Genomic DNA, 85,552 nt, shown 5'->3' with positions numbered 1-85,552 from the left:
GCCCCCCCCCCCCCCCCCCCCCCCCCCCCCCCCCCCCCCCCCCCGCCCCCCCCCCCCCCCCCCCCCCCCCCCCCCCCCCCCCCCCCGCCGGTTATGCCTTTGCGCCCGCACCACCACGGCACCCACACTGTGCCGGTGCTGATTCGACGCGAAGAGCCCAAAGACATCCCCGCCGTACGCGCCCTCACCTCGGCCGCGTTCGCCAAGCAGGGGACGACGACCCCCGTCGAGACCACCCTGCTGGACGAACTGCGTGACTGCGACGACTGGTTGCCGCGACTGTCGCTCGTGGCGGTCGACGAGCGGGACGAGGCCGTCGGGCACGTGCTCTGTACCCGCGCACACGTCGACACCGCCCCGGTCCTGGGACTCGGCCCGCTCAGCGTGCACCCCGACCACCAGCGCCGAGGCGTCGGTCTCGCACTCGTCCACACCGTGCTCGGCGCGGCGGACGCGCTCGGGGAACCACTCGTCGCACTGCTCGGCAGCCCCGCCTACTACAGCCGCTACGGCTTCCGCATCAGCACGCGGTACGGCATCACCCCACCGGACCCCGGCTACGGCGAGCACTTCCAGGTACGCCCTCTCTCGGCGTACGAGCCGTCTCTGCGCGGCACCTTCACCTACGCCGCTCCCTTCAACGATCTCTGACCCACCCGTAGGCGCCGCGCGCCGGGGCCCTGGGTCCCGGCAGCGGATCCCGGCCTGAGCCGGAGCGGTGGATCTGCTCGCCCGCATGCGCGCCGTTCTGCGGCGCACGGCCCCGTGCTCGCAGCGCCCGTCGGGCCGCCACGAGCGGCACGCACCCTCGACGACGGCTCCACGGACGGTACTGCGGCACTCGTCGACGCGACGCCGGAATCCGGGCGGCGGACGGAGAGCTGATCGTCTTCACCGACGGCGACCAGATCATCGATCGTGGTTCATCCAGGAGCACATCCCATGTCGCTGTGACCGTACCGATGCCGTCGCCATCGGTTTGCGGGACCGTCTGTGCGCTGTCTGACGGTGGCGGGTCTTCTCGGCTCGCTGCCGCAGTCTCGGTCCGGATGCTAGCGAAGGACCGATTCAAGCAGCAGTTCGCTCAGGGCCGCCGGCATGGTGATCATGCAGTCGTGTCCGGTCGGCAGTTCTCGTATGCGTGCCGGGGAACCGTTGGGCTGTGTCGCGGGGACGGGCCGACGCACGATGCCTTCCGGTTCTGCGCCGACGCAGTGGATGTGCGTGCGCGGAACCGCGTCGGCGGCCGGGTTGTCCAGTCGGACCGGTTGCCGCAGGCAGCGCACCGGCTGGTCGGAGAGTGTCGCGCGCAGCCATGCGACGTCCGCCGGGTCGGTGACCCCGAACAGGCCGAGGGGCGGGAGCATCTCGGGCAGTGGCGGGATGCGCCAGCCGGTGCCGGACCGGGCGGCCAGGTCGATCAGGTTCTGGGTCATGGGCTGTACGTCGACGGCGCTCTCGCCGTGCTCCGGGACCATCGCGTCCAGGTACACCAGGTGCGCGATCCGTTCCGGCACGTCGTTGGCCACGGACGAGACGACCAGCCCCGCGTAGCTGTGGCCCACGAGCACTACCTCGGTCAGCTCCTCCTCGTGGATCAGCTTCACGATGTCCTCGACGTGCGTGTCGAGCCCCACCTCGGGTCCGAGCAGGTGTGCCTTGTCGCCGTAGCCGGTCAGCGAGGGCGCGAACACGCGGTGTCCGGCCGATTCCAGCAGCGGGACCACCCGTTCCCAGCACCGGCCGCTGTGCCAGGCACCGTGTACCAGCAGAAACGTTGACATGAGGGGAATTTCTTTCTCTTCGGGGTGTGGAGGCGCGAGAACGTTGGCGGTTCCGTTCCGTACCTCGGTACTCTTTGGGAACCGAGATCATCGTGCTGTACCTGCCGCACCTCGATCAATACGGCACATTGAGGTGCCCCGGTTCTGTGGAGGTAACCATGAGCGGCACCGCGGGCGGCCGGGCGCGGCCGACTCGGCCGGAGGACCCGTGCAAGGCCCGTGAAGTGCTCGGCATCGTCGGCGACAAGTGGTCGCTGCTGATCGTGCGCAACCTCAGCCAGGGGCCGCGCCGCTTCACCGAACTCAAGCGGGCCACCGACGGGATCAGCCAGCGCATGCTCACTGTCACCCTGCGCAGCCTGGAACGCGATGGGATCCTCACACGGACCGTCCGCAACGTCATGCCGCCGCACGTCAGTTACGAACTCACCGCGATGGGCAGGACCCTGCGCGAAGCCACCGCACCCCTGTTGGAGTGGAGCATCACGCACCTGACACACATCGACGCTGCCCGCGCCGTGTACGACGCCCGCCCCGACACACCGCCCGCCTGACCCCCGCCCGGCCGGACTCGCCGATCAGCAGGACGGATCCATCGGCTTCCTCCGGTCAGCGGTGAGCTGCCGCCAGGTCGCCCCCTGCGTTCGACCGCGATCAGCCTCACCCGAACCGCGACGTCCACGTCCTTGTCACGGCCGCACCCCAGGCCTGCCGGGCAGGCACCGCCCTGGCGGTGCCGGCACGGCACGCTCGGTCACTGCCCGGAGGGGAACAGCGCAAGGAGCCGAGCACGCTGCCCGGAGCCGAGGCCCTGGACCCGGCGGCCCTCGGAGATCCGCAGGTCGGCAAGTAGTTGACCGGCGCGGACGACACCGATGCCGGGAAGCGATTCAAGGACGCGGCGCACCCGGATCTTGCCGACCACCGCGTCCTGACGGGCGAGCAGGTCCATCAGCGGCAGGGTTCCCGCCTTGAGCCGGACCATCAGGTCGGCGCGCTCCTTGCGGACGGCCTTCGCCTTCTCCAGCGCTTCGGCTCGCTGGGACGGGGCCAAAGCCGGTAGGTCCATCAGCTGTTCTCCTCGTTCGCGTGACGGTCGCGTGGGCGCTCCCGTCTGCGGTGCGGCGCGGAACGCCTCGATCACGTAGGCGGCGAAGCGGCGGGAGGCCATGAGCCGGGCCGGGCGGGGCGCGTGCTGGAGGCCCTGGTGGGCGGTGAGCATGAGGGTCAGGTCGTCGACGACGAAGCCGGGACGGAGTCGGCCGGTCTCCTGGGCACGGCGGGCCAGTTCGGCGACCGCGCGCACGGTCCGCTCGCGGTCGGCGGCGAAGTCCATGGATTCGGGGAAGGCCGTCATGAAAGCGTCGGCGAATCCGCGGCTGTGTGCGTGGAGTTCGCAGATCCGCTCGATCAGGCTCTGGAATCCGTGCCACGGGTCCGCGTCCGTGAGGGCATCGCGGACGACGGCGTGACAGGCTCGGCGCTGCTCGGTGAAGGTCTGCGCGATCAGTGCCTGCTTCGTCGGGAAGTGCCGGTACAGCGTGGCGGGGGCGAGGTCCGCGTGCCGGGCGACGCCGCCCATGGGTGCGCTCAGACCCTCCTCGCCGAACACCGAGCGGGCGGCGTCCAGGATGCGGGCCCGGTTGTCGCGGGCGTCGGAGCGCACGGTCCGAGACAAGTGGCCGGTCATCGTCTCTCACTTCAGCCAGACGGACGGGGGCGTCCGTTACGGTCCGATGGCGGTGCCGCCACCCCACCCCGGCAATCCGCCGGTGGCCCCGGCGGTGGGACCGATTCGATACCCACGGTCGCAGCAGTCATGTCCGTCCGTCCACCGACCGACCCGAGGAGCAGCGATGAAAGCCGTCGTCATCAGGACATTCGGAGACCCTGAGGGCCTGGAGGTCATCGACATGCCCGTGCCGGTTCCCGCTCCGGGGCAGGTGCGGATCGCCACGGAGGCGATCGGCGTGGGCGGCGTGGACGCCGTGATCCGCCGGGGAACGCTCGCCGCCTACGGCTTCCGGGCGGGGCATGTCCTCGGCAGCGAGGTCGCGGGAGAGGTCACCGCGGTGGGAGAGGGCGTGGACGCCTCGTGGATCGGGCGGCGGGTGTGGGCGTTCACCGGCCTGTCCGGTGGGTATGCCGAGCAAGCCGTCGCCTCGGTCGATGACGTGCTCCCGCTGCCCCACGGCCTGACCGGCACCGACGCGGTTGCCCTCGGCGGCTCCGGTGTGGTTGCCCACTTCGCCCTGGAGCGGGCCCGTCTCGTACCCGGGGAGACGGTGCTCGTGCGCGGTGCGGCCGGCAGCATCGGGATCACGGCGGTCCAGCTCGCAGCCAGGAACGGTGCGGGCTCGGTGGCGGTCACCACCTCATCGGCCGAGCGTGGCGCCCGCCTGGAAGAGCTGGGCGCCACGCACGTCCTGAACCGCTCCGGTGAGGGCGACGGAGACGCCCCGGCGGGCTTCGACGTGGTGATCGATGTCGTGGGGGGTCCCCGGCTTCCCCTCTTCCTGGACAGGTTGAACTCCAACGGGCGGTACGTGGCCGTCGGCGTGGTCGGTGGGCAGCCGCCGGCGGACTTCGGCATGCGGCTGATGGACGCCTTCCGCAGATCGCTGTCGTTCGCCACCTTCAGCTCCGACACCGTGCCCGGCCCCGACCGGCAGGCCGTGCGCTCTTCCCAGTTCGCCGATGCCGCGCTCGGAAACCTGCGCACGGTCGTGCACGAGGTACTGCCACTGGAACAGGCGGCGTCGGCCCACCGCAAGATGGACGCGGGAGAGGTGTTCGGGAGGGTCGTGCTGGTGCCCTGAGCTGGGTAGAGACGGCGTTCGCCGTGCCGGGCAGCGGACAATGGGGCCGCCCGGGCGTACGGGGTGTTCCGCCGCATGGTCTGGAGCCCGCCCCGCGAGCCTGCACGGGTTGCCCGGCGGACCGCTGCAGCCCTTCTCCAGGGCGTGCCGCAACCGCAGGCACACCGGCCTTTTACCCTTGCCGGCTGATCCCCCGTACCGTCAGGGCGAGCAGTCGGTGCGCTTCGGCGGCAGGGTCCGGGTGATGCTCCGTGCGAGTGCGAGACCCGTGACCACGGTGTCGTTCGTCGGAGGGGCCGATGTCGACCTCACCGGCATCGACATCCCCGACGGCGCCGAACCGCGCGTCACCAAACTGAGTCTGATCGGAGGCGTCAGCCTCGGAGTCCGCCCGGACGTCGCCGTGAAGGTGCACGGCATCCGCCTCGGCGGGGTCGAGGACGACGGCCCGAGCGAACCGGGCGGCCCGACGGTCCGTGTCGACGCCTGGGGCCTGCTCGGCGGAGTCACCGTCACCCGCGGGTGAGACCGCCCCCACGCTCGGGCGCCCCGTCGCGCCGGGGTCAGTCGCACAGGGCCGCCACCACCAGGCTGTCGAAGACCAGGGTGCCGTCCTGGGAGGCGGTCACCCGGATCGCCGTGTCCTCGGCCGCGTCCTGCTGGGGCAGCGGGGTCGCGGCGATGTGACACGCGAGGTCCAGTTCCACGGGGCGGTGGAAGGCGCTGCGCACCTCGATGGGCAGAACCCGGTACGGGGCGCACACCGCCTGGGCGGCCTGGCGGGCGGCCTCGAGGAGCAGCATGGCGGGCACATGGTCCACGGGATGGTCGAAGAGCGCCGGGTGGCTGGGGTCGACCCGCAACTGCCAGGTGTGACCGCCCCGGCCGGAGCGCGCGACCGGGACGCCGAGCACCACGTCCCGTACGTCGAGGCGCCCCACGACGGGCGGCGGCAGAGCCTCGGGCAGCGGCGGCAGACCCGCCGGCGGACCGAGACGGTCCCCGCGCAGCGCGGCGTACGCGGCGGGCGACAGGACGTCGAGGCTGATGCGGCCGGCACCGACGAACGCGTCGTCGTCGCGCAGCAGTTCGGCCTCCACGGTCATGACGGTCGCGGCCCCCGCCCCCGTGTCCGCAGCCGCGGCCGCGGCCGGGTCGGGGGAGCGGGCGACCTCCAGCCGGATCTCGGCCGGCCGGCTGCCCAGGAGGAGGGCGGCCGGGACGACCTCGATGTCCAGTTCGCCGACGACCCACTGGTGGCCGCGGGGAATCCCGTAGTAGGTCTGGCCGACCAGCAAGGACGCCTGTCTCAGCGACTCGGCCGCCAGCAGGGGGTCGTACCAGGCGCCGGCGATCGGCGCGTAGAAGGCGTGGCCCCGGGGCCACTGGGCGCCGAGGAAGAAGGTGTCGGCGCCCGTCCGCTGCCAGTCGGTGATCAGCACGTCGGCGATGGCGCTGCGGTCGACGAGGTGACGGGGTGCGGTGCGCAGGTAGGAGAGTTCGCCCTGACCGGGACCGTGGTCCGGTCCCGGCAACGCGCGCGAGGGTTGGATCAAAGACACGCGGGTCTGCCCTTCTCGTGGCCGGCGGTGGGGCGGGCGTCGGCGGCCCGGGTCAGGCGACCAGTTCGGCGAAGCGCCCGGCGTGGAAGACCAGCGGGCCCTCGCCGTCGGTGACGGCGCCCTCGACGGCGTCGGCGATGACCAGTTCGTGGTCGCCGGCCTGGTGGATGGTGGTGATACGGCAGTCCAGCCAGCCCAGACCGTCCGCGGGTATGGGGTGCCCGGCACGGGTGGAGTCCCACTCGCCGCCGCCGAAGCGGTCGGCGCCCTTGGTGGCGAAGGTCCGGCACAACTGCGCGTGCTGCCCGCCCAGGATGGTCACGGCGAAGCTTCCCGCCTCCCGGATCGCCGGCCAGGTGGTCGACGTGGACGCCGCGCACAGGGCGATGAGCGGCGGGTCGAGGGAGACGGAGGTGAAGGAATTGACGGCCATGCCCACGGGGCCCGCCTCCGTCCGAGCGGTGATCAGGACGACCCCGGTGGTGAACCGGCCCAGGATGTCGCGAAACGAACGCTGCTCCAGCATGTGATCTCCAAAGGTTGTCTGGTGGCCGGGCGGGGCCGGCGCGGGGGCGGAACCGCCCCCCGCGCCGTGTGACTGCCCCCGCGCCGTGTGACTGCCCCCGCGCCGTGTGACTGCCCCCGCGCCGTGTGACTGCCCCCGCGCCGTGTGACTCGCCCCGCGCCGCGGGCGACGATCAGCGGCCGGCGCGGCTCGCGATGGCCCAGTCCACCGCTTCCTGCGGACGCGACGCGGAGCCGGTGATCTGCGGGGACACATACCGGGCCAGCAGCTCCAGGCTGAGGTTGGTCTTCTCGTACGAGGTCCAGTCGGCCACGTAGACGAGGAGCTTGCCGAAGCCGCCGGTGGCCTCCTGCATGCGCCGGATGCCCTGCACGACGTCCTCGACCGAGCCGACGAGCGCGCCGCCGGCCTCGACGCGGGCCTCCAGGGCCCTCTCGCGCGGGGTGTCCGGGCTGATGACCTCGCGGCCGGCCGCCTTGCCGAAGTACTCGAACAGCCAGCGGTCGTACCCCTCGCGGACATCGGCGAACGCCTCGGCGCGCGTCTCCGCGACGTGGACCGGAAGCGCGATGCGCCAGTCCTCGCGCCGCAGGGTCTGCCCGTGCTCGTCCGCGGACTCCTCGGCGTACTTCCACTGCTGCGCCAGGCCTATGTGGTCCGGGGCGCCCGGCGTCATCAGCGCGAAGGGCAACGCGAACGAGGTCATGCTCAGGCCGTACTTGCCGACCAGGCGCGGGCTGGAGGAGGAGGTGCCGCTGGTGGCCATGGCCACCTCGATGCCGGCGGGGTTGAAGCGGGGCAACTGCAGCTTCGCGTCCTGGAGTTCGTACCAGTCGGTCTTCTGCGTGATCCGGGAGTCGCCGTTGACGAGCTCGAGGACGGTCGGGAGCGCCTCGTCGAGGCGCCGGCGCTGGACGTCGGGCGCGAGGCCGAACATCTTCGCGTCGAAGGGGACGCCGGGGCCTACACCGAGGATGTAGCGGCCGCGGCTGAGGTGGTCGAGGTGGACGGCGCGGCTGGCGACGTGGAAGGGGTGGTGCCCGGACAGCGGTACGACGCCGTGCGCCAGCTTGATCTGGCTCGTGCGCTGGGAGGCCGCGGCGATCATCGTCTCGGGGGCGCCGACCAGGCCCCAGCCCAGGGTGTGGTGTTCGCCGAACCACGCCTCGTCGAAGTTCAGGCGGTCCGCGTGCTCGACCAGGTCGAGGTTGCGGCGGACGGCGAGGTGGGGGTCCTGGCCGGTCTCGTGGACGGGGGACAGGAAGAGACCGATACGGCTGTGCACAGCGTTCCTCCGAGGAGATCGAAGACGGATCCGGAGTCTGATGCCGGATCTGGGTCTGGGTCTGGGTGTGGACGTGGGTGTGGACGTGGACGTGGACGTGGACGTGGATCGGGGTGCGGGTGTGAGGGCGTGCGGGTGTGAGGGCGTGCGGAGAGCGGCGGGCTACGACTGCGGCCGGGGCTGCGGGGTGACGCGGTAGACGCTGTCCTTGAGGCCGCGGACCTTCTCGTAGTCGGCGTCGAGCTGCGCCTCGTCGCGCGCCGTGAGGTAGACGCGCATGGAGCTCGTCAGCAGGTCGGTGGTGGGGCGGATCCGGGAGCCGGGGGCCAGCTTCAGGCCGGCCAGGAACACGCTGCCGAGCGCGCGGATCTCGTCCACCGCCGTGGTGTCGACGGCGTCGACGACACCGTCCTGTTCGGTAGGGGTGTTGTAGACGACGCCGGGCTGCCGGCGGATGTACACGCGGCCGCCGTACTCCCGGCGGAACTCCTCCGGCCGGACGTACGCCAGGGCGGCCAGCCCCGCCTGGTTGTGGCCGAGGCACACGTCGTGGAAGCCGGCGTGGATGTTCCCGTTGAGGCGGGTGCCGATCTCGACCAGCGCCGGACCCTGTTCGGTCATGATGACCTCGGCGTGCGCGGGCCCCCAGCGGACGTCGAGGGCGGCCAGCACCTCGTGTACGTACGCCACCAGGGCCCGCACCGGACCGGCGTCCGGGGCCAGGAGGATGTCCCGGTCGTAGATGTTCTTGCCCGAGGGCAGGAGCGTCTTCTCGTACTGCCACACACCGCAGGCGTAGTGCTCGCCGTCGGCGCTGACCGTGTCGACGATGTACTCGGTGCCCTTGAGGTACGACTGGACGAGGATCTCGGTGTTGGCCGCGCCGAAGATGTCCCGCGAGGCCAGCCCGGCGGTGGCCGCGGCCGCCACCTCCTCGGCGCTGTCGCAGATGTACACGCCGTCCGAGGCCGCCGAACTGAGCGGCTTGACGACGACCGGGTACGCGCCCCGCTCCTCGGCCCAGCGGACCAGCTCCCGCACGTCGCCGCTCTTGAACTGGTCGGCGCACCGCACACCGGCCCGCCGCAGCGCCTCGATCATCTCGTACTTGTCCCGGCGGGCCGCCGACAGACGGGTGCCGTTGGACGGGACGCCGAGCGCCTCGCTGAGACGGTCCGCCAGCGGTACGGCGCCCTCCTGGCCGGCGACCACACAGGCCGGGGCGTACGGACGGAGCCGTTCCAGCAGTGTCTTCTCGTCGCCCTCGACGATGTTCTCCTCGTACGCCGACAGGTCGGGCGCGAGCATCGAGGGGATGAGTTCCGGGGTGCTCTGCACGTGGACGACCCGTGCACCGGTCTCGGTGAAGGCCGCGGGGTAGAAGTTTCCGGCGGAGTAGCCGTCGACCACCACGACGGTGGGCCGCTGACTGCTGGTCTGGCTCATGGGCGTCCTTCTTCTGACGCGACACGTGGTCGCTCGTTCACCAGGGGAGTGCGCCGGGCCTTAGGGGTCTTCGGGTCATGGCGGGCAGACCCTCGGGCGCGGGGCGCGGGGCGCGGGGCTTGGGGCTTGGGGCTTGAGGTGCGGGGCGCGTGGGTCCTACGCGTGCGGTGACGCGGAGATGAAGCGGGCCAGGCGCGCGATGCCCTCGCGGATCGCCTCCGGCGCGAGGTTGCTGAAGCCGAGCCGGATCTGCCGTTCGCCGCCACCGCCGATGTGGAACATGCTCATCGGCGCCCAGCTCACGCCGTAGTCACGGGCGCAGCGCTCCATCTCCGCCAGCCCGGCCTCGAAGCCCACCTCCACGGTGAGGAAGAAGCCGCCGCGCGGGGTGTTCCAGCGCACCTGGTGCTCGGCGTACCGCTCGGGCGGGAAGTGCTCGGCCAGGCTGTCCAGCGTGGCCTGGAGCCGCTCCAGGTAGACGGCGGCCAACTCGCGGGTCGCGGGGCGCAGGGTGTGGCCGTTCTCGACGAGGATGCCGCCGACCACCGCCTGGGACAGGGAGGACGATCCGACACTGAACATGGCCTTGGCCCTGGACAGTTCCTGCGCCAGCGTGCGCGTGACGCCGTCGGCGGCGGTGACCGGCTGGTCGGCGACGAGGTAGCCCAGGCGGGCGCCGGGGAAGGCCGACTTGGCGAACGAACCGAGGTAGACGACACGGCCGGCGGTGTCGAGCGACTTGAGGGTCGGCATCGACTCGCCGTCCCGTGCGAACAGCCCGTAGGGGTTGTCCTCCAGGATGACCAGGTCCTCCTCGGCCGCCACCTCCAGCAGGCGCCGGCGGGCCTCCAGCGGCAGCACGGTGCCGGAGGGGTTGGAGAAGTCGGGGACGAGGTAGAGCGCGACCGGCCGCCTGCCCCCGGCCCGTACGGCGCGCGCCGCCGCGGCCACCGCCTCGGGGTCGAGGCCGTCGGGGCCCTCGTCGATCCCCTCGACGGGGATGTCGAGCATCCGGGCCGCGCCGCGGATGCCGACGTAGGCCGGGGAGACGCTCAGCAGCACGTCGTCGGGGCCGGCGAACAGACCGCGCAGGGCGACCAGCGTGGCTTCCTGGAAGCCGTGCGTGATCATGATGGCCTCGGAGGGGACGTCGATGTTCTCGTCCTGCCGCAGCATCCGTGCCACGTCGTCCTGGATGAAGCCGTTCACGGGCCCGTACTGGAACAGCGTCCGCGTGATGCGCTGCTGCGGGACGCCGCGCTCCTGGAGGTGCTTGACGTAGCGGTCGATGTGGAACGAGAGGTCCGCCAGGTCGTGGTTCCCGTCGTAGGGCGCCCCCGAGGAGAAGGAGAGGGCGTCGGGGAACTTCATGGCGGTCTCGCTGAGGATCCGCATCGAGTCCATCGCGGGATCGGCGATCGCGGCGTGCAGCGCTTCCTGACGCAGCGCCAGCCAGCCGCTGTCCACCGCTTCCGATGCCGATGCCGATGCCGACGGCGCGGGCGACGCCGACGATGCGGGCAGTGTCGTGGTGCTCATGGTCAGTTCTTTCCTTCCGTGATCCAGCTGCCCTTGCCGGGCGACCACTGGCGGATGCGGGTGCCGGAGACGATCCCGCCCTGCACGTAGGGCTCGGCGTCCAGCACCTTCTGGAGTTCGGCCCGGTCCTCGACCTCGTAGAGCAGCAGGCCGGCGTTCTCGTCGGCCAGCGGCCCGCCCAGAAGCAGCACACCGCTCCGGGCGAGGCGGTGGAGGTTCTCGGCGTGCGCCGGGTGCAGTTCCTGGCGCCCCGCGCGGTCCACGCTGTACTCGAATTCGACGACGAACTTCGCCACGGTTGTCTCCTGTTCGTTCTTCCTGGTCCTGCCAGGCCTCGCGGCCGTTCCGGTGTCCCGGTCCTGCCGGTCTTCGCGGCCGTGCCGGTCTTCGGCGTGCCGGATGTCCTGGTCCTGTCGGCGGGGTCCGCCGGGTCTCACATGTAGAGGCCGCCGTTGACGTCGATCACCGCGCCGGTGGAGTAGCCGGCGTTCTCGGAGCACAGGTGCAGGACACTGCCGACCGCCTCGGCGACCGTGCCCATGCGCCGCATCGGCAGCTTCGAGAGCACCGCCTGCTTCTGCTCCGGGTCCCGGCGCTCCCAGGCACCGGCCACCCGCTCGGTCGCGATGGGCCCGTGGGCGACCACGTTGACCACGACCCCGGCGGGGGCGAGCTCGTAGGCCATCTGCTTGGTCATGCCGATCACGGCGGCCTTGGCGCCGACATAGGCGGCGTTGTTGAAGTGGCTGTAGGTGCGGCCGCCGGCCGAGGCGAAGTTGACGATGCGTCCGTAGCCGTCCTGCGCCATCCGCGGAGCACACGCCTTGATCGCGACGAACGTGCTGACAACGTTTTCCAGATGGGACTGGCCGAAGTGCTCCGCGGTCAGGTCCGCGTACCCGATGACCCGGGTGTCGCCGCCCACCCCGTTGACCAGGATGGAGGGGGCGTGCCGGTCGACGATGTCGGCGAGCTGTACCTCTGCGGCGGGGATGTCGGTGATGTCACCGACGACCACGTCGACCTTGGTCTGCCGGGCCAGTTCGGCGGCGAGGCGGCTCACGGCCTCCTCGTTCCTGTCGAAGAGGACGAGGGTGTGCCCTTCGCGGGCCAGGCCGCGCGCCACGTCCTGGAGGATTCCGCCCGCCGCGCCGATCAGGAGGGCGGTGCGCGAGGTCTGTACGGTCATGTCGATTCCCTGGGTTGGGGTTGGGATTGGGGGGATGGGGACTTGGGCCGGGGCTGGGACCGGGGGGTCGTGCCCGGCGCTGTCGCGGCCTCGGGGGCCGGTGACGCGGCGGGGGCCGGCCGCTTCGCGGTGGTGACGGCGAAGCCGGGGATCCGGGTCATGGACTTGAATCCGGCGGCGACGCCGAGGCCGAGGACCAGCAGGCTGATCCACAGGAACGGGTATCCGTAGGCGTTCGCCACGGTGATCCCGACGGGGCCGCCGATGACGAAGGCGGCGTTCCAGGCGAAGAAGTAGGAGCCCTGGTAGGTGCTGACGCGTCCCTCGGGGGCCCGGACGGCGATGAAGGTCGCCGACATGGGCGCCCACAGGACCTCGCCGAGTGTCCAGACGACGGTCGCCACGGTGAACAGGGCGATGTCGTCCGCCAGGGCGTTGAGGCCGAAGCCGATGGCCATCAGCGTGGCCGCCAGGACCAGTGGGGTCTCGTCGCCCATCCCCTTGACCGCCTTGGGCACCAGGGGGAGCAGGGCGATGGAGAGCACCGCGTTGATCGCCAGCACGATGCCGATGTCTCCGGGGCTCAGCCCCGACCGGCGCATGTCCAGCGGCAGGGCCGAGTTGACCTGGAGATAGACGCAGGCCAGCAGGAAGACGAGGGCGAGGAAGGCGACCAGGACCGGTGAGCGGTAGGGCTCGCCGATGCTGCGCCCCGCGCGCCGCAGGGCCGACGTCCGCCCACCGCCGTGCTCCTCGGGGCGCATCTCGTCGGCGGGCAGGGCGCAGACCAGGAGCGCGTAGACGGCGCTGCCGGCGGCCCAGACGAGGAACAGCGCGGGCGGGTAGAAGGAGAGCAGGAACCCTGAGATGACCGGGCTCAGCGACATCCCGACGTTGAAGCCGACGAGGAAGAGACTGTAGGCCTTCGAGAACTGCTCGGGCGGGACGATCTTGGCGATCAGCCCGGCGCCGGCCGGCCGGTCCACCGCCGACAGGAAACCGGTCGCCAGGGACAGCAGGCCGAGCGCGTACACATTGGTGGTCACGAGGAAGAGCAGGGCCGTGACGGCCGCGAGCGGCTGGGCGGCGATGATCGTGCGCCGTGGCCCGATCATGTCGGCCACCGCGCCGCCCACCAGCCCCGAGGCCAGGATGCCGGCCCCGAACAGGCCGACCATGACCGGTGTGGTGTGGGCGTCGACGAGGTGGTCCTGCTCCAGGAAGAGGACGAGGAAAGCCGGGGCGAGGATGCCCAGCCGACTGACGGTCTGCCCGGCCCAGAGCAGCCAGAAGGTTTTGGGAAGCGCCATCAGGTGCCGACCCTTCGTGTCGTGGTGAGACTGCTGTACGCGAAGGCGGCGGAGACCAGCGTCATGTGGTGGTGCCATCCGGGGTAGGACCGGCCTTCGAAGGCGCGCAGACCGAAGTCGTCCTCCAACTGCCGTACGGTGTCGGCGGTTCCGGCGTGCAGGGCCGCGAGTTCGAGCAGTTCACCCGCGGGCCGGTTCACCAGGCTGGTGATCCACGTCCGGCCGGGGCGGCGGGTGTCCGGATCCCGCTCGGCGAACACGCGGTAGACGGGCGGGTGTCCGGCGGCGCGGGACGAACGCGATCCGCCCGGCTCCGGCAACCGGACCAGGCCGGTCAGGACGTGCGCCGTACGCTCCTCGCCCCGCCGTGTCCGTAACGTCACGGGGTGCGGCGCCGGGGCCTCGCGGCGGGTGAGGACCTGCCGGACCGTCAGGGCCGGCTGGGCGGGCAGCGCGGTCGAGCGGTCCTGGCGGCCCGGGTGCGTGCCCGGCGGCGGGACCTGGGCGGCCAGCACGGACAGGGCGGCGGGCGCCGCGACGACGAAGTGACGTCCCCGGGAGCTCAGCGCGCGCACGATCTCCCCGGTGTCCGCGTACCCGTCGAGGTCCGCGACCACCGGCACCTCGGCGAGCTGTCCGCTCGACGGCAGGCTCTCGACCAGGTCGAGGGTCTGCGCCTCGGCGGAACGGGGCTCGGTGCCCTCGGGGATGCGGGCCCGTCGGCGCAGCGCCGGGTCGTTGGACCACGGGTCGGGCAGCAGCAGACGCCAGTCGACGGGTACGTCCTCGGTGTCCGTGGACAGGAAGGCACCCACGCCGACCTGGCAGTTGAGGGTGCGGCCGGCCTGGGGCACGAAGCGGCGGTGCACGCCGCAGGACCGGTCGCCCCGCTTGGGGACCACGGCCAGGCCGATGGTCCAGGCACGGGGCGCGGTGTGCCGCTGGACCCACCGGGTGAGCTCGGCGCGGACGGGCTCCCACGCCCAGGGGCTGGCGTTGATGAACTGGTGCAACGACTGGGGAGCCGTGCACGAGTCCGACACGGACGCCGCCAGGCGCCGCACCGTCTTCTTGCCCGGTGTGCTGAGGAGCCCCTCCATGTAGGCGTGCGCCCACCGTCGCTGGTCGGCCCGGGGCAGCCGCCCGAAGAGCTCCTGTGTGAACGCGGAGACCGATGCCCGTGCCCGCGTTCCCGGCTTCGTCGCCATCGCTCGTGTCCCTCCCGTCGGTCCTGCTGGTCCAGGCCCCTGAGCGGCGCCACACGGAAAGAATAGAGAACGATCGCTTTGTTTTCGACTCCGGGGTGAGGACTGCCGGATACTTAGCGAAGTCCGTCCCCCGGACTCGGTCGAGAAACACGTCCTGACCTGCACATACGCGGAAGCGGTACGCGGGGTCAGGCGACGAGGTCCAGGGCGCGTGCGGTCAGCTCCGCCGCGATCTCGGGTGCGGTGAGCCCCCCGTACCCGGCGGCAGTCCGAGCTCCGGCCCCCGCCTCCGGGAGGCCGGGCATCCCCAGCGAGAGCGTGAAGGCCCCCTTGAAGCGGGACAGATGCAGGACGCCGAGCCGCCGGGGACCCGCGCCGTGCACGACCGCCCCGGGGGAGATCCCGTACGCGGTTCCGTACGCGCTCGTTCCGCCTCCGGCCTCGTACGCGCTCCTTCCGCGCACCGCCTCGTACGGGGTCGTCCAGTACCGGGCCTCGTGCGGGGCGGTCCGGTGTCGGGCCTCGTACGGGGTGGTCCCGTCCGACGGGCTCCCGTACGGCGAAGTCCCGTACAGGGTGGTTTCGTAACGGGTCACCAAGGCCGCGTGGTGGCCGAGCGCGGTGTCAGCGCACCCCTCCTGCGTGACCCGGAAGCCGAGCCCGCCGTCGGCGGCGGCCGCCGACTCGTCCTCCACCGCACGCCGGATCCGCGCATGGTCCTGCCGGACCGGGTGCCAGGCGGCGTCCGCCGCCCGCACCGCCAGACCGTACGCGCGGGCGTGGTCCACCAGCGCGCCACCGTCCCCGGCCCGTACGGTCGCCCGTACGACGTTGACGAAGCAGCCGACCTCGGACACCCGGGCACTCTCCGCGTACCGCCGCCGCAGCGAGACCGCCGTCAGCAGCGCGACCTCCTCCTGGCCGGCCGCCCGCGCGCAGGAGTCGGCCAGCGCCGCCGCGAAGAACTGGCCCGCCGTGATGCGGTGGCGCCCGCACCACGCCGTCAGGCGCGCGCTCTGCCGCGCGGTCAGCGACACCGGTGCCACGCCGCACCCCGCACCGCCGGGCGTCGCCACCGTCTCCGCCGCTCCCGAAACCGGTCCCGGGTCCTTCGTCCGGCCCACCGTTCCCGGAACCGGCGCAAGGTTCTCCGGCCCCGCGGCACGGGGCGCGAGAAAGGCCCGCGGGGCCGGGGCCGTACCCGGCCCCGCGGGCGGCCCCGGGTACGGCGGTGGCGGCGGCCGGTAGGTCAGCTCGTCCGCGTCGGGGGCCGGATCGTGCCGGTAGCCCGGCCTGCCCCGGCCGGCCGCGCCCTGTCCGAGCAGGGCGTCCAGCAGCGCCCGCAGCAACCGTGCCGTGGACGGGCCGTCGCACAGCGCCGGGTGACAGGTCAGCAGCAGGTGCGTCGCGGCGGCCGCCGGATCGTGACCGACCCCCAGCCGCCACAGCGGACCGCCGACCGTCAGGACGTCCCCCGCCCCGGACGCCAGGACGTCACCGGAGTCGTCGTGGCCGGGACCGGGGCCGGCCGCCGTGCACATCTCCTGGCGGAGCTGCTCCGGCGCGAATCCGGGCACCTCGTGGAACCACAGGCTCCCGCCCTCCTCCACGATCCGCAGGGACAGGGCACGAAACCCCCGCGCCCACCAGGCCACGGCCCGTTCCACGTGCGCCGGGGAGAACACGGCGGCCACCGTCAGCCTGGTGGCGGCCTGGGTGTGCCCGCCCGTCAGCGCGTGCCGGTAGGCGCAGGCCGCCTCGGTCCCGCTGAGCCTGCGCAGCGCCCCGGCCGGCGTCATCCCGCGACTCGTCCCGCGACCGGCCGCGTCTCACGCGGGCCGGGCCAGGAGACCGTGTTCGTCAGGCTGACCCCGTGGCTCTCGAAGTCGAGCGTGACGCGGTCCCGGTCGGCCATCGTGAACCCGTCGTGGAAACTGCTGCGGTCGGCGCCGAGGTACACGTAGTGCACCCGCCCCGGGTGCAGGAGCGCCCCGTGGGAGAACAGCCCGGCCATCATGTCCTCCAGCCCGTAGTGCAGCGCCTTGGTCCCGGTGGTGAAGTCGCCCTCCCAGACCCGCGCGCCGTCCCGCTCGATCGTCACCCGACCGGTCACCGACCGGGGCGGCTCGTCCAGGAACAGCCAGGGCGCCACCCCGGCGTCGCAGAGCTTCGCGTACGACAGATGCCCGGCGTGGCGCCGGAACCGGCCGATGTCGGTGAGGTCGTTGCCGAAGGTGTAGCCGGCGTAGCGCGGGCTGCCGTGCTCGTCGGTGGCGAACACCAGCACCACTTCCGCCTCCTCGCACAGCGCGACCGCGCCCGGCGGTACGGACAGCGGTTCGCCGGAGACCTTCAGGACCTCTCCGAGACCCTTGACGAACCAGTTGGGCTGCGCCTGCGTGGCGGCGTCGACCTTGACGTTGTGGGTCTGCATGAAACCGCTGACCATCGCGTCCCCGACGGACGCGGGCAGCAGCGGGGGCCGCGGTACGAGGCCGTCGCGCCCGGTGGCGGGGACGACCACCTCGGGGCGGCCCGCGGTGAGCGCCGCCCGCAGCGCGGCGCCGTCACCGCCCGCCGCCGACACCGCGGCGACGACCGCGGCGCCCAGGTCCTCTCCGTGGCGGGCCGGATAGAGGCGGACCGCCTCCCCGTCCGCGGGCAGCCCGAGGCCGAAGTGGCGCTCGCCCTGGTAGGCGCACTCGAAGAACACGTTCATGGGAAAGATCTCCTTGGATGCCGAATGGGTGCCGAATGGATGTCAGATGCCGGAGCACGGCGGATGTCAGGTGCGGGTGTGCGGTGCGCAGGTGTGCGGGTGCGGGGCGCCGTGGTCAGAGCGAGGCGCGGACGGCGGGTCGTGGGGTGTCCACGGGCTGCCAGGAGCCGCTCTCCTCGGGGAGGGCGAGCACGGCCCACGGCTCGGCCGCGTCGTTCAGACTCATGCCGAAGCCGGGACCCGGCGTGGGCGCGAGGGTGTTGGCACGGCGGTCGACGACCGGGCGCGGCGAGACGATCATCTCGGGGAAGAAGCGGTCGCTCTGGCCCGCCTCGACGGTCAGCGCGTCACGGTGGCAGAAGGCCAGCGCCCGGCCCGCGTTGATCAGCGGGCCGACCTCGGCCACCTGGACACCGATCTGGAACGCGATGCCGTGCCGGCGGGCGTGGCCGATCAGGCGGGCCGCGCGCAGCGGGCCGCCGTTCTTCGCGACCCGGATGTTGAAGGCGTCGCACGCCCGCGCCTCGACCGCGGTCCGGGCGTCCTCGGGGGTGCACAGCGACTCGTCCAGCATGATCTTCAGCCCCGCCCGGCGGCGCAAGGCGCCCAGAGCGGCCCAGGAGCCCTTGGGCAGCGGCTCCTCCACGTAGTCCGCCCCGGCGTCCCGCAGCCGCCACGCGTGGGGGAGCGCGGTGGCCTCGGTCCAGCTCATGTTCGCGTCGACCATGACCGGCACGCCGTCACCCACGTGCGCGCGCACCGCCCGGACGCTGCGCGCGTCGCGCAGGATGTCGTCGGATGCCTTGATCTTGACGAAGTGGAACGGGCCGCGGGTGGCCAGGAACTCCTCGGCCGTGATGCTCAGGTCCAGCACCTGCGAGACGGGCAGGGCGGCCGGTGGCGGTGCTCCGCCCGCCACCGGCCCGGCGCCGCCGAGCAGCTCCGCCGCGCCGAGTCCCAGCCGCCGGCCGAGCAGGTCCAGGACGGCCGTCTCCAGCAGGCACAGCAGGTTGTTCCCACCGGTGATCCCGAAGACCGTCGCGAAGCCCTCGCGCCGTACGCGCTCCAGGAGGTCGGCCGGCGGCTCGCCGCGCAGCAGCACGAAGACGCGTTCCAGCGGCGTCCGGCGCAGCGCCGCGAGGACGGACTCGCCGCTCTCGCCGGTCACGTACGTCCGGGGCGCGCACTCGCCGATGCCGCTGACGCCCTCACAGGTGAGCCGCAGCACGAGGCTGTCGGAGGCGGCGCGGCGCGCCGCGGGGTGGTCGAAGCGGGCGTGCATGGGCTGGCGCACCCGGTGGACCAGGGCGGCCTCAGCCATTGCGGTCGAGCCCCTGGAGCAGGGTGGCCGTGGAGGTCCAGTCGACCAGGTCCGCGCTGACGCCGGTGAAGAAGAGGTAATGCTTGTCGGTGGGCAGCTTCATGATCGTCCCGCGGTCCGGTGCCATCGTGGCGAACACCCGGTGGGCGCTGTCGAGGTCGACGATGGGATCGCGCATGCCCGACACGTAGGTGGCCGGGACCGCCGGGAGCGTCCGGGGGCCCGGTTCCAGGTAGCGCCGTTCGATCTCCAGCAGGGTGGCCCGTGAGCGGCGGGTGATCAGGCGTACGGTGAGGTCGTCGTGGTCGATGAACTGCCGGTACTTGGGGTCGTCGGTGAAGTCCTGCGACCTCAGGCCCGCGTCCCACGGCTCGGTGCCGGTCTCGGCGGCCAGCGCCCGCAGTTCGTCCTCACCGAGGGTGGCGTGCATCCGCCCCAGCCAGGCGGAGCAGAACACGGCGGCGTCGTAGCGGGTGGTGAAGTCCGGGTGGTGCATGAGGGCGGCCATGAAGGAGCCGCCCAGGCAGTGGCCGAAGAGCGACAGCGGCACGTCGTCGCCGATCATCTCCCGCACCCGGGCCAGCGCGGCGATGTAGTCACCGAGCAGGGTCTCGGCGTCGGGCAGGTCCCCGCGGTCGCCGGGGCTGATCCCGCTGCCCCGCCGGTCCAGGACGAAGAAGGCGATGTCGTTGTCGGCGAAGCGGGGGCCGACCTCCCACATCCAGCCGGCGTGGCTCTGCAGACCGTGGAAGTAGAAGACGGCGCCCTTGACCCGCTGGGGGTGCTGGGGCCGCCAGAGGTGCAGGGCGAGGTCGACGCCGCCGGAGGGCAGGTCGATTATCTCGCGGCGGGTGTTCTGCGGAGGCCTCTTGGTCTCGATCATCTTGTTCTTCTCCTCAGCGTCCGAAGCGGCCCGCGGCGGTGACCGCGGTGATGGTGACCGACGTGTCGGCGGTGGTGGCGACCGGCGTGTCGCCGGTGTCCGTGGTGGTGGCGACCGGCGTGTCGGCGGTGATGCCGTCGATCCCGGCCATGAAGTCGACGTCCTGGTGGAACGGCTTGTACTTGTACTGGGTGGCGTTGCCCGCCTGCCGCCGGGACTCGGCGTACGAGGTGATGGCGTCGAGCGGCACGGTGCGTACCCCCAGCGGCGCGAGCCGGCCGCTGTCCCGCTTGGAGGCGTACTCGATGTTGACCTCGCACAGCTCCCGGTCCACGGCCTGGGAGAGGGCCCGGTCGAGGTCCCCGCCCGGAACGGCGACCTCGGCGGCGACGACGTAGTGCGGCGGCTCCGCCCACTGCGGCCCGCACATGTACAGGCCGGTGTCGAGACCGAGCCCGGCCATGCCCTGCTTGATGGCCTGGCTGACCTCGGCCTCGGTGATCTTCTCTCCGGTGAAGGAGTGGAAGACGCCGTCCCGGTGGACGAAGTGCAGCCACGGCGTGCCGTCGACGATCCGGTCGACGCGGTAGATGTCGCCGGTCCACAGCCGGTAGAGGCCGTTGCCCTGCGTCATGATCAGGTGGTAGTCGCGGCCCGCCTCGACCTCGTCGAACAACAGCGTCCGCACCGGCGTCCCCGCGTCGACCAGTTCACCCAGGGGCACGTCGGCGGGGACGAACTCGAAGAACGCCTGGCCGACCGCGAGCGGCTGGCTGTCCAGCGAGTCGTCCACCGGTACGGAGGTCACGCCCTCGGTGCCGCAGCCCATGAACGGCAGCTTGCTGACACCGGGCAGCACCGCGTCCAGCTTGGCGCGGTACAGCTCCGCGCTGGAGGACAGCCAGCAGCTGTACAGGGTCAGCGACGGCCACACGTCCGTCAGGCTGAACTCGCCCTTGGCCAGCACCGATTCGAGATGGCGGGCCGCCTCCTCGTCCGGCTCCGACCACGGCCGGCCGTCGAGCGTTCCCGCGCGCAGATCGCGTACGAGCTCCTCGCCGTGCTCGGCGACCAGGTCGCGCAGCGAGATGAGCGTGCTCGGGTTGATGGCCGAGATGTAGTGCAGGTCCTTGCCGACCAGGTGGCGTATGCGGTGGTACATCCGGCCCGAGTGGGTGGCGGGGGCCTGGGTGTCGAACCAGGGGGACCGGTACCACGGCGGGTTCCAGTCACGGCTGTTGATCTGCGGGTGCCGGTTGCTGATCGCCTGGTGCTCCACGCCGTGCACGAAGTCGTACACGTCCTCGCGGACGGTCTGGGTGTCCAGGGTGGCCCAGGGGTGGGCGAGCAGCTCGGGGTGGTGCAGGAGGTAGGTCCCCCACATGGCCTTCATGGCCGGGATGCGGTAGGTGAGCAGCCAGTGCAGGGTGTACGGGACCCGCTTGGGCACCCCGGTCGTACCGCTCGTCTTGAGCCAGCGCAGTACGGGGCTGCAGGAGAGCACGCCTCCCTTGGTGCGGGTCTCGCGCTCGATCTCCGGGAGGAAGTCGGCGTACCGCCTGATCGGCAGGACCGAGCGGAAGCGGGAGGGGTCCTCGGCGATGACGTTGTAGCCCCGCGCCTTCCAGTGCAGGGAGTCGGCGCAGACGCCGATGATGTCGCGCAGCACCCGTTCCTGCGCGGACTTGGGGTCCTTGAGGTCCGTGAGCAGGTCGTCGCGGGCCTGGAGGCACTCCTGCACGAAGGGGTCACGGCGGTCGGTCCAGTGCTGCTGCCAGTCGGTGGTGTCCATCGGTGTCGTTTCTCCTTGCGGATAAATATGGATAAAACGGTCACATGGGGCATGGGGGTGCCCGTGAGTGCGGGCATCCGAGGGTGGGGTGGCGGCGAGGAAGGGCCGCCGGGCGGGGCGAACGAGCGCCCCGGGCCCGTCAGTTGTGGGGCAAGGGGGCACCGGAAGCCGGTGTCCCACCCGCGCTCACGGTCGTAGTCGTAGCCGAGGCCGTAGCCGTAGCCGTAGCCGTAGCCGAAGGTGTGGGCGTGGTCGTGGGTGTGGTCGTTCGGGCGAGTTCGGTCAGCTCGTCGAGGTCGTACAGGGCGCGCCGCGCGGTCCCGTACCGGGTGATCTTGCCGCGCCGGGCCCACTGGCGGATCGTGACCTCCCGGACGCCGAGGACGAGTGCCGCGAGCTCGGTGGGCACTCGCCGGGTGCGGGGGCTCACGCCGCCTCCCGCAGGGCGAGCCACTGACGCGGGGTCAGGACGTGCCCCGCGGCGCAGACGGGTCCGCGCAGCAACAGGCCCTCGCCACCCCGCCGGGGCAGGAACACCTCGGCCGTGCAGCCCGGTTCGACGCACGGTCCGAGGGGGACGAGGCCGGCCGCCGGAGCGGTGTCCTCCCGGCGCAGTCCCGCCGTCGCCCGTGCCATCTCGTCGGCGAACCGGCCCGCCTCCGGACGGGCCACCAGCCAGCCGGCGTACCGCCCGAGGAAGGCGGCCATGTCGGCCACCGTCCGGCGCGGCGGCGCCGCGTCCGCCACCTCGTCCACCACGAGCCGCGACCAGGAGGACAGCACGGCGACCACGTCGTGGCGGGCCTCCAGAGCCGAGGAGCGCACCGGCAGAGCGGCCTCCCGGCTGCCGGTGACGCGCTGGGCGGGAGCGCCGCCGGAAGGCCTGCCGCGCTCGGACTCGCTGTGCCCGTGCAGCCCCGGCAGGGCGGCCACGTCACGCACCACGGCGCGCCGGCACAGGCCGCACAGGCGACTGCCGGGCTCCGCGCGCCGCCCGCGCGGACGGCCGGCGTCGCCGTCCGCCCTGCGGCAGCGCGTCGAGGTGCACGGGGACGATTGGTCGGTCACGGCCAACTCCTAGCTTTTTCGGGGTCGGTGAACAAGAAAGCGCCGCACGAGGCGGCGCTTCGGGGAAGAGGTGAGGAGCCGCCGTACGGCGCGAACGGGCCTGTGGAGCACGGCGGTTCGGGCGATGCGGAGAGCGTCCGGAAGAAGACATACGGGCTCGGGAAAGAGCGTTACACGGCTGCCGCGCGGCCACAAGAGCCGACCGTCCCGGCGGCCGGACTCCCCGGCTACTTCGGCAAGTCCGGCGCCGTGACCGCCCTGCGCGGGCCCCGGCACGCCCGTTGCGGCCGCCCTACGCGGGTTGCGGCACGCCCGATGAGGCCGCCCTACACCGGTTGCGGCACGCCCAGTACGCGATCCCGCAGCACGGGGAACTCCTCACGGGTCCGGGCGACCAGGTCCGGGTCCAGGTCCACCCGGAGCACCTGCTCCCCGGCGCCCGCCTCGGCGACCACCTCGCCCCACGGGTCGACGACCACGCTGTACCCGGCCTGCTCCACCCCGGCGTGTGTGCCCGCGGTGTTGCAGGCCAGGACGTACGCCTGTGACTCCACCGCGCGGGCGCGCGCCAGCAGTGACCAGTGCGAGCGCCGCCGCGCGGGCCATCCGGCCGGGACGACCAGGAGATCGGCACCGGCGTCGACGAGCAGCCGGAACTGCTCGGGGAAGCGCAGGTCGTAGCAGGTGGCCAGGCCCGCTGTCAGCCCGGTGCCGGTCAGCCGGGCGGTGACGACCTCCTGCCCGGCTGCCATCAGAGCGGCCTCGCCGCGGTCGAAGCCGAAGCGGTGGATCTTCCGGTAGGTACCGTGCAGATGGCCGTCGGGTCCGAAGAGCAGCGAGGTGTTGCGCAGCGCCCCGTCCGGGCACCGCTCGACGATCGAACCGGCGTGCAGCCACACCCCGCCGTCGCGGGCGGCCGCCCCCATCGCCGCGGCCGTCGGGCCCGCCAGCGGCTCGGCGTGGGCGTCGAACCGCTCGAAGTCGAAGGCGCCGACCGTCCACAGCTCGGGCAGTACCACCAGGTCCGCGCCGTGCTCGGCCCGGACCAGGTCCGCGACGCGCCCGCGGCGGGCACCGGCCGTCTCTTCGGGGTCCACGTCGATCTGCAGGAGCGCCGCGCGCACCGTCGTACCGTTCATGCTGGAGTCCTGTTCGTGTGAAGTGTCGTGTCTCAGCGCAGGTGGGAGGCGCCGTTGAGGTCGAGCACGGCCCCGCCGGCCCACTCCGCCCGCTCCGAGGCCAGCCAGGCCACGGCCGCGGCGATGTCCGAAGGGTCCGCCACGCGTCCGTACGGGCTCTGCGCGCGGATGGCGTCGCCGTCGGGGCCGGTGAGCATGGGCTCGGTCAGCTCCGTGGCGACGAAGCCCGGCGCGACGGCGGTGACCGTGATGCCGTGCGGGGCCAGGGACCGGGCGAGGGACTGGGTCAGGGCGTGCAAGGCCGCCTTGCTCGCCCCGTAGGCGGGGGCGTCGGGCTCGCCCCGGTAGGCGCCGCGGGAGCCGACGTTGATGATCCTGGCACCGCGCGGGCCCTGCGGCCGGTGCGTCAGGTGGTCGACCAGGCACCAGGTGAGCTGGGCGGGGCCGTGCAGGTTGACGTCGATGACGCGCCGCCACGCGGCCTGCCAGTCGGCGTACGAAGTGCCGGTGATGGGCTGTTCGGTGTAGATCCCGGCGTTGTTCACCAGGACGTCGACGGTACCCAGAGCGGTCACGGCCGCCGCCAGCACCGCCGCGGCCTGCTCGGGGTCGGAGAGGTCGCCGGACACGACCGTGTGGCCGTCGCCGGGCAGCGCGTCCGCCACGGCCCGCGCGGCGGTGGTGTCCGAGTGGCAGTGCACGGCCACGGCATGTCCGGAGGCGGCCAGTTCGGCGGCGACGGCGGCTCCGATGCCGCGGGACGCGCCGGTGACGAGTGCATGGCGTCGGGCGGTGGTCAAAGGGACGCTCCTTGGGTTCGGCGGGTGCGGTGGGCGTGGCGGGTAGGGCGGGGGAGACCGGCAGGCGAGCAGGCGGGCAGGCAGGCAGGCGGGCAGGCAGGCGGGGAACCGGGGCGCGGCGGCGGTGGGACGGGAGAGGACCGGGCGGGGCGGGCGGAGCAGTCCGAGGAGTAACGGGGACTGCTGCCAAGCTAGTTGGGTGTGGCAGTGGGAGAGTCGAGGGAGTCAGCGCGATCTCTCCGGGTTTCCGGCGGAGGAGCTGTCTCCGGCGCGGAAGCTGTCCGTGGCGAGGATGTCGGCCCTGGCGCGGAAGCTGTCCCCGGCGAGGAGGCTGTCCTCGGCAGGGGAGTCCCCCTCGGCAACGGAGCTGCTTTCCACGGGGGTTCGGTCCTCGGCGTGACACGCGTTCCCGGCGGGGGAGCCGTCGGCGGGAAAGCCGTCTTCCACGAGTGCGGGTTCTCCCGTGAGCATGAGAACGGCGTTCTCCGTGAGTGGGGACTCTCCCGTGAGAACGGCGCTTTCCGTGAGCGGGGACTCTCCCGCGAGAACGGTGTTTCCCGCGAGGGCGGTGTGGAGCCCGCCGCACGTCAAGAACGCCCACAGGTCGCGCAATTCCTGCGACACGCTGCCGCCCGCCGCCCCGGACCGCACCGACGCCTCGGCGCCGGCCATCAGGTAGGCCACCAGCAGTTCCATGTCCCGCAGGTCGCTGTCGCACGGCACCCGGATTCCGTCCGCCTCGGAGCGGGCCCGCTCCAGCAGGTCCCGCAGGACGCGGACCCACCCCGCGGGCCGCTGCGCCGGGTCGGCCGTCCCTTCCCGGACCAGCCGTCCGGCCGCCCGTACGGTCACGTCCCGTTCCAGCAGCCGGGCCAGCTCTATCGTCAGGTCGATGACCACCTGGACCCCGGGGTGCGGTACGGCGGCGATGGGGCGCAGGGCGGCGAGGGCGGCCGCGTCCCCGGCGGCGCGCACGGCTTCCGCCAGGTCACCCTTGGTGGGGAAGTGAAAGGTCAGCGCGCCCATGGTGGTGCCGGCCGCCTTGCAGATCCGCGACAGGGAGGTCCCGGCGTACCCGTGCCGGTCGAACTCCGCGGCCGCGGCGGCGATCAGTGCGTGGCGGGTCTGTTCGGCCCGCAGCTGTCTCACCACGCCAGGACCTCCGGGCCGCGACGACTGCGTTCCCGCGTGGCGGGGGTGGCCGGCGGGGGTGGCTGAGGGGTCCGCTGTTGTCGACCGGGCTGCACGGTTCCTCCGGGCTGCTAGAAGGCGTTGCGCCGGTCGGGCCGGAGTGGCCCGAGGTGTCCGGTGCCGTGCGCCGCACGGTGGAGGAGACGTTGTGGGGCGCTCGGGCCACGGGCCACCGGTCCCCGGCTGTTCAGCGGGACGGGGTCCACTCGGCCCTCTTCCGGCGGTGACCGGGGCCGCGGGCCAGGAAGGCCCGGCGGGCTCCCCGGACCGTGCAACACGATGTCGGTGCTTCGGTGCTTCGGTGCTTCGGTGCTTCGGTGCCCGGAGCCTATCGGCGAGCGGCGCCGGTGCCGCCCCGCTCGCGCACCTGGCGAACGACTTTGGCACCTTGCGGGCATCCGCCTTACGGCACCGGCGCATCCGTCAACCGGCCGCCAGATGAACGCGGTACCAGGACGCGGACTCGGCGAGACGGGTCAGTGGGCCGGGTCCCGCCGGGCAGCCGGTGATCCGCCAGATCTCCTCGCTGCGGTACCAGTGGTCGCGGGCCAGCAGCGAGAACTGACGTTCGCTCGTGCTTCCCGGCACCTCCCGCAGCCGCCGCAGGCAGCTCTCCCAGGGCCAGTCTGCGCTGACCGGGTCCAGTAGGCCGCCCTCCGTGAGCGCGGCCATCAGGTCGTGGTTGCTGACGGGCACCGGATGGCTCGCGTGGTGCACCGCGGGGCCCGCCGGGGTGCCGGTTCCGGCGAGCGTGACGATCAGCCGGGCCAGGTCCGTGACGTCGACCACCGACAGCAGCCCGCTGCCGCCGTCCCAGTGGGCCGGGACCCTGGAGCGCAGCTCCGACAGGGCCGGCACCACCCAGCGGTCACCGGTGCCGAGGACGAGGCCGGGCCGCAGCACGACCGCTCCCGCCTCCAGGGCGAGACGCTCCCCGGCGAGCCGGGTGACGCTGGCCGGGGAGACGGGGGCGGGGGAGACCTCGTCCACCGTGATCCCGCGGTGCGGGCCGGGCCCGTAGACCGCGGCGGTGGACAGGTGCACGATCCGCGCGACGCCGGCGCGCCGGGCCTCGCCCAGGAGAGCCCGGGTGCCGTGCACGTTGACGGCCTCGCACGCCTCCGGGCTGCCGGAGACCCGGGAGGCGAGGTGGATCAGGACGTCCGTTTCGCGTGCCGCGCCGCGCAGGGACGACGGGTCGGACAGGTCTCCGGGCACCCAGGACAGGCCGGGTGTGTCCGAGCCGTCGGGCGGAGCGGTCCGGGCGAGGGCGCGGACGCTGATGTCGCGCCCACCGGCGCGCCCGCGCAGCGCGGCGCGCAGGACCTCGGAACCGACAAAGCCGGTGGCGCCGGTGAGCAGGACTCTGAGCGGTCTCACGCGGGAGACTCCGTCTCGTCGGCACCGGCAGTGGCACCGGCAGTGACAGCAGCAGCAGCGGTGGTGGCGGTGGTGCCGGCGATGCCGCTGTGCAGGGACAGGTCCAGTTCCGCGATGACCTCGGCCGGGGCCAGCGCCGGCAGCAGGCATCGCCACATCGAGGCGATCCGCTCGGGGAGGTCGGCCCGGTTGGTGGAGATCTGGGACATGATCTGCGTACCGGTGTAGGCGCCCACCAGGAGCCGGGCGAACTCCGCCTCCTGGACGTGCGGCAGGATCTGCCCCATCGCCCGGGCCCGCTCGAGCTCCTGGCGGAACTGGTCGGCCCACCACTCGTAGATCGCGTAGTCCTGCAGCTCGGTGGCCCCCTGCTCCACGGCGAGTCGTACGCCCGCCCGGAAGAGGATGTTGCTCTGCATCTCGACCGCCAGGTAGGCGGTCATGTCCAGGAGCTGCTGGAGGCCGCCCCCGCCCTCCGGCATCCGCAGGTCCGCCGCCTGTTCCAGGATGACCGCGCGGGCCAGTTCCTCCTTGGACTTGAAGTGGAAGTACATGGCCCCGGTGGTGGCGCCGGCCCGGTCGAGGATCTTGTTGATGCTCGCGCCGGAGTAGCCGACTTCGTCAAAGACCTCCGCGGCGGCGCGCACCAGTGTTTCCCGGGTCCTGATCGCACGCTCCTGCTGACGCGCCATCGATCAACCTCCTGATCCCCTCGACAAACAAAAAGAACGACCTCTATGTTATTCGAGTCGGGCCCGACGACCAAACGGGAACCGGCTTTCCGTCTCGTGCTGAACCCAGGGGGAGATTCAGTCATGCCGTCGAACGCTGTCCAGGAACACGTCACCACCGCTGTCCAGGAACACGTCGCCACCGCGGTCCGGGAGCACGCCACCGACCTGCTCGCACCCGTACCGCAGAGCTACACGCACAAGACGAGGCCGGAGGAGGTGCTGCTCCGGACCTGGGAGCGCACCGGCCCCGACGCCTTCACCGTCATCGCCCAATGGCCCCGCGACCACCGCTTCTACCGCACGCGCCACGGCCTGCTCGACCCGATGCTGCTGAGCGAGACGATCCGCCAGACCCTGCCGCTGCTCTCCCACGGCGCCTACGCCGTACCGCTCGGCCACCAGCTCCTGTGGCAGGACCTGGACTGGCACCTCGTGGATCCGGACCCGGAGATACCCGCCGGCCCCGAAGGACCTCTCGCGCTGCACACGGGCCCGTACCCCGCTCCCGCTCTGGTCGAGCTGCGCATCACCTGCCCGAAGGTCACCTACCGCCGCGACCGCGCCGCCGCGATAGCCCTGACCGTCCAGGTCCTGCGCGACGGCGCCCCGTTCGCCACCGCGCACTCCCGCTTCACCATCCAGGCCCGCACCGTCTACGAGCGCCTGCGCGGCCGGTACGCCGACATCACCGCCGTCCGTGTCCTGCCGCTGTCGCCCCCGGCGTCCCCGCGGCCCGTGGGCCGGGACGGCTTCGAGGACGTGGTGCTGTCTCCCACCCACACCCCGGATCGCTGGCAGTTGCGGGCCGACACCACCCACCCGATCCTCTTCGACCACCCGGTCGACCACGCCCCCGGCATGCTGCTGCTCGAAGCGGCACGCCAGGCCGCCCAGGCACTGGCCCACCCCGCGCCCACCGTCGCCGTCGGCATGGAGTCGGTCTTCACCCGCTACGCGGAACTCGACGCCCCGTGCTGGATCCTGGCCGACGCCCTCCCGGCCGACCTCGTCGGCCGCACCCGCGTCCGCGTCACGGCCCGCCAGAACGACCGCGACATCTTCACCTCGACCGTCACCCTCGCTCCGGCCCCCGCCCACCCGTAACCGCATGGGGCCGGTGCCCTCCCGGACACCGGCCCCACACCGTTGTGACCTGCCCGGGCGAACCGCGACATCGGGCCCGTGATCAATCGCGGGCGGAGCCCGCGTCGGACCACGGGAACGCGCGGTTCTCCCGAGCGGGACAGGGTGGCCGTCCGCGTTCCGTTCCACCGTGGGCAGCCCCGTCCGCGTGGCCGTTGGACAGGAGTGGCACTTGTACGCCCGCTTCACATGAACCGTGGCCATGCCCGCGAACCGTCCCGACCCGAGTCATGATCGAACCAGCGGGTCGCGGCACTATGATCCGCCAGGCGGCGCTTCCCAACTCGCCCCCTCTTCGGAGGAGTTCGTTCGCTCTCCGCCCTGAAGGGCGCGGTATCCACGGAAGGATCCGATGCACAGCGATCAGCCCAGCCCGGCCCTGGTCCTGCCGATCATTCTCATCGGCTTGATCGTCGCGGTGACGTTGGCGGTGTACGGCGCCGGTTCCCTGGCCCGGAACGGCGTCCGGCGCACGGACCTGGGTGTGCGGCTGCGCTCCGGCGCCGCCCTCGCCGGGGCGGCAGCGGCCCTGATGTACGTCTGGGGCGCGGTCCACCTGGTCCGGGACGAGACGATGACGAACCAGGCGTGCCGGGACGCGGTGCCCGCGGCTCAGGCGGCACACCTCTCCGGCGTCGACGTCTCCCTGCTGCCGGTGCGCTTGAACTGCTATGTCACCGAGGGCGGTTCGTACGCGGCCGCCGTCCCCGGGTACGTCAACCCCGCCCTGCTGGGGCTGGCGCTGACAGCTGTTGTCCTCGGAGTGTTCGCGGCCCTCGAATCCGAGCGGCGAGCCAGGGACGACTTCGCGAAGCGGGAAATCAGTTGAACATGGCGGCGTTCTGGTCGACAGGGGGAAAGGCATGACGGTGCGCGCTGTGGGGGTTCAACAGGACCGACAGCCCGGTTCCGGGACGCGCCGGGAGCGCGGCACCATGGTGCGGGTCCTTGTCTGCACGGTGATCGCGCTCGTTTCCTGGGGCATGGGAGTGGCCGGCACCATCGTCTACCAGAGGGTCACCGCCGCTGACACATCCGCTGTCGACGCGCAGGCCGCCGAACTCGCCGACGACCTGCGCGGAGACCTGAACGCGGGCTTCTACTCGGGCGGCCGGACCTACGGGGGGCAGTTCACCGAGGGCACGCTGGTGGCCCGGGCCGAGGCGCACGGCGGAGTACTGCTGAGCGTCAGCGGAGCGAAGGACCGGCCGGACCCCGACCTCCACACCGCGACGGTGATGCTGGGGCTCGTGCCACCCGCCAGAGGGACCGTCGCCGCGGACGCCTATCCGGTCCGCTGCTACCGCCTCACGTTCGGTATCGGCCCCCACAGCGTGGACCGGTCCGCCATGACCTGCCCGGCTTCGCGGACCGACGGCGAACCCGGCAGCCTGACGGCGCAGATGGGCGCGCTCCTCGCGCGGCAGCCCACCGGTCCGAACGCGTACCGGCAGATGGCGACTCGGGGTTATGCGCATACGACGCAGGGCGCCCTGGACTTCCTCAGGGACAAGCGACTGGTCGCGGCCAAGGACACGGTGACCGCGGTCTCCGGAAGGACCGAGAACGGTGACGTCTACCTCCTGGCCCTGCGCATCAACGGTGTCTGCCACCACCTGCGAATGGACTCCTCGTCCGCCGCGTCAGACCTGGTACCCCTGTGGGCCGTCCCGGCCGACCGGCAGAAGGCGTGTGACGTGAGCGAGCCCGTGGCAGCCACCCTGTACGGGATCGACCCGGCGAAGGCGGGGTGACGACGTCGATAGTCTCGTCACCATGACGCGTGTCTGGATCCTGCCGACGCTGCTGGTGCTCTGCGGCTCGGTCGTCGCCACCGGGCTGATCCTCAAGGGGAACCCCGGTACGGCCGCAGTACTCCTGCCGGCGTTCCTGGTGCTCGCGGCCGTGAACTCGCCCCTGATCTTCCCGACGTCGATCAGCGCGCGGGAGGCGCAACGCCGCAGCGCGGCCGACGGCCGGCCGGTCGTCTTCTGGCGTCCGGGCTGCACGTACTGCATACGACTGCGGATCCGGCTGGGCCGCAGGGCCCGCCGGCTGCACTGGGTGAACATCTGGCAGGACCCGGCGGGCGCCGCGGCGGTCCGGGCGGCCAACGACGGCAACGAGACCGTGCCGACCGTCGTCGTGGCGGGCCGGCCACACACCAACCCCGATCCCCGATGGGTACGCGAACAGCTCTCTCCCTCCACGTGACCAGACGCTCGAGATGGTTCCGGCGACACCGCCCGAGAACCTCCCGCACGGCCCGGCCTTCCAGCTTCCCCCCAGATGAGCTGAGTTCTGAAGCCGAAGAGCAGGCTCAGGATCGGTCCCCGTCGGGTTCCGGCGCTGTCGTCCGGCGGCATCACCGCAACGTGATCCGCTCGCCGATCGACCGCTCGCGGGCGGACGCGACGACCAGGGCCGTGGCCGCGGCGTCCTGCACCGCCGTGCCGACCGACTTGTAGAGGGTGATCTGGTCCGGCGATGTGCGCCCCGGTCTGCTGCCGGCGATGAGTTCGCCCAGCTCGGCGTGTACGTGCTCGGCTGTGATGAGGCCGTCGCGGATCGGCGTGATCAGGTCGTTGCTGCCCGCGGGGTACGGGGCGAGCACGGCCCGGCGCGATTCGACGCACACCAGCGCCTCGGCGACCGTGGCGTCGTCGACCTCGCGTCCGGCCGGGTTGAATCCGACGGAGGTGATGTGTACACCGGGTGTCAGCCAGGGGCGGCGGATCACGGGTTCGACGGCGTGCGTCGTCGCCGCGGCGATGTCGGCGCCGTCGAGCGCCTCGGCGTAGCCGGCCACGGCCCGGACCTCGGCCTCCAGTACGGCGGAGAGTTCCTCGGCCAGGGCGGCGGCCTTCGCCGGGTCCCGGCCGGCCACGCGGATCTCCCGGATCGGGCGGACCCGGCAGATCGCGCGGGCGTGGGACCTGGCCTGCACACCCGTGCCCAGTACGGCCAGCACCGTCGCGTCCTCGCGGGCCAGCAGCCGCGCCGACAGTGCGGAGCAGGCGCCGGTGCGCGCCGCGGTGATGGCCGTACCGTCCAGCAGTGCGGCAGGCTCGCCGGTGTCCGGATCGAACGCCACGATCAGCGCCTGATGTGTCGGCAGCCGTACTCCGTCGTTGTGCGGGAAGAGGGACACCAGCTTGGTCATGAGCACCCCGGCCGAGGGCAGGAAGCCCGGCATGGCCGCCAGGAATCCATCGCGTTCGGGCACCAGGGCGGCGACGCGGTCGGGTACCGAGGCGCGGCCCGCACTGAAGTCCGCCATCGCCGCAGCCAGGGCATCGATCAGCGCGTCCACGGAGAGCAGTGACTCGACCTGCGAGCGGCCCAGAACAAGCATGCGCTTCAGCCTCCTGATGCCGGTCGTCCGGCCGACGACCGCACCGCCCAAGCGTCGACCTCAGCCCCGTCGCCGCACCGCTACGACACGCGGTCCTTCCTGAGAACGGACCTCCGCGATACGCGTACACGTCGCCCACCCGCGGATGCGATACGAGGACAGCGGCCCGGCAAGCACCGCTCCCGCACAGCCGTCAACGCACGCATCGGCCCTTCACCCACGCATGCCCCCGGCCCCCTGTCGCCCCGCCGCTCACCGAGGCCGTCACACCGGCGGGCCGCGGTCGATGGAGCCGGCGCCTCAGCCGTGCTGTCGGCGCACCATCTCGGTGATCCAGACGGGCGCGAACGGGAGGTGCAGCCCGGGGGAGTGGGGTAGTCCTTGAGGACTTCCAGGCGCTCACCGATGTCGACGGCACGGGCGCGGTGCTCGGTGTGCTCGATCCCGATCTGGGCCAGGCAGTGGTTCATCGCCCACTGCAGGCGATCGGGGGCGTCCTTCATGTCCGCCTCGATGGTGTCGAGCAACCCCGGGAGGTCCAGGCCCCCGGGGTTCTTCGCCACGCGTTCGGTGGTCAGCGCCCAGCCCGCACTGGCCACCACCGGATCCGGATCGGCGGACCAGGCCGGCCGCAGCTCCTCGGCGTGCGGGTTCTTCTTGACCACGTAGTTCACGAGCCAGTCGTGGACCTTGGGTGTGCGCGCCTGGCGCAGCATGGTGTCCAGCTCCGCACGCCCGAACGCCTTCGGGCGGCAGATCAGGATCGCCAGCAGTCTCGCCGCGCTGTCATCCGTCTCCCAGAGCCGGCAGGCGAGTTCCTGCTGTGTCTTCAGCCGCTTCGCGAGCGCACGCAGCTTGCCGAGGTTCACACCGTGATCGTCACCGTGCTTCTCGTTCACGGCGCGTGCCTTGGGGTCCTCGAGCCCGGCCAGCTCGGCCATCACCTCGGCCACCGTCGCCTCGGCCACGCTCGGCCTCCCGTCCATCACCTGAGGGGTCCAGCCGACGGGTACGCCGACAACCTGGATCGTACGAGATCGGCTCGGTGTGCCGCCGGAAGGTGCTGGACCGGGGTCGCGGGCTCGTCACCGGCGTGCGGACCCGTGACGAGCAGCGGCCAGCGGCCCGCGGAATCGTCGGGCCACCGGCGGTGACGAGATTCCGCCGGGACGGCGGGATGGCGGGACGGGGACCGGTCAGGCGTCCTTGATCGCGGAGATCTCGAACTCCAGCTGGATCTTCTCGCTCACCAGGACGCCGCCGGTCTCCAGCGCGGCGTTCCAGATGACGCCGTAGTCCTTGCGGTTGATGGTGACCGAGCCCTCCAGGCCGACGCGAATGTTGCCGAACGGGTCGGTGGCGGTGCCCTCGTAGATGAAGGGAATGGTCACCGGCTTCGTGACGTCCTTGATGGTGAGATCTCCGGTGACGTCGAAACTGCTGTCGCCGCTGCGGTGCACGGCCGTGGAGACGAACGTGATCTGCGGGTACTCGTCCATGTTGAGGAAGTCGTTGCTGCGCAGGTGCTTGTCGCGATCGGCGTTGCGGGTGTCCACGCTGTCGGCCTTGATGGTCACCGTACCGCTCGACTTCGACGGGTCGGCGCCGTCGAAGGACGCGCTGCCCTCGAACTCGCTGAACGCGCCGCGGACCTTGGTGACCATCGCGTGCCGGGCGACGAAGCCGATCCGGCTGTGCGAGGCGTCGATGGTGTAGTGCCCGGTCAGGGGGGACAGGTCGGTGGGGAACGCGGTCATCGCGGGTGCTCCTCGGGTCGGCGCGCCGTGAAAGAAGATGCGTGCAGTGAAGGAAGGTAACGGACATACGTAATCTATCGGCCATGCTGCGCGAGTGCCCGCCACCACGGCGTGGCGTGGCCGTCCGGCCGTAGGCACCGGCGGGCCCGCCGCTCTCCTCGGCAACTACCCTCACCCGCGTGACGACCGATTGGACAGCGGAAGCCCGGCACATCGCTCGGGGGAGGCGCTTCGACGAGTCCGGCAGTCCATCCGTGAGGCAGGCCGCCTCCCCGCTGCCGCTGCCGCTGCCGCTACCGCTGTCCGAAGCGGAGATCCGCGAAGCGGAGGCGGAACTGGGCATCGCGTTCCCGGACCAGTATCGCGAGTATCTGCTCCGACAGAGTGCCGGCGGCACGGTGAACCGCCTATACCGATCTGCGGCGGGCTGGGGCTGGCATGGAGACTCAAGCACCAACTACGACTTGCTCACCACCGACTTCCCGCATCCCGACTCCTATCGTGTCTACGAGGACGAGCTGGACGCGCGCGAGCCGCTGACGCAGGACTTCCCGGACCACAACGCCTACCGAGCTGCATGGGAGCAGTGGGACGCCGAGTACGAGGTGTTCCAGGAGCGCAAGACGTCCGGCGCCGTATTCATCCAGGACAACGGCTGTGGCTTCTCGACCCTGCTCGTCGTCACCGGTCCGCACCGGGGCTCACTGTGGTTCGACGGCCGGGCCACCTGCGACCTGATCCTTCCCATGACCCTGGACGGCCGGCCCGTCTCGTTCACGGACTGGCTCGCTCGACGGTCCATGGATCTGGTCTCCTGGTGAGCGCGACCGGGCCGATGCCGCGAACGCGACGAACCGGCCGACGTCACTCAAGGTCTGCGGATGACAGCCGTGTCACCGGACCCGGCACCACGCGCGCCGCTCACGGCACTCGCGCGGGCTCCCCGCGCCGTCGGCTTCGGTGATCGACCGACCGGATGAAGTTCTCCCCCAAGCTGTCGGCGCGGCGCCGAGCAGGGGAAACGTGCGCGGTCCGTGTTCCTACGATGCCGCAGGAGCGCCCCGGCGAGCAGGGTCCGGGCGAGTCGGGCCCGTACGATGCGGATTTCCCCGACTCGGCTTCTTCGACTCCAGAAATGGCGGAACGCATGAGACCGATGATCTGTGGCCGGCTCCGGACCTGGGCCGGTGCCGGTGCGGCACTCGCGCTTCTGGCGGGGGCGGCGGCCGCCGGTTCCCCGGCGGCGGCGCACGACGACGACCTCGGGCCCGCCATCGAGGCGATCATGCACAAGCCCGGTTACGAGCACGCGCAGTGGGGCGTGCTGGAGACGGACCCGGAGACCGGCCAGGTGATCCACTCCCAGTTCCCGGACCAGTTCTTCGTCCCCGGCTCGACGGTCAAACTGGTCACCATCTCGACCGCCTGGCACACCCTCGGCCCGAACCACCGTTTCACCACTCCCGTGATGGCGACGGGCACCCGCACCGGGTCGACGCTGCACGGGAACCTGGCACTGGTCGCCCAGGGCGACCTGACCATGGGCGGGCGCACCAAGCCCGACGGGTCCGTCGACTACACCGACATCGACCACACCGAGGCCGCACTCCCCGGCGCGAGCCTCACCCCGGAGAACCCGCTCGCCGGCATCAACGAGATCGCCCGGCAGATCCGCGACGCGGGCATCACCAGGGTCGACGGCAACGTCATCATCGACCCCCGTCTGTTCACTCCCCCCGCGCTGAGCCCGCAGCCCACCCCGCTGATCCTCAACGACAACCTGATCGACCTGCTGACGACGCCGACCACGCCGGGGCAGCCGGCAAAGCTGTTCTGGCGCCCGCAGGTCTCGCCGTACCACGTCACCTCGACCGTCCGGACGGTCTCCAGCGGCGGGGCCACCTCCGTCAACGTCACCACCTCGCCCGACGGCACCCAGATCCACCTCTCCGGCACCATCGCCGCCGGTTCACAGCCCCTGCTGCGGGTCTCCAACATCCAGGACCCCAACGCCTTCGGCCGCACCGCGCTGATCGAGGCCCTCGCCCGTGCCGGCGTCACCGTCACCGCGCCGCCCACCGGCCCCAACCCGCAGAAGCAGCTGCCCGCCTCCTACCGCAACACCCCCCGCGTCGCCGCGTACGTCTCCCCGCCCTACAGCCAGTACGCCAAGCTGATCCTCAAGGTCAGCCACAACCTCGGCGCCAACCTGGCCCTGTGCAACATGGCCGTCGCACGCGGCAGCAAGAACTGCTTCGACGCGTTCCCGATCGAGCACGACTTCCTCACCAACGTCGCGCGGATCGACCCGAAACAGTTCCAGCTCGCCGACGGGCGTGGCGGCGTGCCGGGCGAGCGGGTCACTCCGAAGGGCCTCGTCGAGCTCCTCACCTACTGGCTGCACACCCCCGACGCCAAGGCCTTCCGCAAGCTGCTCCCGATCCTCGGCGTCGACGGCTCGAACGGGATCTCCTGCACCACCGACTGCCCGGCCAAGGGCAAGGTCTTCGCCAAGCCCGGCACGATCATCGGTGACGACGAGCTGAACCAGCAGCTCGCGGCCACGGCGCAGAACGAGGCGGGCTATCTGCAGACCGACGACGGCCGGCTGCTGACCTTCTTCGTCGGCGTCAACGGCGCCTCCAGCCCGGACCTCCAGAGCTTCCTCAGCATCTTCAACGACGTGAACCAGATCACCGCCCTCCTCCAGGAGCAGGCCTCGGCAGGCGAAGCGCACCGCTAGCCGACCGCTAGCCGACCGCCGAAACCGCCGCACGACCGCCGAGCGCGCAGGGGCCCGCCCGAAAGGGGGCGAACCCGGTGCGCTCGGCACCCTGGTACCAGCCGGGCCGCCGTCACCGACACCATGAACTGCGTTACGGGAAAACCCCGTTGGCGACATTGACAGGGATGCGTCAAGCCAGTTCACTGCCTCGAAGGAAGGTGCGGACCGGGCCCGACCGCCGCGCACCCGGCTCGTCACGGCGTCGTCGGTCCCGGCCGAGCCCGCCGCCCCGGCATCCTCCATCGTGAAATCGAGGCGAGTTCCGGTGTTCTTGCGCAGCGCCGACATCGTTGTCGGATCACGGTTCCTCAGCTTCCTGTCGGCGGTCGTTCTCGTGTGTGCGGCTGTCCTCCCGGCCGCGACACCCGCGGCCGCCGTCACCCGGGTGTGCGTACTGGCCTGCGACACGCTGGACCCCTCGCTGGCGCGGCAGGAGAGCTTTCCGGCACCGGCGAAGGTACTCAACGGCCGTCGCCTCGAACTGCACGTCTCCGACGCGGACGACATGGCGTGGGCCAGTATCGACGGCGGCGTGACCGGCGACTCGGTGTGGCTCGACCGTTCCTGGGACGGCGGTGCCACCTGGGACGGGCTGCTCGGCAAGGCCGCCGTCCCGGGCACCTGGACCGGCACCAGGACGCTGATGTACAACATCACCGATCCCCGCAACCACCGACGCGGGCTGGTCCGGGCCTGCGGCGACGCCGCCGCAGTCGGCTGCACCGACTGGGTCTATCCGACCGTCTGCGACACGCTCTGCGACCGCACCGACGCCGGCCGGGCGTCCGGCGACGACCAGCCGGTACCGTCCGCCACGCTCTACGGCCGTACGATCCGCCTGCACGTCGACCAGAAGAACTCCATGGCCTGGGCGAGCGTCGAATCCGGTGCCGGCGGTGACGAAATCTGGCTGGACCGTTCCTGGGACGGCGGCTCGACCTGGCCGGACGGCTCCTCCCTCGGCCGCACCGCCGTCCCGCACGGAGCCACCGGCACCCGTACGACGATGTACGCGACCCGCGATCCGCGCGGCCTCCTCTACGGTGGCGCGGTCCGCGCGTGCGGCCGCGAGGCCGGTCACCAGGAGGGCAGCTGCACCGCGTGGGCCAGGCCCGTGCCGACCCGGGCACGCGCAGCCGCGGACGCGCTCATGTCCTCGTACGACCCCTACAACGGCTGGTGGCCCAGCAGTTGGTGGAACTCCGCCGCCACGCTCACCTCGCTCGTCGACTTCGCCAGGACGACCGGCACGCACGACTACGACTGGGCCGTCGCGCGCACCTTCGACCGGAACAAGGGCACCTTCGCGGCAGGCGTGCGCGGTTCGGACGCGATCGAGGGGCACTTCATCAGCCGCTCCATCGACGACTCGGGCTGGTGGGCCATCGCCTGGATCGACGCGTACGACTACACCGGCGACTCCCGCTATCTCGACGAGGCCGTGACCATCGCCGGCTACGTCCAGCAGTACTGGGACACCGGCACCTGCGGAGGCGGCGTGTGGTGGGACCGGGAACGCACCTACAAGAACGCCGTCACGAACGGCCAGTACCTCTGGCTGACCACCGCGCTGCACCAGCGCATCCCGGGCGACACGGTGTGGCTCCAGCGAGCGAGAACCGCCGCCGCTTGGTTCAGGACGAGCGGGATGATCAACTCCTCCGGGCTGGTGAACGACGGGCTGACCTCCGCCTGCGTCAACAACGGCGGAACCGTGTGGAGTTACAACCAAGGGCTGGCCATCGGCGGTTTCACCGAACTGTGGAGGTCGACCGGGGACGGTTCCCTGCTGGCCACCGCGCGGACCCTCGCCGACGCCGCCGTCAGCAGCCCGGCGCTGACCCGCGACGGCGTACTCACCGAGTCCTGCGACGTCGGCTCGGCGTCCTGCGACGACAACCAGAAGCAGTTCAAGGGCATCTTCGTGCGGAACCTCGCCGACCTCGCGAGGGCGACCGGCTCCAGCGCCTACCAGGGCTATCTCCAGAAGCAGGCGGACACGTTGTGGACCCGGGACCGCAGCTCCCTCAACGCCCTCGGTGAACGCTGGGCCGGCACCCTCCCCAACCAGACCGACTGGCGCACTCAGGCCGGCGCCCTCGGGGCGCTCACGGCGTGCGCAGGACCGGAGGGCGACAGCAACGGCAGGCCAAGACGGGCGAGTTGAGGGCTGCTTGCTTCCCGGCGGCCCGGCGGTCTCACCGTGGGGCGGGGCCCAAGGGCACGTGGTTCCGTACGGGGTTCACCTGCCGCCCGACGTGATCCACCGCCACTTGACGGTCAGGACCGGTGGACGGGAGCTGCGGCGATCCAGCCGTGATAGGCGTCTACGTCGACGTTGCTCCCGCACACGATGGTGACCACATGCCGGCCGGCGAACCGGTCACGGTCTTCGAGGACCGCCGCGATGCCGAGCGCGGCCGACGGCTCGACGACGAGGCCGGCGTGGTCGAGGAGCATCCGCATACCGGCGATGATCGATTCCTCCTGGACCAGAACGGCGTCGTCGGCGACCAGGAGGAGGTCGTCCAGGACGGCGGGGACGGGATACCGGCCGGCGACACCGTCGGCGATCGCGCTGGTCGAGTCGGTGGTGACGACGCGCCGCCCGCGCCACGAGTGTGTCATCGCCGGTGCGCCCAGCGGCTGGACGCAGATCACCTCGACCTCGGGCGCCATGGCCTTCAGCACATGACCCACACCGGTGGCCAGCGCCCCGCCACCGAGAGCGATCAGGACGGTGTCGAACGACGGCACGGTGTCCACCAGCTCCAGGCCGATGGTCGCCGCACCCTCGCAGGTCTCGATGTCCAGACTGTCTTCGACCAGCCGGATTCCCTCGCGGCGCGCGATGGCCGCCGCCCGCTCGCGAGCCATCTCGTGATCGCCGTCCACCAGCTCCACCCCGGCGCCCAGCGCGCGAATGCGGTCGAGCTTGGCCACCGTCGCGAAGCGTGACGCCACGACCGTCACCTCGAGCCCCCGGCCGCGGCCGGACCACGCGAGGGCCTGGCCGAGATTTCCAGCGCTGGCACACACCACGTCGCGCGAGCCGTCCCCGGCGAGCAGGCTCGCGACCACCTCGGTGCCGCGGGCCTTGAAGCTGCGAACCGGGTTCGCCGTTTCGAGCTTGATGCTCACCGCGCATCCGAGGCCGGGCTCCAGCGCCTCGCAGCGGTACAGCGGAGTGTCGAGGAAAACCGGGTCGATGACCCGGCGGGCCGCCCGGATCCGGGCGATGTCGAGGCGCGTCTTCTGCACGACGCGGAAGCGTAGCGCGAGCGGCGGTTCATATCCCGCGGTTCAAGGGGGCGGTTCAGGCTGCCTGGGCTTCGGGACACTCGGCGGAGCCAGGAACAGGCAAGACCTGTGGGCCGGCATGTCGTACGGCGTGAACGTCACCTCCTGATGCGCGGGTCGTCCGACGCGTATCGTCCGGACACGGCGTGGGCGTGGAGACCTGCCTCGTCGGCCTCGACGGAAGTGACGACTTGACATCCTCCCCCTCTTGAATGAGGGGGATTCCAGCCCGGCTGGGTTGGGGTTCACGGCCGCTCGGCCGCTGTTCGGGCGGTGTCGTCCCTCCGGCACCGGCTGTTTGCCGGGGGCGGAGGCACGGTTGCTGGGGCGCCGCGGCATCCGGCAGGCCGGCGCCGGTCAGAGGTCACTCGCGTACGCCCGCCAGCTCCACCGCCCTACGGCGCAGGGAGAGGGCGGCCGGAGCGACCGCCGAGTTCACGGCGAGCACCGCGCAGGCACCCAGGACCGCCGCGAGCGTCGCCCACGGGATCTCGATGGACGTCCACACCGAGAGCAGGCCCAGCGCGCTCCACATGCCCACCAGGTTGAGCCCGGCGACCAGCGCGCCCAGCAGTCCGCCCACCATGACCACCATCACTGCCTCGGCGCCCACCAGCCGCAGCACCTGCCACCTGGTGGCGCCGGCCAGCCGCAGCACCGCCAGCTCGCGGACCCGGTCGGAGGTCGCCATGACCATCGTGTTGGCCAGGGAGATCCCGGTGTAGAGGAGGGCGATCCCGAGGACCAGGAAGAAGCCCATTCGGGTCGTCCGGTTGGTCTCGGGGTAGGTCGCGCGCACCCAGGCGTCCCTGGTGAGGACCTCCCCGCCCGACGCGCGCACCGCCTGACGCAGACCGGCCGCCACGGCGCCCGCGTCGGCACCGTCCGCGAGGCGTACGTCGACCCGGTCGACGGTCGTCGCGGGGGCGTTGCGCGGGGTGACGTAGACGCCGTTGTCGCCGGTGCCGGTGGTCATGACCGCGGCGATCTTCAGGGACTTCCTCGTGCCGTCTCCGAGCCACACGTTCACCCGCTCGCCCACGGCGTGTTTCTCCCACTCCTCGTTGACGATGATCGAGTCGTCGTCCAGATCGCTCACCTTCCCCGCGGCGAGCGGGAGACGGGCCGTTGCCGCGAGTGGTTTTGGCTCGACGGCCCTGGCGTCGGACCTGATGAGCGCCACGCCGTCCTCCAGGACGTACACGGCACTGGACGAGCTCGCCGAGACCTCGGTACCGGGCACGGCCCGGAGCCGCTTCAGCGTCACCTCGTCGAAGCCGGCGTCGCCCGCCGCGGTGACCACGAAGTCGGCGGCCGTCTGCTCGCGCACCTCGGTGGCCTTCGCCTCGTCGAGGGTGGCGGTGGCGCCCAGCAGTGAGCCCGCCAGCGCGACCGTGACCAGCACGGGTGCGGCGACGGCGGCGGTACGGCGCACCCCGGCAGCGGCGTTCTCCCGTACCAGCATCCCGCCGGCGCCGGGCAGTTGGGCCGGCAGCCAGGCGATCAGCCGGGCCAGTGGCCGTACCAGCACCGGTGCGAGCAGCGCGACCGCGGTGATCAGCAGCATGGGCCGGCTCACATAGGTCTTGCGCTGCAGCAGGTCACCCGGGTTCGTCACCAGGGCCAGGGCCAGCGTCACCACAGCGGTGATCAGCAGCGCCGCACCGAACAGCCAGCGGCCCCACGTCATCGCCCGCGTGTCCACGGACGCCTCACGCAACGCCTCGGTGGGACCGGTACGACCCGCCCGCCAGGACGCGGCCAGCACACCGCACAGAGCCACGAACAGACCTGTCGAGAACGCCATGCAGTAAGGCCAGGTGTAGTGGCCGATGGTGAACCAGCGGGGCGCGAGGCTCTCGTCGACCGCCCACCGGGCGAGCCGGGGAGCCCCGTAGGAACCGAGCACGCAGCCGGCGGCCGAGGCGAGCACACCGACCACCAGCGCCTCGGAGACGACCATGCGGCGGATCTGCCCCGGCGTCGCCCCGGCGGTGCGCAGCAACCCGAACTCGCGGCGCCGCTGGGCCACCGCGAACGCGAAGGTCGAGGCCACCACGAACACCGACACGAACCCGGTGACGCCGCCGGCCGTGCCGAACATGGCGTTCATCGCGGTCAGGGCCTCGCTGTCCCGGTCGGGGTCGGCGTCGGCGTACCGGCGCGCGTTCCCGGTGAGGACCCGGACGCCCGCGCTGCCGCGCACCGCCTCGCGCACGGCCGCCGCATCGGCGTCGACCACCGACTGGAGGCTGGGCGGCGACAGTTCGGCGGCGCGGGCGTCGGTGTAGAACACGGCGTTCTCGAAGCCGAGCCCGGCCACGGTGCCCACGACGCGCACGGTGCCGTCGCCGGTGTGCACCCGGGTGCCCGGACGCGCCCAGTCACCGCTGACGACGACCTCATCCGCGGCCTCGGGCGCGCGTCCCGCATCGAGCTCGTACGGTGCGAAGGCCGCGGTCGACCAGGGGTGTCCCACCAGATCGGCGGGGCCGCCCTCAGCCCGCACGGTGAACGACCGGTCCTCGACGACGGTCCCGAGGTCCCGCAGCTTCGTGATCACGGCGTCGGGCACGGCACGCGGCTGCGCGAGCTTCTGAGTGCGGTCGTCGATCGAGGTAGGCACCTCCAGGGTGTCCTGGCCCCTGACGACGACTGGCGCGGCGGCGAACCGCTCCGGCCCCCGGTCGGGTGCGTCCAGCGAGGACGCCAGGGCCAACCCCATGACGGTGATCAGCGCCACACCCAGGGAGAGGGCGACGAAACTACCGACGAAAGTGATCCAGCGGGTGCGCAGGGTGCGCAGCGTGGTGCTCAGCACGGCGCCGCCTCGAGATGGGTCATGCGCCCTGCGATGTCCTCGGCGGAGGCACCGATCAGCTCGCCGTTGACACGGCCGTCGACGAGGAAGACGACACGGTCGGCGTAGGAGGCGGCGATGGGATCGTGGGTGACCATGATGATCGTCTGGCCGTCCCGGTCGACCATGCCGCGCAGCAGGGTCAGCACCTCACGGCCGGTCTGCGAGTCCAGTGCGCCGGTCGGCTCATCGCCGAACAGCACTTCAGGTCGGGTGATCAGGGCGCGGGCCAGGGCGACCCGCTGCTGCTGGCCGCCGGACATCTCCGTCGGTCGGTGCCGCGCCCGGTCGCAGAGTCCGACCTGCTGGAGCACCTCGCGCACCTGTGCCTTCTTCGGGCGGCGGCCGGCCAGCCGCAGCGGCAGGGCCACGTTCTGCTCGGCGGTCAGCGAGGGCAGCAGGTTGAACGCCTGGAACACGAAGCCGATGCGCTCGCGGCGAAGCAGGGTCAGCCTGGTCTCGCTCAGTCCGGTCAGCTCCGTGTCGCCCACAGTGACCGAGCCCGAGGTGGGCCGGTCCAGGCCTGCGGCGCACTGCAGCAGGGTCGACTTGCCGGACCCGGACGGGCCCATCACGGCGGTGAAGGTCCCCCTCGGGAAGGCGAGCGATACCTGGTCGAGGGCGGTGACGGACGTGCCGCCCGAGCCGTACCGCCGGGTTACGGAACGCAACCGGATCGCGTCGTTGCTCATATGTTCCCCCACCAGTACCTGCTCCTTGGCTCGTTGGTGCCTCCACAAAACCGCGGAAGCCCCTCGTGACGCAGTACGGCGAGAACGAGACTTGGGGTAGTGCCAGGCATACCCCCGATACGCGCCCTGGACCGATGGCACCGGACCGGTGGGGCCACTTACGGTCATGCACATGCACTCTCGGAACGTGTGGCAGGCCATGTCCCGGCCGGGCTTCCTGCTGTCGGCCTGGCCTTGGCGCTCCGCCGGTTATCTGCTCACCGGCGCGGTGACCGGAGCCACCGCCCTGGTGGGGATCGTGACGGTGGCAGCGGTCTGCGGTGCGCTCGCCATCGTCTTGGTGGGGCTGCCGCTGCTCGTCCTGGTCGCCCTCAGCGGGATCCCGATGGCCGAGGTGGAGCGGCGCAGGCTGCGCCTGATCGACCGCAACCCGGTGTCCGGCCGGCACCAGGTGCCGGCCGCGCCGGGACTGTGGGCCTGGCTGACCACCCGGCTGCGCGAACAGGCGACCTGGCGGGAGCTCGGGTACGCGCTGTTGTTCGCCGGGCTGCTGTGGCCGGTCGATGCCCTGGCGATCACGGTCGCCCTGCTCTTCCCGCTGTCCATGGTCTCCACCCCGCTGCTGATGGCCACGGTCGGCGACGGCCATGAAGCGAAGGTGCTCAAGCAGTGGACGGTCACCACCTGGCCGACCGCCTTCGGCGTCGCCGTGCTGGGCCTGCTCCTGATGGGTCTGTGCGCTTACGTACTCGGTGTCACGGCGGGCGCCCGCGCCGAGCTGGCCCGGCTGCTGATCGCCTCCCGCGAGGGCGAGCTCGGCGCCAAGGTGGTCGAACTGGCCCGCTCCCGCGTCCGGTTGGTCGAGGCCTTCGAGGCCGAGCGGCGCCGTATCGAGCGCGATCTGCACGACGGCGCCCAACAGCGCCTCGTGGCCCTGACGATGGCCCTCGGGCTGGCCCGCCTCGACGCCCCGCCCGGCCCGCTCGCGGACCAGCTCACCAAGGCCCAGGAGGAGGCGGGCAAGGCGCTCGCGGAGCTGCGCGAACTCATCCACGGCATCCACCCCAGGGTCCTCACGGACTACGGCCTGGAGGCCGCCGTCGCCGACGCCGCCGACCGCTGCGTGGTCCCCGTCGACGTCGACCTCGAACTGCCGGGCCGGCCAGCCCAGGCGGTCGAGTCCGCGGCGTACTTCGTGGTCTGCGAGGCGCTGGCCAACGTCGCCAAACACAGCGGGGCCGACGGCGCGCAGGTGAGCGGCGGTCATCGCGACGGACGCCTGTTCCTCGAGGTGCGCGACGACGGCCGCGGCGGCGCGGACCCCTCGGCGGGCAGCGGCCTCACCGGTCTCGCGGACCGGGTATCGGTCCTGGATGGCAGACTTGCCCTGACCAGTCCGCCGGGTGGACCGACTCTGTTGCGTGTGGAGTTTCCTTGCGAGTTGACCAAGGCGGCCGACCGCTCCGCGTAGCGCTGGCCGAAGACAGCGTGCTGCTACGGGAAGGGCTCATCGGCCTGCTCGGCCGCTGCGGCCACGAGGTGGTGTCGGCCGTCGGGGACGCGCAGGCACTGGTCGCCGCGGTCGAGGAGCATGCCCCCGACATCGTGGTGACGGACGTACGCATGCCGCCCGGTTTCCAGGACGAGGGCCTGCACGCGGCAGTGCGGCTGCGCGCGAAGCGCCCCACACTGCCGGTCCTGGTCCTCAGCCAGTACGTGCAACGGACGTACGCCGCCGAACTCCTGGACTCCGGCGACGGATCAGGCGTCGGCTATCTGCTCAAGGACCGGGTGGGCCAGGTCGAGGAATTCGTGGAAGCGCTGCACAAGGTGGCGGACGGCGGGACGGTGGTCGACCCGGAGGTGGTGCGCCAATTGCTGCGCCGCCGCCGCGATCCGCTGGAGCGGCTCACCCCGCGCGAACGCGAGGTGCTGGCACTGATCGCCGAAGGCAGGTCCAACGGCGCGATCGCCAAGGAGCTGGTGGTTTCCGAAGCGGCGATCGGCAAGCACATCGGCAACATCCTCACCAAGCTGGACCTACCTTTGACGGACAAGACCCACCGCAGGGTCCTGGCCGTGCTCACTTACCTGCGGGCCTGACCCCGACCGGGCGATACCGATGACCTCGCTCGTGCCGTGCCCTTCGATGGGGGCGGGAATGATCGCGAAGGCGATGTGCCACCGGCCGTTGCGGCAGGTGCCACGGAACGTCTTCGCCTTCGGCAGTTCAGAGCCCTTGCCGTTGCGGCTGAGCCGGAAGCGGACCCAGCCGCAGCCGGGCACCTTCACCCGAGCCCACCGGCGATTGAACCTGTGCACCACCACCGAGCGGCCCACGACCTGCCTGCCGGTCTTCGCGTTCAGCTTCGGCGAACCGTCCGCCTCGAACTCCGGGACGCGATCGGTGCCGATGACACGGAAGCCCTCGTGCACGAACTTCTTACGCCAGGTCGGCTCACCGAACCCGAACCCGAACCCGGACCTGAAGCGGGCGTTCTTGGCCGCAGCGAAATCCTTCAGCGCCTGTTGCTGCACGTCCGCGTTCCCGGCCGCGCTCAAGGTCAAGGTGGTGGGGCACTTCCGGGCGCGCCAGGTGCCTATGAGCTGAGACTCATGCACGTTCTTCGCGTGCGGACAGCCGCCCCACCCCACGCACCCCGGTCCCTTCGTGCCGGCGGCCCCGTGGCAGGCCTCTGGTGATCAAGGGTGGCGTGCGGTCTGCGCCGCGACGCGGGCAGCGGTGCGGGCGGGGTGCGGTTGTAGCGCCGGGGGTTTTCGCGCTTCACCGCATGGTTCCTGAACGGAAACGCTGTGACTCCGGCGATCCAATATCTATGGCGGCGAGGTGAGAAATCGACTCCAGGCGCGATGAGGATTTCTTGATCGACAGGCGGAGTGAAATAGCCGACAGCACGCAATCTACCGTTCCGTGCTAGTGTCGAGACCAGTTGCAGTTGTGGTTCCCAAAAACTTGTGAGCATCCACCCTGTTCTTGCAGGGTGGTGTTCTTCTGTGTATCCGGTCATTTCCGGCGGGTTAATCATCGCGGCGACGCGGAGTCCGCACAGTGCGGATCCCGAGCACCGTCCCGAAGGAGAATTGACATGGCTACTGGCACCGTGAAGTGGTTCAACGCGGAAAAGGGCTTCGGCTTCATCGAGCAGGACGGCGGCGGCGCCGACGTCTTCGCCCACTACTCGAACATCGCCAGCTCCGGCTTCCGTGAGCTCCAGGAAGGCCAGAAGGTCTCCTTCGACATCGCGCAGGGCCAGAAGGGCCCGACGGCGGAGAACATCGTTTCCGCCTGACACCGGCACGCACGGCGCAGCTGGGGCCCGCACCTTGGGGTGCGGGCCCCAGCTCGCCGCGTTTCCGTCGCACGGTCGCGGGCGTCCCGGCGGTCAGCGGTGAGTTCGCCCCGCCGCCGCGCCTGTGAGGTTCCAGGGTCGCCACTCGGGCCCTCGCCGACCTCCTGCCGGCGCACTTGATCCCGGTCCGCGTCCCCTCGCTGCAGATCCGCGCCCGCCCCGTTCCCGCCGCAGGCCCGCTGCCGACCTCATTCCAGGTCCGCGCATGAACGCCATTTCGCTTCACTCTGTATTTCTTCAGTTTTTCGGGACATCGCTGCCAATCCGGCAGGACATCCCATGAGAATTCTTCACCGGTCCCACGATTCGGTGCCGAATTTCGGTCGGCTCGTTCTCGCGATTCTCTGCGCCGCTCAACGGCTGCGGGAATTCCTTGATACGCGCCAGGTCAAGGAAGGTTCCGCATGAACCGCACACGTACGAATGATCGTTTCGCCCGCACGCGCACCGAGGGCGGCGGCTCCAGAAGGGGCGGCAGCCGCTTCGGGGCCACCTCCGCCGGCGGCCGTTCCGGCTCCTCCGGCAGGCCGAAGAGCTACGGACGTCAATCGGCCGCACCCCGGGGCGAGTTCGCGTTGCCGGAGACGATCACCCCCGCCCTGCCCGCCGTGCAGGAGTTCGCCGATCTCGCCCTGCCGGCGCCGCTGCTCGCGGCGCTCGGCCACGAAGGCGTGTCCGTCCCCTTCCCGATCCAGGGGGCGACCCTGCCGAACTCCCTCGCGGGTCGTGACGTACTCGGCCGGGGCCGCACCGGTTCCGGAAAGACCCTCGCCTTCGGCCTCGCGCTGCTGGCCCGCACCGCCGGGCAGCGCGCCGAGCCCCGCCAGCCGCTGGCCCTGGTCCTCGTACCCACCCGCGAACTGGCCCAGCAGGTCACCGACGCGCTCACCCCGTACGCCCGCTCCGTGCGGCTGCGGATGGCCACCGTGGTCGGCGGGATGTCGATCGGTCGGCAGGCCAGTGCCCTGCGCGGCGGGGCGGAAGTCGTCGTCGCGACTCCGGGCAGGCTCAAGGACCTCATCGAACGGGGCGACTGCCGGCTGAACCAGGTCGCCATCACCGTCCTCGACGAGGCCGACCAGATGGCCGACATGGGCTTCATGCCGCAGGTCACCGCACTGCTCGACCAGGTGCGTCCCGAGGGGCAGCGGATGCTCTTCTCCGCCACCCTGGACCGCAACGTCGATCTGCTGGTCCGCCGCTACCTGACCGATCCGGTGGTCCATTCGGTCGACCCGTCCGCGGGCGCGGTCACGACGATGGAACACCATGTCCTCCACGTGCACGCGGCGGACAAGAGCCGCACGACCACCGAGATCGCGGCACGCGACGGCCGGGTGATCATGTTCCTGGACACCAAGCACGCGGTGGACCGGCTGACCGAGCACCTGCTGAACAGCGGCGTCCGCGCCGCGTCCCTGCACGGCGGCAAGTCCCAGCCGCAGCGCACCCGGACCCTGGCCCAGTTCAAGACCGGGCACGTGACGGTTCTGGTGGCGACCAACGTCGCGGCACGCGGCATCCACGTCGACCAGCTGGACCTCGTGGTCAACGTCGACCCGCCGACCGATCCCAAGGACTATCTTCACCGCGGCGGCCGTACGGCCCGTGCCGGTGAGTCCGGAAGCGTCGTGACCCTGGTGATGCCGAACCAGCGCCGCGAGATGACCCGGCTGATGGCCGCCGCGGGCATCACTCCGCAGACCAGCCAGGTGCGTTCAGGAGAAGCGGAGCTGAGCCGGATCACAGGCGCCCAGGCGCCCTCGGGCGTGCCGGTCGTCATCCGCGCGCCGGTCACGGAGCGTCCGCGCCGTGCCGCTTCCGCCTCCTCCCGGGGCCGGCGTGGCCGCTCCGGCCAGGGCCGGTCCACCGGTACCGCCGCGCGTCGCACCCCCCAGGCCTAGAGCGGAAGCGGGGGGGGGGGGGGGGGGGGGGGGGGGGGGGGGCGGCGCCGGGGCCGCCCCGCCCCGCCCCCCCCCCCCCCCCGGCCCGCGGGCGCGGGCCGGCCCCGACACCCCCCCCCCCCCCCCCCCCCCCGCGGCGACCTCCGGCACACCGGTTCCCTGCCGCCCGTTCACGGGCGGCAGGGAACCGACGAACGAAGCCCTGCGCCGACGAATGACGCCGACGGCCCGTTCCCGAGAACGATGCCGACGGCCGGTCGCCGCATGTCCCGCCGTACTCACCCAGCAGGAGTCACCTTTGCCGCTCGTCCGGATGCAGCTGTGTTCCGAGGGATCCATCCCCACCGTCGTCGTCCCCAGTGGTGTCATCTCCGCTGGTGTCCTTTCCCCTGGCGTCGCGGAACACGCGGACGCCTCCGGACCGCGGGTACGGGCTGACATGACCGTCGAGGTGGCCCTGTCCGTCATGGCGGGCGCCCGTGTCGGGTATCTCCTCGTCTGCGACGCGGACGACCAGTGCACGGACTCGGTCACCGAGGCCCAGCTCGCCGCCGTCCGCGACGGGGCCGCGTACTCGGACCGGCTCCGCGTACGCGATGTCATCCGCCTGCGCCGCAACCCGGACGCGCTCGCCCCGGTCTGATCCTCGCCCTGGCCCCGCGAACGTTCCGCCCGTTCCCGGCGACCACCCATGCCCCGACCCCACCCGGCCCGTTCTCCCGCTACCTGTGAGGCACCATGCGCTGCGTCATCGCCCGCTTCCCGTTCGACCTCTCCAAGAGTGGAGTGCTGGCCTCGATGAAGGGGATCAAGCCCGAGCCGATCACGGGCGAGTCCGTGATCATCGGTCGCTGCCACTACCCCGTCAAGCAGGTGGGCGAGGTCATCACCCGCCAGGACCGCCGCGATTTCACGAGCGGGGAAGTGACCCGGGCCATGGCCCGCCTCGGTTTCACCTGCCGCACTCCGCAGGTGGCCACGCCCCCGAGCGCTCTCAGCCCGCTCCAGAACGCCTCCGCGCTGCTCGGCGGCGAGCACCTCCCCGCTCAGGCTTGAGGGACCGTCACGAGCCCGGCCCGGGCAAGTAGCCCGGCGACCCCGTCAACCGGGCGGCTGCAGACGGGCGTTGCCTTGTCGCGGCCATCCCTCCCTCCGGGCCGTTCGGCCACCTGTTAGCGTGCGCGGATGGAAGATCTGGGACCCGTGGCGTGGCCGCCTGAGCCGATCACGACCGAGAGGCTCGTACTTCGTGAGCCCGAGCCCCGGGACCGTGCGGCGTTCGTCGAGCTGCACGCCTCGCCGGAGGTGCACACCTACCTCGGCGGCCCCCGCCCGCGTGACGAGCTCGAGCGCGAGATGCCCGGGGTGCCCGAGCGGAGGCCCGGGAGTCTCGTCGTCGATCTCGACGGGTCGATGATCGGTCAGATCCTGCTCAGGAGAAATGAGGCGGACCGTCGCCCGGCCGCCGCGGGGAAGGCCGATCTCGGCTACCTGTTCCTGCCGCGGGCGTGGGGATTCGGGTACGCCGCCGAGGCGTGCGCGGCGGCACTCGGCTGGCTCGCCGACGCGCTTCCCGGCGAGCCGGTGGTGCTCACCACCCAGACCGCCAACGTCCGCTCGATGCGTCTCGCGGCGAAGCTGGGGTTCATCGAGGTGGAGCGGTTCGAGGCCTGGGGTGCCGAGCAGTGGCTCGGCATGCGGTCACCGGTCACGCCGTCCGGTTGAGTTCGCGACGCGACTGCAGGGAAGCGCCCGCCCCTTCGTGTGCGAGCGGCCCGCGACCGCGACTTGCCCGCGCGCATGCCGGCCGTCACCTCCGGCTTCGGAGCATGCGACGAGCCGGGTGCCCCGATCGGTGTTTTCGACCGGCCGGGACACCCGGCGGGTTGAGCGGCGGAGCGATGCGGCAGCAGAACCGTGGATCAGCCGTGGATCAGCTCTGGATCAGCTCTGGATCAGCTCTGGACCAGTCCCAGGATCAGCCGCGTGGCAGGACCAGTGACTGCACGTCCGGCAGGCCCCGCCAGTCGTTCGACGCGACCGTGGCGTGCGCCTTGGCCAGCAGCGCGACGCGTGCCGACGCGTCGGACGCCGACGGGCTGACGTCGTCGAGAGCCGGCGACACGTTCTGCGAGTCCGTCATGAACAGCAGGTAGTGGTTGGTGTCGTACCAACTCGTGTCGATGCCGTTGTCGACGTAACCGGCCGCGTCGCCGTCGAATGCCACGAACCAGGGCCGCAGCGTCGTGTCGGAGTAACGGCTGCGAGGGTCGCCCGACGCGGCGTTGTGCACCGAGGGGAAGATGTTCGCCTGCGCGGTGGTGCCCGCGGTGTGCAGGTTACGCAGGTAGGCCGCGTACTCCTTGTCCGTCCACAGGGTGTCGGTCGGGTTGTTCTCCTCGACCGTGCCGGGGATGATCTCCAGCAGCACCTTGCCCGCCAACTGCGCCCGGGTGGGCCAGTTTCCGGCCTTGGCGGCTTCGTCCAGGGTGGCGTACCGGCCACCGCCGGGCTTGTTCAGCAGGTCGTTCGGCTTGTAGACCAGGCCGCCCAGGTGCGCGGTGATCGACTGGTCCAGTTTGGCCGGGCTCATTCCGAGGTTGGCCTGGAAGCCGGCTTTCATCTCCAGCTTGATGATCAGCGGCCCATGCCCGGGGTGCGCGCCGAGCCACACCCGGACGTCGTCCAGGCAGCTCTCCAGGTTCTTGTTGGCGCTGCCGGTGTACAGGTCGGCGGCCGAGGAGGCGTTGACGCAGTTGTTGCCGTTGCTGGTCAGGCTGCTGTGACTGACCTTCCACTCCTGGGTGAAGAAGTCGTCCCAGACGTCCAGTTCGATCATCGAGGTGCCGGTGTCGAGGCCCTGGGCGAGGTAGGTGAACGCGTTGGGGTCGTAGGTGTTGTGGATCCCGGACGTGGTGGTGCCGGACACCTGTAAGGAGTTCGTGTCCCCGGCGGAGGCGGAGGCGGTGGCGTCTCCGACTCCGCCGGCGCCGGACGCCAGGAACAGACTCAGCACGCCGATCAGCGCGGTACGCGGCGCGGCGAGGGGGCGCAAGGAGAATCTACGGCGGTTCATCGAACCGGTCACGGCTCCTTCATCGTGGGGGTGACTATCCGTCGGGACGGTGACGGCTGTGCATGAATCGACGGAGACATGACACGTAACGCGATCGAGAATCCCGCTGTCAGCTACGCTTCCGGCCGATCTCGACGGAGCGGTTTGTGCCACAACGGGGTGACTGCGCATGAGACTTGCCGAAAGCGGTCGCGGGTCGTCGCGCGGATCGTGGACGCGGCCGAGCTCCACGGCTACGTCCTGGATCGCCAGGAGCAGCTGAAGCCGGCCGACGTCCTGCCGTCGGCTTCGGCGCCCCCGCGGCAAGCGATGGGCGAGACGCGGAGATGACCCCAGCTTGATGTATTCCGATATGGGAATATGATGGTTGCCATGGCACGAGCAGCGACGACCTCGGACGCGTTCAACGCGATCGCCGAGCCGCAGCGCCGGGACATCCTGGCGCTGCTGCGGGCGGGTGAGCGGCCGGTGACCGAGTTGGCCCGGGAGTTGGGGATGAGCCAGCCGGGGGCGTCCAAGCACCTGCGGGTGCTCCGGGAGGTGGGGCTGGTGCGGGTCCGCGGGGTGGGCAAGCAGCGCCTCTACGGCCTGGACGCCCGCGGACTGCGGCCGGTCCACGAGTGGGTCGGCGGATTCGAGCGGTTCTGGAACGAGAGTTTCGACCGGCTGGACACCTACGTGCAGGACCTCAAGCAGACACGGCAGGAGGACTGACCGATGGCAGAGGCAGAGGCAGGGCAGGGAACACGGGCTGAGCCGGAGACGGCCGACCGGGAGATCGTGATCTCCCGGGTCGTCGACGCCCCGCGGGAGCTGGTGTTCGAGGCGTTCACCGAGGTCCGGCACCTGTCGCGGTGGTGGGGTCCGGAGGGGTTCACCACCACCACGCGGTCCTTCGAGTTCCGCGAGGGCGGCGAGTGGGTGTTCGTGCTGCACGGGCCGGACGGGACCGACTACTCCGAGTGGATCCGCTGGCTGCGGATCGCCCCGCCGGAGCGGATCGCGCTGCTGCACGGTGAGTCACGCGACGACCCGAACGCCTTCGAGTCGGTCCTGACCTTCGCCCCGGACGGCGCGGCGACCCGGATCGTGATGCACACGGTGTTCCCCACCAAGGAACTGCGCGACGAGGCGGTCGAGAAGTACCACGCGATCGAGGGCGGCCGGCAGACCCTGGGCAACCTGGCGGCCTACGTCACCGAGATCCTTCGGAAGGGGGCGGAGAACTGATGGCCGGGAAGGTGTTCTTCAGCGTGTCGATGTCCCTGGACGGCTTCATCGCGCCCGAGCCCGTGCCCGTCGAGGACGAGCTCTTCGCGCCCGGCAGGCAGAACGACCCGGACGTGCGGCGCTGGATGGCACAGTGGACGGAACTGCAGCAGTGGGTCTTCCCGCTGCGGTTCTTCCGGGAGAACCTGAAGTTCGGCGAGGGCGGCGAGGAGGGACGCGACAACGACATCGCGCGGGAGACGTTCGAGCGCACCGGCGCGAGCGTCATGGGCAAGCGCATGTTCGACCTCGGCGAGCGGTCATGGCCGGAGGAGGCGCCCTTCCACACCCCGGTCTTCGTCGTGACGCACGCCAAGCGTGACCCGTGGGAGCGGCCCGGCGGCACCACGTTCCACTTCGTCAACGACGGTATCGAGCACGCCGTCGACCAGGCCCGCGAGGCCGTCGGCGACCGCGACGTCCGCATCGCCGGCGGCGGCGCGACGATCCTGGAGCACCTGAACGCCGGCCTGGTCGACGAGTTCTCGATCGCGCTGTCACCGGTGCTTTTCGGCGCCGGCACCCGTCTGTTCGACGGCGTGGACGCGTCCAGGGTCGCGCTGGAGCCGGTCCGTTCGGAGCCGTCGTCGCGAGTGACGCACCTGACCTACGCCGTGCACCCACGGTAGCCGCGCCACCGGTCACCCCGGCGACCCGAGCACCACGGCGCACACACGTGAACCAGCCGGCCACCACGGCCGACCGCGTACAGCCGCATCCCTCGGCCCTGTTGAGGTGCTGTCCTCAGTGGCTTGCATCGTTGTTTTCAGCTCGACAGCGATCGCTCCGTGGGCCTGGCTTTGTTCATGAGACGGGTTGCCGCGCCGGGGCCGGTACCTGTCCGCCGGTTGTCGGGTCTGGGCGACGCCCGCACACCGGTGGCCGAGCCGTGTCCCCGTCCGCCACCGGCTGACCGGCCGTGACGGGCCCGCCGCCCCGGACATCGCGCGCCGGGCGTCCGGCCGTGCTGTCGGAGGCGGCTTGTATCCTGCACGCATTCGACGATCGGACGATCACGGATACGGGCACGCGGGCACGGGGCGGGCGTCCAGGGGCGGGAGCGCGGGGATTTCGATGAGTGACGCACATCCGATACGAAGCCGCGAACCGGGCCTCTCGGTCGGCGCGCGCATCATCACCGTGGTCGTCCTCGTCGCGATAGGGGCCGTCAGCGCCTGGCTCCAGCACGACGCTCCCGGCCGGAGCGCGGAGCCGCGTACGGAGTTCACCGCGAACAACCCGCCCGCCGGTCTGCCCACCGCGCTCACCACCGGCCAGCACCTCCACTGGTCCAGCTGCACCTCGCCGCCCACCGCGCGCACGGGCTACGACTGCGCCACCATGAAGGCCCCCCTCGACTACCGGAAACCGGACGGCAGGACGATCGAGGTCGCTCTGATCCGCCGCAAGGCCAACGGTCCGAACTCCCGGCGCATCGGCTCGCTCGTCCTCAACTTCGGCGGCCCCGGCGCGTCCGGCGTGAGCGGACTGCCCGAATTCCTCAACCAGTACGAGCCGCTCCTCGACCGCTACGACCTGGTGTCCTTCGACCCGCGCGGCGTCGGCGCGACCGTCCCCGTGCGATGCGGGAAGACCGCGGACGACACCGGATACGACGGGGCCGACGCCTGCGCCGAGCATTCCGGGGAGCTCCTCCCGTACATCGGCACCTCACACACCGCGCGCGACCTCGACCTGATGCGCTACCTCCTCGGCGACGAGCGGCTGCACTACTTCGGCGTCTCGTACGGAACGGCGCTCGGCGCGGTCTACGCCCACCTGTACCCGTCGCACGTCGGACGGCTCGTCCTCGAAGCGTCCGTCGATCCGACCGAGGACCTCGACGAGGAGCAGGTGTCACAAGTCAAGGCGGTCCAGGCGGCGTTCGACCGGTTCGCCGCGCACTGCGCGGCCCGTATCCGCCGCTGCCCGACCGGCGACGGGCCCGAGGAGGCCGCGCGGCGCATGGCGCGCCTGGCCGACCGCCTGGAGAAGAAGCCCGCCCCGGCCGGCGCCGGAAGGAACCTCGACGCCGACGACCTCGCGTACGCCGTCAGCGACCATCTCGACCTCGGTACGGAGGGCTGGGCGCCGCTCGCCAAGGCCCTCGCCGCGCTGATCGACCACAACGACGGCCGTCCGCTGAGCAAGGGCGTGGACGACATCGGCTCCGCCGACCGCTCCGCCGACCGCGCGGCGACCCCGCGCGACAGCAGCCGCGCTGCCCGGACGGCGATCACCTGTGCGGACTCCAGCCTGCGCCCCGGCTTCGAACGCCTCGACCGGGACGAGGCCCGCGTCAAAGCCGCCTCACCTGTCTTCGGCGCTGCCTGGTCCACCGGCGTCTATCTCTGCTACGACTGGCCGTTCGGCGGCGAGCGCACCACGCTCCAGGTGAACGCCGACGGCGCGGCCCCCGTCCTGGTGGTCGGCGGCACCGGCGACCCGACCACCCCCTACCCCGGCGCCCGCCACATGGCCCGCGCCCTGGGCGACGGCGTCGGCGTGCTCCTGACGGCCGAGGAGGAGGGCCACGGCACGTACCCGCAGAACCGCTGCGTCACGGAGACGGTCGACCGCTACCTCCGCACGGGCCGGACCCCGGCCCCGGGGACGGTGTGCCGGGGCAGCATGTCCTGAGGTTCGTACGGATCCGCCGGGCGGCCGTCAGCACACCGGTTCGCTCGCATGGGCCCCGGGCGTGCACCACCGCACCGCCCGGTCCGAGACCGCTTTAGGGCGGCGCGACTGCGGGATGCGGGCCGCCGGCTGGGAGGACGCGAAGCGCATCTCCACCCTCCTCTACGGGGAGTCCTTCGTGCAGTCCTTCAAGAGGCTCGCGAGCCGTACAGCTGTGGCTTTCGGCCTTGGAGTCGCCACGGTGGTCAGTGGCCCGGGCATCGCTTCGGCCGAGGTGCACCCCCAGTACTGAACCTACGACTGCGAGGACGGAAGGGCCTGCGTTTCGTTTCGCCCCGGCCGACTACCGCGAGCGCCACGCGGTACGGCAGACTCGCGGTCCGCTACGAGGCGACCGTCCTCGTAGCGGCCGTCGACGAGTGGCTGTGATCAGCGCAGTTGATACGAGGCCGGCAAGGAATCCGCAAGCATGGAACTGCGGTCACACGCCGGCTGTGTCGAGGAGGATCTGCGCCAGTTCGCGTGGCTGGGAGAACATCGGCCAGTGGCCGGTGTCCATCTCGATCAGCCGCCAGCGCCCGCTGGTCAGCAGCTTGGCTACGTCGTCGCTCGGCTCGGGGTCACCGAGCGTGCACTTGATGTAAGTCGCCGGGAGGTCGCTGAGCGGCCTTTCCAGCACGGCGGGTTCGGTCAGCGTGGCACCCGGGTGTGGCGTCGAACCGCCGACGATCCGTGCGATCTGGTCATCGGTGAGACCGTGGCCCTCGAAGTGGGTCGCGGGCGCGACCGGCCAGAATCCGCCGTTCTCGGCGATCGACGCCCTCATCATCGCCCCGCCGTCCGGCCAGGCGGAGACGAACGGTTCACCATCGGCCGGAACACTGGAGTCAAGGAAGACCACGTGCGCCAGCCGGTCGCCGATCCGCCCGGCGGCCTGACCGCTTGGGATACCCGAGTAGCTGTGACCTACCAGGACGACTTCACGCAGGTCCTGGCGCTCGACCTCGTCAACGATGTCCTGGACGTGGGTCTGCTGCCCGGCCGACACGCCTTGCTTCTCGGCGAGACCGGACAGCGTCAGCGGGTGGATGCCATGGCCGGCCGCACGCAGGTGCGGTACCACATCGTCCCACGCCCACGATCCGAGTCGCGCACCTGCAATCAGCACGAAGTTCGCCATGGTCGCACCGTAGCGGAGCGGCCCGACGACCACTCCGGAAATACATTCGATGCGTGCCCTGGTCGAAGCCGGCGGGCCGGCCGCCCTTGCTGCCGCGAGGCCGGCGGTCGGCCGGCTGGTTCTTCGGCTCCGCCTCTGGCCCGTCACCACGGGAGGCGACGGACCAGACGGCGGAGCCGACGACGACATAAGTCGCTTTGAGCCGGTGTGACTTCGGTGTGACGCCACCGGTGCACAGCGGCCCCTCGGCACTACGATCGCCGACGGGCTCCACAGGCAGGTCGGCCGGGAGCTTGCCCGTCCCCAGGAACCGACGCCACGTTTGAGGCAGAGGCCTGAGTTCCAGCACCGCATCGGGCCGGACGCCGTCGCCTCCGGCGGCCGGGAACAGCACCAGCAGGGCGATCCCGCCCCAGGGCGGGTCGTACACCAGGGCATAGCGCTTGGGCACGGGGCCGGGCGCACAGGCCGTACGGGCCAAGTCCCTGGCCGTCGTCCCACCGGCTCCACGGAGTTGGTACGCCCCGTAGAGCGCCATGCCGACCGATACCACGAGCGGGAACCAGGCGTCGGGCAGTATCGAAGGGCCGACCAGCCAGCAGATCGCCAGCAGAAGAAGCGCGAAGACCAGTGCCGTGGCCAGGATGGACAGACCTGAGATGCTCCGCAGCGTCCGCACCCGCCACCACCGCACCGTGCGAATGTCCGCCTCACGACGGCTGCGTGCCGTGGGCCTGGTCAGCGCCGCCTGGCGCCGTGCCTCGGCCGTCAGCATCGCGTACGTGGGTGCGCCGGATCTCGGCGTCGGGCTTGTTCCATCGTCGTGCGACATCGGGCCCCTCTTCTCCGCGGGCATCACCCCGCGCCCCAAATGGCTGTAACGGGCACCGACTTTAGGCTCTCAAAGGTTTCGCAGGCGCACCGGGCCGGGCCAGGGGGACGAGCACCTCACGCTCCGCGGCGGGCAGTTCGGAAAGTGCGTGATGGCAGCGTCGAAATCGCCGAACTCGCCCGCGACGTAGGCTTTGGACCATGTGGAGAGAGACAGCGGCGCAGACCTTCCCCGGTGTGGGCCTGCGGGAGGCGGTTCAGGAGTCCGGCCTTGCCGTGGCGCAGGAGCGGCTCGGGCGGACCCTGCCGGCCGAACTGCGGGCGCTGCTCCTCGAGAGCGACGGGGTGATCGGACACACCGACACGGACACCGTCTGGCCCCTGGACCGGATCGTCGAGCAGAACCTTCTCTTCTGGTCGGACGAAACGCTCGCCCGGCTCTACATGCCCTTCGACGCTTTCCTCTTCTTCGGGGACAACGGTGGCGGGGACCAATTCGCCTTCGTGCAAAGGCCCGAGCGCCCCGACATCTTCGTCTGGGAGCACGAGAGCGACAGCCGTCGCTGGGTCGCCGGCGGTCTGCGGGACTACCTCGGCCGCGTGCTGAACTCCGGCGGGGACGACTGGTACCGGTCCTGATGTCCGCCGCTTCCTCAGATGCCCTGATCGGTCGCCTTGTAGCCGGGGAGTGAGGGCCATCGGACGGTCAGAACCACGGACTCTTCCTCCGCGAACCAGGAGTGGTCGACGCCTCGGCCCCACATGACATAGTCCCCCTGCTGGGCCAAGAGGACGCCGCGTCCGGGCAGTTCCACCCGGAAGCGCCCGCTGATGAGGACCAGCAGGGCGGTGCGCTCTTCGCCCGTCACCCACTGAGCCCGCTCATCGCCCTGCGGATGGACGCCCCATTTGATCTCCACGGCCTCGCTGTGCCGAGGATCGGAGACGTCCTTGAAGTGCCCCAGCAGCCACCCCCGGTCCAGTGCCCCGTCCTTGCCCGCATTGCCCACATACACGCTGTCGTTCATGGCTCGGAAGGTAGCAGCCGACTGCGTCGGTCAGTCCTCACGGGAGCGACTGCAGCCACATGGCCGGGGGGTGGGTCAGGTGACGGAGACGCGGCGCAGTTTGCGTGGGGTGTCGGGGTGATAGGCGGTGCGTGCGTGGAGGACGCGTCGGTTGTCCATGATCAGGATCTGGCCGGGCCGCCACCGGTGCGCGTACGTCACTTCGGGGATGTTCAGTGTCCGGTCGAGGGTGGCGAAGAGTTCGCGGTTCTGTCGTCCGGTGTAGCCGATCACGGCCGCGCCGTAGTTGCGGTGCGGGTCGGCGGGGTGGTCGAGCCCGATCCACAGCGCGTCCCCGCCCGTGACCGGGTCGACCTGTACGGGCGCCACCACCGGGTTGCCGTCGGGGCGTTCCACGTAGAAGCCCGAGACCCGGGACCAGTACTCGATCTCGATGCCGCGCAGCGTGTCCACCAGGGCGGCGGGGGCTGTCGCGAAGAAGGCGCGGCTGCTGGCGACCAGCGTCTCGCCGCCCTTGTCGGGGGCCTGGAGGCACTCCAGGCCGATGTAGCCGACCGGGTTGGCGTTCAGGAGGGCGTCGGTGTGCATCGGTATGGCGCCGGTGCGGAACTGCGAGTTGTCGGTGTCGGGCCGCTGTTCCTGGATGAGTTGTGTTCCGAACCCGTACGGCGTCGGCCGGCCGAGTGGGGCCATGAGGTCCTCGAGGGGCATCGGGTCCGGGCCTTGGGGTTCCAGGACGACGAAGCCGTGGCGCCGGAGCTTCTCCAGGTACGGTGCGCGGACGGTGCGGGGGCAGCGGGCGTCGGCGGCCCACTGCCGCATGTCGGTGTCGGTGGTGGGGTTCATGGCTGGTGTCTTTTCTGCTGGTCGGTGGCTGCGAGCCGGGTGCGGTGCGGGCGGGGTCAGTGGGCGTGGGTGAGTTCTGCCTGGGTGTACCGGGCGGCGGCCGGGCCGAACTGGAGCGTCGCGTGGGAGCCCGCGGTGTGGATGTCGCGCCACAGTCGCTGCAGGGCGGAGGCGGCGCTGTGCCCGCTGGTGCCGGAAGCCTGCATGAGGCGGTCCACGGCGCGGAGCAGGAGTTCGGCGACGAAGGCGCAGTCGCGCTGGTTGCGTGCCACGTCCGTCCGGGTGAGGGCGGGTGCGGTGTCGGTGTGGCGGGCGATGCGGTCGAGGAGCAGTTCGGCTGCGTCGATCTCGCTGGAGCTGCGGGCGAACACGTCTCCGTAGTGGGCGAGTACCGGGTCGTAGGCGCGAGGGTGCCGGTGCAGTCGTGCTCCGGTCAGCTGTCTCCAGTGGCGCAGCGCGCCGTGCGCGGCGCCGAGCATCGGCAGGCAGAACAGGAAGGTGTTCACGGCCGGCAGGGGTACGGTGCGGCCGTCCGGGCCGGCCGGTGCGGTGTCCAGGCCGGTCAGCAGAGCGGCGGGGAAGGTCATCGTGTCCGGGACGAAGACCTGCCGGACGGCCACGGTGTGGCTGCCGGTCGCCTGCATTCCGACGGCGTCCCAGGTGCGGTCGACACGGACGTGTGCGGCGGGCACGAGACAGATGCGCTGTCCGCCGCCGTCCGTTCCCCGGGGGGTGGCGGACAGGAGGATCCACTGGGCCCGTTCCGCGAAGGAGACCGCGGGCCAGGATCCCGAGAGCGACCAGCCGCCTTCCAGCGCGGTGGCGGTGCCGTTGGGAGTGACGCCTCCGGCGACGAGGGTGTCCGGCCCGTCGGCCCACAACTGCTCCTGTCCCGCGGGTGGCAGGTGGTGTGCGGCGCGGGTCATCAGTGCGGCCACGACGGTGCACCAGGCGGTCGCCGGGCAGTGCGCGCCGATGGTGACGGCCGCCTGCTTCAACTGCGTGAACGTCCCACCGGAGCCGCCGAGCGAGAGGGGAACGAAGTGACGTGCGGCGCCGGCGGCGACGAGTGCGTCGATGACATCGGGGTCCGGTGTGCGGGCCGCTTCGGCCTTCTCGGCCCGCTGCCCCGCCGACTCGGCGATCCTGTGCGCCTGTTCGACGAGCGGGGAGGGCGATCCTGTCGTCGTCATGGCCGCTTCACCTCCCGGACCGTCTGCTGGGAGACGATCTGTGTGGTGAGGCGTTGGACGGTCACCGGCTCGCTGAAGAGCCGGGCGACGGGGAGATCGATGTCGAACTCCTCCTCCAGGCACGACAGCAGCCGGATCATGTTCACCGAGTTCAGACCGGCACCGATGAGGTCCGCGTCGTACGCGTCGGGACCGATGTCGTAGCCCTGTTGCCGCAGTTGGCCGACAATCGTGCTGAGCACCGTTGATTCGCTCACCGCAACCCGCTCTCGATCTCGTCCTGTATGTGCCGCAGGTTCTCCGCCCGGAACACGTCGAAATGCCCGCCGGTCAGCGTGAGGGTGCGCAGGTCGGGCGCCCAGGCCCGCCAGGCGTCGGGGTCCGGTTCGGCCGGTTGTTCACCGGCCCGGAACTGGACGAGCGGAACCGGTACGGGGCCCGGCTGCCAGTCGCGCAGGAGCAGCAGGTTCTGCCGGTAGACCGCGAACCTCTGGCGCAGTACCGCGTCGCTCCGTACGGCCTCCGCCGAGACCATGACGTTGCCGGCCTGCCGGATGTCGTCGACGAACGCGGCCACCGTCCGCGGCTCGGAGTCTTCGCAATGGCGTGCCGCCGCCGACACGGGGGTGTCGAGGAGGACGGCCTTGGTGACGGGGTACGGCGCGGCCCGCGCGGCCTCGGCGGCGAGCGCGCCGCCGAAGGACCAGCCGAGCAGGACGCACGGCACGTCCGGGTCGTCGATCCGCCCCTTGAGGTGGTGCAGGCACAGGTCCGTCAGGGCGGCCAGTGCGGGGGCCCCGGCTCCCACCGTGTCGCAGGGACGGTCGAAGCCGAGGACGTGGACGTCGAGGTCGGCCGGCAGATCGCGGATCAGGCCGGCGTAGCAGGCGACGCCCCCGCCGACGGGCGGGAAGAAGACGACCCGGCCGCGCGGGCGGGTCACCGGGCGGGGGGAGAAGCTCCACACCGCCTCGTTCGCCGGTCCGCGGCCTGCTCCGCACAGCTGCGCCAGGCCCCTCACCGTCGGGTCGGCCAGGAAGCGACCGAACGGTATGTCATAGCCGAATCGGCCGCGCAGCATCGACAGCAGCCGGATCGCGTCGAGGGAACTGCCGCCGGAGTCGAAGAATCCCTCGCCTTCCGGTGCCCTGCCCAGCAGTTCGCTCCAGCAGGACGTCACCTCCTGGGCGTGTGGTCCTTCCTCGTGCGGCGCGGCGACGGGCACCGGCGCCGCGGGCGGTGTCGCCGTCGTGCGCAGCCGGCGGTGGTCGACCTTGCCGTTGGCCGTCAGGGGGATCTCGTCGAGGTCGACGAGCGCGTACGGGACCATGTACGCGGGCAGTTCCTCGCGCAGCACGGCGATGCTGCGTGTGCGCCAGTCGGAGGGGGCGTCGGCGGACAGCGTGACGCAGGCCAGGACACCCCCGCCGTCCTTGGGGACGCACGCGGCGCTGCGGCGCACGTGGGGCATGGCGTCCAGCAGTGCTTCGATCTCGCCCAGTTCGACCCGGTAGCCGTTGACCTTGACCTGGGTGTCGATGCGGCCGAGTATCTCGACGACGCCGTCCGGGCCGCGGCGGCCGCGGTCGCCGGTGCGGTAGACCCAGCCGTGTTCCGGGTCGTCGAAGAACGCCGTTGCGGTCCGCTGCGGGTCGTTGAGGTATCCGTCGGCGACTCCGCGGCCCGCGATGTGGATCTCGCCGATGTGCCAGTCGGCGCATACGGCGCGCTGGGCGTCCAGCACCAGGATGTCCTGGCCCGCCAGCGGCCTCCCGTACGGGATGGACCGGCCGGTGCGGTCGGCCGGGGTGACCCGGTGGTGGATCGACCAGATCGAGCCCTCGGTCGCACCGCCCAGGCTGATCACCCGCGCTCCGGCCGACCGTTGTTCCAGTGCGGCGGGCAGGCGCAGCGGGATCCAGTCGCCGCTGAGCAGGTAGGAGCGGACCGAGGGGAGGGCGCCGCCCTCCTCCGCCAGCAGGGCGGCCAGGGCCGGGGCCGAGTTCCAGATCGTCACCGCGTGCTCCGTGACGATCCTCGTCCAGGCCGACGGGGTGCGCGCGTCGTCCTCGGACGGCATGACCACGGTGGCGCCGACGAGGAGCGGGCCGAAGACGTCGTACACGGACAGGTCGAAGCCGATCGAGGACACCGACAGCACGCTGTCCGACGGCCCGAGCCGCAGCAGGTCGTTGACCGCGTCGAGGGTGTTGAGCACCGCGTCGTGGCGGATGACCACACCCTTGGGCTCGCCCGTCGAGCCGGAGGTGAAGATGACGTAGGCGATGTCGGCCGCCTCACGCTCCGGCAGCCGGCGCACTCCGGGCGCCGCCGCCGGTACGGCGGGAGTCTGCTCGCCGGGGGCTGTCGTGGGTCCGGCGGGAGTCCGTACGGAGGTGACCTTCGCCGGTACGGCGAGAGCCCGCACTCCGCGTCGGTGCCACGCCTCGGCGGCCTTGTCCTCGTGCGCGGTCACCGCGAAGCGCAGCCCGGCCTGGCGGGTGATCCGGTCGAGCCGTCCTTGGGGCAGGCCCCGGTCGAGCGGGACGTACACGCAACCGGCGAGCAGCGTGCCGAGGATCGCCACGACCTGGCCGCGGCCGCGCGGCAGATGGATCGCGACGTGGTCGCCGGTGTCGGCGCCCGCGCTCACCAGTTGCCGCGCGACCTCGGCGGCGGCGTCGGCGAGAGCCTCGTAGCTCAGCGTCCCCTCGCCGTCCCGGACCGCGTGTGCGTGGGGTGTTCGTTCCACGGTCTCCAGGAACCGCTGCTGCAGCGTCGCCCCGCCGGGTCGCGCGGGGCGGTCGTGGCCGGCGGCGCCGGGTGCGCGCCGGGCCGCACCGGTCCAGTCGGCGCCGTCGGCCGCGAGCCGGTCGACGGCGTGGGCGTACTGCTCCACGAAGTCGTCCAGGAAACCGTCGTCGAACGCGTCGGTGCGCCCGTCGAAGCCCAGCCGGATGGTGCCGTCGCCGTCCACGACCACCTGGTGGTCCAGCAGGACCTGCGGCACGCGCAGGTGCACGGTGTCCCAGTCCCGCCGCAGGCCGAGCGCCGCCTCGCGCGGTGTGTCGACCTCGGTCGCGGTGAACGCGAAGGGATACGGCAGTCGGCGCGGGCCGGAGGCCGGGTCGGCCAGGCGGGCGATCTCGGGGCCGCTGAGCGAGGGGTGCAGCGACTGTTCGAGGACGCGGCCCTGTATCTCCCGGGCGAGTGAGACGACGTCGCGTCCCTCGGCCGCCGGTATCGCCACCGGCATGGCGATGCCGCGGTTGCCGAGCTGCCGGGTGCCGGCCGGCGGGTCCTGCGGGGACAGGACGAGGGTGAGGGTGTGCGGGCGGCCGCCGCCGACGGCTCCCAGGAGGGTGCCGTACACGGTGAGGAAGAGCATCGGCAGGGTCAGGCCGTGCCGGTTGGCCTGCCGTGTGATCGCCTCTGCGGTGGTGCGGCCGAGATGGAGCATCCGGTGCGTCACGGCCCGGCCCGCGTGCCGCCAGTCGGGCCGCAGCGGTGCTTGCGCGGTCTCGGGCAGGGCCGGTGCCACCTCGCGCCAGTACCGTTCGTCGCGCTCCCGGCGCAGTCCGGCCCGCGGGGTCGGCTCGCGGTCCACCATCGCGGTGCCGGTGCCGGTGCCGGTGCCGGTCTCAGGGCCGGGGCCGGTGTCGCTGCCGGTGTCGTGGACCAGGCCTTCCAGGAACCGGGCGAGCGAGGCGGCGTCCATGAGCCACAGCGCGTAGACGAGATGGAGCCGCGCCCGTCGTGCCGAGCGCACGACGGTGACCCGCAGCTGAGGCCATGCCCCGAAGGTGAGGCCGTCCGAGCGGAACTCCTCGCGCACACCGCTGTCGAGTGCGTCGAAGCCGTCCTCGGTGGCCTCCAGTACGGAGACCGGGACGACCGCCTCTCCTGGGACCGCCGCCGGGGCTAGGCCGTCCTCGATGCGGGTGCGCAGGATCGGGTTCTGCCGGACCAGGCGGTCCAGCCTCTGCTGGACCCGGTCCACGGCGGACACCGGGAGTTCGCAGGCGAGGTAGTACCGGGCGGGGCTGCGCAGTTCGAGGCCGTCCTGGTCGCCGACCAGGTAGGCGCGCTGGAGCGGTCCGAGCAGGGCATCCGGCGTGTGCGGGGCGGGCCCGGCTTGCGGTGTGGGTGGCGTGTGCGGGGCTGGGACGGTGACCGTGCCGACGTGGTCAGCCATGGGTCGCCTCCCGGCCGCCCGTCCGGATCGAGGACAGCAGCGCACGGTGCACGCTGTCGATCACGTCGGTGTCGCGGATCCCCTCGCGGTAGTAGTAGGTCATGACCATCTCGGGCCCGGACATCTGAAGCTCTCCCTGGAGTTGGTAGCGCAGCGCACGGCCCAGAGATCTCGCCCTCCACGCGCCGAGGTCGCGGGGGCGCAGGCCGCGTGACACCGGCCGCTGGTTGAACAGGACCGTGGACAGCGGGAAGCGGCGTGTGGCGGGCAGGCGCAGGTCGGCGATCCGCTGGTCGAACTCCCAGTCGCCGTACGTCGTGCCGTCGGCCAGCTGGCGCGCCATGGCGGCCGCGGTCTCCCGCAGCGACGGTGCGCCCGGTCCGCGGACGATCAGGCTGGTGGTGAAGTTGCCGACGACCCCGGCATCGCTCTCGCCGCGGTTCTGGCTCATCACGATGACGGGCGGACGCTCCAGGGCGAAGGTGGCGGCGACGGCCTGCTCGAAGGCCGCCAGGACCACGGTGAACGCGGAGACGCCCCACTCCTGGGCGAGCGCGTGGATCCGGCGGGTGCACACGGTGCCCAGGGGCAGCGAGACCAGCTCGCCCCGGGCACCGTCGGGTGTGGTGGCCTCGGGCAGTTCGACCTGGGTGGCACCTTGCAGCAGGTCTCGCCAGTACGCGGCCGCAGGGCCCGGCTCCTGCGTCCTCGCGGTCGCGCGGCAGAACGCCCGGTAGCCGCCGTGGTCCTGGCCCGTGACGGGGTCCAGGGTCCGGCCGGACAGGACGGTGCGCAGTTCGCCGGCCAGCGCGTCCAGGCCCAGTCCGTCCACGAACAGGTGATGTGCCGCCAGCAGGACGGAACTTCCGGTGGTTCCCCGTACGAGCGTGGCCCGGATGGGGGGTGCGGCTTCGGGGTCGATCAGTTCGGACACCAGAGTGGTGCGCGCGGCCTGCACGCTGTCGCGGAAGGCCGCCGAGTCCGGTTCGGCGTCGGTGTCCACGACCTCGACCGCGCAGGACAGCCGCGCCGGGTCGGTCCAGGTCTGTTCCTGCCAGTCGGCGGTGAGCGCCAGCCCCAGCACGTCGTGCCGTGCGAGCAGTGACCGCAGTGCTTCGGTGAGCGCCGTCTCGGACAGCCGCCGGGAGAGGGGGATCTCGCGGGAGATGTTGCACCAGTCGGCGTTGCCGTCCGACATGCAGATCCACAGGTAGGCCAGCTGGCGCGACGAGAGCGGACAGCGGTCCGGCGGTGGACGGCGGTCCGGCGCCGTCGGCACGAGCGGGCGAGGGATCCCGGCTGCTCCGACTGCCTTGATGCTCCCGGGGGACTCGGTACTTTCGGTGTCCTCGGTGTCCTCGGTGCACTGGGTGTTCTCGGTGTTCTCGGAGCGGGCAAGGCGGCGCCTGCGCTCGATCTCGCGGGCCAGCAGCGGTATGTCGCGCAGGGCGAAGGCCTCCGTGACGGTCAGCCGCACCCCGTGGAGGCGGTGGACCCGCGCCAGCGCCGCGAGCATCTCCAGCGATGTGATGCCGGCGTCGACCAGGCCGGAGGTGTCGTCGTCGACGTCCAACAGGACGCGCAGACACCGTTCGACGTCGTTTCCGGCGGCGGGGGTGGGGGCGTCGGCGGGTATGACGGGAAGCCGGTCCAGGGACGCCAGCAGGGTCTGCCGGTCGGCCTTGCCGCTGCGCAGCATCGGCAGGCCGTCCCGCAGATGCAGGGTGAACCGCGGCAGCCGTCGGCTGCGGCCCAGGCCGTGGATCACGGTCCGCAGCGTCTCCTCGTCCACCGCCTTGCCGGGCGCGGTGGCGACGAAGAGGTGCGGGCCGCCGTGGTCGAGGACCACGCACTGGCGTACTTCGGGCAAGGCCTCGACGGCGTCGACCAGCGGCTGGAAGCTGACGCGCCGGCCGCCGAACTTGAGGTCGTTGCCGCCGCGGCCGACGATCACCAGGGCGCCGTCGTTCCTGAGGCGGCCCAGATCGCCGGTGGGGAGGGGGACGGGGAACGCGGACGTCCGGTGCCGGTCACCGGCGGCGGTGTCCAGGACGCCCAGCGCGGGTGCCCGCGAGGTGATGAGCACTTCCCCGACCCCGGTGTCGTCCGGATCGCGCAGGGCCACCTCGACCCCGGCACGTGGTACTCCGACCGGGATCGGCTGCGCGCCGATGTGGTCGAGGAGCTGGACGTCGCGCCGGTACAGCTGGGCGAGTGTCGCCTCGGTCTGCCCGTACAGGTTGACGATCTCGGCAGCGGGGGCGAGGGCGCTCCACTGCTCGACCACCCGGCGGCCCAGGACCTCTCCGGCGAAGAAGACCAGGCGCAGTCCGGGCAGTCCGGTCGCCGTCAGGCGGGGTTCCTCGGCGAGCCGGGTCGCGATGGACGGGACGAGGAACACGGTGGTCGGGTCGCTGTCGGCGAGGTGGTCGGCCAGCGTCGGCAGGTCGAGCTGGGCGTCGGCGGGCGGCAGCGACAGCACACCGCCCGCGCCGAGCACGGCGAGCAGTTCCCGCAGCGAGGGGTCGAAGTTGACCCGGGTGACGGCGGCGCACCGGTCCGACGCGGTGAGTGCGAACTCGTCGCGGAACCAGTGGAGGAAGAGGTCCAGGCCGCGCCGGCTGCCGACGACGGCTTTGGGCTCCCCGGTCGAGCCGGACGTGGGGATCACATAGCCGGCGTCCGCCTCCTGGAACCTCGGCGCCCGCCACGGGGTGCGCGGGACGGATTCGAGGAGGATCGCGCCGGTGGCGGAGTCGACGACGAACTCGCTCACGCCCGATGTCGCCCCGCGGTACTGGTCGGCCGGGGTGACATCGTGACTGATCACCGCGGCCGGGCAGGTGCGCTCTTCGAGCCAGGCGTACTGCTTGGCGCTCAGTCCGGCGTCCACGGGCACGGGCACGGCGTCGGCGCGCCACGCGGCCAGCAGCCCCACCACGTAGGCGGGTGACAAGGGGCCCATGACCAGGACACTCGCGCGCGCCACACCGGCCGTGGCGAGCCGGTCGGCCAGGGCGGTGACCGCGGCTTCGAGCTGTGCGTACGTCATCGACCGGCCGCACCAGCGCAGGGCGGTGCGCGCCGATGGCTCTGTCCCGGCGAGCGGAGAGCTGAGGCCGAGGGCTGTCGCGGGAGTCATGGCGTGCGTGCTTCCTCGTCTCCGACGAGGCGCTTGAGGGCCTCGTAGTCGGTCTTGCCGACCGGGGTGCGTGGCAGCGCGGCCGCGAACCGCCAGGTCTGGGGAAGTTGGTGGGGGAGCAGATGTGCGGCGGCCCGGCGGCGGACCGTCTGCGGATCGCATCCGGGCTCCGTCATGACCAGGGCGGCGATCTGTTCGCCGCCGTGCCCGTCGGGCATCCCGACGACCCCGCAGTCGATGACGCCGTCGCACCCGCGCAGCGCCGTCTCGACCTCCGCCGGCGCCACCTTGTTGCCCGTGACGTTGATGAACGTGGACATCCGCCCGCGGACGGACCAGCCCTGTGGGCGGGCGACAAGGAGATCGTGGGTGCGCAGCCAGCCGTCCACGAACATCGCCGACTGCGCGGCCGGGTCCCGGTAGTAGCCGCGGGCCAGGGCGGTTCCGCGCACCCACAGTTCGCAGAGCCGGTCCTCACCGTCGGCCGCGCCGGCCGGCTGCAGCCGCCACTCGATCCCCGGGAGCGGCAGTCCGATCGTGCCCGGTCCCGCGTTGTCGGCGTCGTAGGCGATGACGCCGATCTCGCCCAGCCCGTAGCCCTGGCGCAGGGGGAGACCGAATCGTTCGCGGAAGCGCGTCTGGGTGTGGGCGGCGATGGGGGCACTTCCGGTGAGAGCGAAGCGCAGGGACCCCAGGAGTGCGGGGTCGACGCCGTCGGCTGCGACGAGCATCTGGTACATCACCGGAAGGCCGCTGACGAAGGTCACCGCGTGGTCGGCGACGGCGCGGGCCAGTCCGCGGCCCGTGAGGTGCGCGCCGCGGGTGAGGACGAGTTTCGCGCCGCTGAGCAGGGCCGGCAGGGCCAGTACGTCGATTCCGTGGCCGTGCCAGAGCGGCAGCGGGCACAGCACGACGTCCGAGGGCCCCAGGCCGGTTGCTTCCGTCCAGGTCCTCACCCGCTCCACGACGGCTTCCTGGCTCATGACGATGCCTTTGGGCTCACCGGTCGAGCCGGAGGTGCAGTGCACGACGAAGTCCGTGGGCAGGTACGCGCGGGACGTGCGTGCGGGTCCTTCGAGGGGGCTACGGGCGCCTGGCGCGCGCGGTTCCGGTACGAGGGAGCCGATGCCGTCGGGACCGTCGCGCAGCACCAGGTCGAGGTCGAACCTGGCCGCGAGGCGCGCCGTCCGCTCGGGTGTGGCCCTGCTGTCCAGGAGCACGATGACCAACCGCAGTTCGGCGGCGGCGAAGTAGGTGGCGAGGAAGGTGGTGGGTTCGTCCAGGGCCAGGCCGACGGCGGTGCCGGGTGGGTGGTCCCGGAGACGGTCGGTGATGGCGTCGGTGGTCTTGAGGAGGTGGCTGTAGGAGACGGTCGTGTCGTCGTAGGACACGACGGCTGTTGCGTCGGGATGCCGCCGGGCGATGCTGCGCAGCTGTCGGTACAGCGTCATGAGGGGGTGCCGGCCGGGGTCTTGGTGTTCTTGTTGAGGATGCTGGTGAAGTGGTGGTGCATCGCCTTGGCCGCGAACGTCCTGCGGTGCACGGCCTTGGAGTCCTCGCGGGTCTGCTCCAGACTCGCCCGCAGCCGGTCGGTGAGTACGTGTTTGGTGGCGGAGAAGGCGGTGTGGGGGTAGCGCGCCATCCGCTGGGCCCGCTGGATCGCCCGGTCGAGGAGGAATTCCGGCTCGCAGGCTTCGTCGGCCATGCCCCAGCGCAGGGCGGTGTCGGGACCGATCGGGCGGCAGGACATGAGGATGTGGCGGGCGATGTCGTAGCTGCTGATGGTGGAGAGGATGGCGGCACCCATGGAGGCGCCGATGCCGTGCTCCAGTTCGGGCATGGCCAGGCTCGCCCGGGTGGACATGATCTTCCAGTCGAACATCATGGCGAGCTGGAAGCCCAGGCCGATCGCGTGGCGGTCGATCGCGGCGACGGTGGGTTTGCCGGTGTCCAGGACTGTCAGGTAGAGCTCGGTGATCCAGTCGATGAGGTCGTCGACCGACTCGTCCGTTGCCAGCAGCATGACCTCGTTGAAGTCCCCGCCCGCGCTGAAGCTGCGGTCGCGTCCGCCGTGGACGACGATCGCGTTCACCGTGTCGTCACGGTCTGCCGCGCGCAGGGAGGCGGTGAAGGCCTCGGCCATCTTCTTGCCGAACGGGTTGGTCGGCTTGTCGTGGTTCAGGGTCAGGATCCGGGTTCCCCTGACGTCCTCGATGTGGATCAGTGCCACGGCGTTCCCCTGTTCTCAGTCGTGCTCACGGATGTAGGCGGCCACCGCCGCTTCCAGGCAGGTGTCGGAGTCGACCGGCTCGTGCGGTCGCTCGACCAGCGCGCCGGCCTGTTCGGTGGCGATGAGTTCGTAGAAGCTCTCCACGTCGACGCTGTCCAGGCCGGTCAGACGGGCGACGGCGCCGCGGAGGTTGCGCTGGACGCCACTGCCGTGGTGCATGGCCTGTTTGGGCCGCCACGCGATGTGGGGTGGCAGGAGGGCTTCGGCCGCGGCCCGGATGTGTCCCTTTTCCCTGTCGCGGTGGCGCATGATTTCGGGAGCCGTGTCCAGCGCGGCCTGGATGACGGGCGTGTTCCAGTACATGTGGCGCAGGGTGTAGCCGTGGGCCGCGGCGCCCGCACCGCTCCACTCGCCGCCCGCCGCCGCGTCGTCGAGGCACTGGATGACGGCGCGCTGAAGGTCGGGGGCGGTGCCCGGCTCGGTGCGGAGCCCGGAGTTGATGTAGTCGGCGCCGATGCCGGTCAGGATGGTGCCGGCGGGGATCTGGTGCCGGCGGTAGACCGCGACGAGGTTGACCCCCGCGGCGACCATCTCGTGGTGCGGGACGCCGAGCATCCGGACGGTTTCCGGGATCGCCCGGAGGACGTCCTGCTCGCTGAGTTCGATATGGCGGACGGGCATGCGCAGATGGGCGCCGAGCTCGTCGGCCGTGGCGTACTCGTCCCCCCACGGGGTGCCCAGGGTGGCGAGGTGGTCGAGGACGCCGGCCTGCTGGGCCAGCGCGGCGACGAGCCCGGAGTCGACTCCGCCGGAGACGACGGCGGTCAGGGGCCGTGGCGTGCCGCAGGCGGCGATCTGCTGCCGCAGCACCTCGATCTGCCGTGCCCCCGCCTCGGCGGCCTTCTCGCCGGTCAGGGGGGAGGCCTTCCAGGTGTTCGACACGGTCTCGGTGACATCCGTCGAGTCGCCGCTCGCGTCGCGGGAGAAGACGACGGTGCGGCCGCCGCCGATCGTACGGATCGCGGCCCGGACGGCGCGGATCTGCGCCACCCGGTCGGGCCGCGTGCCCGCGTGCTCGATCGCCCGGGCGGTGAGTGAGGCGAGATCGGTCCCGATCAGGACGCGGCCCGTGCCGGGCTGGTGCCAGTAGCGCACGGGGGTGAGGTTCTGCCGACTGGTGCGGATGGTGACGCGGCCCGCGGTGCACGCGATCGTGTTGCAGTCGTCGATGTCGCCGCAGGGCAGCGGCAGGGCGCGGCCGAACTCCTCCACCACCAGTCGCTCGATGGTGCCGTCCTGGCCGGAGCCGTCGAGCCGGTGTGCCGCGAGGCCACTGCCGTGGGGACGTACGTCCAGCAGGAGCGTGGGATAGCTGTAGCTGTTCATCGGTTCTTCCCCCTCTTCACGCGACGGACAGGCGCACGAGTTTGCGCGGCTGGCCGGGGAAAGCGGCCCGGCCGTGGACGACCTGACGGTTGTCCTGGACGATCACCTGCCCGGGCCGCCAGGTGTGGGCGTAGAGCACACGTGGCTGGTGCAGCACCGCCCTGATCCGGCCGAGCAGCGCGGTGCTCTCCTTGGCCGTGTGGCCCACGACGGTGGCGTCGTGGGTGCGCGTCGGGTCGTCGGGGTCGGTGAGCCCGATGACCAGCCGCGTCGTGCCGGTGACGGGATCGTCCTGGATCGGGGCGACTTGGGGGTGCCCGGCTTCGGGGTGGTCGCGGTAGTAGCCGGGGATCCGGTTGCGGTATTCGATGGTGACACCGCGCAGGATCTCGAGGAGATCGGTCGGCGCGTGCGCGAAGAACGCGGCGTTGCTCGCGATCAGTGTCTGGCCGCCGGTCAGAGGTGCGGCCACGCACCGCATGCCGATGTATCTGACCTGCGGTCCGGCGTTGAAGAGGCCGTCGGTGTGCAGTGGCATGGCGCGGGTGGTGAACTGGAGATTGCCGGAGCCCTCTTGGGGCTGGAGGGCGAGTTTGGTGCCGAAGCCGTAGGTGACCGGTTCACCCAGCTGCGCCATGACGGCGTCGAGGTCGAGGGCGGGGTCGCCGGCTTCGCCGGGCTGCAGGACGGCGAAGCCGTGCTCGTCCAGCTTCTCGCGGAAGAGGTGGTGCTGTCCGGGAGGACAGACCGCGTGCCGGGCGATGTCCTGCATGTCGAGCGACTTGATCATTTCCACCCCAGAGCGATCTGGTGCGTCGCAATGCGCGGTCGCACCGACTCGGTTGTCGTCTTTGCTGCGCGGACAGTGATCCGGTTGCGTGGTCGGGCGGGCCGGGCGGGGCTGGTGGCGTCCGCACGTCCCACCGGAAAATCGGGCACCCCCCAAACGCATGAGGCGCAACGCCTTCGGGAGGTGATCGGCCGGCTTCCCCGTGACCGCTCGACGGCTCCGGGGCAGGTACGGGGGCCGTTCCCGGGCCGGCCCCGACCGCGAACGTACACGCGGACAGCGGCAGCGAAGCCGGTGGTGGAGACGTCCTGGACGGATGCTCCAGAGGATCTCCAGGCTTGCCCCTTCCGACCTCTGCCCCCCGCCGCCCGGGCATCGGGTCGGCCGCCGGCGAGGCGGGCGGCCCGAATCGGCTTCAGCCCGGCCAGACCGTGGGCGGCGCCCTTGCGGCGGCGGGTCACGCCCCACAACCGGTCGTCGCCGATGGAGTAGCAGCCGTGGAAGTAGGTGACGCCATGAGTGCGGTGGCAGGTCGCCGACGCGCGGTCGGGCTTGCCCTGCTCCGCCCAGCAAGAGCCTGCGGTCGGCCTGATGCCCAGGGGGCCGAACTCGAAGGCGAAGACCTGGTCCGGGAAGTACTCCAGGACGTGCTCGATGCGGTCGAGCTTGACGTCGGGGTCGGGGACTCCATCCTGGTTGGTGCGCTGAAAGGCGCTGCTCCCGGCGCCGGAGCAGGAACCGTAACGTTTCCCGGCCGATGCGGAGTATGCGTTCGTGCACGCGGTGCAGGTAGGCGGCGAGTTTGCGGGCCGACCAGCAGGTGAGGGGCTGGGCGATTACCGGGACCGATGGTCCCAGCCGAAAGCAAGCAGCGGCAGCGCACGGAGGTGGTGCTGCCCGGTGGACGATCTGCTGCAGCTTCTGCCCTTCCCGATCGGTCAGCCTGCGCACCGCACAGGCTCGGCCACTCACGCCTCCAGCGGCCGGAGCGGACGTCACCGCTCGTCCACCGCCCCAACCGCCCACCCGGCGAACCTTCCCGGTCACAGCACAGTCGTACTCTGTGACGTCGCTGAAGCTGTCGTACATGCGACTGGGCGAGCCGTTCGCATGCTGAGCTCGCAGACCGTCGAGGAGCGTTCCACGGCCAGGCCCCCGTCTGCCGCCACCGAGCCCGCAGGCGGGGGACTGCGTCTGGGGACCGCGCCCCGGCTGACGGCTGAGTCCTACTTCCGTTCGGACGGTCTCTGGAACCTGTAGTCCTTGGGGGAGATCTGGTGGGCGGTGCGGAAAGCGCGGGAGAAGTCGGAGGCACGGGGGAAGCCCCAGCGGGCGGCGATGGCATGGATGGGCGTGGTGCGCAGCGCGGGGTTCGCCAGGTCGCGGCGGGCGCCCTCCAGTCGCTGGTTGCGGATCCAGGCCGCGACCGTTTCGCCCTGTGACTGTTGCTCAAAGATCCGGTACAGGTAGCTGAGCGAGATGTGGTGCGCGGCTGCGATCACGGATGGGGTCAGCTCAGGGTCGTTCAGGTTCTGTCGGATGAACGCCCGGACGCGTCGCGCCATGGCCCGCTGGCGGGTCTCCGGCGGCAGGGCGGCTTCCGCGTCCAGTGCTTGGGCGCACCAGGCCGAGATCAGTTCGAGCAGGACTGTTCCCAGGCGTGGTGCATCGGACGGTTGGAGGGTTTTTGCCTGTCGCACCAGGCCGACGAGGAGCTCCGTCAGCAACGGCCCGACGCCCTCTTGCCCCGGCAGTCCCCGGCCCAGTAACTCGCGGACCCGGTGCGGTGGCAAGGGCAGCATCTCCTTGGGGAAGTCCACTCCCACTCCCTGGACGACACGAGGCTCCTGGTCGTCCAGAGACCGCAGGTCGTATGGCTGTGAACTGTCGACCATGTGCAGGTCACACGGGCGGAACGTGTTGGTCCGCCCGGCGTGGTCGAGAGCCATCTCGCCGTCGAGCAGCAGCGTGAGGTGATACAGCTCGCGGTCGGACTGGCGGACCATTTTCGGGCTCCGCCGGAAACGCGTCGGCAGGAACGACGCCTGCATCACGGAGGGTTTTTCAACCTGCCTGTGGGCGGCTTCGGGCCGGTAGAGATCCTGCCGTCGGTCCGCAGCATCGGGTACTTCCGCTTCAGGGCGATCGGCCCCGACCGCAGCCCCGAGCTGTACCGCTCCCCACTCGCGATGGCGTGGTTCCAGCACACCACCGACGTGCCGTCCGAGGACCGCGCGGAGCCCGGGCTGCCGCGCATCCCCTGGGACGAACCGGCAAGGGACTTCGAGCTCCAGGTCAGCGCTGCTGCCACTGCTCCCGGGTGATCTCGTAGCGCACTCCCCCCTGGTCCGCACCGTCGATCACCTGCATGTCCTCCGGAACCGGGATCTCGCCTGTGAGCGTCAGGCCGGCCTTCTCCATGACGCGGCGGGAGCGGCTGTTCACGGCCAGCGTCTCGGCCCAGACCGAGCGCATGCCGAGCTCGGTGAACCCCTTGCGCAGCAGCGCCAGCGAGCCCTCGGTGGCGTAGTCCCTTCCCCAGGCCGCCTTGCGCAGACGGCAGCCCAGCTCGGCGTTCTCGCGCGGCCCTTCTCTCTCGGGCCACAGCGAGAACCAGCCGATGAACGCGCCGCCGTCCTTCTCGTGCACGGCGAACAGACCGAACTCACCCTGCCACCGCCGGCACTCCGCGACGATGGCCGGCATGACGAGCTCGCGCATCTCCGCGGCAGGTCTCTCCGCCTCGTCGGGGGGAAGGTAGCGCATCACCTCGGGATCGCTGTTCAGCTCGATCAGCAAGTTCGCGTCCTCGACGGTGATATGGCGCAGCGTCAGCCGCTCGGTCTCCAGGTAGGTATCCACGGGCGCGGATCCTGCCCGAGACGGGCAGCCCAGCTCAACAGGTTTTCGCCGCGCCCCGCCGGTCGGGAACGGACCTGGCACTCAGGGTTTTCCAGTCTCAGGCTGATGTGGTCAGGTGGAGCGCGAGCAGTGCCTGGGGTCCGGTGGTCAGGCGTCGCCATCGGCTGCCGATCTCACGGCGGCGCCGGCGCAGGTGGCCGGCGAGGACCCGCAGGGGTGAACTGGACAGGTCGGTCCCGGACGGGTGGACAAGCACGGAAGCTCCTGGTGGACAACGGGTGATCTTGGTCGTGAACCCGTCTACCGGGAGCTTCACTTCGATGTACAGCACTCCGCGACCAACCGGCCGCCCACCTCCGGAAGTTGGAAAAGGCTCAGGGTGTGAATGGTTGGGGCTGAGGACGAGAAGGCTCAGGCCAAGGGCGAGCATGGCAAGAACTCGTAACACGACCTTGCCGAGCGCGGCTGCTCCGCCGTGACGTACGCGGTGTGCGTCGCGCTGTCCGTAGGTCTCGCGGTCGAACGCCGGGGGGCGCCCGCCCCGGCGTTCGACCGCGACCGGACTGCCCCCGCTCGACGGTCGGCAGGGTGCCGGTCACCGCGCAGGCGGCGCCAGGCAGCGGCCACGTGGGGGCGAGGGCGGCGGTGAAGGCCACGGCGGCCGCGGGTATCCCGGGCGATCCGATGCGCACCCGCCTCGCACGCAGCGGTCATTCCTCGTCCTTGCCGAGGCGGCGCAGGTCTTCCTCGTCCCACGCGCGGGTGTCACGGGGCTGGGTGTAGGGCTCGGCACCGGGCGGGAGCCCGCCGGCGATGGCCCGCTGGCGTACCGCCTCCGCGTCGAACTCCAGGCCGAGGAGGATGGCCAGGTTGCTGATCCACAGCCACACCAGGAAGACGACGACGCCGGCCATGGTGCCGTAGGTCTTGTTGTACGAGGCGAAGTTGGCCACGTAGAACGCGAATCCGGCGGAGGCGATCATCCAGATCACCAGGGCCAGGAAACTGCCCGGAGTGATCCACTTGAAGCCCTTCACCTTCGCGTTCGGGCTCGCCCAGTACAGGATCGCGATCATCACCGTGACCAGCACGACCAGTACGGGCCACTTGGCGATCGACCACACCGTCAGCGCGGTGTCCCCGACCCCCAGCGCCGTGCCCACCTGGCGGGCGATACCGCCGGTGAAGACCACGATCAGCGCACTGACCACCGCCAGAATCATCAGGACGACCGTCACGCCGACACGCACCGGCAGGATCTTCCAGACCGGCCGGCCCTCGGGCATGTCGTAGATGGCGTTGGCAGCGCGGATGAACGCCGCGACATAGCCCGAGGCGGACCACACCGCCACCACCAGGCCGATGATCGCCACGAGTGAGCCGAGGCCGGCGTTGCCCTGCAGCTGTTCCACCGCGCCGGTGAGGATGTCGCGGGCCGAGCCGGGGGTGAGTTGTTTGAGATTGTCGAGCACCCTGTCCGCGGTCGACCTGCCGGTGATGCCCAGCAGGGAGACCAGGACCAGCAGGGCCGGGAACAGGGCGAGCACCCCGTAGTAGGTGAGCGCGGCCGCCCGGTCGGTCAGCTCGTCCTTCTTGAACTCCCGCAGGCTCCCGCTGAACACCTTGCCCCAGGCTCGGCGGGGCAGCTCTGTCGGTGTATCCGGAGCCTGCCGCTCTACTTCAGGGGCGGGCCCGGCCTCGTCCGGCGGCGGCTTGTTGTCGTTGTCGTGATTGTTTTGTCCTGGAAGATGTATTTTCGCCATGCGCGCCGAGTACCCCGGCCGACGCACCTGAAGTACTCGTCCGAGGTGGGCTGCAACGGGCAAAGCGCCCGGAGAACGGGTGACCAGCGGTGCTGGACCGGCTACCGACACCGGGCCCGCCGTCGACGCCGCGGTGGGCGCGGGGCGGGTTGTCAGCGCTGACCCTTGCGGTCGCGACGGTGCAGCCGACTCTGCAGGCCGGCCAGGGCACCGGCGCGCTGCCGACGCAGGGCGGCCCGGGCGGCGTTGGCTCCGGGGGCGCCATGAACTCCTCCGCCCGGGGGCGCGGAGGCGGAAGCGAGGTAGAGGCCGGCGACGGGTGTCTCCGGGCGGCCGGTGCCGGGTGTGGGGCGGAAGACGAACTGCTGGTGCAGGGCAGTGGTGCCGCCGTTGATGGCGCCGCCGTGGAGGTTGGCGTCCATGCTCTGCAGTGTGGGCGGGGCGAGGACGCGCCGGGCCCTGATGAGGCCGCGGAAACCGGGGGCATGGCGCTCGACCTGTGCCTCGAGACGATCGGCCATGGTCTCCTGCTCCCGGCCGTCCCACGAGCCGGTCAGCCCGTCGTTTCCCGCGTCGCCCCGAACGCGGTGGGGTACGTGCGTGTAGGCCCAGGCTGACTCGGTGCCCCGGGGCGAGCGGCTGGGGTCGGTGGTGGTCATCTGGCCGAAGAGGACGAAGGGTTCGTCGGGGACGCGGCCCATGGCGATCTGCGCGGCGAAGCGGGTGAGACCGTCCACACCGTCTGCGAGATGCACGGTTCCCGCCTGCGCGGCCTCCGGGCAGGCCCAGGGCACCGGGTTGTTCAGCGCCCAGTCGACCTTGAACGTGGCGAAGTCCCACTGGAAGCGCTTCAGGTCGGTGAGCAGCTGCCCGGGCAGGTGCCGTTCGGCGACCAGAGAGCCGTAGAGCGCGGGCGCGGACACATCGGCCAGGACCGCCTTGCGGGCCGGGACCGCCTCGCCGCCCGCAGTACGGACGCCGACGGCGCGACCGCCGCGGACGACGACCTCGGTGACCTGTTCCCCGCAGCGGACGGTCCCGCCGCGCCGTGTCAGCCGGCGGACGAGAGCGGCGGTGAGTGCCCCGGAGCCGCCGGTGGGGACCGGGAAACCGTAGGTCTGGCCGAGCATGGACATGAGCCAGCCGAAGCCGCCGCTGCCTGCCGCCTCCGGTGCGAGGTCCGCGTGCAGGGCATTGCCCGCGAGGATGAGCCTGCCGCCCTCGCCGCGGAACTCCTCCTCTCCCAGACGCCGGACCGGCAGCACCATCGTCCTGGCCATTCGCAGCCCGCCCGCCGCGCGCAGCCGTAGGGCCAGCCGGGCTCCCGCGCGGACCGGGGGGAACGGCGTGAAGAGGGCGTCGAGGATGCCGGCCCGCAGCGTCTCCCAGACCTCCCACAGCTCCTTCCACGCGGCCCCGTCCCCGGGTGCGAACGCCTCCAGGCTCGCGGCCGTCTCCTCCAGGTCACGGCTGAGGACGGCACAGCGGCCGTCCCGCAAAGGGTGGGCGAGCACCTTCGGGGCGTGGCTCCAGCTCAGCCCCTCCCGCTCCAGGTTCAAGCCGGCCAGGACCGGGGAGGCGGCAGCGAGGGGGTAGAAGGCGCTGAAGAGGTCGCTGGCGAAGTCGGGATCGACCCCCCGGTCGTGCCGGACCGCTCCTCCGGGCTCGTCCTGGGCCTCCAGGACTTCCACGCTCCAGCCCGCGTCGGCCAGGAGGTTCGCCGCGACCAGCCCATTGGGGCCCGCCCCGATCACTACAGCGTCCGGCATGACTCGCTCCCGGCTCGGTGGGTGGCCGCGCCCGGTCGAGCGGCTGTTCCCAGGTCTCGGTGCCGTTTCAGGCCTTGATCGGCCGTCGCCGCATGGAAGTGGTGCGGGCCGGGTCCTCGTCCCCCTCGCACAGCCGGGCGAGGCGGCCCAGCATGGCGCGGTTCCGCATTTGCTGGACCACCTCCAGGAGGCCGTTGTGCAACGCGCCTCCGGCGCCGCGCAGGGGGTGTTCATCGAGGATGATCAGGGTGTGCTCGCCCCAGGGCCGCAGTTCCATCGCGATCCTCGCGGTCCCCAGTGGTCCGCTGTCCGCCTCCAGCTCGAGGACGGCGGACGGCTCGCTGCGGCGCACGACGGTCCGGTTGTGCAGGGTGAGCGGCCCGATCCTGATCTCGTAGCGGAGGGCCGCCCCCAGTTCGGGCCACCGTCCCTCGGCCGGCTCGGCCCGTGAGGGGCCCACGACCCAGTCCCCATACCGTTCGACGTCGGACAGGACCTCCCAGACGTCCTTGGGAGGCTTCCTGATCAGCCGGTGCCGTACCGCCATGCGGTTCCTCCGCCGTGGGAGTGCCAGGTCCCTTCCTGCGCGTTTCCACGCTAGGCCCGGGCAGACATTCCCGCTCGGGGACGCATTCCGGTCGGCTTCGCTTCCCCTCTCCTGGTTCTCGGATGGTGCCGCCGGCGTCCGCAGCCGAGTCGACCCACGCTCGCCCGATCCCCCTTCGAAAAGGGCAGTAGGACTCCTAAGACAGGTGAGTACCGCGATCAGAGGGCGCAGCCGAGGTCAGCCGCTGCGGCGTCGTGTCAGGTGACCAGCAGGCGGTTGAAGAACGAACAGTAGTGCCGCAGTGCCAGGCGCAGGTCTTCGGTATTCGCCTCGGTTCCACTGTCCTTCCAGCTCCTGTTCGCGGTCGGCGAAGGTGGCGGCAAGCCTCTGCATCACGTCGGCGACGAGGGCGTCGGCAGTGTGCACGGCGTCGCGCGGGTCGTCGACGAATCTGTTCTGCACTCCTGCCAGCGGGTGCGGAATCCTTCCTCGTCCTCTGCGCTGAGCAGCTGAGGGACGTCCTCCTCGGCTTGGGCGCCTTGGCCCGCCGTGCGGCTGTCGGCGTTCTCCAATCGGGCCAGTCCTGCTGCCGGTGGCTCGTGATTCCTGTAGGCCTTCGGACGCGCAGGACGAGCGGCACGGACATGGAGAGGCAGGGGGCTGTTCCGATGTCAGTGCAGGATGCTCACGGCACGGGCGATTACGAGGATTGATGTGATGAGGGCGGAGACGCTTTCGACGCTCATCATGAGTTTGGCCCGGGTGGTGAGCGGCATGGTGTCCGTCGGGCTGAAGGCCGTTGAGTTCGTGACGGACACGTACAGGTAGTCGACCAGCGTGGGAACCCAGTCGGAGGAGCCGCTGGCGCCGTCGGCGACTTCCTCGACAGCGTCGTCGTTCTCGTCTTGGGAGAAGCGGAAATCCGTCAGCGGGAGCTCGGCGCGCGGCGCCTGTGTGCGGCTGACGGGGCCGCCTCGGTCCAGTTCCCAGAACGCGAGTCCGAAGACGATGATGTTGGTGAGCCAGACTTGCAGGGCGGCCACCAGGAGCGCGCGGCCGTCCTTCACCCCGGCGTGCACCAACTCGTCGACCAGGATGGCGAGCGCGACGAGGTTGCTCGCGGCGATGACGGCGACGAGGGTCAGTGACAGGATGCGGAACATTCTGGTCTGACGGGTCAGTCGCCTGGGATTGATCGCGATGAGCGGAATGAGGAGCAGGACCTCAAGAGCGGGCAGCACGTATCGGGGTGCGATGAGCAGTTGCTGCGGCAATGCGAGGTAGAGGGAGATGGCGGCGAGGGTGGCCAATACTCCGGGAAGTCTCGCCTCGCCTCGTCGTTCGTGGCGAGGGTGTCGTGTCCGGGCGTCCGCGCGGCTCTGCGCCATGATCCGCTCTCCCCGTCTTCCCTTGACGATCTCGGGCGGCGTCCAGCCGGAGGCTGGACGGTGGTGATGGTCCGCGGCTTCGGCCGAGGAATCTGTACGCAGCTGTGCGCCTCTGCGGCAGCAACTTCCCGCAATCACCGACCGGTTGACTCTCAAAAGTCCCGTGGTACCCGCCTTCCACACTGCTGCGCTCGGGCTATCTGCATCCGGCCGTGGTACAGGACGCGCGAACGGGTCGCCTCCTACGTGCGGGCCGACTTCAAGCCCACGCCGGCGAAGCGGCGGCCAGCTGGCGGCTCGTCCGCGATGCATATCTCCCTGGTCAACGACTCCCCGGCCGTCCTCGCCGTGGTCGACGACCGGGGCGTGGGCGCCGTGGCGTCCGAAGTCGGCGACGGCAAGGTCGCGTCCCTGAGCGGCATGGCCGCCGCAGACCGGCTCGCGCGCCTCACAAGGCCTGGCGGCAGTACGAACCCGACGCGCCGGTCATCACCGCATGGTGACCGGAGCCACCGGAGTATCCGACTACGAATCGTCACGGAAGGCTGACCGGGGCGGATCCGGGCGCCCCTGGCCATCCATCGCTCGAAGGCACACCCGAAGCCGTTTGCGGGAGACGCTTCAGGGAGGTATGGGCACGGCCTTTCCCGGGCCGGGCGGGTGGGTGGAGGATGTGGCGCGCAGCCGGGCCGGCGGTGTTTGCGGTCATGACGGATGGGCACACGGGAATTCGTGCTTCGGACCGAAGGCGCACGCCCTGTGGGGATCCTGCTCTCCCTGCCTGCCGCGGTTGCCTTCGGCGGGCCGGGCAGATCTTCCGCGCGGCGAACCTCTGACAGACACTGTTCAGGCCGCGCTCGGTACCTGGCTCCGGGCCCCGTCCTGAACCAGGCGTTCAGGAGCGATTGCCCATGCTCACTGATATGACCCCAGACCGTTCGCAGGTCGACGGCACCTCTGTCTCCCTTTCCGCCGGGACCGCACGCCGCATCCATGACGATTCCCCCAGGACTGCCGTGCTCTTCGAGCGGCTGGTGGAACTGGGCGAGGGTCCGGAACGGGACGCCGTGCGGGACGAGCTGGTGAGGGCCTGGCTGCCCATGGCGCACCGCATCGCCGGCCGGTTCCGTGATCGCGGCGAAGCCATGGAGGACCTGCGCCAGGTAGCAGCACTCGGGCTGGTCAAGGCCATCGACCGCTTCGAGCCCAGCCGGGGGGCCTTCGAGAGTTACGCCGTGCCGACCATCACCGGTGAGGTGAAACGGCACTTCCGGGACCGGACGTGGGCCCTGCGGGTGCCCCGCCGAGTGCAGGAGCTGCGCAACCAGGTCCGCCTGGCACGCCGAGAGCTCACCCAGCGCCCCGGCAGCCCCCGGCCCACTCCCGCAGACATAGCCGCCCACACCGGCCTCACCGAGGACGAGGTCGCCGCGGGCCTGGAAGCGCTGGAGAGCTACAGCACCCTCTCCCTGGACGCCGAACTGGCCACCGACGATGACGGGTACAACCTCGCCGACACCCTGGGGGCCGCCGACCCTTCCTACGACGTCATCGTCGACCGCGAGGCGGCCAGGAAGGCACTGCGCCGGCTCCCCGAACGCGAGCGGACAGTCCTCTACCTGCGCTTCTTCCAGGACATGACCCAAAGCCGCATAGCCGACCAGCTCGGGTACTCCCAGATGCATATCTCCCGGCTCATCACCCGCAGCTGCGCCCACGTGCGCAGTGAGGTGCTGGGAGAGTGCGAGTGCCCCACCCGCTCCAGCGGCGCCTCCGCGGCCTGAGGGACTGCTCTGCTCCCAGAGCCGAGTGGCCGCTTCCTCAAGCCCCGTACACGCTGTCTTGACCGTTCCCACAACACCAGATGGCCTCAGCCCCAAGGAGTCGCACCGATGTTGATGCCCCTCCCCGCCACTCTGTACCGGCTCGTCGCGGAATACGAGTCGCTCCTTGCCGAGGAATCGCCCGACGGCACGACGCCCCCCAGCCAGCGCCTGCGCGACCTCGCCTACACCCTGTGCGTGTCCACCGGAACCCGCGAAGTCACAGACGCCCTCGACACCGCCCGCTCCTACCTGGCCAAGGCGGCTGCCACACCCGTCACAAGCTCCCAGGCCGCCACGAGACCCGGAGCCAAACACCGACAGGCCTCTGCGCTTCCCGAGCCCGCAGTCATCGGAACAGCCAGTGCGGCCAGTTTCCACGGCGACGCCGGCGAACCGTCTGCCAGTCGCCGCGATGGCACCCCGCGCCCCGGCCCCCGGCTCACGGCACCCCATGCCGCGGGCGCAGGAAGAGGTAACGGAGGGTGAGGCGTTGGACATGAGCGAGCGTGCCGTGATCGTTCACCCGCCCGCGCAGTGGGGCGGCCGTCTGGTGGAGTGGACGGAGAGCCCGCAGGCACGGCCCGCAGCCTGCGGGTTCCGACCGCTCAAGGCTCTTGTGAGCAGCCGGGAGGGGGCGGGGCGGCGTCCTGGGCCTTCAGGTGTGGGCCGCGCGGGCCGCAACAGGGGTGCCGATACCCGCCCGGCCGCCGAGATCTCCTTCTGGGACCCGGCATCCGGGCCGAGAGGCCGTCCGTCGTTGAGGAAAGGCAGTCATGAGCAAGAGTCGCCGTTCGACGCTCACCCGCTGGCAGCGCTGGCGCTCCGGGCCCACGCTTCGCATTCCGCCCGGGGCGGACGACGTGGAGAACGCCAATCGCAGGTTTCTGCTGTACGGCGTCCTGCCCCTGTGGTTCGTTCCCGCCGTCGCCGACTGGGTGATGCACAGGCGCTCGGACATCGAGCACACCAGCGGCGTACGGGAATCAGCGGTGCATGCCCTCATGATGGCCGAGGCCGGCATCCCGGTGGTCGCGGGTCTGACCGCCAGGGTCAACCCGCTGGTGCTCTCGCTCATGGGAGGCGCGGCCGTCGCGCACGGGGCCACCGCGCTGTGGGATGTGTCGCTGGCCACCGAAAAGCGTGAGGTGCGGCCCGTGGAGCAGCACATCCACAGCTTTCTGGAAGTGCTCCCGCTGACGGCGGCCGCGTTCACCACATGCCTGCACTGGGACCAGGTCCGTGAGGTGATGAAGGGCGCCGGCCACGCCGACGACTGGAAACTCCTCCCCAAACAACGCCCGCTGCCGGCCCGCTACCTCGCCGGTATTGCCGCCGGGGTCGGACTGTGTGTCGTCCTGCCGTACGCGGAAGAGATGATCCGCTGTGTACGGGCCCGCCGTGATCGTGACACCGGCCACCTGCGGTAGCGGCAGGTCTGTTCCTCACCCACGAAAGACGCGAGAACGAACAGCGGCAACGTTCGTCCCTCGAGTCGTGACCGCGTTGGGCCGCCCTCTGGACGTCTTGCAGTGGCGGGTCCGACGCCGCGGCCGGCAGGCGCAAGCTGGTCCCGGACCCGCCGTCATAAGGCGGCGGGAGCGGATCCGCGCAGTCGGCCGTGAGCGCGACGTTTGCCGAGCGATATGCGCATTTCCGTTCTAGTTTGTCACTGTCACTGATTTTCCTATGCAAGGAGCAGGGCATGGCTGGCAAGGGCGGCATGGACAAGGCCAAGGGCAAGATGAAGGAAGCGGTCGGTAAAGCCACCGGCAACGACCGGATGAAAGCCGAGGGGAAGATGGACCAGGCGGAGGGCGAGGCGAAGGAAGCCCTGGAAGACGCCAAGGACTCCATGCACGGCAAGCACGGCAAGCGCTGAAGCCTGGACCGGCTCCGGTGAAAGGGCCCGCCCTCAAGAGGGCGGGCCCTTTCACCGGAGCCGGTCCGGCATCCGGACGCTGCGTGCTGACGCTGTCGACCTGCAGAGCCCCCACCCGGACCGCTCGCTGATCATGGGTGCACCGGGTGGGCTTGGACGAGGTGGGTCGAACTGCCGGTCATCGAGTCGTGAGAGCGTCGCGACGAGTTCGCAGTGTGCCGGCCCGCGAACTGCACATAAGTGGACATTTGTGTCTAATGGTGTGAATAGGGCCAACTGCTCCGGGTAGTCCGTCAAAGGACTAGTGAACGGAGTGCATCGTGATCATCAAGAAGATGCATGACATGGGTATCCGCAGCGAACTGTGTACCTGGCCGCCATGGCATCCATAGGCCTCACTGTCGTCGCCTGGGCAGGCTCCTTGAAGATGGAGCCCGGCATCGACATCGCCCGGGCCGACCGCTGGGGAATCTGCATCGGCGAATGGGCCCCGCCTTCTTCGGCCTTGGCCTGGCACTCTCCCAGTACGAGCAGCAAGAGGACGCCACCGCCGGCGAGTTGCCGGCGCATCAGAGCGTCAGCTGACTCGTGGGGCCCGACTGTGCCCCGGGCAAACGGCGTTCCGTCGAACACCACGCAGGGATACGGCATGCGTATTGCCTGCGAGCGGGCCTCTTCGTGCTGATCGGGGTCGAGTTCGACTCGGAACGGTCACTGCCCCGTGCGGAGATGTGTCCCGAACGAACGGACGCGGCTGCGCGACCCAGGGGTTCTCCGTGCCCAACTGGCCCTGCTGAACAGGGAGCTTGAGGACGGAGACATCAGTCTGGAGGAGTTCGAACGAGAAGAG

The 85,552-nt window shown here is 71.3% G+C and carries 77 protein-coding genes and 7 pseudogenes; 32 read left to right on the top strand and 52 right to left on the bottom strand.

Annotated elements, in window-relative coordinates:
* Positions 1-135 precede the first annotated feature (135 nt).
* Complete coding sequence (locus ACFYW9_RS34700; protein WP_389159007.1) at positions 136-651, top strand: GNAT family N-acetyltransferase; 516 nt, start codon at positions 136-138, stop codon at positions 649-651.
* A 401-nt stretch (positions 652-1,052) separates the two neighbouring features.
* Here the strand turns inward: ACFYW9_RS34700 and ACFYW9_RS34695 are convergent, their stop codons facing one another.
* Complete coding sequence (locus ACFYW9_RS34695; protein ID WP_389159005.1) at positions 1,053-1,784, bottom strand: alpha/beta fold hydrolase; 732 nt, start codon at positions 1,782-1,784, stop codon at positions 1,053-1,055.
* A gap of 158 nt (positions 1,785-1,942) precedes the next feature.
* Between ACFYW9_RS34695 and ACFYW9_RS34690 the strand changes: the two genes are divergently transcribed.
* The gene (locus ACFYW9_RS34690; protein WP_389159003.1) at positions 1,943-2,338 is read left to right on the top strand and encodes a winged helix-turn-helix transcriptional regulator; all 396 of its coding nucleotides are present in this window, start codon (positions 1,943-1,945) and stop codon (positions 2,336-2,338) included.
* A gap of 200 nt (positions 2,339-2,538) precedes the next feature.
* Here ACFYW9_RS34690 and mihF read toward each other — a convergent pair.
* A pseudogene (mihF, locus tag ACFYW9_RS34685) lies at positions 2,539-2,835 on the bottom strand (integration host factor, actinobacterial type); the annotation flags it as partial.
* A gap of 48 nt (positions 2,836-2,883) precedes the next feature.
* A pseudogene (locus ACFYW9_RS34680) lies at positions 2,884-3,474 on the bottom strand (TetR/AcrR family transcriptional regulator); the annotation flags it as partial.
* Between the two features lie 166 nt (positions 3,475-3,640).
* Between ACFYW9_RS34680 and ACFYW9_RS34675 the strand changes: the two are divergent.
* Positions 3,641-4,603 (top strand): zinc-dependent alcohol dehydrogenase family protein, encoded by a 963-nt coding sequence (locus tag ACFYW9_RS34675; protein ID WP_389159001.1) that lies wholly within the window; start codon positions 3,641-3,643, stop codon positions 4,601-4,603.
* Positions 4,604-4,847: 244 nt separating this feature from the next.
* Positions 4,848-5,129 (top strand): hypothetical protein, encoded by a 282-nt coding sequence (locus ACFYW9_RS34670; protein ID WP_389158999.1) that lies wholly within the window; start codon positions 4,848-4,850, stop codon positions 5,127-5,129.
* Between the two features lie 37 nt (positions 5,130-5,166).
* Here the strand turns inward: ACFYW9_RS34670 and ACFYW9_RS34665 are convergent, their stop codons facing one another.
* The 21 genes from ACFYW9_RS34665 to ACFYW9_RS34565 form a co-directional block, all read right to left on the bottom strand.
* Entirely contained in the window at positions 5,167-6,165 is a 999-nt protein-coding gene (locus ACFYW9_RS34665; RefSeq protein WP_389158997.1) for a ScbA/BarX family gamma-butyrolactone biosynthesis protein, read from the bottom strand.
* A gap of 52 nt (positions 6,166-6,217) precedes the next feature.
* On the bottom strand, positions 6,218-6,691 hold the full coding sequence (locus ACFYW9_RS34660) for a flavin reductase family protein (protein ID WP_326783216.1): 474 nt from the start codon (positions 6,689-6,691) through the stop codon (positions 6,218-6,220).
* Between the two features lie 172 nt (positions 6,692-6,863).
* Complete coding sequence (locus ACFYW9_RS34655) at positions 6,864-7,976, bottom strand: LLM class flavin-dependent oxidoreductase (protein ID WP_389158995.1); 1,113 nt, start codon at positions 7,974-7,976, stop codon at positions 6,864-6,866.
* Between the two features lie 162 nt (positions 7,977-8,138).
* Positions 8,139-9,422 (bottom strand): ATP-grasp domain-containing protein, encoded by a 1,284-nt coding sequence (locus ACFYW9_RS34650; protein ID WP_389158993.1) that lies wholly within the window; start codon positions 9,420-9,422, stop codon positions 8,139-8,141.
* Between the two features lie 156 nt (positions 9,423-9,578).
* The gene (locus tag ACFYW9_RS34645) at positions 9,579-10,961 is read right to left on the bottom strand and encodes a PLP-dependent aminotransferase family protein (protein WP_389158991.1); all 1,383 of its coding nucleotides are present in this window, start codon (positions 10,959-10,961) and stop codon (positions 9,579-9,581) included.
* A gap of 2 nt (positions 10,962-10,963) precedes the next feature.
* On the bottom strand, positions 10,964-11,257 hold the full coding sequence (locus ACFYW9_RS34640) for a YciI family protein (protein WP_351872816.1): 294 nt from the start codon (positions 11,255-11,257) through the stop codon (positions 10,964-10,966).
* A 137-nt stretch (positions 11,258-11,394) separates the two neighbouring features.
* Positions 11,395-12,150 carry an SDR family NAD(P)-dependent oxidoreductase gene (locus ACFYW9_RS34635; protein WP_351872813.1) on the bottom strand — a complete coding sequence of 252 codons (756 nt, stop codon included), beginning with the start codon at positions 12,148-12,150 and terminating at the stop codon, positions 11,395-11,397.
* Positions 12,147-13,460, bottom strand: coding sequence for an MFS transporter (locus ACFYW9_RS34630; RefSeq protein WP_389158987.1), 1,314 nt, complete (start codon positions 13,458-13,460; stop codon positions 12,147-12,149). Before ACFYW9_RS34630 ends, ACFYW9_RS34635 begins: the two co-directional genes overlap by 4 nt.
* The gene (locus ACFYW9_RS34625; protein ID WP_389158985.1) at positions 13,460-14,668 is read right to left on the bottom strand and encodes an IS701 family transposase; all 1,209 of its coding nucleotides are present in this window, start codon (positions 14,666-14,668) and stop codon (positions 13,460-13,462) included. The genes ACFYW9_RS34630 and ACFYW9_RS34625 overlap by 1 nt, the downstream gene beginning before the upstream one ends.
* A 188-nt stretch (positions 14,669-14,856) precedes the next feature.
* A complete protein-coding gene (locus tag ACFYW9_RS34620; protein ID WP_389158983.1) occupies positions 14,857-16,467 on the bottom strand; it encodes a hypothetical protein in 1,611 nt (536 codons plus the stop codon).
* Positions 16,464-17,387: an FAH family protein gene (locus tag ACFYW9_RS34615; RefSeq protein ID WP_389158981.1), complete on the bottom strand. Its 924-nt coding sequence runs from the start codon at positions 17,385-17,387 to the stop codon at positions 16,464-16,466. Before ACFYW9_RS34615 ends, ACFYW9_RS34620 begins: the two co-directional genes overlap by 4 nt.
* A gap of 115 nt (positions 17,388-17,502) precedes the next feature.
* The gene (locus ACFYW9_RS34610) at positions 17,503-18,708 is read right to left on the bottom strand and encodes a mandelate racemase/muconate lactonizing enzyme family protein (RefSeq protein WP_389158979.1); all 1,206 of its coding nucleotides are present in this window, start codon (positions 18,706-18,708) and stop codon (positions 17,503-17,505) included.
* Positions 18,701-19,591, bottom strand: coding sequence for an alpha/beta hydrolase (locus ACFYW9_RS34605; RefSeq protein WP_389158977.1), 891 nt, complete (start codon positions 19,589-19,591; stop codon positions 18,701-18,703). The genes ACFYW9_RS34610 and ACFYW9_RS34605 overlap by 8 nt, the downstream gene beginning before the upstream one ends.
* 13 nt (positions 19,592-19,604) lie before the next feature.
* The gene (locus ACFYW9_RS34600) at positions 19,605-21,383 is read right to left on the bottom strand and encodes a GH3 auxin-responsive promoter family protein (RefSeq protein ID WP_389158975.1); all 1,779 of its coding nucleotides are present in this window, start codon (positions 21,381-21,383) and stop codon (positions 19,605-19,607) included.
* Positions 21,384-21,522: 139 nt separating this feature from the next.
* A complete protein-coding gene (locus ACFYW9_RS34595; protein WP_389158973.1) occupies positions 21,523-21,813 on the bottom strand; it encodes a hypothetical protein in 291 nt (96 codons plus the stop codon).
* Positions 21,810-22,451, bottom strand: coding sequence for a hypothetical protein (locus ACFYW9_RS34590; RefSeq protein ID WP_389158971.1), 642 nt, complete (start codon positions 22,449-22,451; stop codon positions 21,810-21,812). The genes ACFYW9_RS34595 and ACFYW9_RS34590 overlap by 4 nt, the downstream gene beginning before the upstream one ends.
* A gap of 326 nt (positions 22,452-22,777) precedes the next feature.
* A complete protein-coding gene (locus ACFYW9_RS34585; protein WP_389159015.1) occupies positions 22,778-23,575 on the bottom strand; it encodes a carbon-nitrogen family hydrolase in 798 nt (265 codons plus the stop codon).
* A 47-nt stretch (positions 23,576-23,622) separates the two neighbouring features.
* Complete coding sequence (locus ACFYW9_RS34580) at positions 23,623-24,390, bottom strand: SDR family NAD(P)-dependent oxidoreductase (protein ID WP_389158969.1); 768 nt, start codon at positions 24,388-24,390, stop codon at positions 23,623-23,625.
* 225 nt (positions 24,391-24,615) lie between these two features.
* Positions 24,616-25,542, bottom strand: coding sequence for a TetR family transcriptional regulator (locus tag ACFYW9_RS34575; RefSeq protein ID WP_389158966.1), 927 nt, complete (start codon positions 25,540-25,542; stop codon positions 24,616-24,618).
* Positions 25,543-26,004: 462 nt separating this feature from the next.
* Positions 26,005-26,961 (bottom strand): NAD-dependent epimerase/dehydratase family protein, encoded by a 957-nt coding sequence (locus ACFYW9_RS34570; RefSeq protein WP_389158961.1) that lies wholly within the window; start codon positions 26,959-26,961, stop codon positions 26,005-26,007.
* Positions 26,958-27,653 carry a ScbR family autoregulator-binding transcription factor gene (locus tag ACFYW9_RS34565; RefSeq protein WP_389158957.1) on the bottom strand — a complete coding sequence of 232 codons (696 nt, stop codon included), beginning with the start codon at positions 27,651-27,653 and terminating at the stop codon, positions 26,958-26,960. The genes ACFYW9_RS34570 and ACFYW9_RS34565 overlap by 4 nt, the downstream gene beginning before the upstream one ends.
* Before the next feature lie 123 nt (positions 27,654-27,776).
* Between ACFYW9_RS34565 and ACFYW9_RS34560 the strand changes: the two genes are divergently transcribed.
* From ACFYW9_RS34560 to ACFYW9_RS34545, 4 genes are all read left to right on the top strand, one after another.
* Entirely contained in the window at positions 27,777-28,799 is a 1,023-nt protein-coding gene (locus ACFYW9_RS34560) for a ScbA/BarX family gamma-butyrolactone biosynthesis protein (RefSeq protein ID WP_389158954.1), read from the top strand.
* A 391-nt stretch (positions 28,800-29,190) separates the two neighbouring features.
* Positions 29,191-29,667 carry a hypothetical protein gene (locus tag ACFYW9_RS34555; protein ID WP_389158951.1) on the top strand — a complete coding sequence of 159 codons (477 nt, stop codon included), beginning with the start codon at positions 29,191-29,193 and terminating at the stop codon, positions 29,665-29,667.
* Positions 29,668-29,773: 106 nt separating this feature from the next.
* Positions 29,774-30,592: a hypothetical protein gene (locus ACFYW9_RS34550; RefSeq protein ID WP_389158948.1), complete on the top strand. Its 819-nt coding sequence runs from the start codon at positions 29,774-29,776 to the stop codon at positions 30,590-30,592.
* Positions 30,593-30,614: 22 nt separating this feature from the next.
* Positions 30,615-31,052: a glutaredoxin domain-containing protein gene (locus ACFYW9_RS34545; protein ID WP_389158945.1), complete on the top strand. Its 438-nt coding sequence runs from the start codon at positions 30,615-30,617 to the stop codon at positions 31,050-31,052.
* 151 nt (positions 31,053-31,203) lie between these two features.
* Here the strand turns inward: ACFYW9_RS34545 and ACFYW9_RS34540 are convergent, their stop codons facing one another.
* The 3 genes and pseudogenes from ACFYW9_RS34540 to ACFYW9_RS34530 all read right to left on the bottom strand — a co-directional run bounded on the left by ACFYW9_RS34540 (position 31,204) and on the right by ACFYW9_RS34530 (position 33,950).
* Complete coding sequence (locus ACFYW9_RS34540; RefSeq protein ID WP_389158942.1) at positions 31,204-32,193, bottom strand: ornithine cyclodeaminase family protein; 990 nt, start codon at positions 32,191-32,193, stop codon at positions 31,204-31,206.
* A 300-nt stretch (positions 32,194-32,493) separates the two neighbouring features.
* Positions 32,494-33,179: pseudogene (locus ACFYW9_RS34535) on the bottom strand (DNA alkylation repair protein).
* A gap of 210 nt (positions 33,180-33,389) precedes the next feature.
* Positions 33,390-33,950: a YceI family protein gene (locus ACFYW9_RS34530; RefSeq protein WP_389158939.1), complete on the bottom strand. Its 561-nt coding sequence runs from the start codon at positions 33,948-33,950 to the stop codon at positions 33,390-33,392.
* 179 nt (positions 33,951-34,129) lie between these two features.
* Between ACFYW9_RS34530 and ACFYW9_RS34525 the strand changes: the two genes are divergently transcribed.
* The 3 genes from ACFYW9_RS34525 to ACFYW9_RS34515 all read left to right on the top strand — a co-directional run bounded on the left by ACFYW9_RS34525 (position 34,130) and on the right by ACFYW9_RS34515 (position 38,902).
* Positions 34,130-34,771 carry an SMI1/KNR4 family protein gene (locus ACFYW9_RS34525; protein ID WP_389158936.1) on the top strand — a complete coding sequence of 214 codons (642 nt, stop codon included), beginning with the start codon at positions 34,130-34,132 and terminating at the stop codon, positions 34,769-34,771.
* A gap of 314 nt (positions 34,772-35,085) precedes the next feature.
* Positions 35,086-36,693: a D-alanyl-D-alanine carboxypeptidase/D-alanyl-D-alanine-endopeptidase gene (dacB, locus tag ACFYW9_RS34520; protein WP_389158933.1), complete on the top strand. Its 1,608-nt coding sequence runs from the start codon at positions 35,086-35,088 to the stop codon at positions 36,691-36,693.
* A gap of 547 nt (positions 36,694-37,240) precedes the next feature.
* A complete protein-coding gene (locus ACFYW9_RS34515; RefSeq protein WP_389159013.1) occupies positions 37,241-38,902 on the top strand; it encodes a glycoside hydrolase family 76 protein in 1,662 nt (553 codons plus the stop codon).
* A gap of 113 nt (positions 38,903-39,015) precedes the next feature.
* Here the strand turns inward: ACFYW9_RS34515 and ACFYW9_RS34510 are convergent, their stop codons facing one another.
* From ACFYW9_RS34510 to ACFYW9_RS34500, 3 genes are all read right to left on the bottom strand, one after another.
* Positions 39,016-39,996 (bottom strand): threonine/serine dehydratase, encoded by a 981-nt coding sequence (locus tag ACFYW9_RS34510; protein WP_389158930.1) that lies wholly within the window; start codon positions 39,994-39,996, stop codon positions 39,016-39,018.
* A gap of 403 nt (positions 39,997-40,399) precedes the next feature.
* Positions 40,400-42,856: an FtsX-like permease family protein gene (locus ACFYW9_RS34505; RefSeq protein ID WP_389158926.1), complete on the bottom strand. Its 2,457-nt coding sequence runs from the start codon at positions 42,854-42,856 to the stop codon at positions 40,400-40,402.
* Complete coding sequence (locus tag ACFYW9_RS34500) at positions 42,850-43,587, bottom strand: ABC transporter ATP-binding protein (protein WP_389158923.1); 738 nt, start codon at positions 43,585-43,587, stop codon at positions 42,850-42,852. Before ACFYW9_RS34500 ends, ACFYW9_RS34505 begins: the two co-directional genes overlap by 7 nt.
* A gap of 199 nt (positions 43,588-43,786) precedes the next feature.
* Here ACFYW9_RS34500 and ACFYW9_RS34495 point away from each other — a divergent pair, with 199 nt between their 5' ends.
* On the top strand, positions 43,787-45,058 hold the full coding sequence (locus tag ACFYW9_RS34495; protein WP_389159011.1) for a sensor histidine kinase: 1,272 nt from the start codon (positions 43,787-43,789) through the stop codon (positions 45,056-45,058).
* On the top strand, positions 45,022-45,690 hold the full coding sequence (locus ACFYW9_RS34490; protein ID WP_389158920.1) for a response regulator: 669 nt from the start codon (positions 45,022-45,024) through the stop codon (positions 45,688-45,690). The genes ACFYW9_RS34495 and ACFYW9_RS34490 overlap by 37 nt, the downstream gene beginning before the upstream one ends.
* Here the strand turns inward: ACFYW9_RS34490 and ACFYW9_RS34485 are convergent.
* Positions 45,628-46,209, bottom strand: a complete 582-nt coding sequence (locus ACFYW9_RS34485; protein WP_389158917.1) for a hypothetical protein — start codon at positions 46,207-46,209, stop codon at positions 45,628-45,630. The two genes, ACFYW9_RS34490 and ACFYW9_RS34485, sit on opposite strands and share 63 nt — an antisense overlap.
* Positions 46,210-46,694: 485 nt before the next feature.
* Between ACFYW9_RS34485 and ACFYW9_RS34480 the strand changes: the two genes are divergently transcribed.
* From ACFYW9_RS34480 to ACFYW9_RS34460, 5 genes are all read left to right on the top strand, one after another.
* A complete protein-coding gene (locus ACFYW9_RS34480; RefSeq protein WP_103550103.1) occupies positions 46,695-46,898 on the top strand; it encodes a cold-shock protein in 204 nt (67 codons plus the stop codon).
* Positions 46,899-47,362: 464 nt separating this feature from the next.
* The gene (locus ACFYW9_RS34475; protein ID WP_351872749.1) at positions 47,363-48,862 is read left to right on the top strand and encodes a DEAD/DEAH box helicase; all 1,500 of its coding nucleotides are present in this window, start codon (positions 47,363-47,365) and stop codon (positions 48,860-48,862) included.
* A gap of 439 nt (positions 48,863-49,301) precedes the next feature.
* The gene (locus tag ACFYW9_RS34470) at positions 49,302-49,505 is read left to right on the top strand and encodes a hypothetical protein (RefSeq protein WP_351874791.1); all 204 of its coding nucleotides are present in this window, start codon (positions 49,302-49,304) and stop codon (positions 49,503-49,505) included.
* 95 nt (positions 49,506-49,600) lie between these two features.
* Positions 49,601-49,918 carry an SCO5918 family protein gene (locus ACFYW9_RS34465; protein WP_389158910.1) on the top strand — a complete coding sequence of 106 codons (318 nt, stop codon included), beginning with the start codon at positions 49,601-49,603 and terminating at the stop codon, positions 49,916-49,918.
* Positions 49,919-50,047: 129 nt separating this feature from the next.
* The gene (locus tag ACFYW9_RS34460) at positions 50,048-50,587 is read left to right on the top strand and encodes a GNAT family N-acetyltransferase (protein WP_389158906.1); all 540 of its coding nucleotides are present in this window, start codon (positions 50,048-50,050) and stop codon (positions 50,585-50,587) included.
* Between the two features lie 253 nt (positions 50,588-50,840).
* Here ACFYW9_RS34460 and ACFYW9_RS34455 read toward each other — a convergent pair whose 3' ends face one another.
* Positions 50,841-51,938: a phosphatidylinositol-specific phospholipase C domain-containing protein gene (locus tag ACFYW9_RS34455; protein WP_389158903.1), complete on the bottom strand. Its 1,098-nt coding sequence runs from the start codon at positions 51,936-51,938 to the stop codon at positions 50,841-50,843.
* Between the two features lie 372 nt (positions 51,939-52,310).
* Between ACFYW9_RS34455 and ACFYW9_RS34450 the strand changes: the two genes are divergently transcribed.
* The 5 genes from ACFYW9_RS34450 to ACFYW9_RS34430 all read left to right on the top strand — a co-directional run bounded on the left by ACFYW9_RS34450 (position 52,311) and on the right by ACFYW9_RS34430 (position 56,139).
* Entirely contained in the window at positions 52,311-52,652 is a 342-nt protein-coding gene (locus ACFYW9_RS34450; RefSeq protein ID WP_351874702.1) for a metalloregulator ArsR/SmtB family transcription factor, read from the top strand.
* 3 nt (positions 52,653-52,655) lie between these two features.
* Positions 52,656-53,168, top strand: a complete 513-nt coding sequence (locus ACFYW9_RS34445) for an SRPBCC family protein (RefSeq protein ID WP_389158899.1) — start codon at positions 52,656-52,658, stop codon at positions 53,166-53,168.
* Positions 53,168-53,836: a dihydrofolate reductase family protein gene (locus ACFYW9_RS34440; protein ID WP_389158896.1), complete on the top strand. Its 669-nt coding sequence runs from the start codon at positions 53,168-53,170 to the stop codon at positions 53,834-53,836. Before ACFYW9_RS34445 ends, ACFYW9_RS34440 begins: the two co-directional genes overlap by 1 nt.
* 445 nt (positions 53,837-54,281) lie before the next feature.
* Entirely contained in the window at positions 54,282-55,847 is a 1,566-nt protein-coding gene (locus tag ACFYW9_RS34435; protein ID WP_389158893.1) for an alpha/beta hydrolase, read from the top strand.
* A gap of 61 nt (positions 55,848-55,908) precedes the next feature.
* Positions 55,909-56,139: a hypothetical protein gene (locus ACFYW9_RS34430; RefSeq protein WP_389158890.1), complete on the top strand. Its 231-nt coding sequence runs from the start codon at positions 55,909-55,911 to the stop codon at positions 56,137-56,139.
* 189 nt (positions 56,140-56,328) lie between these two features.
* On the opposite strand, the gene ACFYW9_RS34425 is transcribed toward ACFYW9_RS34430, so the two are convergent.
* Positions 56,329-57,027, bottom strand: a complete 699-nt coding sequence (locus ACFYW9_RS34425; protein WP_389158887.1) for an alpha/beta fold hydrolase — start codon at positions 57,025-57,027, stop codon at positions 56,329-56,331.
* Between the two features lie 644 nt (positions 57,028-57,671).
* On the opposite strand from ACFYW9_RS34425, the gene ACFYW9_RS34420 reads away from it, so the two are divergent.
* Both ACFYW9_RS34420 and ACFYW9_RS34415 read left to right on the top strand, forming a co-directional pair.
* Positions 57,672-57,908, top strand: coding sequence for a hypothetical protein (locus tag ACFYW9_RS34420; RefSeq protein WP_389158884.1), 237 nt, complete (start codon positions 57,672-57,674; stop codon positions 57,906-57,908).
* Between the two features lie 151 nt (positions 57,909-58,059).
* Positions 58,060-58,497, top strand: coding sequence for an SMI1/KNR4 family protein (locus tag ACFYW9_RS34415; RefSeq protein ID WP_389158881.1), 438 nt, complete (start codon positions 58,060-58,062; stop codon positions 58,495-58,497).
* Between the two features lie 14 nt (positions 58,498-58,511).
* Here the strand turns inward: ACFYW9_RS34415 and ACFYW9_RS34410 are convergent, their stop codons facing one another.
* From ACFYW9_RS34410 to ACFYW9_RS34320, 19 genes and pseudogenes are all read right to left on the bottom strand, one after another.
* Positions 58,512-58,886, bottom strand: a complete 375-nt coding sequence (locus ACFYW9_RS34410; protein ID WP_389158878.1) for a signal peptidase I — start codon at positions 58,884-58,886, stop codon at positions 58,512-58,514.
* 75 nt (positions 58,887-58,961) lie between these two features.
* Entirely contained in the window at positions 58,962-59,732 is a 771-nt protein-coding gene (locus tag ACFYW9_RS34405) for a TauD/TfdA family dioxygenase (protein ID WP_389158875.1), read from the bottom strand.
* A gap of 56 nt (positions 59,733-59,788) precedes the next feature.
* Positions 59,789-60,925 (bottom strand): hydrolase, encoded by a 1,137-nt coding sequence (locus ACFYW9_RS34400; protein ID WP_389158872.1) that lies wholly within the window; start codon positions 60,923-60,925, stop codon positions 59,789-59,791.
* Positions 60,922-61,167 (bottom strand): acyl carrier protein, encoded by a 246-nt coding sequence (locus ACFYW9_RS34395; protein WP_389158869.1) that lies wholly within the window; start codon positions 61,165-61,167, stop codon positions 60,922-60,924. Before ACFYW9_RS34395 ends, ACFYW9_RS34400 begins: the two co-directional genes overlap by 4 nt.
* An 11-nt stretch (positions 61,168-61,178) precedes the next feature.
* Entirely contained in the window at positions 61,179-65,120 is a 3,942-nt protein-coding gene (locus tag ACFYW9_RS34390) for an amino acid adenylation domain-containing protein (RefSeq protein ID WP_389158866.1), read from the bottom strand.
* Positions 65,113-68,262: an AMP-binding protein gene (locus ACFYW9_RS34385; RefSeq protein ID WP_389158862.1), complete on the bottom strand. Its 3,150-nt coding sequence runs from the start codon at positions 68,260-68,262 to the stop codon at positions 65,113-65,115. Before ACFYW9_RS34385 ends, ACFYW9_RS34390 begins: the two co-directional genes overlap by 8 nt.
* Complete coding sequence (locus ACFYW9_RS34380; RefSeq protein ID WP_389158859.1) at positions 68,259-69,713, bottom strand: class I adenylate-forming enzyme family protein; 1,455 nt, start codon at positions 69,711-69,713, stop codon at positions 68,259-68,261. The genes ACFYW9_RS34385 and ACFYW9_RS34380 overlap by 4 nt, the downstream gene beginning before the upstream one ends.
* Complete coding sequence (locus ACFYW9_RS34375) at positions 69,710-70,492, bottom strand: enoyl-CoA hydratase/isomerase family protein (RefSeq protein ID WP_389158856.1); 783 nt, start codon at positions 70,490-70,492, stop codon at positions 69,710-69,712. Before ACFYW9_RS34375 ends, ACFYW9_RS34380 begins: the two co-directional genes overlap by 4 nt.
* Positions 70,493-70,507: 15 nt before the next feature.
* Positions 70,508-71,878, bottom strand: coding sequence for an asparagine synthase C-terminal domain-containing protein (locus ACFYW9_RS34370; protein WP_389158853.1), 1,371 nt, complete (start codon positions 71,876-71,878; stop codon positions 70,508-70,510).
* A gap of 16 nt (positions 71,879-71,894) precedes the next feature.
* On the bottom strand, positions 71,895-72,668 hold the full coding sequence (locus ACFYW9_RS34365) for a TauD/TfdA family dioxygenase (RefSeq protein WP_389158850.1): 774 nt from the start codon (positions 72,666-72,668) through the stop codon (positions 71,895-71,897).
* 386 nt (positions 72,669-73,054) lie between these two features.
* A pseudogene (locus ACFYW9_RS34360) lies at positions 73,055-73,636 on the bottom strand (hypothetical protein); the annotation flags it as partial.
* A gap of 258 nt (positions 73,637-73,894) precedes the next feature.
* The gene (locus ACFYW9_RS34355; RefSeq protein ID WP_389158847.1) at positions 73,895-74,875 is read right to left on the bottom strand and encodes a helix-turn-helix domain-containing protein; all 981 of its coding nucleotides are present in this window, start codon (positions 74,873-74,875) and stop codon (positions 73,895-73,897) included.
* 88 nt (positions 74,876-74,963) lie between these two features.
* Positions 74,964-75,530 (bottom strand): GNAT family N-acetyltransferase, encoded by a 567-nt coding sequence (locus tag ACFYW9_RS34350; RefSeq protein WP_389158844.1) that lies wholly within the window; start codon positions 75,528-75,530, stop codon positions 74,964-74,966.
* A gap of 118 nt (positions 75,531-75,648) precedes the next feature.
* Positions 75,649-75,786 (bottom strand): annotated as a pseudogene (locus tag ACFYW9_RS34345) (IS5/IS1182 family transposase); the annotation flags it as partial.
* A gap of 454 nt (positions 75,787-76,240) precedes the next feature.
* A complete protein-coding gene (locus ACFYW9_RS34340; protein WP_389158841.1) occupies positions 76,241-77,293 on the bottom strand; it encodes a YihY/virulence factor BrkB family protein in 1,053 nt (350 codons plus the stop codon).
* Positions 77,294-77,445: 152 nt separating this feature from the next.
* The gene (locus ACFYW9_RS34335; RefSeq protein WP_389158838.1) at positions 77,446-79,062 is read right to left on the bottom strand and encodes a phytoene desaturase family protein; all 1,617 of its coding nucleotides are present in this window, start codon (positions 79,060-79,062) and stop codon (positions 77,446-77,448) included.
* Between the two features lie 67 nt (positions 79,063-79,129).
* Positions 79,130-79,609: an SRPBCC family protein gene (locus tag ACFYW9_RS34330; RefSeq protein ID WP_389158835.1), complete on the bottom strand. Its 480-nt coding sequence runs from the start codon at positions 79,607-79,609 to the stop codon at positions 79,130-79,132.
* A gap of 237 nt (positions 79,610-79,846) precedes the next feature.
* The gene (locus tag ACFYW9_RS34325) at positions 79,847-80,071 is read right to left on the bottom strand and encodes a hypothetical protein (RefSeq protein ID WP_389158833.1); all 225 of its coding nucleotides are present in this window, start codon (positions 80,069-80,071) and stop codon (positions 79,847-79,849) included.
* Between the two features lie 209 nt (positions 80,072-80,280).
* Positions 80,281-80,997, bottom strand: a complete 717-nt coding sequence (locus tag ACFYW9_RS34320) for a hypothetical protein (RefSeq protein WP_389158830.1) — start codon at positions 80,995-80,997, stop codon at positions 80,281-80,283.
* Between the two features lie 216 nt (positions 80,998-81,213).
* On the opposite strand from ACFYW9_RS34320, the pseudogene ACFYW9_RS34315 reads away from it, so the two are divergent.
* From ACFYW9_RS34315 to ACFYW9_RS34285, 7 genes and pseudogenes are all read left to right on the top strand, one after another.
* Positions 81,214-81,500 (top strand): annotated as a pseudogene (locus ACFYW9_RS34315) (RNA polymerase subunit sigma-70); the annotation flags it as partial.
* Between the two features lie 408 nt (positions 81,501-81,908).
* Positions 81,909-82,781, top strand: a complete 873-nt coding sequence (locus ACFYW9_RS34310; protein ID WP_389158827.1) for a SigB/SigF/SigG family RNA polymerase sigma factor — start codon at positions 81,909-81,911, stop codon at positions 82,779-82,781.
* A gap of 108 nt (positions 82,782-82,889) precedes the next feature.
* The gene (locus ACFYW9_RS34305) at positions 82,890-83,309 is read left to right on the top strand and encodes a DUF5133 domain-containing protein (RefSeq protein ID WP_389158824.1); all 420 of its coding nucleotides are present in this window, start codon (positions 82,890-82,892) and stop codon (positions 83,307-83,309) included.
* Positions 83,310-83,596: 287 nt separating this feature from the next.
* The gene (locus ACFYW9_RS34300) at positions 83,597-84,250 is read left to right on the top strand and encodes a diguanylate cyclase (protein WP_389158821.1); all 654 of its coding nucleotides are present in this window, start codon (positions 83,597-83,599) and stop codon (positions 84,248-84,250) included.
* 275 nt (positions 84,251-84,525) lie between these two features.
* Entirely contained in the window at positions 84,526-84,702 is a 177-nt protein-coding gene (locus ACFYW9_RS34295; protein ID WP_351874788.1) for a CsbD family protein, read from the top strand.
* A gap of 335 nt (positions 84,703-85,037) precedes the next feature.
* Positions 85,038-85,287: pseudogene (locus tag ACFYW9_RS34290) on the top strand (hypothetical protein).
* A 136-nt stretch (positions 85,288-85,423) separates the two neighbouring features.
* A partial coding sequence (locus ACFYW9_RS34285; RefSeq protein ID WP_389159009.1) for a gas vesicle protein GvpG occupies positions 85,424-85,552 on the top strand: 129 nt, incomplete at its 3' end.

It is taken from the genome of Streptomyces sp. NPDC002698 (assembly GCF_042888945.1).
Taxonomy (GTDB): Bacteria; Actinomycetota; Actinomycetes; order Streptomycetales; family Streptomycetaceae; genus Streptomyces.
This window is presented reverse-complemented; position numbering and strand designations above follow the sequence as displayed.

Coding starts and splice junctions, on each gene's coding strand:
- ACFYW9_RS34470 (WP_351874791.1), top strand. CDS start 49,302: ATGACCGTCGAGGTGGCCCTGTCCGTCATGGCGGGCGCCCGTGTCGGG.
- ACFYW9_RS34300 (WP_389158821.1), top strand. CDS start 83,597: ATGAGCAAGAGTCGCCGTTCGACGCTCACCCGCTGGCAGCGCTGGCGC.
- ACFYW9_RS34605 (WP_389158977.1), bottom strand. CDS start 19,591: ATGATCGAGACCAAGAGGCCTCCGCAGAACACCCGCCGCGAGATAATC.
- ACFYW9_RS34380 (WP_389158859.1), bottom strand. CDS start 69,713: ATGACGCTGTACCGACAGCTGCGCAGCATCGCCCGGCGGCATCCCGAC.
- ACFYW9_RS34445 (WP_389158899.1), top strand. CDS start 52,656: ATGGCAGAGGCAGAGGCAGGGCAGGGAACACGGGCTGAGCCGGAGACG.
- ACFYW9_RS34550 (WP_389158948.1), top strand. CDS start 29,774: ATGGTGCGGGTCCTTGTCTGCACGGTGATCGCGCTCGTTTCCTGGGGC.
- ACFYW9_RS34645 (WP_389158991.1), bottom strand. CDS start 10,961: ATGAGCACCACGACACTGCCCGCATCGTCGGCGTCGCCCGCGCCGTCG.
- ACFYW9_RS34620 (WP_389158983.1), bottom strand. CDS start 16,467: ATGACGCCGGCCGGGGCGCTGCGCAGGCTCAGCGGGACCGAGGCGGCC.
- ACFYW9_RS34310 (WP_389158827.1), top strand. CDS start 81,909: ATGCTCACTGATATGACCCCAGACCGTTCGCAGGTCGACGGCACCTCT.
- ACFYW9_RS34385 (WP_389158862.1), bottom strand. CDS start 68,262: ATGACTCCCGCGACAGCCCTCGGCCTCAGCTCTCCGCTCGCCGGGACA.
- ACFYW9_RS34600 (WP_389158975.1), bottom strand. CDS start 21,383: ATGGACACCACCGACTGGCAGCAGCACTGGACCGACCGCCGTGACCCC.
- ACFYW9_RS34440 (WP_389158896.1), top strand. CDS start 53,168: ATGGCCGGGAAGGTGTTCTTCAGCGTGTCGATGTCCCTGGACGGCTTC.
- ACFYW9_RS34425 (WP_389158887.1), bottom strand. CDS start 57,027: ATGGCGAACTTCGTGCTGATTGCAGGTGCGCGACTCGGATCGTGGGCG.
- ACFYW9_RS34540 (WP_389158942.1), bottom strand. CDS start 32,193: ATGCTTGTTCTGGGCCGCTCGCAGGTCGAGTCACTGCTCTCCGTGGAC.
- ACFYW9_RS34695 (WP_389159005.1), bottom strand. CDS start 1,784: ATGTCAACGTTTCTGCTGGTACACGGTGCCTGGCACAGCGGCCGGTGC.
- ACFYW9_RS34660 (WP_326783216.1), bottom strand. CDS start 6,691: ATGCTGGAGCAGCGTTCGTTTCGCGACATCCTGGGCCGGTTCACCACC.
- ACFYW9_RS34405 (WP_389158875.1), bottom strand. CDS start 59,732: ATGAACCCCACCACCGACACCGACATGCGGCAGTGGGCCGCCGACGCC.
- ACFYW9_RS34465 (WP_389158910.1), top strand. CDS start 49,601: ATGCGCTGCGTCATCGCCCGCTTCCCGTTCGACCTCTCCAAGAGTGGA.
- ACFYW9_RS34460 (WP_389158906.1), top strand. CDS start 50,048: ATGGAAGATCTGGGACCCGTGGCGTGGCCGCCTGAGCCGATCACGACC.
- ACFYW9_RS34530 (WP_389158939.1), bottom strand. CDS start 33,950: ATGACCGCGTTCCCCACCGACCTGTCCCCCCTGACCGGGCACTACACC.
- ACFYW9_RS34340 (WP_389158841.1), bottom strand. CDS start 77,293: ATGGCGAAAATACATCTTCCAGGACAAAACAATCACGACAACGACAAC.
- ACFYW9_RS34615 (WP_389158981.1), bottom strand. CDS start 17,387: ATGAACGTGTTCTTCGAGTGCGCCTACCAGGGCGAGCGCCACTTCGGC.
- ACFYW9_RS34500 (WP_389158923.1), bottom strand. CDS start 43,587: ATGAGCAACGACGCGATCCGGTTGCGTTCCGTAACCCGGCGGTACGGC.
- ACFYW9_RS34415 (WP_389158881.1), top strand. CDS start 58,060: ATGTGGAGAGAGACAGCGGCGCAGACCTTCCCCGGTGTGGGCCTGCGG.
- ACFYW9_RS34670 (WP_389158999.1), top strand. CDS start 4,848: ATGCTCCGTGCGAGTGCGAGACCCGTGACCACGGTGTCGTTCGTCGGA.
- ACFYW9_RS34420 (WP_389158884.1), top strand. CDS start 57,672: ATGGACAGACCTGAGATGCTCCGCAGCGTCCGCACCCGCCACCACCGC.
- ACFYW9_RS34400 (WP_389158872.1), bottom strand. CDS start 60,925: ATGACGACGACAGGATCGCCCTCCCCGCTCGTCGAACAGGCGCACAGG.
- ACFYW9_RS34330 (WP_389158835.1), bottom strand. CDS start 79,609: ATGGCGGTACGGCACCGGCTGATCAGGAAGCCTCCCAAGGACGTCTGG.
- ACFYW9_RS34475 (WP_351872749.1), top strand. CDS start 47,363: ATGAACCGCACACGTACGAATGATCGTTTCGCCCGCACGCGCACCGAG.
- ACFYW9_RS34690 (WP_389159003.1), top strand. CDS start 1,943: ATGAGCGGCACCGCGGGCGGCCGGGCGCGGCCGACTCGGCCGGAGGAC.
- ACFYW9_RS34555 (WP_389158951.1), top strand. CDS start 29,191: ATGCACAGCGATCAGCCCAGCCCGGCCCTGGTCCTGCCGATCATTCTC.
- ACFYW9_RS34295 (WP_351874788.1), top strand. CDS start 84,526: ATGGCTGGCAAGGGCGGCATGGACAAGGCCAAGGGCAAGATGAAGGAA.
- ACFYW9_RS34305 (WP_389158824.1), top strand. CDS start 82,890: ATGTTGATGCCCCTCCCCGCCACTCTGTACCGGCTCGTCGCGGAATAC.
- ACFYW9_RS34450 (WP_351874702.1), top strand. CDS start 52,311: ATGGCACGAGCAGCGACGACCTCGGACGCGTTCAACGCGATCGCCGAG.
- ACFYW9_RS34515 (WP_389159013.1), top strand. CDS start 37,241: ATGGCGTGGGCCAGTATCGACGGCGGCGTGACCGGCGACTCGGTGTGG.
- dacB (WP_389158933.1), top strand. CDS start 35,086: ATGGCGGAACGCATGAGACCGATGATCTGTGGCCGGCTCCGGACCTGG.
- ACFYW9_RS34675 (WP_389159001.1), top strand. CDS start 3,641: ATGAAAGCCGTCGTCATCAGGACATTCGGAGACCCTGAGGGCCTGGAG.
- ACFYW9_RS34335 (WP_389158838.1), bottom strand. CDS start 79,062: ATGCCGGACGCTGTAGTGATCGGGGCGGGCCCCAATGGGCTGGTCGCG.
- ACFYW9_RS34560 (WP_389158954.1), top strand. CDS start 27,777: ATGCCGTCGAACGCTGTCCAGGAACACGTCACCACCGCTGTCCAGGAA.
- ACFYW9_RS34495 (WP_389159011.1), top strand. CDS start 43,787: ATGTCCCGGCCGGGCTTCCTGCTGTCGGCCTGGCCTTGGCGCTCCGCC.
- ACFYW9_RS34545 (WP_389158945.1), top strand. CDS start 30,615: ATGACGCGTGTCTGGATCCTGCCGACGCTGCTGGTGCTCTGCGGCTCG.
- ACFYW9_RS34435 (WP_389158893.1), top strand. CDS start 54,282: ATGAGTGACGCACATCCGATACGAAGCCGCGAACCGGGCCTCTCGGTC.
- ACFYW9_RS34610 (WP_389158979.1), bottom strand. CDS start 18,708: ATGGCTGAGGCCGCCCTGGTCCACCGGGTGCGCCAGCCCATGCACGCC.
- ACFYW9_RS34455 (WP_389158903.1), bottom strand. CDS start 51,938: ATGAACCGCCGTAGATTCTCCTTGCGCCCCCTCGCCGCGCCGCGTACC.
- ACFYW9_RS34635 (WP_351872813.1), bottom strand. CDS start 12,150: ATGACCGTACAGACCTCGCGCACCGCCCTCCTGATCGGCGCGGCGGGC.
- ACFYW9_RS34565 (WP_389158957.1), bottom strand. CDS start 27,653: ATGGCGCGTCAGCAGGAGCGTGCGATCAGGACCCGGGAAACACTGGTG.
- ACFYW9_RS34650 (WP_389158993.1), bottom strand. CDS start 9,422: ATGAGCCAGACCAGCAGTCAGCGGCCCACCGTCGTGGTGGTCGACGGC.
- ACFYW9_RS34410 (WP_389158878.1), bottom strand. CDS start 58,886: ATGAACGACAGCGTGTATGTGGGCAATGCGGGCAAGGACGGGGCACTG.
- ACFYW9_RS34320 (WP_389158830.1), bottom strand. CDS start 80,997: ATGGCGCAGAGCCGCGCGGACGCCCGGACACGACACCCTCGCCACGAA.
- ACFYW9_RS34370 (WP_389158853.1), bottom strand. CDS start 71,878: ATGAACAGCTACAGCTATCCCACGCTCCTGCTGGACGTACGTCCCCAC.
- ACFYW9_RS34480 (WP_103550103.1), top strand. CDS start 46,695: ATGGCTACTGGCACCGTGAAGTGGTTCAACGCGGAAAAGGGCTTCGGC.
- ACFYW9_RS34630 (WP_389158987.1), bottom strand. CDS start 13,460: ATGGCGCTTCCCAAAACCTTCTGGCTGCTCTGGGCCGGGCAGACCGTC.
- ACFYW9_RS34625 (WP_389158985.1), bottom strand. CDS start 14,668: ATGGCGACGAAGCCGGGAACGCGGGCACGGGCATCGGTCTCCGCGTTC.
- ACFYW9_RS34365 (WP_389158850.1), bottom strand. CDS start 72,668: ATGATCAAGTCGCTCGACATGCAGGACATCGCCCGGCACGCGGTCTGT.
- ACFYW9_RS34390 (WP_389158866.1), bottom strand. CDS start 65,120: ATGGCTGACCACGTCGGCACGGTCACCGTCCCAGCCCCGCACACGCCA.